We start from the raw sequence: 106395 nt of genomic DNA, 5'->3' as shown, positions 1-106395 counted from the left end.
TTATTAATAATCATTAGGGTCTTTTTTTAAAGATAAGAATTTATAAAATTAGCAGCTACCTTCACGCCGCACGTATCAAAGGAAAACCACCCTCCTTTCGAGTAGCACCTACACGCACTACGTAGGTGCTACTCGGGGCGCCGGAAGCTGACGCTGTATTTAACAAAAGACGGCTATGCCGTTTTTCTTAAAAGAAAAACTATAAAATGATCGTTTTTTTAGAGATTGTTGTTTTCGTTGAACAGAGAGGTTCGAATCTGCTCTAGGTGGCTGTTACGCCAGCAACGCTTGAGTCAGCAACTTTGGTTTATACTCGAATAAACATTTCGATATTATTAAAAGGAGATGTATGCATGAAACTTACTGTCATTGGTTTTTGGGGAGCTTATCCTGAAAAAAATGAAGCAACGAGTTGTTTTTTACTAGAAGAAGCAGGTAAGTCAATTCTGCTTGATTGCGGAAGTGGCGCCGTTGCGCAACTCCAAAACTATCTGGACTTACATACACTGGATGCGGTCATTCTTAGTCATTATCATCATGATCACGTCGCAGATTTAGGTGTGCTCACTTACAGCCGCGTTGTTGACATAAACTTGAATAAAACAGAGAAACCACTGAAAATCTATGCTCATAAAGAAGATTTAACAGGCTTCGAAAAATTAGGGAAACCTCCATTCACAGAGGTAACCAGTTATCAACTTGATAGTATAGTAAAATTCGGTCCGTTCACCATTACGTTTCAAAAAACAGATCATCCAGCCCCTTGCTATGCGATGAGAATTGAAAGTTCAGAAACAAATCATACTATTGTTTATACAGCAGACACTACTTTTCAAGAATCATTGATACCCTTTGCAAGAAATGCTTCCTTGCTCATTGCTGAAACAAGTTTTTATGCAGACCAATCCGCTGAAAAGTTCGGGCATATGAACAGCAGAGAAGTAGCAATGCTTGCGAAGGAAAGTGAAACCAAAGAGGTCGTCCTCTCTCATCTTCCTCACTTCGGAGATCATCAGCAGTTAGTTAATGAAGTCGCGAAAACTTATAGTGGTGAGATTTCATTAGCGGAAACCGGAAAGACATGGCTTTTGTAGATGAACTCAAACTTTCCTAAAGTATATAGGAATGTTTTTTTGCGTTTTATGGCCCACTTTTATCCAGATTTACCCATTAAGATGTTTATAAAATGCTTATCTAAGAGAAAATAAGACAAGGGAAGAAAGATTAATACGTGTAAAGGTTGGATGATATGAAAACACATAGTGTAAACTCAACAATGAATACTACCGATGCAAACACTACAACTTATTCAACTAGAAACTTATGGGCAGGCATTTTGTTTGGACTTGGATTAATAGCTTTTTTTGATGAAGTAGTTTTTCATCAATTACTTCATTGGCACCATTTCTATGATAGATCTACTTCGGAGATTGGATTAGTGTCAGATGGATTGTTTCATGCGTTTAGTTGGTTTGCAACGATTGCGTCTTTGTTTATTTTTGCTGATCTCAGAAGAAGAAATGCTATGCGCCTCAAGAGGTGGTGGGGTGGTGTTTTATTCGGGGCTGGCTTATTTCAATTGTATGACGGTATAGTCCAACATAAACTGATGCAAATCCATCAGATTCGATATAATGTTCCTCTGTTTCCTTACGATGTTACCTGGAATATTACTGCTTTCATAATGATTGTAATCGGGTTAATTTTAATTTATAAAACGCAAACGATCAAGACTACGCGGGGAGAAGTTACATAATGGTCAATAATCACCTTCATTATAGAGAGTGGACTGCTTTTCAACCCGTTATAGTAATAGGATATCTACTTATTATTAGTATATATATTTTTGCCGCTGTGAAATCTAACCAACGACTTAGACAATGGCCGTTACATCGCTCAGTCTTTTGGATTTTAGGAGTTAGTTGTGTATTTTTCGTTGTTGGACCATTGGCTCCCCGTGCTCATATAGATTTCACATTACACATGATTGGTCATTTGCTTTTGGGAATGTTGGCACCTCTATTTATTGTCCTGTCGGCACCTATGACATTACTACTTCGAACATTATCTGTTCAAAAAGCTAGGTTTCTGTCAAAATTGCTACAGACAAGGCTATCCCGGTTTTTAGTTGACCCTGCTGTATCGGCACTTCTCAATTTTGGTGGGCTTTGGATTCTTTACACTACGAGTTTGTACTTAGCAATGCAACAAAACATGTTGATACATGTCGTCATCCATTTCCATGTGTTTGTGGCTGGTTTTCTGTTTACGACTTCCATGATCTCTATTGATTCATTCGTATATAAGACAAGTTTTTTATATCGAGCCATTGTCTTAGTGATTGCTCTTGGCAGTCACAGTATATTGTCTAAATATATTTATGCCTATCCATTAACTGGAGTATCGGTCTACGAGTCTGAAATTGGAGGAAAGCTTATGTTTTACGGAGGAGATGTTGTTGATATAATTCTGATCTACCTGTTTTGTCTGCAATGGTATAATGCTACATCACCTAAATTACCAATTGCCTCTGTTAACAAAGTGGTTACTGAATACTAATATTGCTAGTCTACATGTGTTTAATTGAAATGGATTTTATATATACAGTTTGACTTATATAAGTATTTTATTATACAATGATAAAGAAGGGGGAGGGTATGCATGGTGACGTCTACCAAACAAACCTCAAGAGAAGTTGTTGAATGCCTTAAGGTAATTAGTGATCCGACGAGGTTATTAATAATGAAATTAGTTGAGCAAAAAGAATACTGTGTCTGTCAATTTGTTGATATGTTTGCAATCAGTCAACCAGCAATTAGTCAACACTTACGTAAACTCAAACAAGCGGGGCTTGTGAAAGAAGATCGACGGGGGCAGTGGCGGTATTATTCCATAGATGAATCATCGGTTCATTCACATCTTGTAAAAGGTATATTGAACCACATTGATAAGGAAGACGAACAGTTTAACTTATTGTTGTCAAAAGAAACGCCAGTTAATTGTAAATAATAATTTATCGTATCGTAAGCTATTGTTAGCACTTATACTTAATAAAGAGGAGACATTTTGCATGACTAAGAAATCAATTTATTTTTTATGTACAGGTAATTCATGCCGTAGTCAAATGGCAGAAGGATGGGCGAAACAGCATTTAGGCGAGGACTGGAATGTATACAGCGCTGGCATAGAGGCACATGGTCTGAATCCAAACGCAGTGAAAGCAATGAATGAAGTCAGTATTGATATTTCGAGCCAAACATCAGACATCATTGATTCAGAGCTTTTAAACAATGCAGATTTTGTTGTGACACTTTGTGGGGATGCAGCCGACAAATGTCCAATGACACCCCCTCACGTAAAACGTGCTCACTGGGGTTTTGATGATCCTGCAAAAGCAGAAGGATCGGATGAAGAAAAATGGGCATTTTTCCAACGCGTTCGTGATGAAATTGGCGTTAGAATTAAAACATATGCTGAAACAGGCGAATAACTACATCAATGGCCGGGAAATTCCTTTCACGGCTTTTTATCAAGTCTTTAAATAATTTCTTATGAAGGAGAGAGCTTGTGATGAAAAAAATAGAGATATATGATCCTGCAATGTGTTGTGATACCGGAGTTTGTGGTCCAACCGTAGATCCGGAATTAACTAAACTTGCGACGGCGATCTATTCCCTAAACAAAAAAGGCTATCCAGTCACACGTTATAATCTTGCTAATGATCCAGCAGCTTTTGCAGAAAATGAGGTAGTAAACGGTGTGCTTCACGATAAAGGACCAGATGCATTACCAATTGTTCTGGTGGATGGTGAAGTGTATAAAATAGGAGAATATCCTTCTAATGACGAGTTTTCGGTATGGTTTAACATAGACGAAAATGAGTTATCAATTAAAAAGCCTAAAGTTCGACTAGATATCAATGTGACAACGCAGGAGGGAAACTAATGTTTGAACCGTTTAAGCCATCCTTTCTTAGTGATACCCCTTTTTTATTTTTTACAGGAAAAGGAGGCGTCGGTAAAACGACAACAGCTTCAGCAACAGCAGTTGCGATGGCAGATGCTGGTAAAAAAGTTCTCATAGTCAGTACGGATCCAGCATCTAATTTGCAGGATGTGTTTGGTATGGATCTAACAAATGATCCTCAGCCTGTAAACGGTGTAGATCGTCTTTATGCTTGTAATCTTGATCCTGAGGAATCGGCTCGTCAATATCGGGATAATTTAGTCGGTCCATACCGAGGCAAATTGCCCGATGCCGTCGTCGATCAAATGGAAGAGCAGATGTCCGGTGCTTGTACGGTTGAAATCGCTGCTTTTGATGAATTTACAAACTTACTTGCGGATGGGAAAATGATGGAGCAGTTTGACCATATACTATTTGATACTGCACCGACAGGCCATACTTTACGTTTGCTCAAATTGCCAACGGCCTGGAGTGGTTTTCTGGAAGATTCCACTCATGGTGCTTCTTGTCTCGGTCCTCTCGCGGGGGTGGCTGAAAAGAAAGATCTATATGAAAAGACAGTTCGGGCACTCTCTAATCCCAAACAGACCACACTCATTCTTGTCACCCGACCTGACGTCACTTCTTTTCGGGAAGCGGAACGGACATCACGCGAACTTAGAGAGATTGGAATTGATAACCAGAAACTAATTCTGAATGGACACTATCAGGCAAAACTTCAAGGAGACAGTATTTCCGAAGCCTTTTCTCGAAAACATGAGCAAGCGATTGATACGATGTCGGTATACTTAAGTGGGATGAACATTTCTAGTATACCTTTCATGGCACAGTCGCTAACAGGTATTGAAAGCTTGAGAAGTCTTTTTCATGATCGTGAAAACGTAGATTCTGAAATAGAGAAAACGATTCTTCAGGAGCAGTCACTCGAGTCTGTGAAACAGTTGGTTGACGAATATTCCGAGAACGGCACACGGGTTGTCATGACAATGGGGAAGGGTGGAGTAGGTAAAACGACGCTAGCATCTTTGATTGCAGTTGGGTTAGTTGAAAAAGGGCATAAGGTTCATTTAACGACAACAGACCCGGCAGCCCATTTAACAGATCGTTTTAAAGGAACAGGGCCCGAGTTATTAACTGTTTCACGAATTGATCCTGTTCAGGAAGTAGAAGATTATAAAGCCGAAGTAATGAAGACTGCCGGAGAATTGGATGATGAAGCTAAGGCGTACTTAGAAGAAGATTTACGTTCTCCATGTACGGAAGAAATTGCTGTTTTCCGTGCCTTTGCTGATGTAGTAGCAGGAGCCGACAATGAGATTGTTGTTATTGATACAGCTCCAACAGGACATACTTTATTGTTGTTGGATGCCACACAGTCCTATCATAAGGAACTCGAACGATCAACAGGTGAAGTGCCGGAAAATGTAAAGAATTTACTTCCGCGACTTCGAAATGCAAAAGAAACAGATGTAGTACTCGTAACACTGCCAGAAGCAACACCCGTATTAGAAGCGTCTAGGCTGCAAGCAGATTTAAAGCGTGCAGATATTTATCCCAAAGCTTGGGTAATTAACCAAAGTCTTTATGGGACAGCTGTAACAGAACCGGTTTTAAAGGGAAAGGCAGAAGCAGAAAAAGTATGGATAAAAAAAGTTAGTGAAGAACTTTCCGTAAGAACCATTTTAATTCCTTGGCAAGAGGAAGATAGTATTGGTTATGAAAAAATGAAAGAATTAGTCACGAAGTAAACGTAGAGAGTTTTTTATGCGAAGATTCAAAACACCTGGAGAGCTTTTTTCTTCAGGTGTTTTTTTTAGAATTTAAATTGTATATTGATCGTTTAATCATAAAATTATAGAGGCTGGGTGAGAAAATAATAGATTTAAACAAGGTTTATATATAGAAATTTTAATTAATACATTAATGTAATTTCTTAAAAAAGTATATAAACAGAGAGTTTTCTGCAGATTTATGTGCAAATCGACAAGAAAATTTACAAATAATTCACAAATCATTTACATTACATTCATTCTACCTTAATATTCAACTATTATACTTCAATTGTGGCCAAGAGAGAGGCCCAAAACACATAGTTTTATAAATTCGAGGAGGAATGTAACAGTGAAAAGAGTTAAATTATCACTTATGCTAGCAGGACTTATCACATTCGCCGTAGCTTGTGGCGAGGAAGATGAGGCTTCTGGTACATCTAACAACGGAAATAATGCAAATAACGGAAATGAAACTACTGAAGAAACAAACGAAGAAACTTCTGAAGAAATCTCAGGAACTGTATCGGTTGATGGATCGGGAACTGTATATCCACTCATGGCTCGCTTAGCAGAAGAATATATGACAACAGAACAAGCAGGTGTCAGCGTTGAAGTAGGACGTGCAGGAACAAGTGCAGGAATGGAAAAATTCATTAATGGCGAAACGGATCTTTCTAACGCGTCTAGACCTGTTAAAGAAGAAGAGCTAGCTGGTTTAGAAGAAGCTGGAATTGAATCAAAAGAATTCAAGGTAGCTTTAGATGGATTAACGATTGTCATTCATCCAGATAATGATTGGGCAAATGAAATGACAGAAGAAGAAATTAAAGAAGTTTTCGTTACAGGAAACTTTAAAGATGACGATGTTGTTTTATGGTCTGATGTAAGACCGGAATGGCCAGAAGAAGAAATCAATTTTTACGGACCAAACGAAAATCACGGAACATATGAGTTCTTCGTAGATGAAATCATTGAAGAACAAGATTTAGTAGAAGGAATTAATCTTCAACAAGAATATTCTACGCTTGTAGAGCTAGTTTCTGAAGACGAAAATGCCATTGGATTCTTTGGTTTTGGTTACTATACAAATAATGATGACAAACTAGGAGCCGTTCATGTGGACTTCGGAGACGGACCAGTTGAACCTACTCTTGAAACTATTGGAGAAGAAAGTGCATATGCACCATTTACTCGTCCTGTATTTACGAACTTAAGTGTGAATGCTGCACAAGAAAAACCAGAAGTAAAAGACTTTATTAAATATGTATTAACTGCTGCAGATGATTTCTCTGGTGAAACAGGATTTGCTCCACTTCCAGAAGAAGAGCTTAATAGTTATTTAGAAGAAGTCGAAGCTATCGAATAATAGAGATTCATTGTTTAACGAAGGTGAGGAGAATTCCATTTTTCTCACCTTCCTTAAAAGTGTTTATAGAATGGCTGGAAGGGGTCAAGTTCAGATGTCAGAGAGATTAAATGTAAAAGAAGCTATTGAAGCTAAAAGAAAAAATAATAAATCTGTTTTTGTTGAAAAAATGGTTCCCGTAATCTTATTCTTGGCTGCCTTTATTTCGATTATTACCACGATTGGAATCGTTGGCACATTAACTTATGAAACGATTCTGTTTTTTAGGGAAGTTTCCTTTACCGAATTTTTTACCACTACGGATTTGAGTCCTTTGAACCCTACTGACCCTAAATTCAGTATTTTACCATTGTTAATGGGTACCGTGATGTCTTCGTTAATTGCTATGTTCGTTGCAATTCCGATTGGGCTTACAACTGCCGTTTACTTAAGTGAATATGCAAGCAGTAATTCTAGAAAAGTCTTAAAACCAATGATTGAAGTTTTAGCAGGAATACCAACAATTGTTTATGGATTTTTTGCATTTACTTTTGTTACTCCGGTTCTACAAGAGGTTATTCCTATTTTGGATAGAACGAATGTGCTTAGCCCTGGAATTGTCATGGGTATCATGATTATTCCAATGGTAGCTTCTCTATCAGAAGATGCAATGAACTCTGTGCCTAATTCGATGAGAGAAGGTGCATTGGCTTTAGGTGCAACTCCTTTGGAAGTGGCATTTCGTGTTGTTATCCCTGCTGCAATTTCAGGAATTATCGCTTCCTTTGTTTTAGGAATATCCCGTGCGATTGGGGAAACGATGATTGTTACTATTGCAAGTGGTAGTACAAAGAATTTTACATTTGATGTTACACAGTCGATGCAGACAATGACGGCCTATATTGTGGAAGTAACAAGTGGTGATGCTGGTGCTGGAACTACGGCTTACTTTAGTTTATATGCTGTTGGTATGACATTATTTGTATTTACGTTATTGATGAACATGTTTGCTACCTATTTGACTCGTAGGTTTAGGGAGGTATATTAATTATGGAATACATTGATCGTGGACATGTGCGAAAAAAGATGCAGACGCGTTTACTATTAAATAAAGTATTTAAATATTTATTCTTAGCTGCAACACTTTTTGGTTTAGTTTTTCTAGCAATATTAATAACAAGAGTATTTATTGATAGTATTGGTTGGCTTGATGTTAGTTTCTTGACGAACAGATTGTCCTTCAATCCGGAAATAGCAGGCATAAAGGGAGCAGCAGCTGGTACATTATGGCTTATGCTGATTGTCGGACCAGTAACGATGACACTCGGTGTGGGGACAGCAATTTATTTAGAAGAGTATGCTAAAAAGGGTCGACTTCATTCATTCATACAAACGAATATTTCAAATTTAGCGGGTGTCCCTTCCATCGTTTTTGGATTACTAGGTTTAACTGTATTTGTCAGAGTATTAGGTTTCGGTTCCAGTATTATAGCTGGTGGATTAACGATGTCATTACTAGTACTCCCAATTGTAGTGGTGGCAACTCAAGAGGCAATACGCTCAGTGCCCGGATTTTTAAGAGAAGCTTCCTATGGTATGGGAGCCACAAAGTGGCAGACTATAAAAAAAGTTGTGTTACCCGCTGCTATACCAGGTATTTTAACGGGGATGATACTGGCACTGTCAAGAGCAATTGGAGAAACAGCTCCATTAGTTGCACTAGGGATTCCAGCATTAATTATCCCAGTACCTGATAGTATTTTTGATAATTTTACAGCATTACCTATGCAAGTTTACTATTGGACAATAGATTCTGTCCTAACGGAAGAATATTTAAATTTAGCTGCAGCAACGATTGTTGTTTTACTGGCAGTATTATTTTTAATGAATTCGGTTGCTATTATTATCCGAAATAAATTTCAAAAAAGATATTAATATAGGAGGCGAACATTATGTCATCATTAACTTCTTTCGATCAAGAAGAAAACAAAGAAAAAAATGAAAATGAAAGTTCAACGATTACAAAGGAAAGACAAAAGGCTCCTGTCTTTCAAACTAAAGCATTAAATCTTTGGTATGGTCAAACACATGCCTTGAAAGATATTAATCTACCGATCCTGGAAAATGAAGTGACTGCGATTATCGGACCATCAGGTTGTGGGAAATCTACCTATATTAAAACGCTGAATAGAATGGTGGAAATGGTGGAAAGTGTTAAAATATCTGGTGAAATTTTATACAGAGATAAAAATATATTTGATAAAAACTACCATGTGGAAGAACTTCGTACCCGCGTTGGAATGGTATTTCAAAAACCAAATCCATTTCCGAAAACAATATTTGAAAATGTTGCATACGGTCCAAAGGTTCACGGTATTCGAGATAAAAAACTCTTGAAACAAATTGTTGAAAAAAGTTTGAAAGGTGCAGCTATATGGGAGGAAGTAAAAGATAGGTTACATGAAAATGCTTACGGCCTTTCCGGCGGGCAACAGCAACGCTTATGTATTGCTCGTTGTCTGGCAATTGAACCAGATGTGATTTTAATGGATGAACCCACCTCAGCATTAGATCCTAAGTCAACATTAAAAGTAGAAGAGTTAGTACAGGAATTAAAAAAGAATTACTCTATCGTTATAGTTACTCATAACATGCAGCAAGCAGCAAGAATTTCGGATAAAACGGCATTTTTCTTGAATGGTGAAGTAGTAGAAAATGATAAGACAGATTTCATTTTTTCAACCCCTAAAGATAATCGTACGGAGGACTATATTTCTGGTCGCTTCGGATAGGAGAGATGATATGACAGTTAGAGAGAACTTTAATTTAGAAATGATAGAGTTAAAAGAGGAAATTAAGCTATTGGGTTCGTTGGTAGAAAAAGCTTTCTTAGAAACAATGGATGCTTTTCATAACAAGGATCACGCTAAGTTTGAGCAAATTATAGAAAATGATAAATATATTAATGCAATTGAATTAGATATCAATGAAAAAGCAACACTATTAATTGCTAAGCAACAGCCAGTTGCCAGTGATCTAAGAAAAATTATTGTTGCTTTGAAAGTATCAAGTGATTTAGAGAGAATGGGTGATTTAGCAGTTGATATGGCAAAAGCTGCTGAAAGAATGCATGGTTCTGAGAAGTTTGATGAATATGAAATCTCCCTACTAGAAATGGCTAACAAAGCACGGGACATGATGAAAAAAGTTTTGTTAGCATATAAAGAAAGCAGAGTAATGGATGCGCAGCATGTTGCTTCTATGGATGATGTTGTAGATGCTGCTTATGGAGAGTTTATAAGAAAAATCATTCATGTGACCATCACAGATAAAAGCGACATTGAAAATATCACTCAGATGACATTTATCGCAAGGTATATTGAACGTATCGCTGATTATTGTACCAATATATCTGAATGGATCATTTATGAAGTAAACGGACAAAGATTTGATTTAAATTAACGATTGAATACGAAGCCAGGAAGGTAGCTGATTTCATGAATGAATCTAATAGAAATCAATCTGTCTTAGTTGTTGACCATCATTTAAGTACTCGTTTGAAGATTGAGGATGTATTTAGGTCCAATGGGTTTAAAACATGGGGCTCAAGTTCAGGGGAAGATGCTTTAAAAAAAGCATTAACACTTTCTCCAAGTACGATTGTCATAGAATTGAGCCTTCCCGATATGGGAGGTCTCGATTTATGCAGAGAGATGCGGCAAATCCATAATAATTGGACGCCGATTATCTTTATTTCGGAAAACACAGACGAAATTGATACCGTATTAGGTTTGGAATTGGGCGCCGATGATCATATGACTAAGCCTCTGCGTATGAAAGAATTAGTTGCCAGGGTGAAATCTATTCATCGCAGGGGATTTTTATGTTGTAATACGCCTAACTCGATGAAAGAAAAAAAAGATTTACTTCAAATAGACACGTTTATAACAAACGGCTATTTAGCTATTGATCCTTCTCAATTCATGGTTTATAGATCGGGAGAGGCACTTGAATTTACTAGAAAAGAGTTTGAATTAATTTATTATTTATTAAAGAACAAAGGAAAAGCTTTTTCACGACACCATTTACTCGGCATGTTATCCACAGATAGCTCACAAACTGATGAACGTATTATTGACGTGTTTATTAGTCGAATCCGCCAGAAGATCGAACCATATTACCGAAACCCCACTTATATCAAAACCATAAGAAATGTTGGCTACATGATGAAGCCTATTTCTGTTGCAGCAGATTATCAACCTCTGAAAGGGGGTGATGATGACAGAAGTTTAGTAAATAATTACATAAATATTAGAGAGTGATGTTTCTTTTTTTCCCCTTAATCGTTTATACTATTCAATTGTATAGGTCGGATAAAGGGGGCAATCGCATTGGAACATTATCAGGTGTTTTTACATTCCCATTCGTTATTTTGGTTCATTAGTATCGTACTTTTTATATTAACGGTCATTCTTTTATTTTTTGGGAAGTTTAGTATGGCTAAAGTAATCCAAATGATACTACGTGTACTCTATATTCTCGTCTTAACGACTGGAGTATTCTTAATTATAATGAATATTTGGTGGGGATCGATATTAAAAGGACTTTTGTCTTTTTGGTTGATTTATGTCATGGAATTGATTTCGAACCGTATGGCAAAAAAACAATTAACATCAAAGAAAAAAGTATTTTTTTGGCTCCAATTTTTCATAGCGATTACTGTTGTGTTGTATATTGGTTTTAACATCAGCTGATTGTGTAAAGTTTTAGTTCACGTTTTAAGTTTTCTTTCCCATTTCTGTTATTGTTCTGGCGTTAAATTGCTTTATTATGCTTTTAAACTCTAAACTGTCAGGACCGTTTAATTAGAAAATTCCTTAATAAAAGTTTATAAAGTGGGGTTTTATAAGAGATAGGTGTCAGATGTCTTATAGCGTAGTTGGGAAGATGTCGGTATGATTTTAATTGTCGTAGTTGTATTTGTAAGTCCTATTGATTTAATCAGCGGTAAAATTCGTAAAAGGCTAGTGTAATGAATTCGACAGAATATGTGAAAGATAAACGAAATAAGCAGTAGAAAGATGAGGCTCCGACAATGTATGGGTCCTCATCTCTATTTTTTTACATAGAAGGGACACAAGTAATGAACAGACAAGAAATTTATCGTTATACAAAGGAATGGGTATATGAGGCAGGTGTTATTTTAAGGGAATCAGTCACGATGGATCTAGAAGTGGAATACAAGACATCAGCAGCTGACCTTGTTACTGAGAAAGATAAAGAGATTGAAATGTTTTTTGTTAAGAAGATTAATGCAACATTTCCGAACCATTATATTTTAGGGGAAGAAGGTACTGCTTCTGATCAGAAAGATTATAATCCGCAACATGAAGTTGTCTGGTTAGTGGATCCGATTGATGGAACAACAAACTTCGTCCATCAAAAACGAAATTTCTGTATTTCTGTCGGTATTTATGACAATGGTAAGCCAGTTGTGGGCGTTATTTATGATCCGATATCAGATGAGATGTTTCATGCCCTTGCTGGTGAAGGAGTTTATTTAAACGATCAGCGGATGAAACTACCTTCTAAGGTAACAACTTATGAGCAAGCATTGATCAGTATGAATCATTTATGGTTAGCACCGAATGATTTTCTTTATGAGCAGCCTATCCAACAGATGGCAACGGATATTCGGGGATTTCGTTGTATCGGTTCAGCCGCATTAGAGCTTGCTTATGTATCAGTAGGTCGATTAGATGGGGCTATTTTTGCAGGTCTAGGATCGTGGGATTTTGGAGCAGGATATATACTACTTCAAGAACAAGGTTTGAGTGTAACAACATTAGCTGGTGATGGAATTGATTTTTTTAAGCCCTCTTCTTTACTAACTGCATCTAAAGAATTACACCAGGTGGTTCAATCAAATTATATTCGGTTAAAATGAAAATAAATACGTAATAGAGTTAAGCGTAACATTATCTGATAAGAAAGGATTGAAGTGAAGTGGAGAAATTGTACATATTTGATTTAGATGGAACACTCTACGAAGGTACCGACCATTTTGATTACTATGCAGAACGTTTAGCTACGAGTGTAGCAGAAGAGAAAAGGCTTGAATATTGGAACGACTATAAAAAAATGAAAAATGGCAATCATACTGTACAAATTGGTAAAGGATATGATGTCGCCAATGATGCAGCTTTAACAATTGATCCTATGACATTAGAAGTGGTAGATTCCCACGATTGGGATGGGAATAAATTACCTGCTATTATTTCATTATATAAAAACAAGGAGGTTCAATTTGATTTCGAAAAAATTATTGCGATTGGCGATGGATGGTGGCTTCCTTTTGTTTGCGCGAAACATTATCGTGTAAAGTATTGCTATCCTCATTATTTAGAGACAAAGGATTACATGAGTAGTGAAAAGTTTAATTTAGACAAGATTTCTGGTCTTAAAGAAGGACTATTAAAATTAAAACAGAAAAATAAAGTTGTTTTAATAACGAACAGTGATAAAGATGATGTAGAAAGACTCATGGAAAACTTAGATTTAACAAATATTTTCGATGAGATTATAAGCTCTGCAAAAAAACCGAGTCTTACTTCCGAGCACTTCAAAAAACTACAGCTTAACAATAAGATTTCTTATAAAAATATGATATCGATCGGTGATAATTTTATGAATGAAATAGCGCCAGCTTTGTTATTAGGCATAAAAGCAGTATATATTGCAGAACATAAAGCCCCTATTACACACAGGGACTTAACTCACATACATAAAATAGGTCCATGGATTAAGCAACTTACTTGATTTTTAATTATATTTTCACTTTTCTGAAAAAATATAGTGAAATATTACCATTTTTTTGATAATATGATTATATTAATAGTATTGAATGGTTATTCATTCATAGAGGAGTGGATTATAAGGATGAATTCGAAAATAGAAATTCTTCAGAAAAGAAATGTATTAATGATGAAATTGCTATGGTTTGCTTACATACTGGGTTTAGTGAGTAACTTCATAGCTGGAGTTCCCGTAAATGGGGTTATTACTTACGGAATAGTAGGTCTCGCTGCTGTTAGTATTATTACTGTTTTAACACTCAAAGGAATCGGTATTGCCTATATTCAATATGTGATGGTTGTTAATTTTTCCGTATTAATCTATTTTATGGTTTCGACTTCTCCCAAGCTATCAAATTACATGATGATTTATGTCGCGATTGCTTTTATCACATTGTTTCATAACAGTAGATCTATTGCACTATCAGCCTTATTAGGCCTAGGGTTATCCAACTACTTTTTTATTAGGTTTCAAGAAGAGATGTTTTACGGAGCAGGGTTTGATATATTAATATCCTTGAACGTGATGTTTGTTATTATTACTTCAGCACTTATTGCCCAAGCAAAAATTGGTGAAAATATGCAATCGGAAATGAACGAAAATTTCAAGGTAACAATGGAAGCTAAGGAAAAGTCAGATAGATTGTTACTAGAGGTAGAAAAATCGATAAGTGTCATTACTTCCTTTAGTTCCCACCTCAAAGAGAATATATCCTCTGCGGAAAGAATTGCTTCTGAAATAACTGGTTCTTATGGTGAGATGGCTCAAGGGGTCGAAGCATCGGCCGCAAGTGCCTCTCAAATACAGTTGGTGATAGGTAAAACTACGAAAGATATGCGTGAGATTGCAACTAATTTTTCAAGTATGAATCAACGGTCGCAGGCTACTTCTGACGCAACGTTAGAAGGAAATAAACGTGTAGAAGAGCTGACAGTACAAATGAACAAAATGAGTGAATTGATGAGTATTCAAAACGAAGTTGTAGCAAAATTATTTTCGGAGAGTAAAGAAATATCAACTATTTTAACTGCAATAACAGATATATCTGAACAAACTAATCTTTTAGCATTAAATGCTTCTATTGAGGCTGCAAGAGCAGGTGAACATGGAAAAGGTTTTGCAGTTGTGGCAGATGAAGTTAGAAAACTAGCCGAAAATTCTCAAGAGTCTACGATGCAAATAAAAAATATATTACAGGAAATACACAGCAAGATTGAGCTGGTAAAACAAAAAGGAGAATTAAACAACCAATCAATTGAGAAAAGTCTCCTTGTGACTGAGGCAACAAAAGGACAGTTTTCACAAATCGAAAAGCATGCAAATGACTCCTTGGCTCAGTCCTTACAAGTAAACAAACAAATGGAAGGAATGAATCTTTCAACCGAAAAAATACTCGTCGAAATTCATGAAGTAACAACCCACACAGCCGAGTCAAGTGCAACTGTAGAGGAAATGCTTGCTTCGATGGAGGAACAAAATGACAGAATTCAATCTATTGTTAGCAGCTTTAGTGAATTGGAATCGTTAACGTTGAGTTTAACTAAATTGACGCAACAGGCCTAGTTTTAATCAGGTGTTTCTCTTAAACAGCTAGGACACACCTCTTCCAATTATTCTAGGTTTAATGCTTTTATAATTGGTTCGAACGAGTATCCTAAGGCCTCTGCTACAGCTGCGTAAGTTACATAACCATTGGCGGTGTTAATTCCTTTAGCTAGCGCAGGATTGTATTTAATAGCTTCTCTTAATCCTCTATTAGCGATTTGTAGTGCGTATGGGACAGTTACATTGGTTAATCCAATTGTCGATGTTCTGGGAACTGCTCCTGGCATATTAGCAACGGCATAATGGACTACGCCATGCTTTGTGTATGTGGGATTGTCGTGTGTAGTAGTTTGGTTAACTGTTTCAATAATTCCGCCTTGATCAATAGCAACGTCAATGACTACAGAACCATTCTTCATACTTTTAATCATATTCTCAGTAACAAGTTTTGGGGCTTTTGCTCCAGGTATAAGCACAGCACCAATAACTAAATCAGAGTCCTTCACGGCTTGAGCGATGTTTAATGGATTGCTCATTATTGTATTAATTTCTAATCCAAAAATATCATCTAATTGTCGTAATCGTTCTGGATTTAGGTCGATAATCGTAACTTCTGCACCAAGTCCAATCGCAATTTTTGCTGCATTTGTACCAACTACGCCACCGCCAATGATTGTTACTTTGCCTCTTTTTACACCAGGAATACCTGAGAGTAAGATTCCACTTCCACCGTTCGGCCTTTCTAAAAACTGTGCACCTATTTGAGAAGCCATTCTGCCAGCCACTTCACTCATTGGAGTGAGAAGTGGGAGTGTTCTATTTATCTCAACTGTTTCATATGCTACTGAGGTAACTTTCTTATCTAGAAGAGCCTTACAAAGCGAAGGTACTGCAGCTAAATGTAAATACGTAAATAAGATGAGTCCTTCCTTAAAATATTTATATTCAGATTCCAATGGCTCTTTTACTTTCATGATCATTTCAGCACGTTGCCAAACGTTAAATGCTTCACCGATAATGTCTGCCCCACTATTTACATAATCATCATCATTAAAGCCACTCTCCGTGCCAGCTTCTGATTGTAAAAGAACTTTATGACCAGCTTGTGTTAATGTAAGTACACCTGCAGGGGTTAATGCTACGCGATTTTCATTATTTTTTATTTCTCGAGGTATCCCGATTATCATAGTTTTTCCTTCCTTTATTCGTAGAATAAATTATTAGCATTAAAAATCTAAGCTTGATTTAAACAGCTCTAAAACATTTTTAAGGACAAAGCTACTATATTTATAAGCTTTGTCCTTTAAGACATTTCTATTCATTCACTACGTCATGGGGAAAGGCGGGTTCGATTTCTTCTTTAAAAAATTTTTTAGTTTGATTATTGGAGATCAAACCTAAATATTCAGATTTCCTCACTTCATAATAAATCACATATCGGCCACTTTGGAATCTTACATGTAATTGTTTGTTAGTGTCGTCATATCCAATAGAGTTAAAATAATCATCCTTCAATTCTGTAACTTCCATAATATCCCCTTTCTATAAAAACGTATTGTAAGTATGATACCCAGACAGAATGAATCCCAAACGATACTATCCAAATAACTTGATATTTAGTAAGGTTAAAACTCGAGATTCACATCGTTGCAATAAAAATATATTATCTAATCTTTAAAATCACTTGTATGCATGGGATAATAGTCATAAAATGAATGGAGATAACAACTAGGTACAATCTATCATATGGGTCCTATTTTATGAATTATTAAACATATAAAACAGCATAAAAAAGGGGGGGAATATGGATAAATACTTAAACAACATTCAAAAAAACTTGTTAAGTAACAATGCAAAAGACGATATTACCTCCAGCCTGCATGATATTTGGAAAAATTGCAGTCATGAAGAGAATGATGATAATGATTATTCGTATTTATTACCAGTTGTTCAAGTATTAAAGCAGGCTTTAGAAGAGATCTCGTACGTGGTGGTTACGGATCAGCAAGGAAAAGTATCATACGCAAGTAAACAATATCTATCTACGTTTTATGATTTTAACGAAAAAATTCTGAACCTGGATTATTTAGAGATTATCCGTTCATTCGCGGAAGAAGAATACATAGAGGATTTATCTGATGCTATGGATCGACAAATAATTTTAAAAGTAAAAGGAGAGAGGGCAAGAAAAAATGATTATCCTATCACATTAGAAACATCTGTATTTCCTGTAATTCATCCGAATAAGGGAGTTATCGCATGTCTCATTCTACATCAGGACGTGACACCGCTAGCTGAAGCGGAAGAGACTATTAAGGAACTTGTGTCAATGGATGTTCTAACGGGACTTAAAACTCGTAAACAGTTTGAGAACGATTTGAAAAAAACGGTCTTAGATGCTGCAAAACCGCTATTTAAAGTTGGAGTTTTATTTGTCGATTTAGATAGGTTTAAATATTACAATGACACGTTGGGACACTTTACAGGAGATATGCTCATTAAGGAGATTGCACGGCACATGAAAATGTTCGAGGACGTTCAACAGCAGGTTTATCGATATGGAGGCGACGAGTTTGCCATTATAGTTGATAACTTCAACAAGGATAGTGTTCTGGAGCAACTCTCTGAAAAACTATTAAAGTTATTTGAGTTACCTTTCATTGTTCAAGGAAGTGAACTTTTTATTACTGCAAGTATTGGTTTTTCTATTTTTCCAGAGACAGGGAAAACTGTAGATGATCTCGTTCAGCAAGCAGAGATGGCCATGCATGTTGCAAAAGAGAGAGGGAAAGATGACTACCAAAAATATTTACCAACCTTGAGGACAAAACGTGATGAAAAGCTGAGTATTGAAAAGCGTCTAAGAGTAGCAATTGCCCAAAAGTCGTTTCAGGTGTATTATCAACCCCAAATTGACCTGAGAAAGAAAAGAGTAGTTGGGCTGGAAGCTCTACTTCGTTGGACGGACAAAAAACTTGGTGTTGTGTCTCCCAGTGTTTTCATTCCTATTTCTGAAGAATCAGGTCTAATTTCTTCAATTGGAGATTGGGTTTTAGCAGAAGCGTGTTTACAAGCAAAAAAATGGTCTGAAGAAGGGTTCACAATGAGAATGGGAATTAATATATCTCCGATTCAATTTCAACGCCCCGACTTCGTGAGCAAGGTTAAATCGATTCTAAGAGATACTGGCTTAAACCCACAATTGTTGGATTTGGAAATAACAGAAAACGTTTTGCTCTACAATAGAGAAGAGTGTGCAAAAACTCTAACAAGGCTAAAGGAGTTAGGTATTCAAATATCGATTGACGATTTCGGTACAGGATACAGCTCTTTAAGCTATTTAAGACAGTTCCCAATAGACACATTGAAGATTGATAAATCATTTATATTGGAAGTATTAGATAATTCTAATGATCAAGCGATTGTCACATCGATTATACAATTGGCCCATAATATGAATATGAGGGTAATTGCAGAAGGTGTGGAATCAACAGAAATGTTTCCTTTTTTGAATGACCGGGAATGCGATGAAATGCAAGGATTTTTGTATAGCAAACCGTTGCCCGCCAATGAGGTTACGAAATTTGTAGCTAAAACGGAGCCCAAATTTGTTTTTTAAGAGTGAAAAAGCATAAGTTGACTAATCCCGCAGGAGGGGCACCATGGCTTTTTCAAGTTAAACTTATAAAAGTATCAATAATAGTAAAAAGGATGAAAAACTCTTAAGAGAACTTTTCATCCTTTTTACTATCTACCTGGAGAAGTTATATTGTATAATGCCAAGAGAATAATAATAAGAATTTTCCTTGTGTCGATAGACATAATTAATAATTACCTGTATCTTGAATAAGGAAAGCAAGAAAGCGAGGGATGTTGATTGAAAAAAAATGCAGAAAAAATTGAATTAATTATGATGAGTGCCTGGGGATTTGCATTGATAGCTGTATTGGGATCACTTTACTTTTCAGAGATCAGAAATTATGTACCTTGTGAATTGTGCTGGATTCAACGCATTTTTATGTATCCATTAGCGATTACTTTAGCAATAGCTACAGTGAAAAAGGATTCTAAACAGGCATTCTATACACTTCCTTTAAGTGTTATAGGAACAGCCTTTTCCTTATATCATTACTTGATCCAAAAAGTTCCCTTATTTGCGGAATCCGGAGAAGCCTGTGGGGTTATACCTTGTAATTATCAGTATATTAATTATTTTGGCTTTATCACGATTCCATTCTTAGCGTTTATCGCATTTTTCTCCATATCTATTCTTATGATATGGGTCATTAAATTAGCAAAGGAGTAAATGACATGAAAAAAATTATTATTTTTGGTGGCATCATTATCGTCTTATTTGCAGCCATTGCATTCTTAACTTCTTATCAAAGCCAACAGCAGTCTGAGGGTAATCCATTTGGGAAGGACCGACTTCATTCTGAGACAATTGATCAGCTTGATGATCCAGTGTATCAAAATATAATTTTACCTGAAGAATTAGACGAGAAATTAGAGGCAGGTGAAACAGCTACTATTTACTTTTATAGTGGTCAATGTGAATATTGTGTTGAAGCATCACCAATTGTAGTACCGAAAGCAGAAGAACTAGGTGTTAATTTAGAGCTATATAACATTTTAGAATTCGAACAAGGCTGGGGAGATTATGGAATAGAAAGTACTCCAAGTATTGTTCATTATGAAAACGGTGAAGAAAAAGGGCGAATTGTAGGACTTCATGATGAGGAAACTTATGAACAGTTCTTTCAGCAAGTGGTTCAAGCTGAAGAATAGTTATAGGATATAGATTTATTAATTTAACACGAATAGTCGTTGAAGTATTGGCAATAATAACAGGAGAAAGAAAGGACTGTCTCCAATGGAAAAACTTATTAAGTGGATAGGACTGGGAATATTTATCGGATGGAGTTTAGCAATTTTAGTGAATTACTCCATTTACATGCATGCTACATCCCAACTAACACTTGTACACCCTATGGTCGACGGCATCTTATTTATGGCGTTAATGTTCGGTATATACGTGTTTATTTGGAGAAGTGTCCGAAAGAAGGTATCTATTGCTAGTTTCCAATTAGGCGCTTTTGGAGCGGTAGCATTGGTCTTAGCAGTGATTTTCGCGATTTAGCAGGAGTATGAAAGATGTGTTTAAAAATCTGTAAAGATTTTAACACATCTTTTTTGTTTCTTTTTAGAGATTCTTAGTGTGAAAATTCATGAATAAATGAAGACAAAGGAGACCATTCATGAGAATAATTAATTTTTCAATTAAGCGGCCGGTGTTTACGTTAGTCACGATGACTTTATTTTTACTATTGGGTGCAATCTCGTTAATTAACATCCCATTAAAACTAATCCCGGATATTGATCCTCCGATAGCTGCCGTAGTAACCAGCTATGATGAAGCTGGACCAAAGGAAGTAGTAGATAATATTTCTCGTCCAATGGAAGAAAGTTTATCGACATTGCCCGGACTTAATTCTATTAGTTCCATTTCAAGGGAAGGCTCATCAATGACGATTTTGGAATTTTCTTGGGCGACGTCAATCGACGATATTGAGAATGACATTATTACTTGTATGAACCAAGCTCCATTACCCTCGGGTGCCGGAAATCCTCAATTTTTGAAATTTGATCCATCACAGCTCCCTATTATTCAGCTTTCCATATCAGCGATGAGTGATAATGTTAATTTAGATGCATTAACCCAGGACCTTGAATCTGAATTATTAAAAATAGATGGTCTTGCCTCTGTCGATTTACAAGGTGTCTCCACCGAAGAAATACAAGTAGAGTTAGACCAACCATCCTTAGAAGAATTCGGACTAGAGCAAGATGATGTGGTTCAGTCTTTACAAACACATAATGTGACTGCACCCGGGGGCACTGTTAGAAATGAAGATTCCGTTATTTCTACACGTGTATTATTTCAAATGCACAATGTGGAAGACATAGAGTCCGTTGTTTTGACTGTAGATACTGAAACAGGCGATGATGTTACCGTAAATGATGTTGCAGATGTAGGAATTACGTCTAATGAACCGGATACGATCACACAAACAAATCAAGCCACAGCCATACTCATGAGTATACAACAGCAATCAGATGCAAATACAGCACAAGTCTCAAGTGATGTTAGTGAAAGATTAGAAGAGCTACTGGCAGAGAGCGATTACAAAGATTTAGAAACAGCAGTACTCTTCGATCAAGGAGATTATATCGAACAAGCTATTTCTAGTGTATCGATGGCTTTAATAGCAGGTGGATTGATAGCTATGGCGGTGTTATTTGTTTTTTTACGAAGTATAACAACGCCCTTAATTATTGGAATTGCCATCCCGTTTTCCGTCATAGTGACATTTGTTTTGCTTTATTTTACTAGCTTTTCCCTTAACATCATGACTCTTGGCGGTTTAGCGCTTGGTATTGGAATGTTAGTAGATAATTCTATTGTGGTCATAGAAAATATATATCGTCATTTATCGATGAAAAAGGAACCTAAAAAAGCTGCATTAGATGGGGCTAGTGAAGTGGCAACAGCGATCATAGCATCAACATTTACGACAATTTCTGTTTTTCTGCCTGTGGTGTTTATAACTGGAATCGTCGGAAATCTATTTAGAGAATTTGCTCTAACTGTGTCATTCAGTCTTTTAGCTTCATTACTTGTAGCTTTAACAGTGGTTCCAATGATAGCCAGCAGAGTTTTAAAAGCACCTGAGAAAGACTTGGAAAAGAAGAGGCAACAATCAAAATTTATTAAAACTTTTGATAAATCTACTCGTTGGTCATTAAAAAATCGTACTGTCATACTCGTCATTACCTTAATCCTTCTTATTGGTGGTGGATTTGGAGTAATTTCAGTAGGAACTGCATTTTTGCCGGCTACTGATGAAGGCTTCTTCCAAATTGATGTAGAAATGAAGCCTGGCACTCCTAGAGAAGATACATTTGAAGCGATTGAAGAAATCGAAGTGGTGCTGGAAAATGAAACAGAAATCGATCATTATACTTCTGTAACTGGTGCCAGCGGAAATGGCATGATGATGGGTGAAGGGAATTCAAACGAAGCGATGGTTTATGTCACAATGGCTCCTATCGATCAACGAACCGTTTCTACGATGGACTTTTCTGATTCCATTCGAAGAGATTTAGAGCAAGCAGTCCCAAATGGAGAAATCTCAGTACAAATGGATGCTTCATTTGGAAATAGTCCAAACACTTTCACTTTTAATTTAAGGGATTCCAATCCTAATCGACTAGAAGAAGCAGCTGCAGAAGTGCAAGCAGAATTTGAAGATATGAGTGAACTTACAGAGGTTACAAACGACTTAAATGAAACGATTGAAGAACTGCAAATAACCGTAAATGAAGAAGCGGCTAGAGAGGAAGGGTTTGTCCCTGCCCAAATAGCAAGTATCGTAAATAACCAAATGACTGGAGTTACAGCTACGCAAATTGTTACAGCCGAAGATGAGATTTATGAAGTACACGTTCATTTTGCACAAGAATATACAGAAGATGTAGAAGCGATAGAGAATCTGCTGCTTAGAAATCGAGAACGAGATTACATACGGCTAGATGATATTTCAACTATCGAAATAGGTGTAGGGCCAGAAACCATTCATCGAGTTGATCTGGAAAATGCGGTTCAATTTACTTTGCAGTATGGATCAGAAAATAATTTAGGTGAGATTCGTACACTTGTAGAGGAAACTTTTGAGGACCTTTCGATTCCTGATGAAACAACGGTATCCTATACAGGAGATACAGAATTATTAGATGATGCCATATCAGATCTAACATTAGCACTAATCTTGGCAGTAGTATTTGTTTATCTCGTGTTAGCAGCTCAATTCGAGTCATTAAAATACCCGTTCGTAATCATGTTCACGGTACCTTTAATTGTTATTGGAGTTGCAATTGGACTTACAGTAACTGAAACACCAGTTAGTGTGATGGCTTTTATTGGTCTAATCGTACTAGTAGGAATCGTCGTAAACAATGCGATTGTACTGGTGGATTATATAAATCAGAGAAAAGCATCTGGAATGAAGAGTTATGAAGCGATCGTAGACGGTGTAAAAGACCGTGCAAGGCCAATCCTAATGACAGCGACTACTACGATACTAGGTTTAGTACCATTAGCAATTGGATTAGGGGAAGGTACGGAGCTTCAACAGCCACTAGCAATAACCGTTATTAGTGGTTTAATTAGTGCTACATTCCTGACATTAATTTTAATTCCAGTCATTTACAGTTTTTTTGATAAAGATACTAGAAATTTAAATCGTAAGTATATGATGCCGAATGGACAACTAATTCCGGCTTACCTGATCGAGAATAATTATACGAAAGAGGAAGGGGAATCGAGAACCCATTATCTTATTGATGAACATGGAAATAAAGGGATAGCTTCTCAGGAAGAGAATTTTTCTGACTTTTATAAGGAAACAGATGATAGGCGAGTAAGTGAGTCTACCCTAGAAACAGATAAGTTATTAGATGAAGCTGAACTAAAAACTGTAAATAACTCATTCTATGAAGGTAACGAGCAGTCAGTAAAATTTCGCTCTAGGAAAGAGAAACACCATACTTCTGAAATGTCTCGAGAAGATTTGCTGGATATGTTGGAGGATATTATAGCAAGAAATCCTAAAAAGAAACATGATAATGAATAAGAGCAGGATTAAAAATTGAGGGGCCTTCTGGGCTCTTTTTTTATAGATATTTGAAAATCTTAGTTTTTAAAGGATTTTGTTGACTTTTGAATAGCGAGAGGGTCAACTTTTTGCGTGTGCTTTACACTTTCTACGAGTATTTTAAAAGACACAATGTATCCGAGAACATTTTTTACGTTAGTTAGTACAAGAAATATTTTTTTATTGCTGAGACTTAGGTCAGTGGTCCAAACATAATAGATCCGTATTAATAAACTAATAAGAAAAGATTTGGAGGTGAGTTTATGACTTACGGAAATCACTATTATGACATATGCTGCAGATACAAAGGGAAAAATGTTCGAATAGTTGATTTAAAAGGTCTGGAGCATCATGGAAAGATTGTTGATGTAGATAGTAAATATGTTTATTTGGAGAAAGAGGTAAGAAGTTATTCTGGTTTTGGCTACGGCTACGGTGGATATTATCCTGGATATGGATATCCCGGATATACTCCTTACCCGTATAGACCAGTAGTACCAATAGCACTAGCGGCAATTGGTGGATTGGCATTAGGTGCAGCATTTTTTTGGTAACAATGAAAGGGAAAACCTTGCGATGTTGACCAACTTCATGTCGAATGGAGTTGGTTTTTTGGTTACTTTAATCTTTTCATGTTAGGTCAATAAATGATAAAATATAGAAGTTATAAATCATTTCTTTTCATGAGTATGAAATTCTGTATAATAGAGTAATAATAGGTTTGGATAAAAAAGGGGAATGAATATGAAATACTTGAAGATTCCGCTCTTATTAATCGGTGTATTGTTTTTTGCAGCCTGTTCTGAAAATGAGGAACCTGAGGATCTACCAGTGAATGAAGAAGCTGTAAATGATTTAGATACATTAATTGCTACCAATGAACAGTTAGTAGGCCAACTTGAAAAAGAGCTAAAAGAGAGAGAGCAACTTCAAGAAAGGGTTCAAGAACTAGAAGATGAAAATGTGTCACTAAAAGATGATGTTCTTACGTATAAACAACTAACGATTGAACTAGAAGAAAATTATGAGAAGGAACGTGTTTTAAGAAGGCAGCTTGATGAAAAATCCCGTGAGTTTTTTCAATTCATGCATGAAAGAAACCATTCAGAGTTAGAGAACATGGTAGCGGATAACATTACTGTAAACTCGGAATCAGAGACGCTAGAGTTACTAGAGGATAACTCTATTTCCCAAACGTTTCATTACCTATCTTTAGAACCTGTCATTTATATACGCCAACGAACGTTTTCTTATAATGATGATCAGAGTGAATTTACTACAGAGTATGAATTCTATACGGAATCAGAAGAGAGCTTTCAATTTGATGGGGGAATAGAGATTATTTTTAAGGAAGCAGAAGAATGGAAAGTTTCTTCTATTCGATATGTTCAATAGAATAAAATAATGAAAGGGAGATAGAAATGGGAAGTACTCATGTCTTCACGAAAAAAGAAGAAATCGCAAATGCTATTACACACGGTATAGGTGTGTTAGTCAGCATTGCTGCACTAGTTCTTCTTATTGTGTTTGCCAGCTTATATGGAACCACAGCACATCTGGTAAGCTTTACAATTTATGGTGTGACGTTAGTATTAATGTTTACATGTTCCACTCTATTACATAGTTTTCCAAATGGGAAGGTAAAGAATGTTTTTGAAGTTTTAGATCATTCTGCTATCTATTTGTTTATTGCAGGAACATATACACCTCTTATGGTTATAGTTGTGGACGGTACGATTGGTTGGGTTTTACTCTCTATTGTCTGGGCTTTAGCAATTAGTGGAATAATCTTTAAAGCATTTTTTGTCAAAAGATTTATTTTCTTGTCGACGTTACTATATATTTCAATGGGTTGGATGGTTGCATTTGTTCTGAATCCTATTGCTTCGAAAGTGGAAACGACGGGATTAGTTTTATTAATAATTGGCGGGGTTTTATATACCGTTGGAACAGTTTTTTACGTGTGGCGAACCTTTCATTATCATCATGCAGTGTGGCATCTCTTTGTCCTTGCTGCAAGTGTTGTGCACTTTCTAACAATACTAATGTATGTTCTACCATTACGTTAATAAATACAATTTAATTTTAAAGAAAAAAGACTACCTCATTTTTTAAGGTAGCCTTTTTATTGTTTACTAATCGTACTTTAGAAATGTAACATCATAAGCGTGAGCAGATTCGAAATCTTTCTGAGATAACCCGCCTTCGTCAATTGTGCTTAATTTGATTGTTACATTTTTGTGGTCAATAATTAAGTACGGATGATGCTGTCGGTCTTCTGCTAAGTTTGCGAGTTCATTTACAAACTGTATCGCTTTAGGAAATGTACTTAAGGTAAAATGTTTTTTTATCCATTTGTCCCCTTCTAACTCCCATCCCTTTGAATCTTCAAGGTTGGCTTGGATATCTTCACTAGATAAAATCATGGATAGATCTCCTCCCGTTCGAATGAATTTTCAAAATATACCATGTTCGTATCATATCAAATATAAAATTCAAATTAAAGATCATGAGGAAACTTGTATATATGAGGAATGTAGTTTCATTACTAGTTAAATTAATGAATGGGTTATTTTAACAAAAAGGTAAGTACTAATAATACATATGATAAAATTAAAATAATACTAATAGTTTAATAACCATTATTTTCGTGCGAATGTCGTTCTTATGATACAAAAATAATTAATTTTTTTGATTCAAAGGACCTATCTATGTTTCAAACTAAGCGGATAGGGTATTTTTAAACTATTATGATGAAAGAAGGTGTATTAATGGAAGGGTGTCAATTTGTCAGGTGAAAATGCCTTTATCGGATGAAGGCATGATAAAAATAGTTTTTTTAGGAGATGTTAGTCTTACTGAGATTATAAATAAATCCGAAAGTATTGGATTTGAACTATTACATGTTGATCAAAGTTTACATTTTACATATGCTTCTTGGGAACAGTTACAACAGTTTATTGAAATGATAGAGTTGGAATTTTCGAAATTACAGTTAAATGAAACTCATGGATATTTTATTGAAGAGGGATATGAGGCAATTAGTTTGAAGACAAAGATCCCTTTTACTCAACTAGCACTTAGAATTAAAAATCCTACTTACGTGAAAGTTATACAAGAACAACTATTCTACTCGTTTATGCAACCAATCCTAGCGTGTTATGCAGAAGAGGTATACGGCTATGAATTTCTTTTGAGACCTAGCAGCCGATTATATCCATTCTCTCCAGCGGATCTTTTTAATTTTTCCCAAGATTCCGGTCTTCTGTTGGATAGTCAATCAAGGATTAATGCTATTCGCACTGGTGCTCAAATGTTAAGCAAAGGAACGAAGCATTTTATTAACTTTTTACCATCATCTATTTACGATCCCACCCATTGTTTAAAAAGTACTTTTCAAGCAGTGAAAGAGTATAACGTTGATCCGGAAGACCTTGTCTTTGAGGTGGTCGAAACGGAACGAATAGAAGATATGAAACATCTGAAGAGTATCTTTACTCAATATCAGAATGCTGGAGTAAAAGTAGCATTAGATGATATAGGTTCAGGCTTCGCAACAATAGACGTTTTACAAGATCTAGCACCTGATTACGCTAAAATTGATCGAGAGCTTATCAGAAACTGTTATGAGGACCCTAATAAGATGTCCCTCATTGCAAAATTACGAGAAGTTACAAAAGAAATGGGAACAATTCTACTTGCAGAAGGGATTGAAACCGAAGAAGAATATATTGCAATTAAACCATATGTGGACCTAGTTCAAGGTTATTGCTTTGGGAAACCTCTAAAAACACCAGCAGTTTTGAGTTAAAGTGATAGAAAACATGGATTTTAAAGGCTAACAATTCTGTGAAAGGGGGAAATGATGAACTACTTAGTAGTTTTCATGCATCCATCAAAAGATAGCTTTAATGGCTCCATTTTAGAAAATGTAGTCGCTACTATAAAAGATAAAAAAGCTGAAGTGAGAGTTAGAAATTTAGCAGAACAGTCATTTCACCCCCATTTATCCAGGGAAGAATATAAAGAAAGTTATCAAAGGTATTATAAGACTGATGTTGTGAAGGAACAGAATTTCATAAAATGGGCAGATCATATAATCTTTATTTTCCCTGTTTGGTGGGGAGGATTTCCTGCTATAGGTAAAGGTTTTATTGATCGTGTTTTTTCTTTTGGATTTGCTTATGAATTAGAAGGAGAGAACCCTATTCCTAAACTGGTAGGTAAAAAAGCATCTCTTCTATATACTACCGGTGCACCAAAGGAGGAGTTTGAAAACTCTGGAATGAACGAGGCGATGCTCCGTTTAATCGATCAAAGTATTTTACAATTTTGCGGGCTGTCTTTAGACGGAAGTCTTCATTTTGGAAATGTTATTCAAGGCACGGATCTGGAAAGAAAGAATATGCTAATAGATACAATTGACTTTATAAATACTATTTGAATAGGGATCATGTCTCTAAATAAACGGCGGTGATGCCGTTTATTGCTCTTTTTTACGAAGGGAAACCTATCTCCTTTCGAGCAGCACCTACACGCACTTCGTAGGTGCTGCTTTGGGTTGACGAGACCTCACTGAATATAACAAAAGACGGATATGCCGTTTTTTGTTATATTCAAAACTAGGGAGATGTCACGTTTTAAGTGCAAAGACATAGGATGAACTGAACCGCTTCAAATATGAGTATTTTAAAAATAAGGGGTTCCTATAAAGGAAAAGAAAGGGGTTTTTATATGAGTTGTAATTGTCAAAAACCAAAGCAACAAGGAATGCAGCACCCGATGAACAACCAGCCGATGGTTCAAGGGATGCAGCACCCGATGAATAACCAGCCAATGGTTCAAGGAATGCAGCACCCGATGAATAACCAGCCAATGGTTCAAGGAATGCAGCACCCGATGAACAACCAGCCAATGGTTCAAGGAATGCAGCACCCGATGAACAACCAGCCAATGGTTCAAGGAATGCAGCACCCGATGAATAACCAGTCGATGGTTCAAGGAATGCAGCACCCGATGAACAACCAGCCAATGGTTCAAGGGATGCAGCACCCGATGAATAATCAGCCAATGGAAGAACATCACCCAGAATTAGGTCATGTTGAAGGTCATGGCTACACACCAATGCCTAACTCGATGCATCAGTCCTATGGACAGCAAGGACAATTCCAAACACCGTTAGATAATCATCATATGCCAATGCAGAATGAAGGTGTGTATTCACAATATTCTCAACCTGGAATGCACGAGCAAGCCCAGTATCCTGGGATGATGCAACCACAACCATCCTATAATCAGGAAATGCCAGCAAATAATAATTACATGATGAATGGTCATGGACCTTCAGCACCACAAATGGGTTATATTCCAGAAGAACATGACGATGATTTTGATTGAATAATGAAAAACGACGATTCTTTTAAGAGTCGTCGTTTTTAGTTATTGGTACAGCAAAGGACAAGCGCCATTTCGGAAGAGCGAGAGTGGATCTTTTTATTAAAAATTTTGCAGGATAATCGATTGATTGTGCAAATTTCAATTCGACGTTTAAGGCTTCGCCGTTTTGGTCAAAGTTTGAGAATAAAGGATAAGTTAATTGATTGTCCAAAACATATGAAAATATATGAACCTCACCAGGATTACCATGTCTTTTTTGATTGTCATTGATTGTGAATGAGACAGTTTGACCGTCAATTTTAATATTATCAATAACGGTATCAGCAACTTTAGTCCGTGTTGTGTCTTTATTGGTAACTTGAAAAGGATAGCCTTTTTCAAAAAGACTAGGGATCACATAGAATGGAATATGCAGAGATGCAGATTCTTTGGTGAGTGTCTGGGCCAAGAGAATTGATATGCCAAACTTGTGTATACCTAACTCCTTTTTATGGTGCTTAGAGTTTTTGCTAATATCCACCTTTTCAATCTCATACATGATCCCCTCATTATCCGAAACATATTTGGGCCATTGAAATTGATAGTCATCTATAAATATTTCTGATCCATCGATATGTTCGGCGATAAATTCAATCGATGATTTGCCGTCAGGATATGTAATGGAATCAAAAGTTATATGAAGCGGTGCTTCTGTCACTTCCGGAACGATTGGGACAGCATCATTGTTAGAAGTTGACTGAGATGGAAAGATGGCTTCATTACTGCATGAAGAAATCATACCTATAGATAAAACTAAGATTAAAAAAGAATATAATCTCATATAATCCCCCCTTCCAATGAATCCAATAGTCTCAATTAATATTGTACTAGAAATTACTCGATAAAAGGGGGATAGTAAAGAATACTAAAAAAATACCTTCTCTCAATTCATCAAAAAGGGCACAGAAAAAGTAAAAATTGACTTTTCTGTGCCCTTACAAATTATTTAGTTAATGCTTGTTCTTTGTTAGCAATTTTTTCATTTGCGGATTGGAAGCCCTCAAACTTTTTGCTAGGTTTGACCCAGTGTTCTTCGTTTCCTGGGAGGTCATCAAACCAAGAAGCATTTTCAGGACAATCTAAAATCATAAACTTACCGTAATTTCCATCTCTGGATTGATGATACTTTAAATAAGCTTTTCCATTGTCTATAGCAAGAATCTCAATTTTGCCCGATGTGTGACTCATAGAAAGGCGAACTCTTTTTCCTAATCCAGATGTTTTCGCTTTCGCTTCTTCGACAATATCATACGCTTCTCTTAATGATAGGACGAAATCGTTATTCCCTGCAACAGGTCGGTTTATAAAGAAGTAGTATGGTGTAACTCCAGCCCAGGATAATTTATCCAGTAACTCGGCAAGTACATCAGGATCGTCGTTGATACCTCTTAACACAGGAGTCTGATTAACAACAATAGCCCCCGCATCATGCAATGCCTCGAAACCTCTCTTAGCTTCAGCAGTAATCTCAACTGGATGGTTAATATGTGCCATGACATAAATACGCTGCTCAGGAGTGGAATATTCGCGAATTAACTCTAGAAGAGCTTCATCCTCATATATTCTCATTGGATTAAAAACAGGCATTTTAGAGCCGAGACGGATAATCTTTACATGAGGAATCTCACGTAATTGCTCGATGATAATCCGTAGTTTTTTCGTTGCAAGTATAAGAGAATCACCACCGGTTAACAACACATTTGTGATCTCAGGGTGTTCTTTTATATAATCAATCCCGGGTTGCACATCTGACATCGCCTCTTTAATATCATTTCGGAATAAACGCTTTCTAAAGCAATATCTGCAATAAGCCCCGCAAACTTCTGAAACGATTAATAGCGCTGTTTGATCATATTTATGCTGACATCCTGGCACAACATAGTTCGTATCTTCGTCAGAAGAATCCCAGCGCCCATATTCTTCAAGTTCACCTTCATTAGGAATAACCAATTTTCGAATAGGATCATTTGGATCTGCCCAGTCGATTAAACCTAAATAATATTCATTCACACGAAAAACGAATTTTTCAGTAATTTTCTTTAGTTTTTGCTTTTCTTCATCGGATAGGTGAGGGACCTTTTCAATATTCATAATGTACTTCGGTTGAGCCATAAAATCATCCTCCTATGGATATGTCTGTATATTCATTTAAACACAAGTATTAAAATCGGTCAAAAACGGAGGAAATCATTACTCACATTCGATTAATGAAATAAATGCTTCATTTCTCTCGCTATATATCGCTATATTTCTTGTTTTTGAAAGAGCATTTAAAAACCTGAAAATTGGTCTTCAACTTAGAAGCAAGGATGACATAAAATGAAATAAATGATTCACGGCAGTGAATGAGTGAAAGGTGGCATCCATTTTCTTATGGCGATTGATAAAGTAGGGCACAATGCTTTAAATTATCAGAGCAAAACAATTATTTCGAAAAGACAGATGAAAGATGCTGAAAACTATCTTCCGGGAGGAGTAACTGCAAATATTAAATATTTTTCTCCTTATCCTATTGTTATGAAGAAAGGAAAAGGTGCCTGGTTAACGGATGTTGACGGAAACTCATACGTTGATTACTTAATGGGCTATGGGTCATTAGCATTAGGACACGGACATTCTCGAATGAATGATGCTATTACCGAACAATTGAACCAGGACGGGACGCATCTCTTTGGAACACCTCACCTTAAAGAAGTTGAGTTCGCTAAAAAAATTCGGCAGTACTATCCTTCTATTAAAAAACTAAGATATACGAACTCTGGAACAGAAGCAACCCAATTGGCAATTAGACTAGCGAAAGTATTTACAAAAAAGAAAAAAATAGCGAAATTTGAAGGTCATTACCATGGGGGATTTAAAGAAGTTCTTTATAGCATTAATCCTCCTCTTACGGAAGCTGGAGCAATAGATAGGCCAATCGCAGTTCCAGAATCGGCTGGAGTAGAAGTGGATGGCTTAGAGCCTTTTATCCTCCCTTTTAATGATATCGAAGGGGTAGAAAAGATAATTAGTCAGAGTCATCAGGAAATTGCAGCAGTTTTAATTGAACCTGTTCAAGCAGGGTTTATTTTAGCGGAACAAGCGTTTATGGATAAATTAAGAGAACTAACCTTGAAGTATGGTATCATTCTCATTTTTGATGAAATTAAAACTGGATTTCGAATTGCACTTGGAGGTGCCCAGGAGCTATACCGTATCGATCCTGATATAACGACCCTAGGTAAAATAATTGGTGGAGGTTTCCCTATAGGGTTAGTGGGGGGCAGGGAAGATATCATGGAAGTAAGTTCTCCAAAACGAGGATTCGATGTATTTGAGGCAGGAGTAGACGGAAAGGAGAGTGCAAAAGATGTGCTATTTCACAGTGGTACGTATAATGGACATCCAACCATTTTGGCTGCTGGATTAGCAACAATTCAAGAACTAGAAGTTTCTTTTCCGCAAATAGTAAATTATACAATGGAGTTAAGAAAGCGGATTGAGGAAGTCGGCTTAAAGTCTGGCATTCCGTTACGAACATATGGTGCTGGTACCGTATTTAATGTAGTATGGAATGAGGAAAAGAAATTGCGGCACTACCGAGACCTTCTTCAGTCAAATACCCTGAGGAGAAAGGAACTAGATTTCGAGTTATTACAACTAGGAGTTTATACAAAGCCGTTAAACCGCTATAGCATCTCTGTCGCGCATGGCGATAAAGAATTAGATCACACGATTAGTGCCTATGAAAATGTTTGTTACAGTTTCAAAGAAGGTTCATGAGTGATTTAAAGGGGGGAGTTCTTTGCTGGAAAGTGATGTTTATCTGAGGATGATCCAAAATAGGGAAAAAATGAGTAAATCTCATAAAAAAATTGCCAACTATTTAATCGAAAATCATGAAACAGCTTCTTTTCTGACCGCATCTAAATTAGCTAAAAATGTTAAAGTCGGAGAAGCAACAGTTATTCGTTTCGCCTTTTTTCTTAATTATAAGGGATATCCGGACCTGCAAAGACATTTACAAGAAGCACTTCAACGACGAATGACTTCTGCTGAGGTTCTTGCCAGAACAACAGATGCCAATGATACAACTGAAAATGTGGTAACCGAAGTTTTGTCGGATGACATTCAAAATTTGAAAGTAACGTTAAACCAAATTGATCCACATGTATTTGAGCAAGTTGTCCATGAAATGATTGCAGCAAAACGTATATATATTATAGCCTATCGCAGCGCAACCAGCATTGGCGGATTTTTAGAGTTTTATCTTGATTTAGTTCTTCAAAACACCGAATTGATCCATCAAGCGGATGGTGTCTCTGAGCACTTACTGGATATCTCAAAAGATGACTTAGTAATAGGATTAGGTTTTTCCAGATACACGAAGCGAACAGTGGAAGTATTAAAATACGTAAAACAAAGAGATGCAAAAATAGTGGTGATCACCGATCATTTACTAAGTCCTCTTGTACCTTATGCAGACTACAAAATTGTTGCAGCAACAGAAATAAATTCATTTATTGATTCCTTTTCGGCTCCAATGAGTATTGCTAGTGCGCTTATCACGGCTTTAACAAGATCAGAACATAAAAAAGTAGAGAAACGGTTAAAAGAGTTAGAGGGTCTATGGGAGACATTTGATGTGTTTTATGATTAGAAAAAGAATAAGAAAAACGCGTAGCGTCTTTTATTAAATACAGCGTGATCTTTTTAGCCACCCCCGAGTAGCAACCTACGTAGTGCGTGTAGGTGCTACTCGAAAGGAGGTGGGTTTCCCTTGATAAGTGTGGCGTAAAGATAGCTGTCATTTTATACTCCCTCTGTTAAAAAAAGGAGGTGTCTATTTGCAGACACCTCCTTTTTTACATTTTCATTAAGCAGTAATTGCTTCTTGCTGATTATTATCCCTTTTCTTACGACGATGTTGTAAGGTTCCAATTAAGAAAAATAATACTAAACCTGATAATTCAATTGGCAGATTCTCTGGATATATAAGCATTATCCCAGAAATTAATAGTAGTATGCGTTCGTACCATTTAAACCGATACACAAAGTAATTCATCATTGTTGCACTTACAGCTGCCATCCCAAGAAGGGCAGTAGCAACTAATGTAATTACTTGTAATACTTCCGCGTCCTGTAGCAATAGAGCTGGGCTATATACAAAAACATATGGAATAATAAACCCAGCAATTGCTAACTTGAAGGCGGCGACACCTGCTTTCATCGGATTAGCTTTTGCTATCCCTGCGCCAGCATATGCTGCTAAACACACAGGAGGTGTTATATCGGCTACAATTCCAAAGTAAAAAACAAAGAAGTGAGCAGAAATATCCGGTACTCCATAAGCCATTAATGCTGGTGCGGCCATTGATGCAGTAACAACATAGTTAGCTGTGGTTGGTAAGCCCATTCCAAGTAAAATAGAAGCAATCATTGTAAAAAACAAAAGTAAAAATAAATTATCACCAGCAAGGCTTAAAAGTCCACCAGCTATTTTCCCACCTAGACCAGTGAATACAACAATACCTACAATGATACCAGCGGATGCACAAGCCGCAATAACCGGCAAGGCAATACGAGCACCTTGTTCAAAAGCGTCTACAATATCTTTAAAGCCCATTCGAGTGTCCTTACGGAAGAAGCTTACAAGATACGCAGTACCAATACCAGTTAGTGCCGCATAAGTAGGTGTAAAACCATTTACAAGCATTGTTATTATGGTTACTAACGGTAATAACAGGTAAGCCCGTTTGGCAAGTCCATTAAAGGAAGGTAATTCACTCTTCGGTTGGCCAGTAATACCGTAACGTTTTGCTTCAAAATGTGTTCCCATGAAAACTCCGGCAAAATAAAGCGCGGCGGGAATAATACCAATAATAATGATGTCGCTGTAAGAAACGCTAGATACATATTCCGCCATAATAAATGCTGCAGCTCCCATGATTGGTGGCATAATTTGTCCACCGGTAGAAGCTGCTGCTTCTGCTGCGGCTGCAAATTCTGGTCGGAATTTAGCTCTTTTCATCATAGGTATGGTGAAGGAACCAGACGCTACTGTATTGGCGACAGAACTACCTGTGACTGTACCTTGCAGGGCAGATGCTGCTACTGCCGCTTTGGCAGTACCGCCTGTATAACGTCCAGTTGCACCAAACGCAAGATCATTAAAGTATTGACCTACACCTGTTTTGGTCAACATAACGCCAAAAAATAAAAATAAGTAAATATAGGTGGAAGATATTTGAATAGGTGTTCCAAAAATAGCGTCAGAAGAAAAGAATAATCTCCTTGAGAGTCCAGACCAATCAAAACCACCGTGTCCGAAATACGGAATATTCGTTCCGTACATTCCATAAACAATAGCTAAACCGGCAATGACTACGATTGGCACACCAACAGCACGTCTTGTAGCTTCTAATAATAGAAAAATACCTATCGTTGCTACGAGTATATCAAGAGGAGTAAATCCCATAATTCTTGCTGCACCGGTAATCCAATCATATCTAAATAAAATATAATAAACAGATCCCATAGATAAAAAGGCAAAAATAACATCGTACCAAGGTACTCCGATTTTTTTAGCACCATTTCTGTGCGCGGGATAAAGTAAGAAGATAAGTCCTAGTGCAGTACCTAAATGCACAGATCCTTGCATTAGATAAACTAATGGTCCTCCAGTTTGTGGAAAGGCTCTCCATAAATGGAAAAGTGTGAGGGAAATGGCGATAAAAGAGACAACCCACGCCCATTTTCCCAGATTTTGACGAAACGATGATTCTTTATCATATTTTGCAAGTAATTCTTGTTGTTCTTTTTCTGACAACGTTTCATTCTCGGCCATAGTTTCACCTCTTCTCGTATACTCTACATTATAATAACGCTTGAAATAATTCTTATCCACGAAAACGTAGGAGAGATGTATCCTGCTCTTTCGTCGATGTTCTGCAAATAATGGAGCGAAAGCAGAGATAAGTTACTGAAAATGTTGCAATATTGAACATGGAACCCAAATTTTTTTTTAGAAAAGGCCGGACACTTAGATAAGAGATCCGGCCTCAATTTAATTCTTCTTCTTACTCAATTCCTTCTTCATCAAAATAACGTTGTGCACCTGGATGAATAGGAAGATCGTTTGACCCAAGAAGGATGTTTTCTTTTGTTGTGTGATCTCCTTGAGGATGAGTGATATCGTCACTGTTCTCATAAAGAGCTTTAGTGATTGCATAACCAAGGTCCTCATTAATTAGATCTGTCGAACCTACAAGAACTGCATAAGCTGTAATAGCAGTCACGTCTTCTTCTAGGAAGTCATACGTGTCAGCGGGAATTTCAAAAGATCCGTAACCACTGTTTTCTTCTATATAAGCTAAACCGTCTTCAGTTAATGAAATAAAGTTAACATCACGAGAAATAGCTAACTCTTCAATACTTGATGCCGGAAGTCCAAGGAGTCCAAAAGAAGCATCTAAGTTGCCGTCTTGAATACGTCCTGCTGCATCACCAAAATCTTCTTCATAAGCATTATAATCGCCCTCTTCAAGACCATGAGCCTCTAAAATGAGTCTGGCAGCTGATTGTGTACCGCTTCCAGGGGGTCCGATTGCAATATCCGCCCCTTCTAAGTCCTCAATTGTTTCAATCCCAGAATCAGCAGGTGTAACAATTTGCATAACTTCAGGATAAATGTGACCCATAAATCCGAAGTTTTCCACAGCAACACCTTCAAAATCACCAGCACCTGTAAGTGCATCTACTGCAGGAAGGTGAACAGTCATACCTAATGCTATTTCACCTTGTAAAATATTAGAAAGATTATCTACGGAAGCACCGGAAGATACTGCACTTAAATCGAAATCTTCGTAGCCCTCGATATTAGCACTTATAACAGTTGCCATTTCCTGACCTAGTGGATAATACGTCCCACCAGTGCCACCAGTACCGATCTGAAGATTTCCTACATTGACATCACTCGCCACTTCGTCATTGGCAGCTTCGTTGTTCTGTGCGCCATCATTTTCATTGGCCACATTTTCCTCTGCGGTGTTGTTTGCACTGTCAGTACCACCATTGTCTGTGGAATTGTCGTTTTCGCCCCCACAAGCAGATAGTACGATACTACCTGTTAAGAGTAACGAAAACATGGAACCAAATTTCTTCTTCAAAATCCATACCCCCTTATTTTTTTAGAGTTGAAAAAATACCAACACTTGTAATAAATGTTGATAGTCTCTTACATTTAATCAAAATTATGAAAGATTGTCAAAATAATTATATCCAAAAATATGTAATTATAGACTAACTGTTTCAGAGAATGTTAGAAATAATTGAATAGTAATAATTTCTATTTCATCATTGAGACAGTCTTATTTAACCTCACGTTTGGTGTCTATTTTAAATTCCTCTATTTCCTGTTCATCTACAAATGACATTCGTTCCCATTTACGGGTTTTCCATCGGTGGAGCATTAGTAATCCTCTAAGCCATTCGTCCATAATCAATGCTATCCAGATACCAATTAGTCCTAGACCTAACCAAATACCAGCCGCATAGGAAATGGTTACTGAGACTCCCCACATTGATAATATGCCAATATAGACAGGGAATTTTACATCTCCAGCTGCTCGAAGGCAATTGATGACTATTAGATTGAATGCTCTTCCTGGTTCAAGGATTACGGTTAATAATAATAGTAAGCTTCCTAATTGAATGATTTCCTGATTACTAGTAAAGATAGATAATAATTCCTCAGAAAACAAAGCGAACATGAGAGCTGCAAAAGTAGATACACTCATACCGATCCAAAGACTTTTTAAACACCTTTGATAAGCTTCTTCATTTTTTTTCTCTCCAATTAAATACCCTACAATAATTTGAGTACCTTGACCAATTGCTATGGCAAATAAGAAGGCAATCATCATAATGTTTAATGTATATACTCGAGTTGTTAAGGCTGTTGTTCCCATGGAAGCAATAAAATAAGTTATTACCATTTGTGATGAGTTGTATGACAGCTGCTCGCCTGCAGAAGGAATACCTATGCGAAGAAGATCTTTGAGCTCTTTTTTTGGGAACTTTTTCACGAGAAAACTCCATGGTAAATCACCATTTACTCGTTTGTATAACAAAACAAATAAAATTATAGTTCCTATTGTTCTACTCACAGCAGTACTAAGTGCAACGCCAGTTACGCCTAATACGGGAGCTCCAAACGCTCCAAATATAAAAATATAATTACCAAAGACATTTAAAACATTCATCCCTAACGTGACATACATGGCATCTTTTGTAAAACCATGACTTTTGACAATGGCAGATAGAGTCATAATTAATGCTTGTACGAAAGATACGCCGCCAACTATTTTAATATATATAACAGCAGTTCCTAATAATTCATCGGGTAGATTCATCGCTGTCAGGATTTGTTCACCAAAGAAGAACAAGATAATACTTAGCAGGAAGCCAAATAAAATATTTGCTATTATTGACACTACTGCAATTTGTCCAGCACGTGATTCTTTCTTAGCGCCAATATTCTGAGCAATAAGAATGGTTGTTCCAGTCGCAACAAAACCAAACATAACAATGATTACACTCATAATTTGATTGGACACACCAACGGCTGCCACAGCATCATCGCTAAATTGGCTTAGCATTAGCGTATCTGCGTTTCCCATTAGCATATGAAGAAGAATTTCAATAAAAATTGGCCAAGTTAAAGCAAATAAAGTCATTTTGGCTGCTTTATTTGTGTTTTTTTTATCGCTCATTTGAATACCTACCTTTATAGAAAGTTGCAATTCCTTTAACATCATACTTGAATTTATAGTAATATAGTAGATAATAAATCGATCAGTATTGGACAAAAACGACTTAGAGGTGATATGAAATGATGATGATTAAAACAGTGATTCCTCCACTACCTATTTTTATAAATGGCGGAAGAGCTATTTTTAGAAAAGGAGAAGCTCATTTCAAAAGAAGGTTTCACATTTTTAACTTGATATTGTTACAAAAGGAACTTTATATATGAAAGAAGAAGAAAATACCTATAGCGTTACTGAAGGAGAATATATTGTATTGGCTCCACATTTGGAACACGTAGGGAATAAAAAATGTACGGAAGAAACCGAATATAGCTGGATTCACTTTACTCTCTCATCTAACTATAAATTAGTAGAAGAAACAGAAGTAGATTGGTCGAATATCATTAAGCGGGAAAATACATTTATACATTCTGATTTATATGAACTATTTATTCCAAGAAACGGTGATTTCCAGAAGGTTGAGCATGCTAAAGACCTGTTTAACAATCTTCTTCAATTAAATGACTCAAATGATCCAGCAGAAAGAATGAAACAGCAAACCTATTTTTTTGAAATAATTGTTCAGTTACAAAAAGAAGCGTTAGAAGGTTTTAATCAGATGTAAATATTACATATTACAGAAGTAGTACATTCAGTTACTAAATTAGTAGGTGGTGCAAACGTATTGCACAGTATTACCAAGCAAGTAGATAAAATAGTAAAAGAACAGACTTTACGTCGGGAAGAGCTAGCGAATGAAACAGATTCCCTTAAAGAATCTGCAGGAAGATTAAAGAATGATAGTAATGAAATCCATATAAAATATGGGGTTTAGATAAATTAATTAAAAATAAGAAAAAAAAGGTTGTAATATTATTAGAGGCAATAGTATAATAAACTCATAAGTTAGTGCAAGCGATTTCACGATACGAGTCGTGAAATTGTTTTTACTAGTTTTGTGCAAACGTTTGTCTAAGAGTAATCTAGTATTGCAAGGATAGGATCTAGTTTAAAAGTATGAATTACTAGAGGAGACTGGATGCATATCCTGTCTTAGCATAGCTAGTGGAATCACTCGGGTAAACTAACGCATAAAGCAGTACTTAATTTAACTGAGGGGGAAATGAAATGTTTAAAGGAAAGTCGTTTTTACTAACCTTAATTTTACTATTATTATCTGTCGTTTTAGTCGCTTGTGGAGGAAATGAGAATGCGGAAACAAACAACGAAGGTAATACTCCTGTTGAAGAAACTAATGAAGCAAATGAAAGTGATGAATCCGCAAATGATGGACAAGTTCCTGAAAAACCTGAAGAGCTAACTATGTGGGTTAATGACGAGGAATCTCAAATTGCAGCTTATGAAACTATTGCTGATAAATTCACTGAAGAATACGGTATTGAAGTTACGATGACTCCTTACGATATGTTAGATCAAACAGAAGGGATGTCTTTGGATGGTCCTTCAGGACAAGGACCGGACATTTTTTTCCAACCGCATGACCGAATGGGGGACATTCACCTACAAGGTTTAGCTGCAGAATTGGAATTGACAGAGGACCAACTAGATCGCCTCTCTGAATATAATGAGGAAGCAGTCACTTCATTTAGTTATGAAGGTATTCAATATGGTATCCCTGCAGTTGTGGAGACCTATGCACTATTTCGTAACACAGAATTAGTTCCGGATGCGCCAGAAACTATGGATGATTTGATGGGCGTTGCTCGTGATTTAACGGATGGAGATACTTATGGATTCTTGATGGAAGCTAATAATTTTTACTTCTCTTATCCGTTTTTAACTGGACCAGGTGGTTATGTATTTGCACAGGGTGAAGATGGCGTTTATGATCCAGAAGATATTGGATTAAACAGTGCAGGAGCTGTTGAAGGTGCTGAACTTATTGGCTCTTGGTTCGAAGAAGAACTTATGCCTACTGGTATTGATATGGACGTAATGAATGGACTATTTATGGATGGTAAAGCAGGTATGGTAGTTACTGGGCCGTGGGCTATTCCTGACTATCAAGAGGCACTCGGTGACAACTTAGAAATATCTGTGCTCCCTGAGTGGGATGGAGAAGTTTTGAGCTCTTTTTCTGGAAATAAAGGATGGTTAGTAAACTATTACACAGAGAGTGAGTATTGGGCAACTGAACTTGCGCTGTACTTAACAAACGCTGAGAGTTCTCAAACATATTTTGAGACAGCAGGAGAGCTTCCGGCTCACACTGCAGTTGAAATAAACGATGAGTTTATGTCACCTATTTTTGAGCAAACTCAACATGCTGAACCGATGCCGAATATTCCTGAAATGTCTCAAGTGTGGGATCCTATAGCTGATGCATTTGAATTCATTTCTCAGGGAGAGGATCCACAGGAAGTTCTTGACGAAGCGGTACAAGTAATAAGAGATCAAATTGCAATAATGAATTAAAAGTTGTTGAGGAGGGGTTGGGTGAAATATTACCCGATCCCGAATCTTTTAATCAGGAGGAAGTTATCATGGCTAAAGAAAAGAGTAAAGACATAGAAAATCCAATCGTCAATCCTAAGCATAATGCAACGTTAGCTACGCTACTTTCAATAATTCCTGGACTTGGCCAAGCTTATAATAAACGATTTATAAAAGCTTCCGCCTTATTCATTCTCTTTGCTGCTTTTGTGATTGCGATGATGGATTTCGTTAGCACAGGTCTCCAGGGATTGGTGTCGTTAGGGAATGTTCCAAGAGAAGATGACTCACGAATCTTTTTAAGTAACGGAATTCTTTCATTAATCTTCGCGACGTTCTTTTTAACTTTTTATTTGCTTAACTTACAAGATGCTTATAAAGACGCAAAGAGAATACAATTAGGTTGGAAAGTACCCAATATGCGTGATGGATTTAGGAACGCGTGGGATACTGGCTTTCCGTACTTTTTAATAGGACCAGGATTATTATTACTCATTTTTGTTGTAGTATTTCCACTTCTATTCATGGTATTTCTGGCATTTACAAATTACGATTTGTACAATGCTCCACCAAGAAACTTATTGGAATGGGTCGGATTTGAAAATTTCACGAATTTATTTATGATAAGTGAGTGGAGAACTACATTTGTAAGTGTTCTATCTTGGACACTAATATGGACGTTTGTAGCAACGACGCTGCAAATTGGTTTAGCGATGTTCCTTGCAATTATAGTAAATGATCCGCGTGTGAAGTTTAAAAAACTAATCCGAACAGTTTTTATTTTACCTTGGGCTGTACCTGCCTTTGTAACCATTATTATCTTTTCTGCAATTTTCAATGATAATTTTGGTGCAATCAATTTGCAGATCATTGAACCATTATTTAATACGAGTATTCCCTGGTTACAAGATCCGCTTTGGACAAGAATAGCATTAATTGTCATTCAAGTCTGGCTAGGCTTCCCGTTTGTGTATGCTTTGTTTACAGGAGTTTTACAGGGGGTTTCAAAGGACTGGTATGAAGCTGCTGATATAGATGGAGCTAGTCGATTGCAGAAGTTCCGAGGTATTACGTTCCCTCATTTAATGTTTGCAACGGGACCTCTTTTAATCATGCAATACTCTTTCAACTTTAATAACTTTAACATCATTTATCTCTTTAACCAGGGTGGACCAGCTGTTCGTGGACAAACTGCTGGTGGATCAGATATTTTAATTTCGTGGATTTATGGATTAACTTTTGAAAATCAGCAGTTTAACATGGCTGCAGCTATTTCAATTATTTTAGGGTTACTTGTAGCGACTTTTGCCTTTTTACAATTTCGTCGTTCACGTTCCTTTAAAGAGGAGGGGACTTTTTAAATGAGTACAACTACACGAAAAACAATGAGTAAGAAAAATCGAAATATATTAGAAATGTTAGGGATTTATTCCGTTATTGGTGTAATGTTTGTGATTATCCTTTATCCACTTCTGTGGGCTTTAGGTTTGTCACTGAACCCAGGACAAGGATTGTTTGGTGCCCAAATGATCCCCGAAAATTGGTCACTTGCTCACTATGAGTGGTTATTCTTTGATCCGCGCAGCAACTATTTAACTTGGTACAAAAACACGTTAATAGTCGCAGTCTCCGTTTCGGTGATAGGCACATTTATTGTTGGTTTGACTGCCTATGCTTTTTCAAGATATAGATTCAAGGGACGTAAAAATGGACTATATGCATTTTTATTATTGCAAATGTTTCCCGTTTTAATGGCAATGGTTGCTTTGTATATTCTCTTAAATACAATTGGTCTACTTGACAGTCTTCTCGGATTAATTATTATTTACGTTGGAGCATCAATACCAATGAATGCATTTCTAGTGAAAGGATATTTTGATACACTTCCGCGAGAACTTGATGAATCAGCAAAAATCGATGGAGCAGGTCACTTTAGAATATTTTTTCAAATTCTACTTCCACTAGCTAAACCAATATTGGCCGTTGTTGCTTTGTTTAACTTTATGAATCCTTTTATGGATTTCATTTTGCCAAGGATTGTTTTGAGAAGCCCTGAAAATTATACATTGGCATTAGGGCTGTTCAATTTTGTGAATGATGAATTCGCTAATAACTTTACACGTTTTGCTGCAGGAGCAATACTTATCGCTGTGCCAATTGCCTTAGTCTATTTGTTTCTACAGAGATATCTTATTTCTGGCTTAGCTTCAGGTGCAACAAAGGGGTAGTGAGCAATTTAGGTTAGAAGCTACCACAGCATGAATAAAGTGTAGTAATGACTTCATTCACAGCTGCCCGCTATGAGACTACACTCATAGCGGGTTTATAAATTATTAACGTTTTTTTAGGTTGCGTGAAAAGGTTTCATAAATATTGTCTCTAGCAATCGGCTATAAAACCAAACCCGGAAGAAGTATGAATAATTTGCAGTATGAAAAATCATATCCAGTGTTTATAGAAGACATTCTATCAAATATGTAGTTCCTCTAATATATGGTAAACTACTATAAAAGAAGGTTTGTCTAGTTTATTTTAAATATATTCAGCAAACATCGATTATGACTGAAAACTACGGAAGGAGGCCAGATAGATGACAATAACAATAAAAGATGTAGCTAAGGTTGCAAATGTCGCCCCTTCAACTGTTTCCCGTGTAATAGCAAACAGTCCTAGAATAAGTGAGAGAACTAAAGAAAGGGTGCGTGAAGCTATGAAGGAGCTTGATTATCATCCTAACTTTAATGCTCGCAGTCTGGCGAATAAGAATACAAAAACAATAGGTCTTGTGATGCCTAATTCTGCAAATAAGACTTTCCAAAATCCGTTTTTCCCTGAAGTTATCAGGGGAATTAGTTCGAAAGCACACCAACTAGATTACGGATTATATTTGTCTACCGGTCAAACGGAAGAAGAAATATATGAAGAAGTACAAGACATGGTTCAAGGAAGACGAGTGGACGGAATAATACTGTTGTATTCGAAGATGAACGATAAGGTCATGAATTATTTGTACAAAGAAAAATTTCCTTTTAGTGTTATAGGCAGACCCTATGATCCAAACATGAAAGATGTTACTTATGTAAATAATGATAATTTCAAAGCTGCAAAAAATGTAACGGAATATCTTTTATTATTGGGTCACAGACAAATAGCATTTGTAGGTGGAAACTTAGATACAGTAGTTACTATCGACCATATGGAAGGATATAATCAAGCTTTATTAAACGCTGATATCTCACCTAGAAGTGATTATGTTGTCTTTCACGAGGAGCTGCAAGAAGGTGGTCAAGAAGCAGTGATTGATTTAATGAGCTTGTCCGAACGACCAACAGCTTTGATCGTAGCTGATGACATTATGACTTTTGGTGTGATGAGGATGTTAAATGAAATGGAAGTAAAGGTACCGGATGATATTTCTATTATTAGTTTTAATAATGTCATGATATCAGAGTTGTCTTCACCACCTATGACGACGGTTGATATTAATATTTTCAGTTTAGGTTTTGAGGCAGCTAATTGTTTGATTGATAGGATTATTCATCCCCTAACAGATGCAAAAAAAGTGATTATCCCCCATAAAATGATTAAAAGACAGACTTGCAAGCGGTTCTCACCTAAAGTAACAACGTAGATTTTTTGCGAAATAATCTATAAAAGCACCTACACGTACTACGTAGGTGCTACTCGCGTTGCACGCTGTATTTAACAAAAGGCGCTACGGTTTTGTTATTAATTGATATTTGAAGCTGTTCTTAATGTTCTTATGATATAATATATGCAATTATTGGAAAGAAAAGAAGGTGTAAATTTGTTTCAATCTAAACTTATTAAAGTACTCGTTATTATTTTGTTAATGTTGTTAATCATTCTTGTAGGTACCCGAGTTACATTTTTGTTTACTCCTTTAGTTGTCTTTTTTCAGACACTCTTTATTCCGTTTATCATTGCAGGAGTATTATTTTACTTATTAAGACCCGTAGTAAACTTTTTACATAGCAAAAAGATGCCAACACCATTGGCTATCTTACTAATTTATTTGGTCTTGATTGGAGTAGGTATTTTGTTGGTTACTTCGATCGGTCCGGTTCTTCAGCGTCAAGTTATGAATTTAGTCGATAATGCTCCAATTTTATTTCAAGAACTGCAAAGATTAATCATCCAATACGAAGACCATGAAATCATTGCACGCTTTCAAGAGACAGAAAATTTTTCTATCGAAGAGACCACCAACAACCTAACTGCGTATTTAACTGAGGCTTTTGACTTTTTAGCTTCAAATATTCTTAGTTTCCTTGGTGTCCTTACAAGCTTTCTCTTGATATTGATTATCGTACCTTTTATGTTATTTTATTTACTGAAGGATGGTAACAAAGCTCCTCATCAAGTATTACGTTTCTTCCCAAAAAAACAACAAGCAGATGGATATCGTATTTTACATGATATGGATGAGAAATTAAGTTCTTACATTCAGGGTCAAATCATCGTCAGTTTTTGTGTGGGCGTTTTAATGTATATTGCGCTAGTCATTATAGGTGTGGAGTACTCGTTAATCTTGGCATTAATTGCAATGCTTACCAATGTAGTTCCGTTTATTGGTCCTTGGATTGGAGCAGTTCCGGCAGCAATTGTTGCTATTATTGACTCACCAATTACATTTTTATGGGTAGCCTTAGCAATCGTTGTCATCCAGCAAATAGAGAGTAATTTTATCTCACCACAAATTATGGGGAAAAAGTTAGCAGTACACCCATTAACGATTATTATTTTAATTTTGGTGGCTGGTAAATTTGCAGGACTTCTTGGTTTAATCTTAGCTGTACCATTTTATGCAGTGACTAAAGTAATTGTTTCACACACGTATAGGTTATGGCAGCTTCGTAGAAAGGCTAATGCAGAAGACTCTCTGTGAGCAATCAGGATGAATGTCTGTTTATTTATTGATACAATAGGAATTAAAGATCCATGTTGGGAAAGAAAAACAAAGGAGTGAAATGGTATGAGTAGTGAGAATAAAGGAGTTACACAAATTGATAAAGATGAACTGAAAAACATTCTTTCAGCTTCGGATTCTAATAAAATAGTGGTTGATGTACGAGAACCTGAGGAATATAATGACGGTCATATTCCTGGAGTCCCTCTTGTACCAATGCAAACTATTCCTGATTTGTTAGAAGGATTTGATAAAGAGAAAGAATATGTTTTTGTATGCAGAAGCGGAAACCGTTCCCAAAATGTTTCATTGTTCATGAAACAACAAGGGTATGAAAAGGTTGAAAATTATGATGGTGGCATGCTTGTTTGGGACGGAGAAACAAAGCAGGGTATGGAGAAACACATTGAAAATGCTGGTGATTTAAAGACGTTTAAAAAATAGCTAAACAAAATTAAAACCTTCTGTTTCAAAACAGAAGGTTTTAATTTTGTTTATAAAGGTAATACATAAAACTAAGAGTGATAAGCACAAAAAAAATGTTATATTTAGGAGGCTAATTTATGCTATGGACAATTATTGGTATTATAATACTTATGTGGATTTTAGGTTTTAGTTTTGACGTTGGTGGTGGATTAATCCACTTACTATTAGTTATTGCGTTAGTGGTAGTAATTATAAACTTAATCAGTGGACGTCGGGCTTGACCATATGAAGAGTAAAAAGTCATCCATTTCATTAACGACGTATTTTTGATAAATAGTTACACAATAAGGGAGTGACCAATCATTATGGCAAAAAAGTGGTTTACATCCACGATGCTCGCAACTGCGGTAGCAGCAGGTACTTATTATTTAGGAAAAGAAGAAAACAGAGAAAAGCTTCAGCATAATTATAATCGAATGAAAGCCAAATTTAAAAATGAGACAAAAGAAGATCATGAACCTTATTTAGAAGAAAAAGTGGGTCATTCGGATCCTAACGATGAAGATGATAATTCAATGGTCGGTGAAGGTGCTGTCTACTCTGTTAATTACTACAATAAGACGCACAAAAATGATTAATATTAGTAAAGGAAGCCTCTATTCACAATGTGAATGGGGCTTCTTTTTTGTGGGAAACTACTTTTAGAATAGTGGGAAGTGGAAACAATATACTAAGTTAGGGAGGAAGTTTTATGACCAAAAACTTAGATATACTTGAAGAGGCCAAGAAAATAGTTGTAGCAATTATCACTGCCTTTTTCATGGCTATTAGTCTGAATTACTTTTTAATCCCTGCGAATGTATTTGCAAGTGGTTTTACAGGGATGGCTCAAATATTGTCAGAATTAGTGCCACTTTCACCAGGGATATTATTATTATTATTAAACATACCTGTAGCTGTTATAGGGTGGCTAAAGGTGGGGAAGAGCTTTACATTTTACAGTTTTTTAAATGTAGCTTTCACAACATTTTTCTTAGAAGCTATACCTGTTAGAGTTTTTTCAGAGGATATCATTTTAAATGCTGTTTTTGGTGGAGTTTTTGCAGGATTGGGTGCAGGGGTAATTCTCAAGTGGGGAGGATCGACTGGAGGAGTCGATATTCTTGCTTTATTAGCTGCGAAAAAAAATGATCGACCAATAGGCGTTTATTTTTTAATAATGAATGCAATTATTGTGGTAACTTCTGGGATGATGTTTGGGATGGAGAAAGCTTTATATACACTATTGAATTTATATGTTGCATCTCGTATTATTGATACAATACATACTCGTCACGTTAAATTAACAGCCATGGTGGTAACGAATAAAGCGGATGAATTGCAAGAGGCTTTTTATAAGAAAGTAATGCGGGGGGTCACACGAATCCCAGCCAAAGGAGGATATTCGAAAGAGGATAAAGAAGTATTATTAATTGTTATTACAAGGTATGAACTTTATTTTTTACAGCAGGTTATCGATGAGGTCGATCCAAAGGCTTTCACAAATATCATTCAAACAACGGGAATTCACGGCATGTTTCGAAAAAATGACTAGTTTTTTAAGAAAAACGGCATAGCCGTCTTTTCTTAAATCCAGCGTCAGCTTCCGTCGCCCCCCCCCGAGTAGCACCTACGAATGCATGTAGGTGCTACTCGAAAGGAGGTGGGTTTCCCTTGATACGTGCGGCGTGAAGGTAGCTGCTAATTTTATAAATTCTTGTAAGAAAAGACGCTACGCGTTTTTTTAAATTAAAGAAGAAATGATTGTAACATCTCTTAATGAAATGACGTCATTATATGTACCAGATAAAGAGAGGTGTAAAATATGAAGATACAGCGTTTATTATGGCTAATTTCACTTTTTACTTTCTTAGTCCTGGCAGGTTGTGGACAAGGGAGTAATAATGTATATGAAGAAAATATAAATGGATCGTCTGAAGGGGAGATGGTGGAGATAGATGGATTAAAGTACACGATGGCAGTGGAGAAGGAAAACGACGTAATTGAAGTTACATTGTCATTGAAAAACACATTAGAGAAAGATGCTATTACCGTAGATTTTTCCTCAGGACACCAGTTTGATATCTTCATTCATGATGAAGATGATAATCTTCTTTATGATTATGCAGATGGAATGATGTTCACGCAAGCTTTTATTACAGAAACAATTAATGCTGGTGAGGAACTTACTTTTACGGATTCATGGAATTCAAATAACACTACGGATGCTGCCCCACTGAAGATTTCTTCTCAATTAAACATTTATCAAGTAGATGGGACTAATTTAGAGGGTACCCCATTTAAGTTGGAAAAGACGTGGACTAAATAAATGAGGACGCGTTCTCATTTGAAGGGCACAGAAAAAGTAAAAATAACTTTTTCTGTGCCCTTTTGACAAAAATGTATAATATTATCGGTTTTTTAAAGATTGTTGTATCCGCCTGAAGCGATTCGAGTACTTCCCTTCAAATCAACCATTTACTAAAGTGAGAACAAAGTCCGAAGTTCTTCTCTGGAAAGCTCCCAGAGGGGGAATGACTTACCATGGACGAGTGCTTTTTGGAGTTTTTCTTTTTCTTTAATAAGTTGTCCAATTCTTTCTTCAATTGTTCCTTGGTTTGTAATTGTATGAACCGTTACAGGTTTTGACTGACCAATTCGATGCACTCTATCCGTCGCTTGTGCTTCTACAGCAGGATTCCACCATCTGTCATAATGTAATACCTCTGCAGCCTCTGTTAAGTTCATACCAAAGCCACCAGCCCTCAAAGAAATAACCATAAAAGGAATAGTGCTATCTGTTTGAAACTGAGCAATCATTTTTTGCCTTGCTTTTGACGACAGCCCCCCATGGAAAAAAGGTATTTCCATTTGATGCTGAAACTTTCCCAACCGTTGAAACATTTTACCGACAAAGCGATATTGTGTGAATATTAGACCTCTCTTTTTTTCATGTATCCATCTATCAACCATTTCTGAAGCAAGGTCCCATTTTTCAGATCGTCCTTCTTCAAAAATAAAATGGTTCTCTTCCTGAAATAACTGATCAGGGTGATTACAGATTTGTTTTAGTTTGGTCATGGTTTTAAATAAAAGTGCTCGTTGCACTTGTATCGATTGGTTATCATAGGCAGTCATCAGTTCTTCAACCGTTGCCTCGTATAGAATAACTTGTTCATCTGTTAAGGAGACAGAATGATCGATCATTGTTTTTTCAGGAATGGCAAGTTCATGAAATTGTGATTCTTTTGATCGTCTCAACAGGAATGGTTGGATGACATCGCGAAGCTTGGTAATGTTTTCCGCTCTTTTTTGCTCATTTTTTTCTTGAAGGAAAGTTTCGAAAAACCACGTTTCATCTTTTAATAAACCAGGAATTAATAAATCCATGAGACTCCATACTTCCATAGGATGGTTCTCAACAGGAGTCCCAGTGAGCGCGATAGAATGTAAAGCATCAAACTCTTTTATCGCTTGTCGTAGCTTTGTGCGACTATTTTTAAGCATTTGCGCCTCATCAAAAATACATCCGGTCCAGCGTAGATCCCGTAAGTATAGGTGATCCTGCTTTGCAATTGGATAGGAACAAATGATGACTTGGGTTGTCTTCATATTTTGCAGGAATGACTCTTTACGGGAAGAGGGAGAACCCTCATGATGATATACCTTCAATTGAGGAGCGAAGCGACGTAGTTCATGTTTCCAATTATGTACCAGACTAGAAGGACATAGAATTAAAAAAGGTGTCTCACTTTTTTCATTACGCAATACCTCATCGATATAAGTAATTGTTTGGACAGTTTTTCCTAACCCCATATCATCTGCTAAACAACAGCCAAGTTGAAGCTTCCGCATGTGTAATAACCACTGAACCCCTTTTTTTTGATAACTTTTCAAAATAGGCTCCCATTTATGTCTTAAAGGGTAAGGAACGACATTTTTATGAAGTAACATGTCTGCTGTCTTCTTATCGAAGCTCCATTCGATGGAATCCTTGGATGATCTGATTTGTTCATCTTTGCTATTTGAGTGGTCAGGTATTGAAAAGGATTGAGCGTGATTTTTGAGCGCTTCAAAAATAGGTATATGTTTGTTATCGGAAGAATCCATCATTTGATGTAATAATTCATTGGCTGTCTCTAGATCCCACATTACCCATTCATCGTGAAGACGGATCATCTGTTGTTTCTGTTCGACAAGATCAATAAACGTTTGTTGATTCATGATATCTCCATTTAACTGCAGTTGCCAGTTAACTGTTGTACGTATCCAAGGAGTGGTTGAGAAATTCTCTTCCTCCATATGAGGGACAGATACTGTTGCAGTAAGATTCGGTGTAATCTTTTGTCTGAATTTTTCAGGGACTAGCATAGCAACACCTAGAGATTCCAGTTCTTTAACATCGTTCAATAAAAATGAAGAAATTGTCTCGTTCGATAGAAAAAAAGAGGTCGCTCCTTGTTTAGGTAATAGCCATTCATATGTTTTGAAATGAGATATCTCTTCTTCAAGCCAAGCCAGTGGATTTTTTCTAAAAGGATGCTGGCCTCTCATTACATTTGTTACGGAAATAGTTTTCCCAGTCGTCCATTCTTTCATAAACCACTCGAACTCCCAGTCTGTTAAGAGAGATTCGGGTTCGTACATGACTATCTGAAGCTGAAACTCAATTGGATTTTCGCCTTGCCAATGGTTAATACATAAAGGATAAAGGTGTCTCGATAATTTCAAGGTTTTCCAGGGTTTTTCAAGCGCATTCATCCACTCCTTTACTTGGCTTTCAGATGTTTTAGCTGCCAATATAGAAAAATAGGGTTTGATTTCAGTTTGATATGTTTCTGAAATGAATACATAATGCTGTAAGTATAGAAAAAGAAAAGAGTCAATTAGCTTTGGTTCCAATATTGAATAAGTACTTTTCTCAGCCATCATATCCGCAGAAATTTTTGGTGTCGTGACCACAGTCATTTCTATAAAAGTTGGTGTTTCCCATTGCCCATAAATACTAGGATAAAGTTGTCTCTTGTCAACTTGATTTAACAGTTGATTTGTTTCATTAAGTAAAAAGTGGAAAGACTCATCGAATAAGAACAAGGATGATTCTGACAAATCTTTAAGCAGGTGAAGGGATGTCAAAGGCACGATAATCCCTTCTACACGGGTTACATTGTTATTAGATTGCATTTCGAAGGTCGCAGTATCGAACATCACTCCATAGAAAGAAGAACGGTGGTCGGAAAATAATAGTTGTTTGATCGTTAGTATATCTTTTTCCCATCGAATCGCATCCTCTGTTATAAAGGTTGGTTTCTTTGAAGTACATGAAAGCATAATACCTTTGTCCATATGAGAGGGATCAATTGCTGCAACAATATGCCATTGATTATCTAGACCGGCTATCAAATTGTTTCAACTCCTTTTGTAACGCTGCAAAACCCTTGTACCGTTTTTGTAACACAAATAAAAATAATTGAAATTGCTCGGGACAATCAAGATCTCCCAGTATAGCTTGAAGGTCTTTTAACAATACAACAGATGATTCATAATGTTTCTTCGTTTTTTTTTCTATTAATCTCTCAATCCAATGCATATACAAAGGGATTGCTAAATGGGAATTGTTCTTCCTTATAAGCTTGAAAAACTGTTGTTCTTCCATCGAAAGCATCGAGGGGTCACATGGGGATAGGCTCCATAACTCGATTCCTTGTTCATATCGATGGTGATAAGATAATAATTGGAATAATGTTCTTCTAACTGGACGATGAGCAATTTGTTTCTGAAGTTCTTCAATGACGCGATCCACTAAAAAGAATTTAGCTTCCTTATATTCAATATGTTCATAATAGTCTTTATACATAGCAAAATGAGGACGAATCATCCAGTTGCTTAACCATACTTCTATATCGTTTTTAATATCAAAAGTAAAACTTGGTATCTGTTTCGAAACTTTCAATGATTCCACTTGTGGAAACTCAGCATTTGCTTTCTGGAGAAAAATAAAATCTTCTTGTGTGGTGAAATGGAAAGGTATTTTACAAAGATATCCTTCTAATAATTTTTCAATTTCTTTTTTCTGTATCGAAAAGGAGCCGCGTATTTTCAATTCTTTTTTTATTTCCATAAAAAAGGAGAGAATAAGATAGGTTTTTTCATTCGGACTGATTGTGTCGTTGTAATGGGACAAAGCTACTTCGATTATATTCCTTAATGAAGAAATAAAAGAAGGATGGTAGTTCCATTCTTCACATAGCGTCTTGACAGCTTGCCTATATTTATTGATCACATCAACTGATAAAGAATCGCTTTTTACATGCTTTTTCATGGAAGAACAGCCTCCTTTTAATTATTCACCTCTTTATTTTACAGATACTTGATAATAAGCACAAATGCTCTCAATTAGCTTAAGTTCAAGAAAAAAAGCGTCTTTTTTTCAAGGGATTACATAAGATGGTTCATAAGCAAACAAATCGATAACAAGGATTAATCATTCGAAAATAAGGAAGAAGTGGAGGTGAGTTAAATCATGGATCCATATCATAAAGTTAGACCGAAACAGTCACGGTCAATTGCCATTGAGCCTTCCATCAAATTATTTGTTATTTCTGCTGAAATAGACTATTATCTTATGAATTTAAAAGAAGCTCTCGATACTGATAATACGAACGATATTCGTTTGTTCAAAAGAAGATTATCATCTTTAGTCAAGAAAAGAGAGAATCTTTTGATATATATAAATGAAACATCCGGCTAGCTGATATTCCAGCTAGCTTTTTTTCCGAAAAGTATAAGAAGACAGCTATCTTTCGCCGCGCGTATCAAGGGAAACCCACCTCCTTTCGAGTAGCACCTACACGTACTTCGTAGGTGCTACTCGGGGCGGCTGAAGCGGAAGCTGACGCTGTATTTAATAAAAGACGGCTATGCCGTTTTTCTTACTACATTAACATTCCAGATAAAACGTGTTAAACTAAGAACACTTACATATAAGGAGGTTTTATGAATGGCAATTGAAGTTAGAGGCGAACCAACACCTAACCCGAATGCAATGAAATTCACAGCTAATAAAGTAATATTTGAAGGATCAGGAAGTGCATCTTTTAAAAAGAATGACGAAACAGATCATCCGTTAGCAAAAGAATTATTAGCTTTAGAAGGTGTGGATAATCTTTTTGGTTATCAGGATTTTATCACAGTTAATAAAGAAGCAGGAGCAGACTGGGATTCTTTACTTCCGGATATCCAAGCTGCATTTGAGAAAGTTTACGAATAATATCTATAGAAAAGCTAACTTGGTTTTAACACCAAGCTAGCTTTTTTTATTGCTCTAATAACCGTTTTTTTTAATACCGCGGAAAGCAACCATTTTAAAAGAATAAAATTTATGAAAGAGATCTTCCGTATCTTTTAGAAATAATATCGTAGAAGCCTAAAGAATTGTAAAGCTTCTTCGTGGCTGCATTACTGATTCCTGTTTCTAACTCAATGCCTTTATAGCCCTCTTGCTCGGCCCATTGCAATACCTTTAAAAGTAGTTTCTTAGCAATACCTTGTTGTCGATACTCCTTCATTACATATAAATCATTTAGCCAAATATACGGTCCACCTTTGCCCAGAGATATGCCGCTGTTTAAAAAAGCACAGCCAACAAAGATATCATTTAGCTCTACAACAAAGAATTCAGCATTTGAATTTTTCTCTAATGCAAGTGAGATCGTTTGAGTTAAAGGTGCGCTATGGTCGTTATCACTAAGGCTGTTCATTTGTTCTTCCATTACAGAAGTAATATTTTGAATCGTGATGTCATCAGCAGGCTTATCAACTTTAAATATTTTCAAGTCCTACACGTCCCTTCCGTTTTTCAATGAGAAATAATCCTCTAAATAAACAGCAATCCCGTCTTTTTCATTTGTATCCGTTGTTTCATTGGCTACATTTTTAAGTTCATCGATTGCATTTCCCATTGCTATACCATGCCCTGCGTACTCTAGCATTTCTAGATCATTATCTTCATCTCCAAAAGCGATAACTCGTTCTTGAGGGATATTGTAATACTTAACAATTTCTTTTAATCCGACAGCTTTATGTAAACCAGCTTTAATAATTTCAATGACATGCCAAGGTGCTCCCCAAGATCTTTGCTCAATAACTTCTGCATGAGCATCTTTTAGAAGTTGTTTAATGCTTTGATGCTGGTGATCTTCTGGTTGTATTAAAATAGAAGTGGGATCCCGTTTTATAAGCTGATGAAGGTTTCCGCTATCGGAGGGAGCTTGATTTACCGTGAAAGCTTCAGCAAAACCTCTGTTCAGGTGACGCAAATAATAGTCATCCATTACTTCCACCATCATATTTTTTACCTGAAGAGCTTCACATGTTTCTATAATCGTTTTAGCCGTTTCTTTATCCAACGGAGAATGTATCGTTGGAAAAAGAGCAGGAGCGACAGGATGATGGATAAATGCTCCGTTAAAGTTAACCATAGGTGAATCTAAAAAAAGTTCCTGATAGTATTGACTGCTGGCTCTGTAGGGTCTTCCAGTCGCAATCACTATCTTGTGCCCTAACTCTTTCAATTGGGTTAAAGCAGAGTGATTTCTTTTAGAGATTACTTTATCATCTGTTAATAATGTACCATCTAAATCTACTGCGATTAAATAAGGTTTCATTAAATTTCCTCCTGTCAGGACTGTTCTTGTGTCCTAGATCTTCCAAGAATAAAAAATAGGATTTTAAGCAAAATCATGATATAAATATACTATATCATGGCTATTCCATGTTAAAATACCTTTGTGAAGAAAATAATAAACAAACATTATCCCTAAGGATAGGAGATAGAATGATGGAACAATTTTTCTCGACATTTACTGCAAGAACGATATGGACACCCGAATTAATCCTTGTCCTAGCTCTCGTAAGTATCATATATTTTTTAATAATTAATCGATTTAGGCATTTATTTGCTGATTCAAAGCCAGTATCACTAAGAAGACAGGTTTATTTTCATCTTGGTTTATTAGCTGTATACATAGGATTTGGAGGCCCACTCTATGTATTAGGTCATATTATGTTAAGTATGCATATGCTATCTATGGCGATTGTCTATCTGATTGCCCCACCTTTACTGTTATTGGGCATTCCTTCTTGGTTTTTCAAATCGATTGCCCAGCTAAACATAGCTCGCAGCATTTTTAAAGTAATCGGGTTTCCTTTATTTGGCTTGCTTTTATTCAATGCCATTTTTTCATTTTATCATATACCCTTTACTTTTGATTTCTTAATGACAAGTGAAGTTTGGCATAATGTTTATCAACTGGCAATGCTATTAGCAGCGATGCTAATGTGGTGGCACATTATCCCGCGACTCAGAACGAAATATGAGTTATCGGAGCTAAAAAGAATCGGATACATGTTTATGAGTGGTGTTTTATTCACGCCTGCTTGTGCATTGATTATTTTTGCCAATGGTCCTTTATATGCTACTTATACAGATCCCTCAACATGGGCCGTTGCGATGAGTTATTGTCTTCCACCTGGTACTGACATGCCATTTGAAATTTTTTCCGGCGAGCAGGCTTTGTCTGTACTAAGCCCTCTACATGATCAGCAATTTGGAGGGGCAATGATGAAAGTAATTCAAGAACTAGCTTACGCTGTAGCAATTGGTGCTACATTTAAACTATGGATGAAAAGAGATAAAGAAGAAACACCAAAACTTAAAATAAAAGAATATGATATGTATCAAACCGAGGGATAGAGAAAGAGGGGTTTTATGAAGAAGTTTTTGATTTTGGGGAGTACTGCAGTTTGTCTATTCATTTTATCAGGATGCAGCTTTTTGTATCAAGATGCATCGGAATCATCGCAGTCGGATGCAGTTATTGATGTTTCACAAACGGAGGAACCATGGCAAACTGCTGAATTTGAAGCAGTAAATCAATATGGTGACACTGTTTCTATTGAGTCACTTGAAGGAGAATGGTGGATCAGTAAGACAATTTTTACGAGATGCCCTACAGTATGTATGACAATGACTCCTAATATGGTCGAGTTACAGAGCGCTTTGGAGGAGAAAGGCGTCGATATAAGAATTGTATCGTTTACCGTTGATCCTGATTTTGATACACCTGAAAGATTAGAAGAATATGGAGAGTCTTATGGAGCTGATTTCAACAATTGGGACTTTTTAACAGGTTACGAATTTGAAGATATTCAACAATTTGCTCTAGAGTCTTTTAAATCGCAAATTCAACAAGTCCCAGAGGAAAGTGACATCATGCATCCTACACGGTTTTTCTTAGTCAATCCTGATGGTATCGTTCATCGAATGTATAGTGGCGAGAAGAGTTTTGATCTTAAAGCTACCGTTGAGGATATTACCGAAATTACAGGATCATAAGCGCCACTTGCTGCCAATTACTCATTGGTAGCTTTTTTTATAATATTCTGCCAAGATTATAGGTAGATGAAGCGATAACCGTCGTTGGAGATATGTGTTATAAAAATTCTCTCTTTTAGAAAAAAAGGATGTGTAATTACGAATGATAGAAAAAAGAGATCCAATACAAGTAAAAGAAGCAGTATCTAGAGTGATGAAATACAGCAAAACAGGGGAATTAGAACATGTTTCTCTTGAGAACGCTGAAGGAAGATATTTAGCGGAAGATATTATAGCTGATCACCCTGTCCCGCCATTTGATAGATCGCCATTAGATGGTTTTGCTGTACAAAGTAAAGATACCAAAGGAGCAAGCTCAAGCAATCCTGTTCGACTAGAGGTTGTTGAAACGGTGGGGGCAGGACATGTTTCTACCAGTATTCTTAAACCTGGGCAAGCTGTGAGAGTCATGACAGGTACAATTATGCCAGAAGCATGCGATTCGATAATCATGTTTGAACTTGCTAAAGAAGTGAATAAAAATAACCAAACATATATTGAGATAACTCGTTCGTTTGAAAAAAATGATTTTGTAGCGAAAGAGGGGGAAGAAACTAAAAAGGGCGAAGTCATTGTTAATGCCGGGAAAAAGATCACTGCTGGAGTGATTGCAGTTCTCGCTACGTTTGGATATGCGAAGGTTCCGGTAGCGAAAAAACCTGTTATAGGTATTTATGCGACAGGGACAGAATTATTAGATGTAGATCAGGATCTTGAGCCGGGAAAAATAAGAAACAGCAATGCTTATATGATCATTTCTCAAGTAAAACAGGCTGGTGGAGAGCCTTTATACTTTGGTAAATTAGAAGACAACTTTGAACTGTGTTTTAAAGCAGTACAAGAAGCACTAAAAGAAGTAGATGTTTTAATTACGACTGGGGGCGTCTCCGTTGGTGATTTCGATTTTCTGCCGGCAATCTACAAAAAGCTTGGTGCCAACCTTTTGTTTAACAAAATAGCAATGAGGCCTGGAAGTGTAACTTCAGTTGCGGAGAAAGACGGGCAATTACTATTTGGCCTTTCTGGTAATCCTTCTGCCTGTTATGTGGGGTTTGAACTATTTACTAGACCTTGGATCCAAACTTATTTATTTTCAACCAAACCGTATCTAGAGTCTGTCAAAGGAACGCTGAAAGCAAACTTTCCCAAAGCAAATCCTTTTACACGATTTATTCGGAGTAAAATCGCCTTTGAGCATGGGAAAGTAGTTGCTCAACCAATAGGGATGGATAAATCCCAAGTAGTAACCTCCTTAGCTTATTCAGATGTATTTGTTGCATTACCTGGCGGAACTAGAGGCTATAAATCAGGCGATGAAGTAGATATTATTTTGTTGAATTCTGAAGGGGATAGTGCTCCTTTTCAAGACCCGGTTAAATCAAGAAAAACTGACCAATGATTAACTCACATAGCAAAAAGCATCAAATTGTAGGATTTTCAAATTCAGGGAAAACAACGATAGCGAAAGCCCTTATTGAAGCAATTTCCAGGCGTGGTTTATCAGTAGGAGCGGTGAAACATCATGGGCATGGAGGTATCCCTTTAAAGCAAGAGTCCTTTGATACAGATTCGGCTAAGCATCGAGATGCAGGAGCTTCTGGGTCACTTGTTATCAGTGAGACTGAATGTAGCATGATCCTTTCAGATACAAGTCATCTGAATTTAGAGGATTTAGTCAGGATCTATGAATGTCTATCTTTTGATATGATTATTATTGAGGGATTTAAGCAAGAAAAATATCCTAAAACGGTTATCATAAGATCTTCAGCGGATGAACATTTATTAAAAAGTTGTGTGGTCATTGAAGCAACGATATTCTGGGAGGAAGAGTTAGCGTTAAAGTGGGAGAGTAAAGGATTATTTCCTGTTTTTTTAATGAATGATCTAGAAAGTTATATACGTTGGTTTCTTCAAGCATATTGTAGAAGCGAGGGATAATAATGACAGTTAAAAATTTTGAGATAATTGAAAAACCAATTGAGGTTGATCACATAATAAGAAAAGTTGAAGACAGAAATGCCGGAGCAATCAATACTTTTATAGGAACAGTTAGAGAGATGACAAAAGGAAAAAAGACATTATATTTAAAATACGATGCTTATATTCCGATGGCGGAAAAAAAACTTGCCCAAATAGGAAAAGAGATTAACGATCGATACGCAGATGCAAAGGTAGCCATCACTCATCGCATTGGTGCATTGGAAATTTCCGACATTGCGGTAGTCATTGCTGTTTCAACTCCACATAGAGCAGATTCTTTTGATGCTAGCAGGTATGCGATTGAGCGAATTAAAGAAATAGTACCGATATGGAAAAAGGAGCATTGGGAAGATGGAGAGGAATGGATAGGAGATCAATTAGAAAATAATGCTTATCCTTTAGGTGTACCGAAGGAGGGGGACGTAATAGATGATTAAAATTTTGTTGTTTGCAGAATTAGAAGAGAAAACAGGTAAAAGAGAATTAAGTGTCTCAATGGACATGACTGTAGAGGAAATCAGAAAGAAGTTACTGAAAGATTATCCTCATGTAACGGGGTTAGCTTCTGCTATGGTTGCCGTTAACGAGGAATTTGCTGATGAATCTGTGAAGGTTAGGCAAGGGGATTTTATTGCGTTTATTCCTCCGGTTAGTGGAGGTTAATAACCCTTTATTTAAAAAGGTTTTAGGTGCTGTCTTTTGAAACCGGTCAAGTTCCAGAAACAAGGCTGCATAAGATACGTTAAGTTTTTATTATGATTAAAAAGGGAAACCTATACTTATGAGCATAAATTTGGAGGGGTATATAATGAATATGACAATTACAGATAAAGCATTCACCTGGTTTAAGGATGAACTAAATTTAGAAAAAGGCGATAATGTTCAATTTTTCGTACGATACGGTGGATTTGGTCAGTTTCAATCTGGTTTTTCATTAGGTATTGCCGAAAAGTCTCCTGATGAACCTGCTGTTTCTACTGACAAAGAAGGTGTGACCTTTTATGTGGAGAAAAAAGATGAATGGTATTTCGATGGGAAAAGTTTTCAAGTGAACTACAGCGACGATAAAGGTGAAATAACATATGACCATGAAGATAGTAAGGAGAATAATCAATAAATAAGTGTTCGATATAATAAGATCGGGAGGTGACTTAATACTTAGTCATCTCTCATTTTTTAACAGGATCAAACTTTTACCATCTTAATGCTGGATTTACTATGATCCACCTTGATCCTTCATTTTTTCCAAGCATAATCTTTGATTTTTAGTACAATCTAAGAATACTGCTATTAAAATCGAGGTGAAGCAAGGATGGGGCAACAAAAACGTTTTAAGCATGGAGAGAAGGCTCCGAATAACGGCGTCTATATCGAAATTGGTGAGACGGGAAGTATGGTTCAAAAACCAAAACAAGTCCATTTAGAGGCAGGAGATAAGTTTCCAGAAAGTTCAAATCACAATCGTGTTTGGTCCCATAAAGTAAAGCCTGATAAATCGTGGGATTAACCACGATTTTTCTTTTTGCATATTAACCTGAATTCAATAACAAGAATGTGATAAGCCGTTTATTCTTTATGACAACAAATATAATATTGTATGGGGATGTTCAAAAAGGTAGTTTTTTTACATTTTTGAATGTCCTCTGTATATGTTTTTCTACCATTCAGTAGTAAATTAACACGTCCACTAAAGAATGAATGTGATTTTTTTATTGTAATTTAGTCATTATTTTGCGAACCTTATAGAGAGAGTAGGTGTGTCATCTTGAAATTATTAATAGGGGTTATTATTTTTTCGATCGTAGCATTATCAGTATATGGATTATTGTTCAGATTTACTACTGACTGGCCAGTAGAAGTAATGGTAATTTGTTCTTTACTTTTGGGCGGCGCAGCAGAATGGCTGTTTTTTAAAATGAATAGAGAGAGTTAGCAATATATTTTGTCATAGTAATGTAATAAACGGAACTAGAGGAGATTTTGAATCTGTGTCGAATTAATTTTATAAAAGATAATAAATCACGGTATGCTTGTGACTAATGAAATGCATAGGTTAAGTCTGGATGTAAATAACACTAGGAACGAAACCATTACTTTTAGAAGTATTAAAACTTATAACCTAGTAATAAACTGTGTGACAGGGAGTGCGTGAATGAATAAGGGAAAAAGGATTATTATCCTATTTGTTATACCGCTAGTTCTTTTTTTATCCGGGTGTCAGCAAGCCCAAGGCAAACCTTTCGAAAAAGTGGGTCTATTACTCTCGCATCCAATCGATGATCAAGGTTGGAATATGAAAGGATACCAAGGAATATTAAAGGTCCAATCAGAGTTTGACGTAGAAGTCTTGATGAAAGAAGGGGTTCGATCAGAAGGAGCCGTTAGAAAATCGTTGGAAGAATTTGAAGAAGAAGACGTTTCATTAGTTATAGGCCATAGTCAATTATATGCGGATTTATTTATGAAGCTTAAAGGAGATTTTCCAAGCATTCATTTCGTAAGTTTCAATGGTGATGTTGAAGGTGAAAGTATTACTAGTATTCATTTTAATGGTTACGCTATGGGGTATTTTGCCGGTATGCTTGCAGGAGAAATGACAAAGACAAACACAGTTGGAGTGATTGCAGCTTTTCCATTTCAACCTGAAGTAGAAGGCTTTGAAGATGGCGTAAATTATCAGGCCCCTGAGGTCGATGTAAAAGTTGACTTCGTAGAAAGCTGGGTGGAAGAGGAGGCAGCTCTCGAAATATTTGAAGGGATGAAAAATGAGGGTGCAGATATTTATTATCCAGCAGGAGATGGTTTTCACACAGCTATCATTGAAGAAGTTAAAAAAGAAGGGCTCTACGCGATAGGCTATGTCGGAGACCAGTTGGATCTCGGAGCATATACGGTCTTAACTAGTACCGTGCAGGAAGTTGAAAAAATGTATGAATATGTTGCTGAAAAGTTCAGTAAAGGAGAACTCGAAACAGGGAATAAGTACTTTGGTTTCTCTGATGGTGTAATTAGTATGGGGGAATATGGGAAAGAAGTTCCTTCAGAAACAATATCGTGGTTAAATGAACATGTGGACACATATATTAAAACAGGCCATTTACCGCATGAATTAGATGAATCGAATGGAGGAGGATCTCAATGAAAGTTCATACATTAGCTCCAGTTTCTTCCCGCGACTCCACACATTTACTAGGAGGCCTTATTCTTACTAGAGAACGCCTTCTCGCTCTTTTGGATGATATAGATGAATACGATCTGCATCATCATGTACATGATTTCCCCAGTGTTGGAGCATATATATTACATCTGGCTCAAATTGAGTGGTGGTGGAATAAAATGGTCTTGCGTCCTGATGGAATTACCGACTTGGATCGTGAACGCTTTTATTTTCAGGAAAAACAAGTTATCATTGCTCCTGAGGGGATGGAGAAAAGCTGGGTATTAGCCAGACTCGGTGAAGCTAGAATGCTAACGAGAGAATACTTCATGGAAATTTCAGATGTCGAATTTAAGAAGTCGAATTTGATTGAAAAAGATCAAGGTATGGGAGAATCTTATTCCCCTGAATGGGTCCTATACCATTTGAATTACCATGAGAGTTACCATTTAGGTCAAATTAATATGCTACTGAAGTGGATTGATGGTCAAAGATAAGATCATTCAATCATCTATTTATACAAGTTTAAGGAGTATGATGTATGTCAGAAGAACAATCAAAAGCAATTAAAAAATTAGCAGATCGAATCGTAAAAGGGTATGATATGATTCACCAGAAGAATTACCAAGAAGCAAAAGAACTATTAGAACCTTTAGTTCCTTTATTTCATCAAGAAGATAAACCAAATGTAACTCTTTTGTGCTATGTCTCGATTGCGCAAATTGGAACGAAAGACATCGATGCTTTTTTAACAACATATGAAGAATTGAAAGAGCAGACACCTAAGACAAAGAAAGAAGAAGCACTTATCAATCGTGTGGATGAAATGTTCCATGAACTTATGGAAACTATAAAAATTTCGCAAGATGATCAAGATATTTAAGAAGACCAAAGCCAAATGGGTAGTTATCGAAACCAAGCTCCTTTGCTTGGTTTTTGTTCTGTTCACAGCTAGGAATACTTGGACCATGCTTTCTTAGAGATTGTTGTTTCGTCGAACAGAGAGTCTCGAATCTTGCAGGGTCTAGAAAGCAATTTAAATAAAAGACGCTGCGCTTTTCTTATTTAAATTCATATACGATATAAAACACTGTCTGAATACATTTAAGGGGTCATAGAGGATGACATTAAGTGGATAAACAATGACTCTTGCACTTTTCTTAGTACTAGGTCATAATCATAAGTATAAAAGATGTTTTGTTGAGGAGGAAACGAGATGCGAGCAGGTATATGGGGAATGGGGAAATACGTCCCGGAGCATGTCGTAACAAATAAAGATTTAGAAAAAATAGTGGATACTAATGATGAGTGGATTCGAACACGGACTGGTATTGAAGAAAGAAGGATTGCGGCTGACGATGTAGATACATCGCATATGAGCTATGAAGCTGCAAAAGAAGCAATTGAAAATGCTGATATAAATCCGGAAGAAATAGATATGATTTTGGTTGCAACTGTTACTCCAGATCAAAGTTTTCCATCTGTATCATCTATGTTGCAAAAACAGCTGGGTGCTAGTAAAGCAGCAGCTATGGATGTTAGTGCGGCCTGTGCAGGATTTATATATGGGCTTGTTACTGCTAAACAATTTATTGAAACAGGAACATACAAGCATGTCTTGGTTGTAGGTACTGAAAAACTATCTAAAATTACAGATTGGGATGATCGTAACACTGCAGTATTATTTGGTGATGGATCAGGAGCGGCTTTATTAGGACCTGTTGCTGATGATAAAGGTATACTTTCTTTTGAACTCGGTTCAGACGGCAGCGGTGGAGACCATATTCGTATGGAAAATCACCTTTTGATGAATGGTCGGGAGGTATTCAAATTTGCAGTTCGACAGATGGGAGAATCTTCTCTGAATGTGGTTCATAAAGCTGGACTCACAAAAGAAGATGTTGATTTTCTAATTCCTCACCAGGCTAATATAAGAATAATGGAAGCTGCAAGACAAAGATTAGACCTTCCAATCGAAAAAATGTCAAAGACTGTCGATCGTTATGGAAATACTTCTTCAGCATCAATACCGTTATCACTTTGTTATGAACTTGAAAATAATAAGATTAAAGATGGCGATGTTGTTGTATTGGTAGGTTTTGGTGCAGGACTCGTATGGGGTGCTGTTGCATTAAAGTGGGGCAGATAAAGCATTAATGTTGAAAGGGGTTTTTTTATGAATAAACAAAGAGTCGTCATTACAGGCATGGGAGCTGTTACCCCGCTTGGGAATGATGTTAAAAGTACGTGGGAGAAAATAGTTAATGGAGAATCAGGTATCAAAGTTACTTCTAAATTTGAAAAAGGAATGTTTCCTGCCAGTGTTGCTGCGGAAGCATTAGAGTTTGATCCACTTAACTTCATGGAAGGAAAAAATGCCCGAAAAATGGATCGATTTACTCAATTTGCTGTGGCAAGTGCAATCATGGCTGTTAAAGATGCGGACTTAACAATTGATGATTCTAATTCCGATCGCGTTGGAGTCTGGATTGGTTCTGGGATAGGTGGTATGGACACATACGAAAAGCAATTCCGTAATTATGAGAAAAAAGGACATCGAAGAGTTTCACCTTTCTTTGTTCCTATGCTCATTCCTGATATGGCTTCAGGTCAAGTATCTATCACATTAGGAGCAAAAGGAATTAATTCCTGTTCCGTAACAGCCTGTGCATCCGGAGCTAATTCAATTGGTGACGCATTTAAAGTGATCCAGCGTGGCGATGCTGATGTCATGATCACAGGGGGAGCAGAGGCCCCAATCACAGAAATGTCATTTGCAGGCTTCTCTTCCGCAAAAGCTTTATCAACAAATCCGGATCCTAAAACAGCAAGTCGCCCTTTTGATAAAAATCGGGATGGCTTTGTCATGGGAGAAGGCGCAGGTATGCTCATCTTAGAATCATTAGAATCAGCCCAAAAAAGAGGGGCAACCATCTATGCAGAAATAGTAGGTTATGGTTCTAAAGGCGATGCTTATCATGTTACGGCTCCTGCTCCAGGTGGAGAGGGTGCCGCACGTGCAATGAATCAAGCTCTTGCAGATGCCGAAGTAGATCCTTCTGAGATAACTTATTTAAATGCACACGGGACAAGTACAGGACTAAACGATAAGTTTGAGACAATGGCTGCCAAGACTGTATTTGGAGAGCATGCAAAAAAACTTGCAATTAGTTCAACGAAGTCAATGACGGGACACTTACTTGGGGCAGCTGGAGGAGTAGAAGCAATTTTCTCTATAAAAGCAATTCAAGATGGGATTATTCCTGCGACTACAAACTATGAGACACCAGATGAAGAATGTGATCTCGACTATGTTCCAAATGAAGCCAGAAAGCAAGACGTTTCCATGGTTATGAGTAATTCACTAGGATTTGGTGGACATAATGTAGCATTAGTATTCAAACGATTTGAGCAATAGTAATTTAATATAATATAACCTGTCCTAAGTGGACAGGTTTTTTTGTGCAAAATAATATACAAGTATTCAAAGAAAATTTGTTTTGTAAAGGTACTATCGTAATAAAGACACTTTTTTCTAGGATACATAGTATGTAAGCAGGTATTCAGTTTACATTTAACTAGTTAGAGAAAAGGAAGGTTGAAAAGATGATTAAACTAATTGATTCGTCGATAAGTGGAATGAAATACTATATAGAGAACATTCCATTTAAAGAAGCTTTTGCAAAAATCATTCCCTATAATCCCAATTTAAGTACAGAAGAATGGTTTAATTTTCTCTTGGATCAAGGGATGAATCCGTTAACGGAAGATACAAAACTCGAATGGCTCCAATGGCGAAGGAAATTAAATAATCCTCAAATAAAAAATATCCTTGAAGATCTTCAAAAAGATTTTTCAGGACCAAATGTGGATATTATTCTATTCCCGTTAAATAAAGAACATTCGACAATGAATGACTTAGGTGGTAAAAATGGGTGCTCTTTCCCAAAATTTATTTTACTATTTTGGCATGAATCTGTGACTAACAATCAACTACATTCCTTGTTAATTCATGAATATCATCACGTAGCAAGAATATTTCATCAAAGTCAAGATGAACAAAAAATCACTTTAATTGAGTCAATGATTATGGAGGGATTGGCAGAATGGGAAGTTCATTCCCGCTTAGGGGAGAATTATCAGGCCCCGTGGACGAAGCTTTATGCTGATCATGTTTTAGAGAAATGGTGGTATGACGTTTATCTTGAACATCTCTCTATACGGGGTCGTATTCATCACCAATTATTGTTATTTGGAGGGCGTGACGGGATCCCTCGCTGGTTAGGATATCAGTTAGGTTACTACATTGTTAATAAATATTTTAAGCATAATCAACATGGAAGTGCTTATTCTAGATTATTAATTTCTCCAAGTGAGTTTTTAACTGTTATGAGCGAGTCTGGTAAAGCTAGTAAAAAGAAATAATACGAAAAAGCAAGTCTTATTACTGTTCGGCGAATCATAGTATAGACTATCGTAATGACTGACCGTATGAAAAAAGGTGGGAGGGATGTACATTGCGTATCTTTTTCCTTTTTTTTGGATTTGTACTAGCTTTGACAGGTGGTATCACTCTTGTTGCTTATTTAAATTTGTTAACGGTAGGATACAGTGTAATAGAATATTTATTATTTGTAGCTAAAAGAGTAGAAACATACCTTTTTATTATTGGGATCTTAATGATTTGGTTGAGTGGTATATTAATTAAAAGACGTAAAAAAAAGAATCAATTTACGAAGAAATAATAAAGTGTGGAATATAATGGATGATTTCTGCGAATACTGTTTGCAAGGAAATAGTTAGGAGGAACGTCCATGATCCATATGAGAGATGTTTGGGTAAATTGGTTTGAAGGGGAAGAGAATAGTTATAATGTTAGTGAATTTTTTGAATGGAAAAAGCATGATCGGATCGAGCTTATAGACCAAATCGTAGTTGTAAAGGTACATTCAAATCTAATAGAGTATATCGAAAATACGTTACAGGAGCTCCCAGAGGGGTTGTTATCTGATGTGTATAAACAAAGTTACCTTCGCCAGAAAAGTGAACGTAAACCTACGGAGTATTGTTTCATTGCAACAGATGGATCAAGAGCAATTATTGTAGATACGATAGGCTATCACACACCAATTAGAAAAAGCAGAATGGTTCCAAGACAAGAAGAGCAATTAAGATTGCTTGTTGAAGACTTACCTTTTCAAGACTATTATATGGATTATCTAGACTGTGAAAAAGAATATCATTTGCTATCGCCAGAACCTCAGCTTATGAACGGATTAGTAAGACGAGAAAAACAATTAAAGCAATTATTATTCATGGCGTTAGATCAGCTTTATGAAGAGGCTGAACTTGCTGAATTAAGATATTGGTACACGGAGTGGATCCCCGCAAAATATGCTGATATACAGCTTATGGGTTTTGACGATGTGTGGACATCCCTATTCAATGATGTAAAAAGTGGTTGGTCGCCTCGGCACGAAGAATTTTGTCACGCTCTTATAAAAGGACAACCTTTCTTTGAGAAGCTATGGGCACTTCAGAATGAAGAAGAAACAACCAAAAAAATGAAAAACAAAAGTATATAAGCAAAACGGAATGTAGCACCTATGTGGAGGCACTTATGAATTTGAATAAGTGCCTCTGCTAATGGTGCTTTTTTAAAACAATTAGCTTGGTCTTTTAAAGATAGTTGTTTTACTTCTAAACAGACGAATCCGCTCAACGCAGACAACGTTACCGTTATTCTGTAAGACGTTTTTATTACTACCGGTTTCTTCCTAGTCCCATTGCTTTTTCAGCTTTTTTAAGCATTTTAAATGCAGATTTATTTGCTCTTTCTGCTCCGCGATCCAAGTGGTCATCTAGTTCTGTGGAGTTCAACAACTCTTCATATTTTGTTTGGATCGGTTTTAGAACAGAAACAACTGACTCTGCAACTGCTTCTTTAAATGGGCCGTATCCATTGTTTTTGTGTTCTTCTTCAATTTCCTTTATCGTTTTGCCGGAACATATAGAATAGATTGTTAACAAATTTGAGACACCTGGCTTTTTTTCTTGATCGTATTTAACTTCCTTATCGGAGTCTGTGACAGCACTTTTAATTTTCTTAGTTATTTGCTTCTCATCATCCAACATAGAAATATAACTTTTAGGATTTGGATTTGATTTACTCATTTTTTTCGTCGGATCCGTAAGTGACATAATACGAGCGCCAACTTTAGCGATTTTCACTTCAGGGATTGTAAAAATGTTGTTAAATTTATTATTAAACCTTTCTGCTAAGTTTCGTGTCAGCTCTAAATGTTGTTTTTGGTCTTCTCCAACTGGTACGACATCGGTGTTATAGAGAAGAATATCTGCAGCCATTAATGGTGGATAAGTGAGAAGAGCTGAGGATACAGCTTCTTTACCATCTGATTTATCCTTGAATTGCGTCATTCTTTCTAACTCCCCAATGTAACTTACACATTGCATCATCCAACCCAATTGCGCGTGTGCTGGAACCTCTGATTGAATAAAGAGGGTTGATTTCTCAGGATTTATTCCCACTGCTAAATAAAGGGCCGACAGACTTCGAATATTTTTTCGCAGTTCCAATCGATCTTGAGGCACTGTTATCGCATGTTGATCAACGATACAAAAAAAACAGTTATAATCCTCTTGTAATTCCACGAAATTTTTCATAGCTCCTAGATAATTTCCTAGCGTTAATGTCCCACTTGGTTGAATCCCTGAAAAAATTGTTTTCATCTTTTATCATCCCTTCATGTCTTTTCAAAATTGAATTGTGTCTCATAGAGAACAAAAAAGCCCATTCATCCCTGTGAATAGGGACGAATGGACCGTGGTACCACCCTGTTTATTTCCTTCATATTTCCTGGAAATCTCTCGTTACCCTCGCATCATAAATAAATGTAAGGGGTCTCTAAATAACGTTAGAGGGACCGGACAAACCTACTGAATGTTCAGCTTGTCAGCTCAAAAGGCCATTCCTTTTCACCACATGTTCTGCTCGCACCAACCGCAGACTCTCTGATCATGCTTCAGGAAAAGTACTCTTCTTTATCATAGCTTTTCTTTTTGAATTAACGTTATTATAATCTCTCTTGTTGGAAAAAGCAAACTGTATAGAAGTTTTACTATTTTGTCTATTTAAAATTCAGTTGATTAATTCTTTAAAACAGTGCAGTATTTAATTATCAAAAAACAGATGTCCTCATAGAGAGGACACTCCACTGGAGGAAGGGAACTTTATGAAGTTAATTATAAAATTGGTTGTAGGTATTGTTGTTGGAATTATTATAGGGCTTATAGGAATAGAATGGCTTTCACGTCTGGCAATTACATTTAAGGAAGTTTTTGGAGAATTTATAGGTTTTATGATTCCATTTATTATCTTATTTTTTATAGCCTCCGGCGTATCTAAATTAGGAAATGAGTCTGGTAAGTTAGTTGGATTAACGGTTGGTGTAGCTTACGCTTCTACAGTATTAGCTGGAATAATAGCATTTTTTATATCGATATCAGTCATGCCGTATATTTCGTCTGAGCAAGTAATACCTAACGAAGGAAATGGACTTATCGGGTTCATATCTTTTGAGATTGAGCCATTAATGGGAGTAATGACAGCATTAATTTTTGCCTTTGTATTTGGTATTGGGATGGCAAAACTAAATAGTGAGATACTCATAAAAGCATTCGATGAAGGAAAGTCAATAGTGGAGTTTATCATTGTCAAAGTCATCATTCCATTACTTCCTTTTTACATTGCGGGTATTTTCACAGAACTTGCTTCGGAAGGGACTGTGTTTAGTACGTTGCAAGTATTCGGGATCGTACTGATTGTAGCCATCGTCACTCATTGGATTTGGTTAACTGTGCAATATGTCGTTGCTGGTATTTATAATGGAAAAAACCCTCTATATTTAGTGAAAACGATGTTGCCTGCGTATTTTACTGCACTTGGTACGATGAGTAGCGCAGCCACGATTCCAGTAACTTTGAAACAAGCTAAAGAAAATAAAGTGAGTGAAAATATTGCTGATTTTACTATCCCATTAAGTGCGACGATACATCTTTCAGGAAGTGTTATCACCATTGTAAGTTGTTCCGTTGCAGTAATGTCTGTATTGGATGGGTACAGTATTCCTAGTTTTCTTGAGATGTTGCCTGTTATAGCAATGCTGGGGGTCACGATGATCGCGGCTCCAGGTGTACCAGGTGGTGCAATCATGACTGCCAGTGGAATTCTCATATCAATGCTAGGTTTCAGTGAGGCGGCTATTGGATTGATGATTGCTCTTTATATGGCCCAAGATAGTTTTGGTACAGCTGCGAACGTTACAGGCGATGGTGCAATAGCTTTAATTATTGATAAATTTATGTCAACGCTAAAAAAGTAACAATGAATTAAGATTGCGAGACAGAATAAAAAATAGTTTAATTATACAACTATTGATGAACCGTAAACTTTAAGAAGCTAATGAAAGTTGAAATTTAACCTTTTCATTAGCTTTGCTTGTACTTTGTCCCTTTTTTCTTTCATACATATAGGAGAAAGGAGGGATTTCTCATGTTTCGTCAACGAATTCAATGGTTGGCTTTATGTCTAATGCTGTTTATAGGAGGAGCATTTTATCTTCAATCATCCAACGATTATATACTTGTGGAGAAAGCAATGTCTTCAAAAGAATCTGAGAAGATGCAAGCCGAAAATATGCTGTCTGGGTTTCAACTGCCGACATTGGAGGGTAGCACACTGGAATTTGAGGAGTTATTAGGTGAAAAAACGTTTATATTTTTCTTTGCTTCTTGGTGTCACGTATGTGCAGGACAATGGGAGGAAGTTTTAAAGGTGGAACAGCAAGTTGAAAATGTTAATATTATTGCGATTAATTTAACACAAGAGGAACAAAATACAGAGCAGGTAAAACAATACTTGAATTATAAAGATATAGGAGATGTTCAAGTAGCCTTGGATGAAAAGGGAGAAGCTAGACAAAGATTCGGGGTAATTGGTATTCCAACTAGTTTCCTAATTAATAAAGATGGAGAAATAGAAACGAGATCAGATGGATTTATGTCATCTGAACAATTATTGACTAGAATAAAAACATCTGACAGGTAGACCCTGTCAGATGTTTTTGTTCTGAAGTTTAACTGAGTGTAAAAATGATATAACTTGAAATAAGATATGCGACAACTAATGCAGAGGAAGGGAGATAATAGTTTTTTAATGATACAGCTTTTGATCTAGCGAAAAGCATACCACCGATAATGATAATGTTTAGTCCTAGTAACGCGATAACTGTGAACGTGGTGACAGGATGAACCATTGTAAGAATGGGTTCCTGTCTGTAAAGTATATCTGCGAACACTAATATCATAATATTAAATAAATTGCTACCTAATATATTTCCAACAGCTAGATTATAGTTTGCTAGTTGAATCGCAACAAGAACTGTAACCACTTCAGGGAGAGACGTCGCCCCTGCAATGAGGAAGGTTCCTACAAAGCTTGAACTAATTCCAGTTGATACCGCAATTGCATCTCCGGCAATTGTCAACAAAGAACCGGAAATAAAAATAACGGCAGCTGCAATTACAAAACCAACTTTTGCTTTTTTTAAAGAGATGGCTCCTGTATGATATGCCTCCGTTTCCTCTGACGATGCTGCAGTCTCAGGTACGGCAGAATTTGTATTCGATTTGCCGATAATTTTTAGACCTACAATATAAAAGATAACCATGAGGTACATTTCAATTCCAATGTTCATAAAATGATAGCCAGAGGGAAGCATAACTGAAATAAATATAATTGCGGAGAGACCGAAGCTCATATACGCAGTGGTAATGTTACCTCGATCCACATAGGTTAAGACTTGTTTTTTTCGGTAGTAAAGATCTAAAATTGCGAGAATGAATAAGTTAAATAAGTTACTTCCTAACACATTACTGACGGCAATATCAGGATTATCAACGGCTATAGCGGTAATGCTTGTCGTTAATTCCGGTAATGAAGTAGCGCCTGCTAACAACAGTGTACCTACCATCATACCGCCAAGTGAGGTCCTTTCACCTATAATATCTGCATAAGTGGATAATTTAACAGCGGATAAAACAGTTGCAACAGCTGCAACAATAAATATTATGTACATCATGATAATCGGCTCCTTTTTTTTCATAAAAATAGACCTTTTTATGAAAAGCCCTCTAGAGAAAAGAGATTTTTTCATAAAAAGGTCTTGCGTACTTTGGACATCCAAAGCTTCATGAACCGAGTACATATTGTACCGTAATGACGACTCATGAACCATTATAAATAGTGGTCGCTACTCCCCTTCTTATAAACGGAAGGTTGTGAAGTTATGCTAAAAATGTATCATACCTCCGCAAATGATGCAATATTTTCAGTGAGACTATTTTATAAGATTGGATGTGTATCATTTTTTGATATTTGCATATACTTTACGATTTTATCGTCTAGTTTTTCAAGCATTTTTTTTGCTTTATCTTCGGAGATCTCTCGATAGTGATGGGTACCACCAGGTTCCTCATCTTGTTCATCGGCAATCGCAACAACTTCCTGTAATGGTTTACGTGCTATGTCACGTTGAGGCAGGTAGGAATCAGTGTGAAGTAAGATAGCTAAAGCAATTTCTTTAGCAGCCACAGGATTTTCTCCGAGACGAATCAGAAGCTTATGTGCTCTTTCTGCACCCTTAATGGCATGAATATCATTTTCCTTATATAAATCATAATCCCATTGGCCATTTTTATACCAAGTATAATGACCGATGTCATGCAGAAAAGCAGCTTTTACAGCTAAATCTGGATTAACCCCTCGTTCTGTTGCAAAGCGAAAAGCATGATAGGCGGTTGATATAGCATGTGCTAAACCAGCTCGCTTGACATATTTTTGTGCAATATGATGGTTATATATATTCATTAGGGATACTCGACTCATGTAACATCTCCTCCTTTAAGATTTTCTAGCTTGCCCCTCGACCTATAAAAAAGTATATTGTTATATACTATACGTAAATCACCTTTAATTGTCAAAGGATTCAGCATACTGTTTTGATGAAAAATATAACAATTTGATGGTCGGAATTTATTATAATTATTACTTGCTTAATTCATTTCTTAAGCATTTTTTAGGTGTTATTTATCTTGAATTAAACTAAGGTGAGTTTAAAGTCTTTCTCTTTTATTTAAAGTTTATTAAAAACGTTACTTCTATTTCTAAATAATAATTCTAAAGCCTTCTAAAGTCTTATTTATTTATTTAAATAATACTCTAAATTATCCATTGGTAAATGGTGAATTAACATGTATACTTTATTAAGGGAATCATTTATTTATATGTCATTTACAATCGAATCAAGTCTAGTTTTATATTAAACTAGTCGGGAACGAGGTTAAATGAGATTAGAAATACATATTAGAAAAGGTAGGTTAGGCATTATGGGTAAGAGACATTTAAGTTTTATCACGGCATGCAGCATTGCCACGCTGTTATGGACAAGTCCTTCTCCTGTATTCGGCGCAGGTGAAGAAGAAAACGTACGAGTGGCAAGTTATCATAAGGAGAAACTAACTTTACTCGCGGAAAGAGAATGGCCCGAAAGAATCGCCCGTTACAGATTTGACTCTGGATATACGTTTGAATATCCCGATGCAGTTAGAGGTGTTTTTGTAACTGGTCATTCTGCAGGAGGATCCCGTTTTAATGAACTGCTGGAGCTCCTGGATAAGACTGCTTTAAATGCTATGGTTATTGATATTAAGGACGATAATGGAAATTTAACATATAAACCTGAAGAAGATTCACCTTTCTATGACATTTCTCAAAATATGATTAAAGATACAGAAGAGATGATGAGTACATTAGAGGAAAATGAAGTGTATCCAATTGCACGAATCGTTGTATTCAAAGATACGTTACTTGCTGAATCCCAACCAGAACTTTCTTTCCTTCAGAATGGGGAAGTTTGGAAGAATGGACGAGGCGAAGCATTTGTTAACCCGTTTTTGGAAGAGGTTTGGGAATATAATGTTGACATAGCTATCAAAGCTGCGGAAATGGGCTTTCAAGAAATCCAGTTTGATTATGTGAGATTCCCTGAAGGATTTGAAAAAAGGGATCAAGAGTTGGAATATGGTCGTGGTGATTACACTGACGAAAATTCAGTCAGTAATCGAGTGGATGCTGTTACGGATTTTGTAGCGTATGCAAAAGAAAAACTTGAACCTTATGATGTTGATGTTTCGGTTGATATATTCGGCTATTCAGCAACGATTACTGAAGCACCGGGAATTGGCCAGAACTTTTCGAGAATTTCTGAAAACGTTGATGTTATTTCATCGATGATTTATCCGAGTCACTGGACACCTTATTTCGGTATAGATAAGCCGGATTTACACCCTTATGATTTGGTGGATGAGTACTCTCAAGTAGAAAATGAAGTGCTAGAAGCATTAGATAATCCACCTGTATCAAGACCGTGGTTACAAGATTTCACTGCTTCTTACCTAGGATCCGGAAATTACTTGGAATATGGAAAGCAAGAAGTAGAAGATCAAATTCAAGCACTATATGATAATGGTATTCATGAGTTTTTACTTTGGAATGCTGGCAACCGTTATTCTGAAAATGTTGATTATATGCTCGATCTTGATTTAAGTGACATACAAGAAAACGTAGAAACAACCGAAGAAAGTGAAGAAGTCGAAAGCAACGAAAATAGCAGCAGTGACGCTGAAAATGAAAACTAAAAAATAAAGTGGAAAAGTTCGCTTACTGAGATTACTTTATAAAAGGAAATCGGGGCGAATTTTTTCTTTTTACTATCCTTTTTAACCTTTGTTGATTTAAATGGAAATACTCGAGAAACGAAAAGAGGAAAATCTAGCGGAAAATCAATAGCTACTTCTATAATTTAATTAAAACAACAATTTTTAAGAGATCAGTTTTTTAAAAATATAAATCCTTTATATAGGACAATTAAAGAGCTTTCTTGGTGTTAGAGGCAGAAAGACTACCCTTTTTCATGCATAAGTTGTTACATCAGATGCAGAGAAGCCACAAGTACTCTTATCGTTCTTAAAGCCGGTTTCAATATTAGGTAAAACATATTATAATTAAAATAAGCAAAGAATTTAATTTATCTGGGTTAAATAAAGATTAATGGATACCCTAAACGGTGAGTACCATGAAACATTATGGAGGTAAAGTTAATGAATTGGTATGAGAAACTTAATCAATATTTTCCTATTGAGGAAATGAAATCACAAGATCATATGGAATTATTATTGAAAGAGAAAAAAGAAATATACAAAAAAGATGAAGGTCCAATGCATGTATTAATGTACGTTGATGCAGATGACTTTATCTTCGTTGATTATTTGTTTGTTTCTAAAGATGCACGTGGCCAAGGACTTGGTAAAAAGTTATTAAATAAACTAAAATCGTATGATAAACCGGTTATCCTTGAGGTAGAACCAGTAGATTATGAGGATACGGATACGGAAAAAAGACAACGGTTTTACAGAAGAGAAGGATTTAAACATGCTAAGTCCATAGGTTATACTAGACGGTCTCTTGCTACTGGAAAAGTAAACGAATTGGAAATTCTTTTTTGGTCACCTTCAAATGAGTCTGAGGAGAGTATCTACGACAAAATGTGTCATACGTATGAAACTATTCATACCTATAAACATGAACAACTCTATGGTGAATCAAATGATCATATTGAGAAAGTTCTTTCTTATGAAGAAAAGTCAAACAAAGAACCAACTTCTTAGATTTAGCTTTTGTATTTAAGTAAGCATCATTAAGTCCTGAAGTCGTCTTAGTACACTAGGGAAGGAGAGTTTTACATGGGTAGTAAAGCTAAAAGAAAAGGAAAAAAGAAGTTATTATGGAAAGACCTGTTAAAGCGGAAGTGGGAAGAAGTAAATTCTCCTAAAAAGGGTCCAGTTTCACATTTTAAATGGATCGCATAGTAAAAATTGGGAAAGCCAGCTCGTCTTCAATTATGTGAGCTGGCTTTCCACTGTAGAATATTTATATTCTAATTGATAATATTTATTTTTAATTGAAAATGTGATATACTTAACGTAGAGTTGAATTAAATATTCTTAGTTTTGTTTAGCTAATGTATTATTAACAAAAACTCAGTTAGTTTATTTGCTCAGCAGGTGTATAATCCTTTTAAATGTACACAAAGATAAAAAGTTTAATGATTATCTAAAAAAAGGTTTAAATTAAAATTCGAACGGGAAAACAGAAAACATGTAATTAATTAATCGTATGTTTGCTTTTTCATATCTAGTTTTAACAATAATATATCCAATTAACACTAGTTTTAGTATTATCATTATTTTAATTAAACTATTGCTAGAGAAAATAATAATATATACAATTTGCTCAATTTTGAAAGGAGTGTTTGCTTTATGGTTACATTGTTTACATCTCCAAGTTGCACGTCTTGTCGTAAAGCTAAGTCTTGGTTAGAGGAACATGATATTGCTTTTGTGGAACGGAATTTATTTTCTGATCCATTGTCTGTAGAAGAAGTAAAGCAAGTTATACGTATGACGGAAGACGGTACTGACGAAATTATTTCTACCCGTTCTAAGGTTTTTCAAGAGCTTGATGTGGAATTGGATTCTATGCCGCTTCAAGAGCTCTTTCAATTAATAAGCGATCATCCAGGGTTGTTGAGAAGACCTATTATTCTGGATGAAAAACGTATCCAAGTTGGATACAATGAAGCGGAAATCAGACGTTTCTTACCAAGAAAGGTTCGTACATTCCAACTTCAAGAAGCAACTAGGCAGCTTGTTAACGAGTAATATTAAACCTTCCGTTTAAATACGGAAGGTTTCTTTAATTATTGTCCTTATAGAAGCGAAGCATTCTTTGGCATCTAAGGGAATACAACTTTCCGATTAGGTTTATACTTAATTGGCAATGTTATTTATGTGAAGTGCACTAAAACTCAGAGACAAAACAATAAATGTTCTTATATCTTTGTTTTATTTCTTGAAAAAAATAATGCAATTCCTTGAATTTTGTTGTTTAACGCTGCTATGATTAAACAACTAACTATTAGTGAAGGTACAAACCAAGCTATAGGGAACGATATGGATGATAAAAATGAAATAACGAGGTCTTCATGCAAAAGCATTTTTCCAGCAGTAAAAACTAATACTGCAGCACCTAGGTAAATAACGATTGGGAATTTCGTCATGATGAATAAAATAATTTTACTTCCCCATATAATTATCGGAATGGAAATCATTAGACCTAAAAATACGAGCATTGTGTTTCCTCCTGCGGCACCGGCAACAGCAAGTACGTTATCGAAGCCCATTACGATATCTGCAATGACAATTGTTTTAATGGCATCTCTAAGTTTTGTATGTGAAGGTAGGTCTAATGGATCTTCTTCAATATGGATTAGCCTTAGTGCTATCCAGAGGAGAAATAATCCACCTATTCCCATAAGAAACGGAACTGTGAGAAGATGGACGGCTATAATGGTAAGGCTTCCTCGTGCTACAACTGCTAGGAGAATGCCTGAAATAATTGCCTTATTTCTCAAATGGACTGGAAGGTTTCGACAAGCTAGGGCAACCACGATAGCATTATCGCCACCTAGTACAATGTCAATCCCTATAATAGTTAATAAAGATATCATAAATTCTGAGTCCAAAACTTTAAACCCCCTTGCGTTTCCATGAATTGAAAAATAATTTTACTGGTAATTGAACGAAGAGTCTTTTACAATATATACAAGCCCTTATAGATTAAGAACAGTTTAGGGAGAATACTTTAATTATAAATTTTGAGAAATTCGAGCATATTTATTTCAATTTTGAATTATTTGCTCTAGAATAAGAATAAGTTCATTTGATTCATTTTTATTTATTAAGGGAATAAGTATGATAAGAGACAATGTGATGTATAATTATGATAATTAAGTAAATGTAAGATATAATCTCTCGAAAGGGTGAGAGCACATGGAAATTGAAAGAATTAATGAAACTACAATTAAGTTTTACATTACCTATATTGACATTGAAAGACGAGGATTTGAAAAAGAGGAAATTTGGTACAATCGTGAACGTGGTGAAGAACTCTTTTTTGAGATGATGAATGAAGTAAATGATGAAGATAGCTTTGAATTGAATGGTCCTTTATGGGTTCAAGTACATGCTCTTGAAAAAGGACTTGAGGTAATTGTAACTAGAGGACAAGTAAACGATGGGAACGTCAGACTAGATATACCTGTCGGAGACGATAAGGGGGATGCATCTGTGGATAATAATATCGTTGACATGTTAGATCAACAATTTACTTCTGAAAAAGTGAACAATTTAAACAAAGATCAATCTCTAAGTGTTGTTATTGGTTTCCGCGAATTTGAGGATGTGATTTCTCTTAGTCATCGATTTACGGAACATATTGAAACTAGTTTATATCACTTCGAAAATTCGTACTTTGTCTTTGTAACTTTAGACGAGACTTACTCGGATGAAGCTCAGGATAATATGCTCAGCCGGATGTTGGAATATGGTTATGAATCAGACGTATCTATTCACCGAATTCAGGAATATGGTAAGTCAATTATTAAGATAGAGGCGTTGGATGTATTAAGAGAACAATTTAGTTTGTAATATTAACCAATTATTTTTAAGAGCACTGAAAAGTCACTTTATACTTATCAGTGCTCTTTTTGTTTGGATTTTTTAAGATTGTTAGATGCTTCGGTACAGAGGGCTCTAGGCGCTTCTTTCCGCAGGCAACGACTCTTTAGCACGCCCCTCGGGAAAAGAATGTGTCTCTTCCTCTCTTAGCAGTTCTCTGAAGCAGCATTCGCCGATACAACTCGAACACTACTCCCGGATTATCCACGGAAAGCGAGCGGTAATTCTTCCAAACAACCTTCGATGATAACAAGAGAAGTTTTATGTAATTTAGTTAGAAAGTATTTAGTAGGAAAGATATATACATATACTTGAACATATGTTCTGTTTCTTATATAATCTTAAAAAAGGAGTGATAAAATAACTTGTATACAGCCGACCGAGATGATGGTCAAACAATTTATTTACATGCTAAGAGCTGGAGAAAGAAAGAACTATGTATAATGAAAGAAAAGCATGATTTTTCGTGTCCATCTTGTTTAGAGAAGGTTGTTTTAAAACTAGGAGATCGTCAGGCGTGGCATTTTGCACATTCACCTACCTCTATATGTAACTTTCATCGAACAAATGAATCTTTGGAGCATTTAAATACCAAAAAAGCAATTTTCAGATGGTTGGAGGACCATCAATATAAGCCAAAAGAGGAAATGTATCTGCCGGAATTAAGAAGAAAACCTGATTTATGTGTTGAAATTAATGATCATTTTGTTGTGATAGAGATCCAAAGATCAATGTTGGACATTCAAGTCTTTTTAGATAGGCATTATCAATATATAGATGCCGGATATTATCCAATTTGGATTGGCGTCCAATCAAAACCCGTAACAAATTTATATTCAATACAACCGATGAAACAACTTCAGACACTCCTCATTCGTTTCTCACGTATTCCCCACATTATGTACTATAACCTTTCAGAACAAAAGTTTATCTCTTTAAGCCATTTCATCTATCTGCAACCTAGGAAAACTTTTACCGTTACACGTATCTTCCATGAATTTAGTAAACCTTTTGAAACCTTAATAAACTCTGATAGTGAATTAACACTTACTAACAAACAATTACGATCATATGCCACGATTTTTTACAGAGAGTGGTCAAAGCAAACGAATAAAAATAGATCAAAAATATTTCTGTCAATGACTCCGATTGAAAAAAAGCTTATTCCTTATTTTCAAAAACACCACTTAAACCTTAATTATTTTCCCTCTGTTTGTAACATTCCATTAAAAACTCAATTTTTACTTGAGACACCACCGCATCTATGGCAGACATGGATAGTTTTAAAGTGGATAAATACGACTCCTTTAAATACTAAGGTTTCCTTATCTGAAATCTGCCGTGATTTTTATCAAGAAAAAGCCTCCCTACTTTTTTATTTCCGGCCCACTGTTGAAAATTCTAAAAATTATACTCGAATACTCATTGACGAATATTTTCAATTTTTATGTTTTATTGGAGTATTGACGAAGATTTATCCAGGAATCTATAATGTTAATCACCATGTATCTATTCAAAAAACGATGGACACGCTGATAAACGACGACCGTTATATATTAGAAAAGTTAAAAAATTTTTTCCGATGTGATAAAATTTTTATGCATTGATAGGATATTCCATTCTTTTCAAGAATAGGTATGTATGTTAAGAATAGCGTAAGTACCTGGATCACTGACATTATCATCTTATATGTTAAACTAAGGAAAAGTGTAAAATACTCGTAACAAAGTGAAATTATGGCTGTTTTCATATAAATATCAGCCCAAATTATATTAATATATGGAGGTATGTTGAAAAACATGACAAAAACGACAGGTTTACCTAAGAGAGAAGAGGTTTTAAAGGAAAACACGTGGGATTTAGAGGATATCTTTGCCACGGATGCGGAGTGGGAAAATCAATTTCAAGAGATAAAGGCAATGTTGCCGGAAGTAAGTTCCTATAAGGGAACTCTTGGCGATTCAGGGATGCAATTATTCCATGCGTTGAAGTATCAGGATAAAGTTTCCGAAAAACTTGGTAAGTTATATAGCTATGCTCATATGCGGTATGACCAGGATACAAGAAACTCTTTTTATCAAGGACTTAATGACAGAGCCAGCCAATTGCTCTCTCAAGTAAGTCAAGCTGCTTCCTTTTTAACACCTGAACTTTTATCCATTCCACAAGAAACATTAGATAAGTTCTTAAAAGAGACTCCGGAGCTTGAATTGTATGAGCATTTTTTAGAACGATTAAATCATAAGCGTCCACATGTTTTAACAGAGAAAGAAGAATCATTGTTAGCTCAAGTTGGAGAAGTAACGGATGCACCTTCTACAACTTTTGGGATGCTAAATAATGCAGACATGAAATTTCCAACGATTAAAGATGAAGACGGAAATGATGCAGAAATAACGCATGGCAGGCTTCTCAATTTTCTTCAAAGTGATAACAGACAAGTACGAGAAGATGCTTTTAAAGCAGTCTATGCAACATACGATAATTATAAGAATACGTTTGCAAGTACTCTTAGTGGAAACGTTAAAAAGAATATATTCAACGCGAACATTAGAAAATACGCTTCAGCAAGACAAGCGGCACTTAGTGAAAATCATATCCCAGAAATAGTCTATGATCAATTAGTTTCTACAGTAAATAATAACCTTCATCTTTTACACAGATATGTGGACATCCGTAAAAAGGCTTTAGGAGTGGAGGAACTCCATATGTATGATTTATACACACCTATTGTGAAAGATGTGAAGATGGACGTTTCTTATAAAGAAGCGAAAGAGCTAATGGTAAAAGGTTTAGAAGGACTTGGAGCAGAATATAATTCGATCGTTAAAGAGGGTCTTGAAAACCGTTGGGTAGATGTAGAAGAAAACCTTGGAAAAAGAAGTGGTGCCTATTCTTCGGGTACATTTGGAACAAAGCCGTATGTGTTAATGAATTGGCAGGATAATGTCAATAATCTTTTTACGTTGGCACATGAGTTCGGGCACTCTGTTCACAGTTATTATACAAGAAAACATCAACCATTACCCTACGCTGACTATTCTATTTTTGTTGCTGAAGTAGCTTCAACTACAAATGAAGCATTACTGAATAACTATCTACTTAACAAAGAAGAAGATAAGCAACGTCGACTATACTTACTGAATAATTTCCTGGAAGGGTTCAGGGGAACGGTTTTTAGACAAACAATGTTTGCAGAGTTCGAACAAATTATTCATGAAAAAGCGCAGAATGGTGAGCCATTAACTCCAGATACGTTGAGCGAAGCTTACTATCAGTTAAATAAAAAATACTTTGGTGAAAATATTGTCATTGATGAGCAAATTGGATTAGAATGGGCGAGAATTCCTCACTTTTATATGAACTTTTATGTTTATCAATATGCCACAGGCTATAGCGCTGCTACAGCACTGGCAAACCAAATACTAGAAGAAGGAGAGCCAGCAGTTGAAAGGTTTACGGACTTTTTGAAGGCAGGCAACTCCGACTATCCGATTGAAGTTCTTAAGAGGGCTGGTGTAGATATGACGTCAGCAGAGCCAATTCAACAAGCGTTAAATGTATTCGAAAAAACATTGGATGAATTGGAGTCATTGCTGTTCGAAAAATAATATTTTAGATCTGTTGAGGTAGTAATGTTACTATCTCAACAGTTTTTAATATTGTTCTTTATCTTCACCTTCATTATAGCAATAACTTTACTTATTAGTAGATGGACTCCTTTAAAACCCACGGAATCTATGTCGATTAGTGAATTGATGAATAGTAAATAGAATAGATATAAATAAACAAGGAGCAGAAATCCAAATAGGGAATAATTGTAGTAACCCAATGAATGTAAAATAGAAACTAACTAAAATAAATGCAATTCCTGCCCAAGTCAATTTCATTTGAAAACCTCCCTTGAAAAACTGCAGTAAAGTTTAAACTCTTAATAAAATACATATGCAAGTTTAGGACAAGAATTAACCTAATAATGGATACGAAACATAAAAAAGCCCGAGAGTTTCCTCGCGGGCAAGTATTCATCTATATGTTAGCCGATAAATTTCCATAATGAGCCGTGCTTTGTTTGAATTTCTTCGACTTGTTGTTGTAGTTGCAGTTTTTTCATTTCTTTATGAACTATTTCCATCGACATATCGAAAACAACTGATATTTCTTTTGACGCAACGAGAGAATAAAATGAAATAAATTGCTTTAAGGATAAGGGAGGGCATTTTTCCGGTTTTTTGCCGATCATATCTGCAATAATATCCACATAGATCTGATAATTATATAACCCTTGCACCTTTAATCCTGGTTCATCTATATCATCATTAAAGAACACCATTGTGGGTAAGGTTTCTACGTCCATTTCTTTGGTAGTCCTTACGTCAGAATTTAATGCTTTTTTAGCTGCTTCAGAATGAAGGTCATTGGCAAATTCATTAACATCTAGTCCTTTTACATTCTTAGCACAGGATATAAGCACTTCTTCTTCGGCAATATTCTGTTTGTGTAAAAATAAAGCCTCTCTGACGCGTCTCAAGAATTTAGAGCCAATGGCTATTCCCTGTAATTCAGCTGCTTTAATTGCAAGAATTGCTGAATAAGGAGTAGTCAGACGATTTTCATACCACACATCCCCATCACATGGCATTCCCGTGCGACAGGCGGTTTCGTGATAGGATTTTGCCATTTCTTGAACGCGGGCATTGTATTTAGAACCAACTGGAGTGTTGAAAGATCGCATTTCATTACCCAGTAGAGTTTTAATCGTGAAGTAGTTAGAGTATTCCATCTGAAGTTTCTTAATCACAGGCTCTAACGACCAGCATTCTGGGCATAAAGGATCGATAAACACGTATATTTCCACAGGTTTTTTTTTATTATTAGTGGTGTAAAAGGATTCTGGGTCGGTAGGACAACAAATACCCAAATCATCATAACAATAAAATGTCCCTTGGTCTGAAGTCATGTTTTATTCCTCCTTTGAGCGGTATCTGTGGTGTGATTGTCAGGATTTTCGCTATTAATCATATGTTTTGCTGTGTAGGATAGCCTCTCAAACATAGCGTTTCGCAAAGGTTCCTCGATATTTGTATCAACTAGTGCCTGAGCCATACATGAGAGCCATGAATCTGCTCTGGCAGGTGTGATTTCAAATGGCATATGTCTTGCACGCAGCATTGGATGACCATGTTCCTCAGTATACAAAGATGGACCTCCAAAAAACTGGGTTAAAAATTGCTTTTGTTTACGTGCAGTTTCGGTAAAGTCATCAGGAAATATAGGGGTTAAATCAGGATGTTCTGATACTAACTTATAAAACCTGTCTACTAAAGAAATTAATCGATCTTCTCCTAATAATTCGTAAGGAGTTGTTTTATTATATCCAGTCATGTTGTTCCCCTTTTATTTCAGATACTATAATTATTGTAGCAAGGCATCTATACTGTGGCAACAAATATGAACTATAACATGAAAATATGGTAATTTATTGCTTTATTAATGGAAGAGCAGTGTACATAACAATTTATTTGATATATAAATATTATGTGTACAAAAAAAAGTTCAATCCATAAGGATCGAACTTTTACACTTAAACATAGGATTTATTTGTTAATTGTTCATAGCTCCCCATAACCCTGGGAACATAAGCTTGGGTCTCTTTAAAAGGAGGAATTCCTCCGTGCTTGTCCACATTTCCAGGACCAGCATTATAGGCGGCTAATGCAAGAGATACATTACCGTTATATTTATCTAACATCGCTTTAATATATCGTGTGCCTCCGTCAATATTTTGCTCTGGATCATAGCTGTTTTTGACACCTAATCCTTTGGCAGTTTGAGGCATAAGCTGCATAAGTCCCTGAGCACCGGCATGACTAGTTGCTTGGGGTTTAAAACCAGATTCGTGCTTGATAATTGAATAGATGAGTTGCTCATCAACACCATGTTTATCAGCGGCCTTTTTTATTAAAGGGAGGATCTCTTTATCTTGGGAAGATTGGCTAACCATATCGGATGCAGCAATTCCCATAGATGATATTGGCTTATGCTGCAGGAGTTCATTTTGTATATGATTACTTTCCTTCATTTCGAAAGTAGAAAGTTGTTGCTGTAAAATTTGATTGAATACTCCTTCAGTAGAAGAACTGGAAGAACCAGTATTATTTAGTTTATCTAATTGAGTTTTGCCCCAGGATTGAAAGACTTGCCATTGATAATAATTATTCATGAAGTTTGTATCCATGTTTTGCTCCTCTGGTTAGTTTCTTTTTAATTTTTCTTTATAAAAACGTTCGATTTTATTTGGAGGTTCTGTCCAAGTCAAACTCCAAGATTTCAATAGATCTTCGAAAGCTTTACGACCTGCGGTTTCTTCTGTGCACTCAAATTCCATTTCAAAATCTGTGCAATTGAAATAAAAACTTTTATCTAAGACTAATAAGCCTTCAGGAAGGTTGCATTCTGTTCTTTCTGTGGTAAGTTTTCCTAAGTATTGAAGGTTAAGTTTAACAAAAGGAAGTTCTAATAAAGACTCAAGTTGATGAGAAACTTCACCACTAGGAATTGTCCCTTTTTGTTTAAGTATTTTAAATTCGTCTTCATTTAATAATTGGTGTGTTTCAAGTAAACCAATTTTATGTGGCTGTTTAAGTGTTAGGATAAACTTCTTTCCCTTATATCGGACTCTAAGTGCAGATTGTTTAGCTTGTAAGCCCATATTTTTAGTGTCAAAATAGTGGTTGACTTGTTCAAAAATAGGGGAACTATTAGGTGAATAGTATCTAAGTAACTTTGAATAAGTAAGTTCTGAAATAAGGTTTTTAAATTCGATTTCAATTTCTTGGCTCAAATTAACTCACCTTCATATTAAGAATTTATAGATCCTTATTATTATTCCATACCTCCATTGAATTAACAATCACCATTTCAACATGGTAGAGGTATATTGGTAAAGGACAAGAGACTGCTTTTTGACATATTGCAAACTAATAAAAGTAGTAGGATTGTATACATGTACTAAAGCGGTTATGCTTTCCTTATGATACCATATTTAATATGATAAAATGAGAACTAGAAAGATGCAAACAGTATAAATTTACATAAATGAAATATTGGTGGTGACTTACTATGATGGATTGGGATGTCATGCTCACTCCTTATAAACAAGCAGTAGAGGAACTTAAAATTAAACTTAAAGGAATACGTGACGAATATCAATTATCTACAAAGCATACACCAATTGAATTTGTCACTGGAAGAGTAAAACCGATTTCAAGTATTTTAGAAAAAGCAAAACGTAAACATATTTCTTTGAATGAATTGGAAGAAGAGATGCAAGATTTGGCTGGGGTTCGAATTATGTGTCAGTTTGTTGGTGACATTGATACTGTCGTTAAACTGATCACATCACGGACAGATTTTGAAATTGAAGAAGAAAGAGACTACATTAAACACGAGAAACGTAGTGGCTATCGTTCTTTTCATATGATTCTTCGCTACCCTGTTCAGACAATTGAAGGGGAGAAAAGAATCTTAGTCGAACTACAAATCCGGACGTTAGCAATGAATTTTTGGGCGACAATTGAACATTCATTACAATATAAATATTCCGGGAAAATTCCACAGGAAATAGAAGATCGACTTCAAAGGGCTGCTGAGGCTGCCTTCCAATTGGATGAGGAGATGTCCAAAATTCGGGGTGAGGTGCAAGAAGCGGAACAAATTATGTCAAAGCAAAGAGATTCACTTAGAAAAAGACCATAATTTTTGAAGGGAGATCATAATATGAAGTTTAATGTTCGTTCCAGAGGAGATAATAATTCCAATATTCTTACACAAAAAATTAAAAATTACCTTCAGGAATTTGAATTAGAAATGGATAAATCTGAGCCAGATATTGTTATCTCTGTTGGTGGAGATGGCACGCTTCTAGAAGCATTTCATGAATACAATAACAGACTTTCGGAAACTGCCTTTGTCGGTGTTCATACGGGCCATTTAGGTTTTTATGCAGACTGGAAACCAGAGGAGGTCGAAAAATTAGTCATTCATATAGCGAAGACTCCCTATAAGATCGTTGAATATCCTATTTTAGAAGTGATTGTGCGACATCACGGTGATCAAGAGCCTGAACGGTTTATGGCTTTAAATGAGTGTACTGTTAAAAGTATGGTCGGTTCACTGGTCATGGATATTGAGATTAAAGGGGACTTATTTGAAACATTCCGTGGGGACGGACTTTGTATATCTACTCCTTCTGGGAGTACTGCCTACAATAAAGCGTTGGGAGGTGCGATTTTGCATCCATCGCTATCATGTCTTCAATTAGCTGAAATGGCTTCTATTAACAATCGTGTCTACAGAACAGTAGGTTCTCCACTTGTTCTGCCGCAGCACCATACGTGCATATTAAAGCCAAAAAGTGATGTTGACTTTCAAGTAACCATCGATCATCGCACACTTGTTCAAAAAAAGGTGAAGTCTATCCAGTGCCGTGTCGCGGAAGAAACAGTTCGTTTTGCGAGGTTTCGTCCTTTTCCTTTCTGGAAACGAGTGAAAGAATCATTTATAGCAGAATGAAAAGTTGCTTAAAATGAAACTATCATGGAAGATTGCTGAGGAATTAGAAGGTATGACACTGAAAGAATTTCTTCGGAATAGTCAAGGGATTTCGAGAAAAATGCTCGCTGATGTTAAATTTAGTGGTGGACAAATAGTAGTAAATAATAAAATCGAAACGGTACGGTATGTGTTAAAAGCAGAGGATAATGTTCTCATCATTCTTCCCGCTGAACAAGTGAGTAAGAACATAGTACCTGTGAAGATCCCTTTGTCGATTATTTTTGAAGACGACCACATTATGATTGTTGATAAACCAGCCTCACTCGTTACAATTCCTACTAGGGATAATACGGAGCCTTCACTTGCTGGTGCTGTGCTTCATTATTATCAAGAAATTGGCTGGAAATCTACCTTTCATCCTCTAAACAGGCTGGATCGTGATACATCTGGATTATTACTCATAGCAAAACATCGGTTGGCACAAGGGTTATTTCGTAAACAAAAAGAAACACCTGTCAGCCGAACTTATTTAGCTATCGTTAATAAATCCATGCGATGGCGTTTCGGTACAATTATTGCGCCTATTGCAAGGAAAGAATCAAGTATTATTGAACGAGAAGTTAATGAGAAAGGAAAATATGCGCGGACTCACTATGAATGCTTAGCAACTGACAAAGACTCGACACTTGTGAAAGTTAAATTGGATACGGGCAGGACTCACCAAATTCGGGTACATATGGCTTGGCTTGGTCATCCACTTGAAGGGGATACATTATATGGAGGGACAAAAGAAAAAATGTCCCGACACGCACTACATTCCTCTGAACTATCATTTAAGCACCCGGTCACTCAGGAAAAGATGATTTTTAAAGCTAAACTTCCTTTAGACTTTCCTATATTTTGAATGTGAAAGGTTTCATTTAATTATATAAATGAAACCTTTCACTTGCGTATGGTTGATGAGAATCAACGGAAACGATCGTTAATTCGGGCCATCGAAAGGCTGTTAGCGACCCTCCAAATACACACCCTGTATCAATATTAAAAGTTTTACCGACTTTTCTAGCAGTTTTAACGGGAGTGTGGCCATAAATAATATGTGAATTGCTCGGATAGTTTGATGCCCAGTCTCTTCGAACGGGTCTCCCATCAGGAAGCGTCTCTCCTGTTATATCACCATATAATACAAATGTTTTTACGCGTTTATTCTTTTCGCCGATCATATCAGGGCGAATACCAGCATGGGCTACAACTAAGCTGCCTTGATCAAGAACTAAATATAAAGGCGACTGTTCATATACTTTTTTAAATTGATTGGAAATAGCTTTTCTGTTTTTTAATGGTAACTGCTCTAGTTCAGTAACGGTTGTTTCTAAACCATTTTTAAGTTGAACATTTCTGCCTTGGAAATACCGATACAATTTGTCACAATGGTTTCCAGGGCAATATAAAGCGTGGCCAGCTAAAATCCAGTTACACACTTGAGTTAAAACTTTAACGGAAGCAGGACCTCGGTCAGTTAAATCACCTAAAAACACAGGAATTCTAGAATCCGGGTGAGCGATGGATTTTTCTGAAACAGAATAACCAAGCTCTTGAAGAAGCTCTTCCATTTCTTTGAAACACCCGTGTATGTCACCAATTACATCATATTTTTCCATTAGTACCTCCCAGCAGACTTTTATAGATCTATAATCTCAAATTATTAGTTGAAAAACAAATTTCAACGGATCTGTAAACTGCTCGAGGAGCCTCGCGGATCATCCACGGAAAGCGAGCGGCCATTCTTCTAAACAGCCTTTCGTGATAATAAAGTTACAAATTAATCTTAAAAGACTTAGGTTTTTCAAAGACTGCAATGCAGTTTTTCTTACAGGTTATTGATTATTAACCTAATGTGACATTGACTAGGACAGGGATTGCGAGTAAAATTATGACCAAGTACTAATAACTAGTATATGCCCTGAGGAGGAAAAAGAATGAAAATTGATTTAAGTCAACGAACCTATATAGTTATGGGAGTAGCCAATAAAAGAAGTATTGCATGGGGGATTGCCCAATCTTTAGCAAAAGCAGGAGCAAAACTGGTGTTTACATACGCAGGTGAACGACTTGAGAAAAATGTTCGCGATTTGGCTAATACAATAGATAACGGACATGATCATCTCGTATTACCTTGTGATATTACAAGTGATGAAGAGATTGAAAAGACATTTACTGATATTAAAGGTAAGATTGGTACGATTCATGGTATCGCTCACTGTATAGCCTTTGCGAATAAAGAGGAACTTGATGGAGAATATTTAAATACGACAAGAGAAGGATTTTTGTTGTCCCAAAACATAAGTGCCTATTCTTTGACAGCCGTAACGAAAGCAGCTCGACCGTTAATGGTTGAAGGCGGAAGTATTGTTACCCTCACTTATTTAGGTGGAGAACGTGTCGTGAAGAACTACAATGTAATGGGTGTTGCAAAGGCAAGCCTCGATGCAAGTGTAAAATATTTAGCAAATGATCTCGGAAAGGAAAATATTAGAGTGAATTCTATTTCAGCAGGACCTATTCGTACACTGTCAGCAAAAGGTATTGGCGGATTTAATGAAGTATTAAAAGAAATAGAAGCGAAGTCCCCTCTAAAACGGACGGTGACGACAGAAGAAGTCGGTGATACTGCGTTATTCTTAATGAGCGACTTGTCTAAAGGAATAACAGGAGAGATGCTGCATGTAGATAGCGGCTATCATGTAACAGGTCTTATGTAAGAATGTTAGTAAATTCTGAAGTACAGAAAGTCCCCACGAATTGTTTTTACAATTCGTGGGGACTTTTTTTGAGCCCATAATTTATAAAATGTTAAGTTTAGAGATTGCTGTATCCTTTCGGACAGAGTGGGGGGATCCGCCCTAGTTTATCCAAAGTGAGATGGAGAGATCATTTTGAATGGATTCAGTTGACGGAAGCTGATACTGTTCATAACCATTTCATCTATTTCTTTCAATGTAGGTATTTTATGAAATCCTTTCTCAGTCTGAACATATTGTAAAGAGTAAGAGAAAGGAGTAATAAATCATGGAGATATCTTGGCTTCATTTAGTTTTATTAGGGTTAGCGGTTTTCCGGATAACTCATTTAGTTATTTATGACAAAATCACAGAAAGGTTTCGTGGGAAATTTCTTGAAGAAAAAGAAGTAGTAAATGAAGAAAGTGGCGAATTGGAATGGCTTATCTTAGCAAAAGGGAGAGGAGTTCAAAAATTTCTTGGTCAGTTATTTATATGCCATTGGTGTTTATCCATATGGGTCTCTTTTGTTTTCACTGGGATGTATTGGATCTTTCCGGAGATAACGATTATTTTAGCATTTACCTTGTCTATAGCTGCTATTGCAGCAGTGATAGATGAAATTTATGTTACTTATTTTTAATTTATTTTTATAAATTAGAAAAATGCAACGTGAATTTTCGCCATTCCGAGTAGCACCTTTGAAATACGTGTAGGTGTACTCGGGAAAAAAGGGGAGGACCCTTGATATGTGTGGCGTAAGGAGAGCTATCAACTTACCTCTTAAAAGAGGACCTTTTCATGAAACATTAACAAGAGGTGCTTTTAGGTTATTTGTAATAGAATGAGATGGATGTGTCGGATTTGATTCCATGAGGTATTTGAACTGCATAGAAAAATGCGTCAACGACGTAACGGGAATGATCTTCTTGTGGAGAGAAAGTAAAGTCAAATTGTTGAAAGCTTGCAGTCTCCCCAGGTTCAATTTTCTTTACGTGCATCGGTTTGAGCCAATGTTCGCCTTTATCTGCTACAACATCCTTCCAATTTTCTTGAATATACTGCCACTTTTCAAGAGGCGCAAGCATATTTGAAAAACTAGTATCATCTTTTTTATAATCTATTTTCCCTCCTAATTGTACGTTAGTGGAGGGAGAGACCTTAAAACAAATAAATGGATCTACTAGAGTCACCGTACCAGTGTTTTTAAAGTGATAATGCCCAATGGCGTGAATAGTAGGATCGCTTTCTTTTGCGTCCTTGGGAAGAAAAAGCGTATAGGATAAAAAGGCATGGGCACTTATCTCAGATCCTTGTGGTTTCTTTGCCTGTTCCTCTTCTATTTTTAAATCTTCTTCTAACTTTTCTTTGTCCAGACGCCGTTCTAGCTTTTTTATACGACTTTTATACTTTTGCATTTCAGAACGGTAATAGAGAAGATGCTGTTTTAACTGAATGGATGTAAACCTAGTATTATTTATAGTGAAAAGAGGATCTTCTTCCATGATATAAACTTCCCTCCTAGTTTTAATAATTAATGATACGTATGCAACTAGATTGGAAAGAAGAAGTAAAAAAGAGGATGTTTCATAAGGTTATGGAAGACCTTATGAAACATCCTTGGATAAAAGACGGCTATGCCGTTTTTCTTATTTAGACTCTGCTGGGAATATTTGAGGACATTGCTTTGGAAATGGAATTTCATCACATACGTGATCAACCGGTAAAACAATATCATTTCTAGGTCGGCATATTTTTCCTTCAACTTCCATGATGACATCTGCTGATACTTGAACGGATTGACAAATCAAAAGAGAGAGAGATAATTCAAAGTCACCATTATCATTATCTACACATAGTAATGCGCCGCTTCCTCCGGCATCATATACTTCACAAGAGATTTCCGTCGATTCAGGAGCGCATAAAATAAAGCGTTCGAAGAAGCAGACGTTCACAGGACTAGAAGTAAGAGTTCGTTCTTTCCCTTTGTGTTCTCCTGCAAGGACTACTTGAAATGTTCCTTGCTTCTTAATGCGTACTTCTTGAAGTTCCAATTCTAATTCGGGAAGATATACATCTTGTCTAGAACCTACTTGATCACACTCAATATCAACATTCTTAATATCTACCTCCACATCATCGGGATCATCAAAGAACTCGCACGGATTAATTTCTGATTTTCTGCCATCGAAAAAGTTAATATCATCTTGATCAAAGTCAAAAGTCTTTTCGATTCTACGCGTAACCCAGTCAAACAATTTATCTGCTCTAATACATAGAGGCGCAAATTTTTCCATATGGAGAAACATCCTTTCTTTCTTAGTATTTATTCAAGTGACTACTTCAGTTTATGAATTAGGCGTAAATTTGTGCAGGAATAGGGCGCAATCTTCTTATAGGAAAGTTATGAGACAAATGAACATATACATATGAACGAGAATAGGATCAATACCTAGGAGGGATTTATATGGATAAAAGTAATGCCGGTCAATCAGATAAAGTTCAACTGCAGCAACAAATAATATATTTCAAGTCGGAGCTAGTAAAGTATATGAAGAAAGTCGAGAAACTCGAAAACAATTACCAAGTGAATATGATGAAAGCGTTAGAGGAGAAATACGATAATGCCCTGGCAAAGAATGAGACGTTAGAAAAAAGCAATCGTGCTTTGTTTCAAGAGAAGCAAACGTGCAGAAAACAATTAACTGAAAAAGATAAACTTTTAGAAAAAATGAAAGAACACCTGCATAGCACTCAATCGGAATTAAATCGATTGAAAGAAGAAATGAATAGCTCAGAGAAAAGAGATCCTAAAGGTGACGAAGAAGAAAATCAAGTTGCAAAAACAGAAATAGCTACAGAAGATAACGAAGAATCTGAGGTCGTTCCTTTGGCAAAAAAGTACGATCAATTTTTTCAATCCTATCAAGCATCTTTTCGAGAAGAAGAAAGCAAAAATTCAGCAAAGAAGAAGAACTAAAACCGAGTACTTCACTCATTATCTCGTTCCATCATAACTTAGAGATAAAGGAGTGAGTGAAGGAAATGGTTAGAACAATAATTAGCAGAACGAAAACAACATCAAGTAAGAAGAAAGATAACGGGAAGCTTAGAACGCGGCCTTTAAAGGTAAAGAAAAAAAAGCCATCTTGTGGCTGTGGAAAGAAATTAAAAAGAGATTAATAAATAGGATTATAAATAAGGATGAGGGGTATAGGTTAATATAGAAAGAGGTGATCTCAATGGGTTATATTCCTCCATTAAGAGATGAACAGACAATGATTTACGGCAGTCGGCAGTCTTACCCCTCACCTTTAATAAAGGGACCAGACCCTGCGGAGCGGGTGGAATTTTTTGAAGCCCTGAAGCAACACTCGAAGCAAGGGAAATATTTTGAACGAAATGAATCTAAAGAGAGATTACTTATGATTGCCAAACAGCATGAAAATAAGTTTGTTGGTAAAGGTGAAATGTTTGATCAGTCGATATAACTAAAGACTATTTTTAGCAAGGGCATGGAAAAAGTTGAGTTTCACTTTTTCCATGCCCTTTTGACATCACGCTATCGTTTCATATCAATCATAAAGCGGTAACGATCAGCTCGATAGACGGATTTAACAAATTCTAGTGGTGTACCGTCATCTAAATAAGTTGTTCGTTGAATGAGGAGAACGGGATCTCCGGTTTTCATATGCAATAACTTTTTTTCCTCGGAGTTTATAATGGAAGACTCAATTAATTGTGTTGCATGATCAATGTTTAGGTTCAGCGTTGATTCAAAGTATTCATACAGTGATGTGTGTGCGATCTCTTCAGTTATTCCTTCAATTCTGTGTTTCGAGACAAATGTTGTTTCAAGTGCAATTGGGAAGTTATCCGCTAATCGAATGCGCTCAATTTTATACACGGATTCACTGTTTTTAATATCTAAAGCATGTGCGACCTCTTCTGATGCAGGAAGTATAGAGAATTCGACGAGCTCATTACTTGGTACCATTCCTCTTCGTTTCATATCTTCTGTAAAACTCGTTAAACCGGGAAGAATCTGTTCGAATTTTTTCTGGGATACGAATGTTCCGGTACCTTTTTTACGATATACATATCCATTGCTAACCAGGTTTGAAATAGCCTGTCGGACCGTCATTCTGCTTATTTTAAAAGTTTCTGCATATTCACGTTCTGATGGAAGGAGATCACCTGATTTAAGGGATCCTTCCTCTATTTCTGTTTTTATTCTTTCTTCCAGTTGATGATAAATTGGTATGGGGGAGCTTTTATTTATCATGGTAAACACTCCTGACATGTATTGTAATATAGACCACTATTCCAGCATGAGTGTATCATAAATTGCTTTTGAAAAACTAGATAACGCCTCTATATAGATGATTACTGGTGCTGGTTGCCTCCATGTTTATTTAAAATTACTATCGAAACAAACAGCAAATGATTGTAGGATTTTAGGAAGACGTTATAATAGGTAGTAATGACAATAAAAACATATGGAGGATATGAAACCAATGGATAAAATGGATAAAAAGGAAATAGAAGACCAAATTATACAAAACTATCGGAAAGAAGAACAAATGATGATACTTGTGTTTGCTCAGTGGTGCGTAAACCATGATCTGGAGCCGATGGATTTATATACAAAAGCTTATCCTGAACAAGTAAACAATCCGTCTCTTCAGCAAGGTATTGATTTAACTGTCTCGAAGGAGGAGGCTGGGGAAATACACGACGATACGTTATTAGGAGTTCTTGAAATGTTTGGTAATGACGATTTAGCATTTGTGGTTACCGAAGAGATTGAAAAAAGAAAGAAAATATAAGGTAGCAAAAAAATATCAGTTTTAAAACCGGTACTAATTTGTTCATTCTCGCATTCATAAAATTTTAGGTCGTTTAACGTTGGAGGATATCCGTTGAGAGAATTCCAGAATTTCCAGAAAAAATTGTTTTTTAATTATATAATTGGATCTATCATAGCAGTGTTCGGTGTAGGAAGTGTTTTTATATTCCATACCTTGGATTTATCATCTCTCGAGATTAGATATTTACTTTTTATAATGGCAGTTTCGGGAATTATTATGATTGTTGGGGAGTTTGCCCTTTATCGAAAGCATATTAAGCCATTAAGGGAATTTTTCAAATTAGAAAACCCTCAAAAGAAAGATTTTGATCATGCATACGTTACGACACATCGGTTTCCAATGCTAACTGTGAAAAGAATTTTAGGGCCGCATTTGTTAGGTCTATCCATTCCGGCTTCAGTGATGACCTATTTATTCATATATACTGATCTGATTAATTTAGATTATTATTATATAGGTTTAGCTTGGGCTGGAGCTATTCTTATTGCAGTTATGCACGCTCTCATTGAGTTTTTCCTTACATATAATATGTGTCAGAAGATGGCTCAAAAGATTGAAGGTTTGGCAAGACGTACAATTGGAGAATCGCTGACAATTGAAGGGAAGTACTTCTTAAGTATTCGCAGAAAACTTTTGGTTAGTACGTTATTTACAGCAACTTTTCCCGTTTCTTTATTTATTTTAGCTTCACAAATCAGAGCAGTAGAAAATTATTCCGCACAAAGCGAAAATTATTGGAGTTGGGCGTCTTTAATCGTAGTCATCATTTTGGGGGTGTCTATATGTGGGGCTGTCTTACTTTATTCAAGCATCCAAGAGCCAATTCAGTCACTGCGAAGTAGTTTTGATTTAGCAAGAGATGGACATTTCGAGGAAATGGAGAACTCATACTCCGATGAATTCGCCAGTCTTATTACAGGATATAATCATATGATTCGAGGTATACAGGAAAGAGATGATCGAAATGATCAGTTATTATCGAGTTTCTTTTCAGTGATAGCGGCTACTCTGGATGCCAGGGATCCTTATACTGCAGGTCACTCTACGAGGGTAGCTGACTATGCTGTTAAAATTGCTGAAAAGGCAAGATTCACGTCTAAGCAAACAGACTTATTAAAAAAATCGGCTTTACTTCATGACATTGGAAAAATTGGAATTCGTGACAAAATATTGTTAAAAGAAAGTAGATTGACAGATGCGGAGTTTACCGTGATTAAACAGCATCCTATCATAGGAGCTAATATACTGGAGCAGGTTTTGCTTCCGGAAGAATTAAAACCGATATTACCAGGCGTTAAATATCATCATGAAAGGATGGATGGACTTGGTTATCCGGAAGGTCTTACGGGAGATGAAATACCTCTGTTTGGACGCGTGCTTGCAGTAGCGGATGCCTTTGATGCTATGACATCAGACCGTCCTTATGTGAAAGGAATGCCTTTCTCAAAAGCGCTGGATATCATTGAGTCTGGAAAAGGAACACAATGGGATCCTTATTTTGCTAGTTTATTTCTAGAGATAATGGGGAAAGATAACTAGTAAAGAGCCTTAAAATACACTGTTTAAAACAATATGTATTAAAAGGTTTCTTTTTCTTGGTAGCTATGCTACACTAAGATTAACTTATTGACGTTCGGATATGACTGAAAGAGAAAAGCTTTAAAAAGTGATTTTCCTCTGGAACGAATAAATGAAGAGCTCAAATAGTAATAAAACGTGGGCAACACCCACACAGGAGGAATTTCCATGACAGAAGGAACAGTAAAATGGTTTAACGCAGAAAAAGGTTTCGGTTTTATCGAAGTTGAAGGACAAGACGACGTATTTGTTCACTTTTCCGCTATTCAAGGTGAAGGTTTCAAATCACTTGAAGAAGGTCAAGCAGTAACTTTCGATATCGAAGAAGGACAACGTGGCCCACAAGCTGCTAACGTTCAGAAGTAATAAACTTAATAGATCCCTTTAGGGGTCTATTAAATTCAAAATATAGCACAGTACTCAAAGAAAATTTCTTACAGAAATCTTTCTTTGAGTAAATGATTACTACGGAAATCTTTAATAATTCACTCCAATATATGGAGATTTATATTTGATTTCTTATAACATTATGCTATACTATAATTAGCTAGTTATTGTTCGGTAGTATGACTGTAAGAAGAAATGGCTTTTTATAAAGTGATTTTTCTCTTGAGTGTATATGAGGAACAAAAATAGTAATACAAATTGTGGGAAAACCCCACGCAGGAGGATTTATTCATGGCACAAGGAACAGTTAAATGGTTTAATGCAGAAAAAGGTTTTGGTTTTATCGAAGTTGAAGGACAAGACGACGTTTTTGTTCACTTCTCCGCTATTCAAGGTGAAGGTTTCAAATCACTTGAAGAAGGACAAGCAGTAACTTTCGATATCGAAGAAGGACAACGTGGCCCACAAGCTGCTAACGTTCAAAAGTAATAGCAATGAAAAAACTCCACAATTGTGGAGTTTTTTTATATTATTTTAATCTAGATGAAATTACATATTAAACTGCAATGAATATTTGTTATTTATTTTTGCATGATTAAAGGAGTTATAACAGGGAAACAAATTAAATGATTACGGGGTGGCCTAATTGATCATAGTAGAAAATAGAAAGTTTGCAAATATTTCCTCATTACATATAGTGAAACAGAAAAATATCGATGTGCAGCAACCTTTACTTATTTTTTGGCATGGTTTTACAAGTATGAAAGAAGATAATTTGCAATATGCTTATTTATTAGCCGAAGAAGGATTCCGAGTAATTCTGCCTGATGCAGTTCATCATGGTGAAAGACAAAATGGATTATCCAATAATCAAAGAGAGTTATCTTTTTGGGAGATTGTAATTCAGAGCATTTATGAGTCCGAAAAAATTAAAGTAGATCTTAATAACTACTTTCCATTTGAGAAAAACGATGTTTCAATGGCTGGCATATCCATGGGAGCAATTATAACTCTAGGTGCTTTGACTCAATACGACTGGATTAAGAGAGCGGGTTCATTGATGGGAACCCCGGCATATACTGATTTTGCATTAATGCAAATACAGCATATAAAACAGGCCTCTATGTCTTTACCTATTTCTGAAGAGGAGTTGACAGGAAGGGTAAAACAGTTAAAAGACTTTGACTTATCACTGAAACCTGATCTTATAAAAGATAAGGAACTATTTTTCTGGCATGGTGAAAAGGATAGTGTAGTTCCAATACAAGGAGTTAAATTATTTTTAGAAGAATTTAGTGACTTAAGTCATATTCAAGTTGAAATTGATGCTGATGCCGGTCATAACGTATCTAGAGAAGGAATTTCATCCTTCATTACCTGGATGAAAGGGCAAAAAACACCAGTAAATGAAATGAGTTCATAATTAGCATAGTGGATATAAAAAAGAGCGAAGGCATTTTTTAAATGGCTTCGCTCTTTTTGTTTCGATTCTAAAAAACAGTTTGAAAAAATCGAAGAAACGAAGGCGGTGCCCCCCCAAGACGGGAAAAGCTGCTCAAGTGCCCGCATGTACGAGTTTTACTTAACAAGTGAGGCGCTCTCTCGGTTGTCCCTGCGGATGTCGCTTAAGAGGAAGAGATTCAGTCATTTCGTGTGGAGACTGAATCTTTGCTCGCGGCAAGCTTACGCCAAGATCGAATTCGATATCCAGTAAAACAAAAATCCAGTAGTAGTATATCTCTTTAAAAACAACGTTCAAAAGAATTTATAAAAAAACTGTTGACGTTAATTCTTTAACTGTTATATAATACAATTAATTAATAAATAACTGTATTAAAACAGAAACGGAGATGATGATATGCAAAGGCAAGAACGAGAAAACATGATAAAATTTCTTTCAAGTGTAAGGGTTATTTCCATGGAAAAGCTAATGGTTTTGACGGATGAGGATGTAGAACATCTATATTCTAGGGCCTATAGCACTCACGAAGCATATGAAGAAATTATTTAGTTTACGATCAAAAAAATGCCCACTTAGGGTGTTTTTTTGTTTTAATAGTAAAAAACACAAATAACAGCTTTGTTATGAACTCAGTATAAAAAGACATAAAAAAGTTAAAAATATTAGAAGGGCAAGGAATTTCTCAGTTTGTATCATAGTTTGGAAAGTAAATTTTTGTTTATGTAAGGTGTTATCTTAAGGTAGCTTTGCATGTTGTAGGAGTTGTTTGATATAACCACACCACGAATTATCTATGAAGCGTATTGGTTACGTACATTTGCATGTACCGCAGTGGTTTTAACACATACAGTTAATGCTACTTTGGATCATTACAGTGCATCAATTCTGCAATGGGAAGAGTATGCTCTGATTTTTATTAGGTTTGTCATGTTTTTCGGAACACCTACCTTTGTTTTTCTATCTGAGTTGTTGTTGGCACACGCCTATCCAAATGGAGTTCCAAAAGGTTTTTTTATGAAAAGAATTAACTTTTTACTTTTACCGTTTACGTTTATGGCATTTGTATATGCAGTGATCATTGGTGATACAGTTCTAGAATCATTACTATTATTTTCAAAAAATTTAGCAGGCGGTTATACAGGGTATTTTGTATTAGTGATCCTACAATTTTATGTCTTACATGTCTTGTTACATCGTTTTTTAAGTCGCTGGTCTCCTAAAATCATTCTTCCAGTTGCCTTAATCATAAGCATGATATATTTAGCATTCTTTAATTTCTCTGATGCACCTTCTACTTCATTAGGAGAATACTTTTGGCTAAGAGGATATTGGCTTCCTTTTGTTGGATGGTTATTTTATTTTGCTTTAGGATATTATTGTGGTAAAAATTTCAACAAAGTGAAAAATAAGATACAACAATACCGATTATTAGTTCTCTCGTGTACATTTATTATGCTAGTCATCATAATGGTATCAGTCAGGATGGATTTTTTGGATGTTGTGTCTTCTAAAAGAGTAGATTATCTCTTGTTTACAACCGGTGTTATCTTTACGATAATTATGTTTACCTCTAAAATAAAAAAAACACCCAGAATTATTCTTTTCATTAGCAAATACTCTTTTACAATTTACTTAACTCATAAAGTTTACTTGATTTATTTGCCTGAAATCCCAAATTTACATCCATTTTTGTATTTTATATTTTCAACCGTGGTTGCTTTTGTAGTATCTATCATGGTGGCAAGTATTTTATATAAATATAAATATACGAAGTATTTAATAGGAAAACCGTTGCCTGTTCCTGAAAAAAGTAATTACACATGAAAGGTTGTGTCGGAAGGTCTGTAGAGGCTTCAGACAGAGCCTTTTAAGTAGTTGTTTGAACAAAATCAGAGAAAGAAAGCGGTAATTCTTACAAACAAGTTTTCATAATAATAAGGCATCAAAATATAAAATAATCCTCCTTTGAATTGCTTATTAGTTTAGACATTCAACATAAGTGGAAGAAGAAAACTAATATCATCACATTTATTAGGAGGTATACAATGAATGTTCATCCACTCTATATAAATGGAGAATATACGAAATCATCAACAAATGAAGTCATTGATATAATAAATCCATCGACGGAGGAAGTAATCTCTCGCATTTATGATGGAACGGTAGAAGACGTAGACCAGGCGGTTATGGCAGCTGATCGAGCTCAAAAAAGCTGGGGATTAACCCCGTCCATTGAAAGAGGCAAAATTGTTAGGCTATTGGGAGAGAAATTAGCCAAAAAAAAAGATTTGTTTGTCAATTTATTAATCGAAGAGCAAGGGAAAAGCTTTCAAGATGCAAACGGAGAATTAGATTTAGCAATAGATTATTTTCAATATATGTCCGAATGGGCTCGACGGATTGAAGGCGAGATCTTACCAAGTGACAGAAGCAATGAGAACCTGTTTATTTTCAAGAAACCGATAGGAGTAGTAGGGGGAATTATTCCTTGGAACTTCCCGGTCTTTATACTAGCTAGAAAAGTAGCTACTGCACTTATTGCTGGCTGTACGATTGTCATTAAACCTAGTCAGCAAACACCAAATACGGCTGCAGAATTCACTAAACTTATTGATGAAACGGATTTGCCAAAAGGTGTTTACAACTTTATCACCGGGAAAGGATCGACACTTGGGAATGCATTGGCTTCTCATAAGAAGGTAAGTATGATCACGATGACTGGAAGTGTCCCAGCTGGTGTTAAGGTAATGGAGGCAGCGGCTCAGAATATTACAAAAGTTAATTTAGAATTAGGTGGTAAGGCTCCAGCGATCGTTTCGAAATATGCAAACCTGGATGTGGCTGTTGAAAGTATAAAACAATCAAGACTAACGAATTCTGGCCAGGCTTGTACAAATGCGGAGCGAGTTTATGTTCATGAGGATGTCGCAGAGGAATTTACTAAAAAAATGGTATCAGCTTTGAAAAAGGCAACCTATGGTAATCCTCAGGAAAATAAGAAAGCAGATATAGGACCGCTCATTAGCAAAGAACATATGGAATCGGTTTATCAGATGGTTCTTCGCGCAAAAGAAGATGGTGGTAATATCGAAGTTGGAGGTAAGCCTGCGAATGTTGAAAAAGGCTTTTTCTTTGAACCGACTGTCATAACGAATGTAAATCAAGAGATGGAAATTATTCAAGAGGAAATATTTGGCCCTGTTTTACCAATAATGACTTATAAAGAGTTTGATGATGCAATTGATATGGCAAATGACTCTGATTATGGACTATCCTCATCCATTTATACTGACAATATTCATGAAGCTATGAGAGCTGCGAATGAGTTATCATTCGATGAGACTTTTGTAAACCGGGAAAACTTTGAAGCTGTGCAAGGGTATCATGCTGGTGTTCGTCAATCAGGACTTGGAGGCGCGGATGGAAAACATGGTTTACATGATTTCCTTGTGACTCATACAGTGTACATGGAGTATAACTCGAATAAATAATTGTTAGAAACTATGGCAAAAGATTAGTTATATCTTTTGCCATAGTTTTTATTCAAGAACTATAATAATAACTTAATTCTAATACCCCTTTTTAAAATCGACTAAATTGATAGAAGGTTTACTACTGTTAACATAATCTCGAAGGTTAGGAATAAAAATTTCTTCTATAAGTCGTTGATCGTATACGTTTGTTGAACCTGATGTATGTGGAGTCACAATGACGTTTTCCATTTCCCATAAAGGATTATCGGAGGGAAGAGGTTCGAACTCAAAAACATCTAATCCGGCTCCGGAAATATGTTTTTCTTTTAATGCTAGAATTAAATCCTTCTCAACTATAATATTTCCCCGTCCTATATTAATAATAAATGATGTAGATTTCATCATATCAAATTCCTTTTCACCGATTAATCCGGCGGTAGAATCCGTGAGGGGGAGTGTAATAACTACATAGTCACAGCGAGGAAGAACTTCATGTAAGTCTTTTAAAGTAAACATTTCATCAACGTATTCATGATCTTTCATTGAATTTCTAACTCCTAGTACATGCATACCAAATGCTTTTGAAATCTTTGCGGTTTCGCCACCAATTGCCCCAACACCTAGAATACCAATTGTTTTTCCGTGTAACTCCAGTCCCATATTTTCATGATGCCACTTTTTTGATTGCTGATTTCTAACATAAGTATGTATTTTTCTAGTTAGAGAAAGCAATAAGCCGAAGATTGTTTCTGAAATAGGAAAAGAGTGAACACCATTTGCACTTGTTACTGTGATTCCTTTATCTTTTAAGCTGTCTAACGGTAGGCTGTTCACACCGGCACTCCACGTTTGCAACCACTTTAAGTTTGTATTGCCTTCTAATGTTTCTTGCATGTCCTTTTTCCAACCTGCAATAATTTCTGCATTTTCGAGATCAGGCTTCCAAATCGATGATTTTTTGCCGATAACCAATGTCCAATCTGGTACGACTTCTTGTACTTTTTGAACTAAGTTTTCATTTAAATTTTGAGTAATTACTAACTTTTTCCTAGCCATATCATTAGCCTCCTATTAAAAGGTGTCTCTTTATTTTAGCAGACTTTATAAATCTTGAATCATTTCACTTGAAATATTTTGGATATACGTTATAATTCAGTAAATAAGTAATTACTTAATTAATTAAGTAGAGGTGAGGATTTGGTTAGTAATAATCTCTATAAAGCATTATCAGACGAAAACAGAAGAAAAATGCTGGACATTTTATTAGATGGGGATAAAACAGTTGGAGAAATAGCTGCATATTTTGAGATGAGCAAACCAGGAATATCTCAACATCTCGCTGTACTGAAAAATGCTGATTTGGTATATTCCCAAAAAAAGGGGCAATATGTTTATTATTCATTAAATACGACTGTATTTCAGGAAATGATGAAATGGATCATGCGTTTTCAAATAAAGGAGCGTAAAACATGAGAATTTTTTTAATATGGTTTTTAACGATCATCTCATTTGGCACAGGGGCATATGTTTTTTTTAACGGAGGCAACGGAATGAGTTTTGGATTATTGTGGGTGATTGCTTTTATTCATCCTTTAACGATGCTCCTATTAAATATTCAACTACACGTAATGCCTAAAATGAGGAAAATAAAAGTATACTATTTACGATATAAAAAAGGGTTTGAGAATATTTTTTTAGCTCTAACGTTCGTTCTGTTAATTATTCATATTAATGTCATTTTAAAAGTATTTGGGTATGATATAAACTTACTCCAACTTGTACCCATTTGTGTAGGATTGGTGTTGATTACAACCGCTAACACACTTCCTCGGTTTGTCGTTGAAAAAGGCGATAAGCAGAAGATTTCAGTGTTGTGGTCGAACTACTGGAATTCGGTTATTCGACCAATTTCTGTTCTTTTATTTATTGGTGGGATTGCGATATTTTTGACTGTGTTTTTACCTGATGCAAATATGATATTTGGTTTTTTTGTCGTGTTAAGTGTAGTGATAGCTTGTATGATTTATCAATCATCAAAAATCATCCAGCGCGTAATTAACGGCAACGAAGGATAATACTTTAGCGTTGATTTCTACTCCTGACAGCAATGATACCTCCAAATGCAATAAAGAGAAACGGGATCAATCCAAATGGTCCAATGAATACAGGGATAGCAATTCCGGAAATGATCATAATCCAGCCACCCAGTTTTGGTTTTTGCCTTACTAGAACAGAAGCAACGATGGCGATGGTACTAAATGACATGGCCGCCATGGCCATTCCTGTAGCAAAGGGTTCACCGTAAGCAGCTTCATCTGCCGTGCCGCTAAAAAGTGCATATGAAATGTAGATAAACCCAAGACTACCACCAATGATTCCTAAATATAATGACGTTTTACTGTTCATCTTATCGACTCCTTTACACCGAGTCTTGTTAGTTTTTTCAAGAATCAATATTAATATTCTTTCTGATACTATATAATGTATTTTTTGATTTAATGTCGTATGCGGTGAAAACATGAAGAAGCGAATGGAGCTTGGCCTTTAAACTATATACATTAATATTTACTCGACTTAGCAAATTTATATCATTGATGATAAGATTGTATCCAGACGTTTAATCATTAATTAGGGTAGAATTTAGGAGGAACTGATATGAATAAAAATAATCAAGTTCGTTTTGGTGTAATTGGTACAAACTGGATCACGGAAGCCTTTATTCGTGCTGCGAGTGAGATACCAGAATTTAAACTAACAGCAGTATACTCTCGTACAAAAAAGAAAGGCAAAGAGTTTGCAGAAAAATACAATCAAGTCCAAGTTTTTACAGAAGTGAGCGAAATGGCAAAAAGTTCGGACGTTGATGCTGTGTATATTGCGAGTCCTAATTCTTTTCACTCTGACCAAGGATGTCTTGTGATGGAACAGAGTAAACACGTAATTTGCGAGAAACCTATGGCGTCTAATGTTCATGAGATGAAGAAATTAATCGAGAGCGCCCAGAAGAATAACGTTGTTTTGATGGAAGGCATTAAGTCAACTCACCAGCCAAATTTTCAAATAATTATTGATCATTTACATAAAGTTGGAACCGTTAGACGTTATTTCTCAAGCTATTGTCAGTATTCGTCACGTTATGATGCATACAAAGAGGGCGTTATTCTAAATGCCTTTGACCCTGCATTCTCAAATGGTTCATTAATGGATATTGGGATATATGGCATCTACCCAGCTATCGTTTTGTTTGGAGAACCTAATCAGGTATCTGCAACGGGAGTGATGTTAACTTCCGGGGTAGATGGTCAAGGAAGTCTTCTCTTAAAATACAATGAGTTAGAATGTGTCATTATGCATTCAAAAATTGCAAACTCTTTTATTCCATCTGAGATTCAAGGGGAAAAAGGAAGTATGATTATCAACAATATTCATGACCCAAAAAATATTTTAATTCGATTTAACGACGGTACAGAGGAACAAATTCAAGTACCTCAGGAACAGCTTGCAATGTACTATGAGGCAGCAGAATTTATCCGTTTAATAAAAACTGGAGAATCTGAGTCATCTATTAACTCACATAAGAGTTCTTTAATTACGGCAAAGGTAATGGAAGAAGCAAGAAAGCAAGTGGGGGTGCGATTCCCTGCAGACCATCAGTCGTAAAAAAAGGTTGTGGCATAAGGTCAACCTTGACCTTATGCCACAACCTTTACTTTAAAAGTCTATTTCGCTC

General features: G+C 36.1%; 115 protein-coding genes and 1 other annotated feature. Of the genes, 88 read left to right on the top strand and 27 right to left on the bottom strand.

Annotated elements, in window-relative coordinates; translation table 11 throughout:
* The first annotated feature begins 353 nt into the window (after positions 1-353).
* From ACHABW_RS06720 to ACHABW_RS06640, 17 genes are all read left to right on the top strand, one after another.
* The gene (locus tag ACHABW_RS06720) at positions 354-1094 is read left to right on the top strand and encodes an MBL fold metallo-hydrolase (RefSeq protein WP_435754610.1); all 741 of its coding nucleotides are present in this window, start codon (positions 354-356) and stop codon (positions 1092-1094) included.
* A gap of 155 nt (positions 1095-1249) precedes the next feature.
* Positions 1250-1756 carry a DUF2243 domain-containing protein gene (locus ACHABW_RS06715; RefSeq protein ID WP_435754609.1) on the top strand — a complete coding sequence of 169 codons (507 nt, stop codon included), beginning with the start codon at positions 1250-1252 and terminating at the stop codon, positions 1754-1756.
* A complete protein-coding gene (locus ACHABW_RS06710) occupies positions 1756-2559 on the top strand; it encodes a cytochrome c oxidase assembly protein (protein ID WP_435754608.1) in 804 nt (267 codons plus the stop codon). The genes ACHABW_RS06715 and ACHABW_RS06710 overlap by 1 nt, the downstream gene beginning before the upstream one ends.
* A 102-nt stretch (positions 2560-2661) precedes the next feature.
* On the top strand, positions 2662-3009 hold the full coding sequence (locus ACHABW_RS06705) for an ArsR/SmtB family transcription factor (RefSeq protein ID WP_110935033.1): 348 nt from the start codon (positions 2662-2664) through the stop codon (positions 3007-3009).
* A gap of 61 nt (positions 3010-3070) precedes the next feature.
* Positions 3071-3490, top strand: a complete 420-nt coding sequence (gene arsC / locus ACHABW_RS06700; RefSeq protein ID WP_435754607.1) for an arsenate reductase (thioredoxin) — start codon at positions 3071-3073, stop codon at positions 3488-3490.
* Between the two features lie 80 nt (positions 3491-3570).
* Positions 3571-3945 (top strand): arsenite efflux transporter metallochaperone ArsD, encoded by a 375-nt coding sequence (gene arsD, locus ACHABW_RS06695; RefSeq protein ID WP_435754606.1) that lies wholly within the window; start codon positions 3571-3573, stop codon positions 3943-3945.
* Entirely contained in the window at positions 3945-5714 is a 1770-nt protein-coding gene (gene arsA, locus ACHABW_RS06690) for an arsenical pump-driving ATPase (RefSeq protein ID WP_435754605.1), read from the top strand. Before arsD ends, arsA begins: the two co-directional genes overlap by 1 nt.
* A 373-nt stretch (positions 5715-6087) precedes the next feature.
* Positions 6088-7104 carry a PstS family phosphate ABC transporter substrate-binding protein gene (locus ACHABW_RS06685; RefSeq protein ID WP_435754604.1) on the top strand — a complete coding sequence of 339 codons (1017 nt, stop codon included), beginning with the start codon at positions 6088-6090 and terminating at the stop codon, positions 7102-7104.
* 94 nt (positions 7105-7198) lie between these two features.
* Positions 7199-8131 carry a phosphate ABC transporter permease subunit PstC gene (gene pstC, locus ACHABW_RS06680; protein ID WP_435754603.1) on the top strand — a complete coding sequence of 311 codons (933 nt, stop codon included), beginning with the start codon at positions 7199-7201 and terminating at the stop codon, positions 8129-8131.
* A gap of 2 nt (positions 8132-8133) precedes the next feature.
* The gene (pstA, locus tag ACHABW_RS06675; RefSeq protein WP_435754602.1) at positions 8134-9018 is read left to right on the top strand and encodes a phosphate ABC transporter permease PstA; all 885 of its coding nucleotides are present in this window, start codon (positions 8134-8136) and stop codon (positions 9016-9018) included.
* Positions 9019-9035: 17 nt separating this feature from the next.
* On the top strand, positions 9036-9875 hold the full coding sequence (pstB, locus tag ACHABW_RS06670) for a phosphate ABC transporter ATP-binding protein PstB (RefSeq protein ID WP_435754601.1): 840 nt from the start codon (positions 9036-9038) through the stop codon (positions 9873-9875).
* Between the two features lie 10 nt (positions 9876-9885).
* Positions 9886-10545, top strand: coding sequence for a phosphate signaling complex protein PhoU (gene phoU / locus ACHABW_RS06665; RefSeq protein ID WP_435754600.1), 660 nt, complete (start codon positions 9886-9888; stop codon positions 10543-10545).
* A gap of 35 nt (positions 10546-10580) precedes the next feature.
* Positions 10581-11405, top strand: a complete 825-nt coding sequence (locus ACHABW_RS06660; protein ID WP_435754599.1) for a response regulator transcription factor — start codon at positions 10581-10583, stop codon at positions 11403-11405.
* A gap of 69 nt (positions 11406-11474) precedes the next feature.
* The gene (locus ACHABW_RS06655) at positions 11475-11837 is read left to right on the top strand and encodes a DUF1516 family protein (protein ID WP_435754598.1); all 363 of its coding nucleotides are present in this window, start codon (positions 11475-11477) and stop codon (positions 11835-11837) included.
* Positions 11838-12226: 389 nt separating this feature from the next.
* Positions 12227-13030 (top strand): inositol monophosphatase family protein, encoded by an 804-nt coding sequence (locus ACHABW_RS06650; protein WP_435754597.1) that lies wholly within the window; start codon positions 12227-12229, stop codon positions 13028-13030.
* A 59-nt stretch (positions 13031-13089) separates the two neighbouring features.
* Entirely contained in the window at positions 13090-13902 is an 813-nt protein-coding gene (locus ACHABW_RS06645; protein ID WP_435754596.1) for an HAD family hydrolase, read from the top strand.
* Between the two features lie 120 nt (positions 13903-14022).
* Positions 14023-15501, top strand: coding sequence for a methyl-accepting chemotaxis protein (locus ACHABW_RS06640; RefSeq protein WP_435754595.1), 1479 nt, complete (start codon positions 14023-14025; stop codon positions 15499-15501).
* A gap of 47 nt (positions 15502-15548) precedes the next feature.
* Here ACHABW_RS06640 and ald read toward each other — a convergent pair whose 3' ends face one another.
* Positions 15549-16670, bottom strand: a complete 1122-nt coding sequence (ald, locus tag ACHABW_RS06635) for an alanine dehydrogenase (RefSeq protein WP_435754594.1) — start codon at positions 16668-16670, stop codon at positions 15549-15551.
* 127 nt (positions 16671-16797) lie between these two features.
* On the bottom strand, positions 16798-17013 hold the full coding sequence (locus tag ACHABW_RS06630) for a KTSC domain-containing protein (protein ID WP_435754593.1): 216 nt from the start codon (positions 17011-17013) through the stop codon (positions 16798-16800).
* Between the two features lie 274 nt (positions 17014-17287).
* Between ACHABW_RS06630 and ACHABW_RS06625 the strand changes: the two genes are divergently transcribed.
* From ACHABW_RS06625 to trhA, 8 genes are all read left to right on the top strand, one after another.
* A complete protein-coding gene (locus tag ACHABW_RS06625) occupies positions 17288-19102 on the top strand; it encodes an EAL domain-containing protein (RefSeq protein ID WP_435754592.1) in 1815 nt (604 codons plus the stop codon).
* 258 nt (positions 19103-19360) lie between these two features.
* On the top strand, positions 19361-19789 hold the full coding sequence (locus ACHABW_RS06620; RefSeq protein WP_435754591.1) for a disulfide oxidoreductase: 429 nt from the start codon (positions 19361-19363) through the stop codon (positions 19787-19789).
* 5 nt (positions 19790-19794) lie between these two features.
* The gene (locus tag ACHABW_RS06615; protein ID WP_110935052.1) at positions 19795-20271 is read left to right on the top strand and encodes a thioredoxin family protein; all 477 of its coding nucleotides are present in this window, start codon (positions 19795-19797) and stop codon (positions 20269-20271) included.
* A gap of 85 nt (positions 20272-20356) precedes the next feature.
* Entirely contained in the window at positions 20357-20623 is a 267-nt protein-coding gene (locus tag ACHABW_RS06610; RefSeq protein ID WP_110935053.1) for a hypothetical protein, read from the top strand.
* Positions 20624-20741: 118 nt separating this feature from the next.
* Positions 20742-24176, top strand: a complete 3435-nt coding sequence (locus ACHABW_RS06605; protein ID WP_435754590.1) for an efflux RND transporter permease subunit — start codon at positions 20742-20744, stop codon at positions 24174-24176.
* Positions 24177-24460: 284 nt separating this feature from the next.
* A complete protein-coding gene (locus ACHABW_RS06600) occupies positions 24461-24751 on the top strand; it encodes a hypothetical protein (protein ID WP_435754589.1) in 291 nt (96 codons plus the stop codon).
* Positions 24752-24941: 190 nt separating this feature from the next.
* Positions 24942-25592 (top strand): hypothetical protein, encoded by a 651-nt coding sequence (locus tag ACHABW_RS06595; RefSeq protein WP_435754588.1) that lies wholly within the window; start codon positions 24942-24944, stop codon positions 25590-25592.
* 26 nt (positions 25593-25618) lie between these two features.
* Positions 25619-26266 carry a PAQR family membrane homeostasis protein TrhA gene (gene trhA / locus ACHABW_RS06590; protein ID WP_435754587.1) on the top strand — a complete coding sequence of 216 codons (648 nt, stop codon included), beginning with the start codon at positions 25619-25621 and terminating at the stop codon, positions 26264-26266.
* 66 nt (positions 26267-26332) lie between these two features.
* On the opposite strand, the gene ACHABW_RS06585 is transcribed toward trhA, so the two are convergent.
* On the bottom strand, positions 26333-26623 hold the full coding sequence (locus ACHABW_RS06585; RefSeq protein ID WP_110935058.1) for a 4a-hydroxytetrahydrobiopterin dehydratase: 291 nt from the start codon (positions 26621-26623) through the stop codon (positions 26333-26335).
* Between the two features lie 395 nt (positions 26624-27018).
* Between ACHABW_RS06585 and ACHABW_RS06580 the strand changes: the two genes are divergently transcribed.
* The 3 genes from ACHABW_RS06580 (at position 27019) to ACHABW_RS06570 (ending at position 29594) form a co-directional block, all read left to right on the top strand.
* The gene (locus tag ACHABW_RS06580; RefSeq protein ID WP_435754586.1) at positions 27019-28008 is read left to right on the top strand and encodes an EAL domain-containing protein; all 990 of its coding nucleotides are present in this window, start codon (positions 27019-27021) and stop codon (positions 28006-28008) included.
* A 51-nt stretch (positions 28009-28059) separates the two neighbouring features.
* Entirely contained in the window at positions 28060-28641 is a 582-nt protein-coding gene (locus ACHABW_RS06575; protein WP_435754585.1) for an NAD(P)H-dependent oxidoreductase, read from the top strand.
* Between the two features lie 290 nt (positions 28642-28931).
* Positions 28932-29594, top strand: coding sequence for a hypothetical protein (locus tag ACHABW_RS06570; protein WP_435754584.1), 663 nt, complete (start codon positions 28932-28934; stop codon positions 29592-29594).
* Positions 29595-29616: 22 nt separating this feature from the next.
* Here the strand turns inward: ACHABW_RS06570 and ACHABW_RS06565 are convergent, their stop codons facing one another.
* On the bottom strand, positions 29617-30414 hold the full coding sequence (locus ACHABW_RS06565; RefSeq protein WP_435754583.1) for a hypothetical protein: 798 nt from the start codon (positions 30412-30414) through the stop codon (positions 29617-29619).
* A 161-nt stretch (positions 30415-30575) separates the two neighbouring features.
* Positions 30576-31745, bottom strand: a complete 1170-nt coding sequence (locus ACHABW_RS06560) for a KamA family radical SAM protein (RefSeq protein WP_435754582.1) — start codon at positions 31743-31745, stop codon at positions 30576-30578.
* Between the two features lie 261 nt (positions 31746-32006).
* Between ACHABW_RS06560 and ACHABW_RS06555 the strand changes: the two genes are divergently transcribed.
* Entirely contained in the window at positions 32007-33395 is a 1389-nt protein-coding gene (locus tag ACHABW_RS06555; RefSeq protein ID WP_435754581.1) for an aspartate aminotransferase family protein, read from the top strand.
* Between the two features lie 22 nt (positions 33396-33417).
* A complete protein-coding gene (locus ACHABW_RS06550; protein WP_435754580.1) occupies positions 33418-34272 on the top strand; it encodes a MurR/RpiR family transcriptional regulator in 855 nt (284 codons plus the stop codon).
* 216 nt (positions 34273-34488) lie between these two features.
* Here the strand turns inward: ACHABW_RS06550 and ACHABW_RS06545 are convergent, their stop codons facing one another.
* From ACHABW_RS06545 to ACHABW_RS06535, 3 genes are all read right to left on the bottom strand, one after another.
* The gene (locus ACHABW_RS06545) at positions 34489-36459 is read right to left on the bottom strand and encodes a TRAP transporter permease (RefSeq protein ID WP_435754579.1); all 1971 of its coding nucleotides are present in this window, start codon (positions 36457-36459) and stop codon (positions 34489-34491) included.
* Positions 36460-36691: 232 nt separating this feature from the next.
* Positions 36692-37780: a TAXI family TRAP transporter solute-binding subunit gene (locus ACHABW_RS06540; RefSeq protein ID WP_435754578.1), complete on the bottom strand. Its 1089-nt coding sequence runs from the start codon at positions 37778-37780 to the stop codon at positions 36692-36694.
* Positions 37781-37981: 201 nt separating this feature from the next.
* Positions 37982-39385 carry an MATE family efflux transporter gene (locus ACHABW_RS06535; protein WP_435754577.1) on the bottom strand — a complete coding sequence of 468 codons (1404 nt, stop codon included), beginning with the start codon at positions 39383-39385 and terminating at the stop codon, positions 37982-37984.
* A gap of 235 nt (positions 39386-39620) precedes the next feature.
* Between ACHABW_RS06535 and ACHABW_RS06530 the strand changes: the two genes are divergently transcribed.
* From ACHABW_RS06530 to ACHABW_RS06475, 12 genes are all read left to right on the top strand, one after another.
* The gene (locus ACHABW_RS06530; RefSeq protein ID WP_435754612.1) at positions 39621-40046 is read left to right on the top strand and encodes an AraC family ligand binding domain-containing protein; all 426 of its coding nucleotides are present in this window, start codon (positions 39621-39623) and stop codon (positions 40044-40046) included.
* Positions 40047-40106: 60 nt separating this feature from the next.
* Positions 40107-40256, top strand: a complete 150-nt coding sequence (locus tag ACHABW_RS06525) for a hypothetical protein (RefSeq protein ID WP_435754576.1) — start codon at positions 40107-40109, stop codon at positions 40254-40256.
* 293 nt (positions 40257-40549) lie between these two features.
* Positions 40550-41857 carry an extracellular solute-binding protein gene (locus ACHABW_RS06520; protein WP_435754575.1) on the top strand — a complete coding sequence of 436 codons (1308 nt, stop codon included), beginning with the start codon at positions 40550-40552 and terminating at the stop codon, positions 41855-41857.
* Positions 41858-41925: 68 nt separating this feature from the next.
* On the top strand, positions 41926-43236 hold the full coding sequence (locus tag ACHABW_RS06515; protein WP_435754574.1) for an ABC transporter permease subunit: 1311 nt from the start codon (positions 41926-41928) through the stop codon (positions 43234-43236).
* Positions 43237-43260: 24 nt separating this feature from the next.
* Positions 43261-44103, top strand: coding sequence for a sugar ABC transporter permease (locus tag ACHABW_RS06510; protein ID WP_435754611.1), 843 nt, complete (start codon positions 43261-43263; stop codon positions 44101-44103).
* A gap of 362 nt (positions 44104-44465) precedes the next feature.
* Complete coding sequence (locus ACHABW_RS06505; protein ID WP_110935072.1) at positions 44466-45506, top strand: LacI family DNA-binding transcriptional regulator; 1041 nt, start codon at positions 44466-44468, stop codon at positions 45504-45506.
* Positions 45507-45683: 177 nt separating this feature from the next.
* Positions 45684-46784, top strand: a complete 1101-nt coding sequence (locus tag ACHABW_RS06500; protein WP_435754573.1) for an AI-2E family transporter — start codon at positions 45684-45686, stop codon at positions 46782-46784.
* Positions 46785-46871: 87 nt separating this feature from the next.
* Positions 46872-47249, top strand: a complete 378-nt coding sequence (locus tag ACHABW_RS06495; RefSeq protein ID WP_435754572.1) for a rhodanese-like domain-containing protein — start codon at positions 46872-46874, stop codon at positions 47247-47249.
* Positions 47250-47368: 119 nt separating this feature from the next.
* Positions 47369-47512, top strand: coding sequence for a lmo0937 family membrane protein (locus ACHABW_RS06490; protein WP_435754571.1), 144 nt, complete (start codon positions 47369-47371; stop codon positions 47510-47512).
* An 84-nt stretch (positions 47513-47596) separates the two neighbouring features.
* The gene (locus tag ACHABW_RS06485) at positions 47597-47869 is read left to right on the top strand and encodes a hypothetical protein (RefSeq protein WP_110935075.1); all 273 of its coding nucleotides are present in this window, start codon (positions 47597-47599) and stop codon (positions 47867-47869) included.
* A 113-nt stretch (positions 47870-47982) separates the two neighbouring features.
* A complete protein-coding gene (locus tag ACHABW_RS06480; RefSeq protein ID WP_435754570.1) occupies positions 47983-48825 on the top strand; it encodes a YitT family protein in 843 nt (280 codons plus the stop codon).
* A gap of 270 nt (positions 48826-49095) precedes the next feature.
* Complete coding sequence (locus tag ACHABW_RS06475; RefSeq protein ID WP_435754569.1) at positions 49096-49599, top strand: BsuPI-related putative proteinase inhibitor; 504 nt, start codon at positions 49096-49098, stop codon at positions 49597-49599.
* 152 nt (positions 49600-49751) lie between these two features.
* Here the strand turns inward: ACHABW_RS06475 and ACHABW_RS06470 are convergent, their stop codons facing one another.
* Positions 49752-52673, bottom strand: coding sequence for an SNF2-related protein (locus ACHABW_RS06470; RefSeq protein WP_435754568.1), 2922 nt, complete (start codon positions 52671-52673; stop codon positions 49752-49754).
* Positions 52654-53592, bottom strand: a complete 939-nt coding sequence (locus tag ACHABW_RS06465) for a hypothetical protein (RefSeq protein WP_435754567.1) — start codon at positions 53590-53592, stop codon at positions 52654-52656. The genes ACHABW_RS06470 and ACHABW_RS06465 overlap by 20 nt, the downstream gene beginning before the upstream one ends.
* 201 nt (positions 53593-53793) lie before the next feature.
* Here ACHABW_RS06465 and ACHABW_RS06460 point away from each other — a divergent pair, with 201 nt between their 5' ends.
* Complete coding sequence (locus tag ACHABW_RS06460; protein WP_435754566.1) at positions 53794-54021, top strand: hypothetical protein; 228 nt, start codon at positions 53794-53796, stop codon at positions 54019-54021.
* Positions 54022-54270: 249 nt separating this feature from the next.
* Positions 54271-54540 carry a NifU N-terminal domain-containing protein gene (locus tag ACHABW_RS06455; protein WP_435754565.1) on the top strand — a complete coding sequence of 90 codons (270 nt, stop codon included), beginning with the start codon at positions 54271-54273 and terminating at the stop codon, positions 54538-54540.
* A gap of 109 nt (positions 54541-54649) precedes the next feature.
* On the opposite strand, the gene ACHABW_RS06450 is transcribed toward ACHABW_RS06455, so the two are convergent.
* A complete protein-coding gene (locus ACHABW_RS06450; protein ID WP_223292215.1) occupies positions 54650-55105 on the bottom strand; it encodes a GNAT family N-acetyltransferase in 456 nt (151 codons plus the stop codon).
* A 3-nt stretch (positions 55106-55108) separates the two neighbouring features.
* Positions 55109-55936: a Cof-type HAD-IIB family hydrolase gene (locus ACHABW_RS06445; protein ID WP_435754564.1), complete on the bottom strand. Its 828-nt coding sequence runs from the start codon at positions 55934-55936 to the stop codon at positions 55109-55111.
* A 170-nt stretch (positions 55937-56106) separates the two neighbouring features.
* Between ACHABW_RS06445 and ctaG the strand changes: the two genes are divergently transcribed.
* From ctaG to ACHABW_RS06360, 17 genes are all read left to right on the top strand, one after another.
* Complete coding sequence (gene ctaG / locus ACHABW_RS06440; protein WP_435754563.1) at positions 56107-57024, top strand: cytochrome c oxidase assembly factor CtaG; 918 nt, start codon at positions 56107-56109, stop codon at positions 57022-57024.
* Positions 57025-57039: 15 nt separating this feature from the next.
* Positions 57040-57666, top strand: a complete 627-nt coding sequence (locus tag ACHABW_RS06435) for an SCO family protein (RefSeq protein WP_435754562.1) — start codon at positions 57040-57042, stop codon at positions 57664-57666.
* Between the two features lie 142 nt (positions 57667-57808).
* On the top strand, positions 57809-59104 hold the full coding sequence (locus tag ACHABW_RS06430) for a molybdopterin molybdotransferase MoeA (RefSeq protein ID WP_435754561.1): 1296 nt from the start codon (positions 57809-57811) through the stop codon (positions 59102-59104).
* A complete protein-coding gene (gene mobB / locus ACHABW_RS06425) occupies positions 59101-59643 on the top strand; it encodes a molybdopterin-guanine dinucleotide biosynthesis protein B (RefSeq protein ID WP_435754560.1) in 543 nt (180 codons plus the stop codon). Before ACHABW_RS06430 ends, mobB begins: the two co-directional genes overlap by 4 nt.
* Before the next feature lie 2 nt (positions 59644-59645).
* On the top strand, positions 59646-60122 hold the full coding sequence (locus ACHABW_RS06420) for a molybdenum cofactor biosynthesis protein MoaE (protein WP_435754559.1): 477 nt from the start codon (positions 59646-59648) through the stop codon (positions 60120-60122).
* A complete protein-coding gene (moaD, locus tag ACHABW_RS06415; protein WP_435754558.1) occupies positions 60115-60348 on the top strand; it encodes a molybdopterin converting factor subunit 1 in 234 nt (77 codons plus the stop codon). The genes ACHABW_RS06420 and moaD overlap by 8 nt, the downstream gene beginning before the upstream one ends.
* Before the next feature lie 145 nt (positions 60349-60493).
* Positions 60494-60802: a HesB/YadR/YfhF family protein gene (locus ACHABW_RS06410; protein WP_110935089.1), complete on the top strand. Its 309-nt coding sequence runs from the start codon at positions 60494-60496 to the stop codon at positions 60800-60802.
* Between the two features lie 195 nt (positions 60803-60997).
* A complete protein-coding gene (locus ACHABW_RS06405; protein WP_435754557.1) occupies positions 60998-61192 on the top strand; it encodes a YjzC family protein in 195 nt (64 codons plus the stop codon).
* 258 nt (positions 61193-61450) lie between these two features.
* Positions 61451-61618 carry a hypothetical protein gene (locus ACHABW_RS06400; RefSeq protein WP_183041044.1) on the top strand — a complete coding sequence of 56 codons (168 nt, stop codon included), beginning with the start codon at positions 61451-61453 and terminating at the stop codon, positions 61616-61618.
* A 219-nt stretch (positions 61619-61837) separates the two neighbouring features.
* Complete coding sequence (locus tag ACHABW_RS06395; RefSeq protein ID WP_435754556.1) at positions 61838-62827, top strand: BMP family ABC transporter substrate-binding protein; 990 nt, start codon at positions 61838-61840, stop codon at positions 62825-62827.
* Positions 62824-63339, top strand: coding sequence for a DinB family protein (locus tag ACHABW_RS06390; protein WP_110935092.1), 516 nt, complete (start codon positions 62824-62826; stop codon positions 63337-63339). The genes ACHABW_RS06395 and ACHABW_RS06390 overlap by 4 nt, the downstream gene beginning before the upstream one ends.
* Positions 63340-63383: 44 nt before the next feature.
* Positions 63384-63725: a hypothetical protein gene (locus ACHABW_RS06385; protein WP_110935093.1), complete on the top strand. Its 342-nt coding sequence runs from the start codon at positions 63384-63386 to the stop codon at positions 63723-63725.
* Between the two features lie 333 nt (positions 63726-64058).
* A complete protein-coding gene (locus ACHABW_RS06380) occupies positions 64059-64991 on the top strand; it encodes a beta-ketoacyl-ACP synthase III (RefSeq protein ID WP_435754555.1) in 933 nt (310 codons plus the stop codon).
* Between the two features lie 27 nt (positions 64992-65018).
* Positions 65019-66260, top strand: a complete 1242-nt coding sequence (gene fabF, locus ACHABW_RS06375; RefSeq protein WP_110935095.1) for a beta-ketoacyl-ACP synthase II — start codon at positions 65019-65021, stop codon at positions 66258-66260.
* Positions 66261-66448: 188 nt separating this feature from the next.
* Positions 66449-67267: a DUF2268 domain-containing putative Zn-dependent protease gene (locus tag ACHABW_RS06370; RefSeq protein WP_435754554.1), complete on the top strand. Its 819-nt coding sequence runs from the start codon at positions 66449-66451 to the stop codon at positions 67265-67267.
* Positions 67268-67359: 92 nt separating this feature from the next.
* The gene (locus tag ACHABW_RS06365; RefSeq protein ID WP_435754553.1) at positions 67360-67587 is read left to right on the top strand and encodes a hypothetical protein; all 228 of its coding nucleotides are present in this window, start codon (positions 67360-67362) and stop codon (positions 67585-67587) included.
* Positions 67588-67656: 69 nt separating this feature from the next.
* Entirely contained in the window at positions 67657-68427 is a 771-nt protein-coding gene (locus ACHABW_RS06360) for a DUF3603 family protein (RefSeq protein ID WP_435754552.1), read from the top strand.
* A 178-nt stretch (positions 68428-68605) separates the two neighbouring features.
* Here the strand turns inward: ACHABW_RS06360 and trpS are convergent, their stop codons facing one another.
* Positions 68606-69592, bottom strand: a complete 987-nt coding sequence (trpS, locus tag ACHABW_RS06355) for a tryptophan--tRNA ligase (RefSeq protein ID WP_435754551.1) — start codon at positions 69590-69592, stop codon at positions 68606-68608.
* Between the two features lie 76 nt (positions 69593-69668).
* Positions 69669-69920 (bottom strand) — a binding site (T-box leader).
* Positions 69921-70095: 175 nt separating this feature from the next.
* On the opposite strand from trpS, the gene ACHABW_RS06350 reads away from it, so the two are divergent.
* Both ACHABW_RS06350 and ACHABW_RS06345 read left to right on the top strand, forming a co-directional pair.
* Positions 70096-71244, top strand: coding sequence for a dicarboxylate/amino acid:cation symporter (locus tag ACHABW_RS06350; RefSeq protein ID WP_435754550.1), 1149 nt, complete (start codon positions 70096-70098; stop codon positions 71242-71244).
* Between the two features lie 170 nt (positions 71245-71414).
* Entirely contained in the window at positions 71415-71969 is a 555-nt protein-coding gene (locus ACHABW_RS06345; RefSeq protein WP_435754549.1) for a TlpA family protein disulfide reductase, read from the top strand.
* Positions 71970-71997: 28 nt separating this feature from the next.
* Here the strand turns inward: ACHABW_RS06345 and ACHABW_RS06340 are convergent, their stop codons facing one another.
* Both ACHABW_RS06340 and ACHABW_RS06335 read right to left on the bottom strand, forming a co-directional pair.
* Complete coding sequence (locus ACHABW_RS06340; RefSeq protein WP_435754548.1) at positions 71998-73002, bottom strand: sodium:calcium antiporter; 1005 nt, start codon at positions 73000-73002, stop codon at positions 71998-72000.
* A gap of 263 nt (positions 73003-73265) precedes the next feature.
* Positions 73266-73808 (bottom strand): HD domain-containing protein, encoded by a 543-nt coding sequence (locus tag ACHABW_RS06335; RefSeq protein WP_435754547.1) that lies wholly within the window; start codon positions 73806-73808, stop codon positions 73266-73268.
* A 458-nt stretch (positions 73809-74266) separates the two neighbouring features.
* Between ACHABW_RS06335 and ACHABW_RS06330 the strand changes: the two genes are divergently transcribed.
* The 4 genes from ACHABW_RS06330 to spxA all read left to right on the top strand — a co-directional run bounded on the left by ACHABW_RS06330 (position 74267) and on the right by spxA (position 77701).
* Positions 74267-75619 carry a putative glycoside hydrolase gene (locus tag ACHABW_RS06330; RefSeq protein ID WP_435754546.1) on the top strand — a complete coding sequence of 451 codons (1353 nt, stop codon included), beginning with the start codon at positions 74267-74269 and terminating at the stop codon, positions 75617-75619.
* A gap of 462 nt (positions 75620-76081) precedes the next feature.
* Complete coding sequence (locus ACHABW_RS06325; protein ID WP_110935105.1) at positions 76082-76648, top strand: GNAT family N-acetyltransferase; 567 nt, start codon at positions 76082-76084, stop codon at positions 76646-76648.
* Between the two features lie 75 nt (positions 76649-76723).
* Positions 76724-76849, top strand: coding sequence for a hypothetical protein (locus tag ACHABW_RS06320; protein ID WP_259457911.1), 126 nt, complete (start codon positions 76724-76726; stop codon positions 76847-76849).
* A 450-nt stretch (positions 76850-77299) separates the two neighbouring features.
* Positions 77300-77701 carry a transcriptional regulator SpxA gene (spxA, locus tag ACHABW_RS06315; protein WP_110935106.1) on the top strand — a complete coding sequence of 134 codons (402 nt, stop codon included), beginning with the start codon at positions 77300-77302 and terminating at the stop codon, positions 77699-77701.
* A 170-nt stretch (positions 77702-77871) separates the two neighbouring features.
* Here spxA and ACHABW_RS06310 read toward each other — a convergent pair whose 3' ends face one another.
* Positions 77872-78564 carry a TerC family protein gene (locus ACHABW_RS06310; RefSeq protein WP_435754545.1) on the bottom strand — a complete coding sequence of 231 codons (693 nt, stop codon included), beginning with the start codon at positions 78562-78564 and terminating at the stop codon, positions 77872-77874.
* Positions 78565-78871: 307 nt separating this feature from the next.
* Here ACHABW_RS06310 and mecA point away from each other — a divergent pair, with 307 nt between their 5' ends.
* The 3 genes from mecA to pepF all read left to right on the top strand — a co-directional run bounded on the left by mecA (position 78872) and on the right by pepF (position 83169).
* Positions 78872-79528 (top strand): adaptor protein MecA, encoded by a 657-nt coding sequence (mecA, locus tag ACHABW_RS06305; RefSeq protein ID WP_435754544.1) that lies wholly within the window; start codon positions 78872-78874, stop codon positions 79526-79528.
* Between the two features lie 395 nt (positions 79529-79923).
* On the top strand, positions 79924-81165 hold the full coding sequence (locus tag ACHABW_RS06300; protein ID WP_435754543.1) for a competence protein CoiA: 1242 nt from the start codon (positions 79924-79926) through the stop codon (positions 81163-81165).
* Positions 81166-81345: 180 nt separating this feature from the next.
* The gene (pepF, locus tag ACHABW_RS06295) at positions 81346-83169 is read left to right on the top strand and encodes an oligoendopeptidase F (protein ID WP_435754541.1); all 1824 of its coding nucleotides are present in this window, start codon (positions 81346-81348) and stop codon (positions 83167-83169) included.
* A 111-nt stretch (positions 83170-83280) separates the two neighbouring features.
* On the opposite strand, the gene ACHABW_RS06290 is transcribed toward pepF, so the two are convergent.
* The 5 genes from ACHABW_RS06290 to ACHABW_RS06270 form a co-directional block, all read right to left on the bottom strand.
* Positions 83281-83448, bottom strand: a complete 168-nt coding sequence (locus ACHABW_RS06290) for a hypothetical protein (protein WP_183041043.1) — start codon at positions 83446-83448, stop codon at positions 83281-83283.
* Between the two features lie 146 nt (positions 83449-83594).
* Positions 83595-84518: a ClpXP adapter SpxH family protein gene (locus tag ACHABW_RS06285; RefSeq protein WP_435754540.1), complete on the bottom strand. Its 924-nt coding sequence runs from the start codon at positions 84516-84518 to the stop codon at positions 83595-83597.
* Complete coding sequence (locus tag ACHABW_RS06280) at positions 84515-84943, bottom strand: globin (RefSeq protein WP_110935112.1); 429 nt, start codon at positions 84941-84943, stop codon at positions 84515-84517. The genes ACHABW_RS06285 and ACHABW_RS06280 overlap by 4 nt, the downstream gene beginning before the upstream one ends.
* Before the next feature lie 199 nt (positions 84944-85142).
* The gene (locus ACHABW_RS06275; RefSeq protein ID WP_435754539.1) at positions 85143-85796 is read right to left on the bottom strand and encodes a lytic transglycosylase domain-containing protein; all 654 of its coding nucleotides are present in this window, start codon (positions 85794-85796) and stop codon (positions 85143-85145) included.
* A 15-nt stretch (positions 85797-85811) separates the two neighbouring features.
* Positions 85812-86402, bottom strand: a complete 591-nt coding sequence (locus tag ACHABW_RS06270) for a CYTH domain-containing protein (RefSeq protein ID WP_435754538.1) — start codon at positions 86400-86402, stop codon at positions 85812-85814.
* Positions 86403-86680: 278 nt separating this feature from the next.
* Between ACHABW_RS06270 and ACHABW_RS06265 the strand changes: the two genes are divergently transcribed.
* From ACHABW_RS06265 to ACHABW_RS06255, 3 genes are read left to right on the top strand one after another with little or no spacing between them, the layout of a single operon-like run.
* Positions 86681-87316: a GTP pyrophosphokinase gene (locus ACHABW_RS06265; protein WP_110935115.1), complete on the top strand. Its 636-nt coding sequence runs from the start codon at positions 86681-86683 to the stop codon at positions 87314-87316.
* A gap of 21 nt (positions 87317-87337) precedes the next feature.
* Complete coding sequence (locus ACHABW_RS06260) at positions 87338-88132, top strand: NAD kinase (RefSeq protein WP_110935116.1); 795 nt, start codon at positions 87338-87340, stop codon at positions 88130-88132.
* Positions 88133-88145: 13 nt separating this feature from the next.
* The gene (locus ACHABW_RS06255; protein ID WP_435754537.1) at positions 88146-89018 is read left to right on the top strand and encodes an RluA family pseudouridine synthase; all 873 of its coding nucleotides are present in this window, start codon (positions 88146-88148) and stop codon (positions 89016-89018) included.
* A gap of 16 nt (positions 89019-89034) precedes the next feature.
* Here ACHABW_RS06255 and prpE read toward each other — a convergent pair whose 3' ends face one another.
* On the bottom strand, positions 89035-89775 hold the full coding sequence (gene prpE / locus ACHABW_RS06250; RefSeq protein WP_435754536.1) for a bis(5'-nucleosyl)-tetraphosphatase PrpE: 741 nt from the start codon (positions 89773-89775) through the stop codon (positions 89035-89037).
* A 318-nt stretch (positions 89776-90093) separates the two neighbouring features.
* On the opposite strand from prpE, the gene fabI reads away from it, so the two are divergent.
* A complete protein-coding gene (gene fabI / locus ACHABW_RS06245; RefSeq protein WP_435754535.1) occupies positions 90094-90876 on the top strand; it encodes an enoyl-ACP reductase FabI in 783 nt (260 codons plus the stop codon).
* A gap of 307 nt (positions 90877-91183) precedes the next feature.
* Positions 91184-91537: a DUF1360 domain-containing protein gene (locus ACHABW_RS06240; protein WP_435754534.1), complete on the top strand. Its 354-nt coding sequence runs from the start codon at positions 91184-91186 to the stop codon at positions 91535-91537.
* A gap of 187 nt (positions 91538-91724) precedes the next feature.
* On the opposite strand, the gene ACHABW_RS06235 is transcribed toward ACHABW_RS06240, so the two are convergent.
* Positions 91725-92399: a hypothetical protein gene (locus tag ACHABW_RS06235; RefSeq protein WP_435754533.1), complete on the bottom strand. Its 675-nt coding sequence runs from the start codon at positions 92397-92399 to the stop codon at positions 91725-91727.
* Between the two features lie 144 nt (positions 92400-92543).
* Complete coding sequence (locus ACHABW_RS06230) at positions 92544-93191, bottom strand: hypothetical protein (protein ID WP_435754532.1); 648 nt, start codon at positions 93189-93191, stop codon at positions 92544-92546.
* A gap of 170 nt (positions 93192-93361) precedes the next feature.
* On the opposite strand from ACHABW_RS06230, the gene ACHABW_RS06225 reads away from it, so the two are divergent.
* Both ACHABW_RS06225 and ACHABW_RS06220 read left to right on the top strand, forming a co-directional pair.
* A complete protein-coding gene (locus ACHABW_RS06225) occupies positions 93362-93874 on the top strand; it encodes a hypothetical protein (protein ID WP_435754531.1) in 513 nt (170 codons plus the stop codon).
* A gap of 262 nt (positions 93875-94136) precedes the next feature.
* Positions 94137-94385, top strand: coding sequence for a hypothetical protein (locus tag ACHABW_RS06220; RefSeq protein ID WP_435754530.1), 249 nt, complete (start codon positions 94137-94139; stop codon positions 94383-94385).
* 71 nt (positions 94386-94456) lie between these two features.
* Here ACHABW_RS06220 and ACHABW_RS06215 read toward each other — a convergent pair whose 3' ends face one another.
* Positions 94457-95179: a GntR family transcriptional regulator gene (locus ACHABW_RS06215; protein WP_435754529.1), complete on the bottom strand. Its 723-nt coding sequence runs from the start codon at positions 95177-95179 to the stop codon at positions 94457-94459.
* Positions 95180-95420: 241 nt separating this feature from the next.
* Between ACHABW_RS06215 and ACHABW_RS06210 the strand changes: the two genes are divergently transcribed.
* The 8 genes from ACHABW_RS06210 to aldA all read left to right on the top strand — a co-directional run bounded on the left by ACHABW_RS06210 (position 95421) and on the right by aldA (position 102683).
* Positions 95421-95723 carry a hypothetical protein gene (locus tag ACHABW_RS06210; RefSeq protein WP_110937567.1) on the top strand — a complete coding sequence of 101 codons (303 nt, stop codon included), beginning with the start codon at positions 95421-95423 and terminating at the stop codon, positions 95721-95723.
* A 93-nt stretch (positions 95724-95816) separates the two neighbouring features.
* Positions 95817-97304: an HD-GYP domain-containing protein gene (locus tag ACHABW_RS06205; protein ID WP_435754528.1), complete on the top strand. Its 1488-nt coding sequence runs from the start codon at positions 95817-95819 to the stop codon at positions 97302-97304.
* A 207-nt stretch (positions 97305-97511) separates the two neighbouring features.
* Positions 97512-97709: a cold-shock protein gene (locus tag ACHABW_RS06200; RefSeq protein WP_110935127.1), complete on the top strand. Its 198-nt coding sequence runs from the start codon at positions 97512-97514 to the stop codon at positions 97707-97709.
* Between the two features lie 312 nt (positions 97710-98021).
* Entirely contained in the window at positions 98022-98219 is a 198-nt protein-coding gene (locus ACHABW_RS06195) for a cold-shock protein (RefSeq protein WP_110935128.1), read from the top strand.
* Positions 98220-98376: 157 nt separating this feature from the next.
* Positions 98377-99153 (top strand): esterase, encoded by a 777-nt coding sequence (locus ACHABW_RS06190; protein WP_435754527.1) that lies wholly within the window; start codon positions 98377-98379, stop codon positions 99151-99153.
* A gap of 435 nt (positions 99154-99588) precedes the next feature.
* On the top strand, positions 99589-99741 hold the full coding sequence (locus ACHABW_RS06185) for a BH0509 family protein (RefSeq protein ID WP_435754526.1): 153 nt from the start codon (positions 99589-99591) through the stop codon (positions 99739-99741).
* 213 nt (positions 99742-99954) lie between these two features.
* A complete protein-coding gene (locus ACHABW_RS06180) occupies positions 99955-101016 on the top strand; it encodes an acyltransferase family protein (RefSeq protein WP_435754525.1) in 1062 nt (353 codons plus the stop codon).
* A gap of 221 nt (positions 101017-101237) precedes the next feature.
* A complete protein-coding gene (gene aldA / locus ACHABW_RS06175; RefSeq protein WP_435754524.1) occupies positions 101238-102683 on the top strand; it encodes an aldehyde dehydrogenase in 1446 nt (481 codons plus the stop codon).
* 78 nt (positions 102684-102761) lie between these two features.
* On the opposite strand, the gene ACHABW_RS06170 is transcribed toward aldA, so the two are convergent.
* The gene (locus ACHABW_RS06170; protein ID WP_435754523.1) at positions 102762-103721 is read right to left on the bottom strand and encodes a D-2-hydroxyacid dehydrogenase; all 960 of its coding nucleotides are present in this window, start codon (positions 103719-103721) and stop codon (positions 102762-102764) included.
* Between the two features lie 141 nt (positions 103722-103862).
* On the opposite strand from ACHABW_RS06170, the gene ACHABW_RS06165 reads away from it, so the two are divergent.
* A complete protein-coding gene (locus tag ACHABW_RS06165; RefSeq protein ID WP_435754522.1) occupies positions 103863-104138 on the top strand; it encodes an autorepressor SdpR family transcription factor in 276 nt (91 codons plus the stop codon).
* Positions 104135-104740, top strand: a complete 606-nt coding sequence (locus ACHABW_RS06160; protein WP_110935134.1) for a hypothetical protein — start codon at positions 104135-104137, stop codon at positions 104738-104740. The genes ACHABW_RS06165 and ACHABW_RS06160 overlap by 4 nt, the downstream gene beginning before the upstream one ends.
* Before the next feature lie 4 nt (positions 104741-104744).
* Here the strand turns inward: ACHABW_RS06160 and ACHABW_RS06155 are convergent, their stop codons facing one another.
* Positions 104745-105071, bottom strand: coding sequence for a hypothetical protein (locus ACHABW_RS06155; protein WP_435754521.1), 327 nt, complete (start codon positions 105069-105071; stop codon positions 104745-104747).
* 249 nt (positions 105072-105320) lie between these two features.
* Between ACHABW_RS06155 and ACHABW_RS06150 the strand changes: the two genes are divergently transcribed.
* On the top strand, positions 105321-106325 hold the full coding sequence (locus ACHABW_RS06150; RefSeq protein WP_435754520.1) for a Gfo/Idh/MocA family protein: 1005 nt from the start codon (positions 105321-105323) through the stop codon (positions 106323-106325).
* Positions 106326-106395: the final 70 nt, after the last annotated feature.

Origin of the sequence: Salipaludibacillus sp. CF4.18 (genome assembly GCF_051262595.1) — a bacterium.
Classification (GTDB): domain Bacteria; phylum Bacillota; class Bacilli; order Bacillales; family Salisediminibacteriaceae; genus Salipaludibacillus; species Salipaludibacillus neizhouensis.
The sequence above is the reverse complement of the archived record's forward strand: the minus strand, read 5'-3'. Positions and strand labels throughout refer to the sequence as shown.

Bases quoted from the DNA above. Each gene is read 5' to 3' on its own strand.
- ACHABW_RS06380 (WP_435754555.1), top strand. From the start codon at position 64,059: ATGCGAGCAGGTATATGGGGAATGGGGAAATACGTCCCGGAGCATGTC.
- ACHABW_RS06350 (WP_435754550.1), top strand. From the start codon at position 70,096: ATGAAGTTAATTATAAAATTGGTTGTAGGTATTGTTGTTGGAATTATT.
- ctaG (WP_435754563.1), top strand. From the start codon at position 56,107: ATGATGGAACAATTTTTCTCGACATTTACTGCAAGAACGATATGGACA.
- ACHABW_RS06230 (WP_435754532.1), bottom strand. From the start codon at position 93,191: ATGGAAAAATTTGCGCCTCTATGTATTAGAGCAGATAAATTGTTTGAC.
- ACHABW_RS06275 (WP_435754539.1), bottom strand. From the start codon at position 85,796: ATGGATACAAACTTCATGAATAATTATTATCAATGGCAAGTCTTTCAA.
- ACHABW_RS06430 (WP_435754561.1), top strand. From the start codon at position 57,809: ATGATAGAAAAAAGAGATCCAATACAAGTAAAAGAAGCAGTATCTAGA.
- ACHABW_RS06630 (WP_435754593.1), bottom strand. From the start codon at position 17,013: ATGGAAGTTACAGAATTGAAGGATGATTATTTTAACTCTATTGGATAT.
- ACHABW_RS06395 (WP_435754556.1), top strand. From the start codon at position 61,838: ATGAATAAGGGAAAAAGGATTATTATCCTATTTGTTATACCGCTAGTT.
- arsC (WP_435754607.1), top strand. From the start codon at position 3,071: ATGACTAAGAAATCAATTTATTTTTTATGTACAGGTAATTCATGCCGT.
- ACHABW_RS06335 (WP_435754547.1), bottom strand. From the start codon at position 73,808: ATGAGTCGAGTATCCCTAATGAATATATATAACCATCATATTGCACAA.
- ACHABW_RS06555 (WP_435754581.1), top strand. From the start codon at position 32,007: ATGGCGATTGATAAAGTAGGGCACAATGCTTTAAATTATCAGAGCAAA.
- ACHABW_RS06370 (WP_435754554.1), top strand. From the start codon at position 66,449: ATGATTAAACTAATTGATTCGTCGATAAGTGGAATGAAATACTATATA.
- pstB (WP_435754601.1), top strand. From the start codon at position 9,036: ATGTCATCATTAACTTCTTTCGATCAAGAAGAAAACAAAGAAAAAAAT.
- ACHABW_RS06240 (WP_435754534.1), top strand. From the start codon at position 91,184: ATGGAGATATCTTGGCTTCATTTAGTTTTATTAGGGTTAGCGGTTTTC.
- ACHABW_RS06720 (WP_435754610.1), top strand. From the start codon at position 354: ATGAAACTTACTGTCATTGGTTTTTGGGGAGCTTATCCTGAAAAAAAT.
- ACHABW_RS06475 (WP_435754569.1), top strand. From the start codon at position 49,096: ATGAAGATACAGCGTTTATTATGGCTAATTTCACTTTTTACTTTCTTA.
- ACHABW_RS06560 (WP_435754582.1), bottom strand. From the start codon at position 31,745: ATGGCTCAACCGAAGTACATTATGAATATTGAAAAGGTCCCTCACCTA.
- ACHABW_RS06480 (WP_435754570.1), top strand. From the start codon at position 47,983: ATGACCAAAAACTTAGATATACTTGAAGAGGCCAAGAAAATAGTTGTA.
- ACHABW_RS06260 (WP_110935116.1), top strand. From the start codon at position 87,338: ATGAAGTTTAATGTTCGTTCCAGAGGAGATAATAATTCCAATATTCTT.
- ACHABW_RS06195 (WP_110935128.1), top strand. From the start codon at position 98,022: ATGGCACAAGGAACAGTTAAATGGTTTAATGCAGAAAAAGGTTTTGGT.
- ACHABW_RS06235 (WP_435754533.1), bottom strand. From the start codon at position 92,399: ATGGAAGAAGATCCTCTTTTCACTATAAATAATACTAGGTTTACATCC.
- trhA (WP_435754587.1), top strand. From the start codon at position 25,619: ATGGGAAGTACTCATGTCTTCACGAAAAAAGAAGAAATCGCAAATGCT.
- ACHABW_RS06485 (WP_110935075.1), top strand. From the start codon at position 47,597: ATGGCAAAAAAGTGGTTTACATCCACGATGCTCGCAACTGCGGTAGCA.
- phoU (WP_435754600.1), top strand. From the start codon at position 9,886: ATGACAGTTAGAGAGAACTTTAATTTAGAAATGATAGAGTTAAAAGAG.
- ACHABW_RS06210 (WP_110937567.1), top strand. From the start codon at position 95,421: ATGGATAAAAAGGAAATAGAAGACCAAATTATACAAAACTATCGGAAA.
- mecA (WP_435754544.1), top strand. From the start codon at position 78,872: ATGGAAATTGAAAGAATTAATGAAACTACAATTAAGTTTTACATTACC.
- ald (WP_435754594.1), bottom strand. From the start codon at position 16,670: ATGATAATCGGGATACCTCGAGAAATAAAAAATAATGAAAATCGCGTA.
- ACHABW_RS06435 (WP_435754562.1), top strand. From the start codon at position 57,040: ATGAAGAAGTTTTTGATTTTGGGGAGTACTGCAGTTTGTCTATTCATT.
- ACHABW_RS06215 (WP_435754529.1), bottom strand. From the start codon at position 95,179: ATGATAAATAAAAGCTCCCCCATACCAATTTATCATCAACTGGAAGAA.
- ACHABW_RS06660 (WP_435754599.1), top strand. From the start codon at position 10,581: ATGAATGAATCTAATAGAAATCAATCTGTCTTAGTTGTTGACCATCAT.
- ACHABW_RS06605 (WP_435754590.1), top strand. From the start codon at position 20,742: ATGAGAATAATTAATTTTTCAATTAAGCGGCCGGTGTTTACGTTAGTC.
- ACHABW_RS06545 (WP_435754579.1), bottom strand. From the start codon at position 36,459: ATGGCCGAGAATGAAACGTTGTCAGAAAAAGAACAACAAGAATTACTT.
- ACHABW_RS06455 (WP_435754565.1), top strand. From the start codon at position 54,271: ATGGCAATTGAAGTTAGAGGCGAACCAACACCTAACCCGAATGCAATG.
- fabF (WP_110935095.1), top strand. From the start codon at position 65,019: ATGAATAAACAAAGAGTCGTCATTACAGGCATGGGAGCTGTTACCCCG.
- ACHABW_RS06575 (WP_435754585.1), top strand. From the start codon at position 28,060: ATGATGAACTACTTAGTAGTTTTCATGCATCCATCAAAAGATAGCTTT.
- ACHABW_RS06460 (WP_435754566.1), top strand. From the start codon at position 53,794: ATGGATCCATATCATAAAGTTAGACCGAAACAGTCACGGTCAATTGCC.
- pstC (WP_435754603.1), top strand. From the start codon at position 7,199: ATGTCAGAGAGATTAAATGTAAAAGAAGCTATTGAAGCTAAAAGAAAA.
- ACHABW_RS06570 (WP_435754584.1), top strand. From the start codon at position 28,932: ATGAGTTGTAATTGTCAAAAACCAAAGCAACAAGGAATGCAGCACCCG.
- moaD (WP_435754558.1), top strand. From the start codon at position 60,115: ATGATTAAAATTTTGTTGTTTGCAGAATTAGAAGAGAAAACAGGTAAA.
- ACHABW_RS06610 (WP_110935053.1), top strand. From the start codon at position 20,357: ATGGAAAAACTTATTAAGTGGATAGGACTGGGAATATTTATCGGATGG.
- ACHABW_RS06515 (WP_435754574.1), top strand. From the start codon at position 41,926: ATGGCTAAAGAAAAGAGTAAAGACATAGAAAATCCAATCGTCAATCCT.
- ACHABW_RS06650 (WP_435754597.1), top strand. From the start codon at position 12,227: ATGAACAGACAAGAAATTTATCGTTATACAAAGGAATGGGTATATGAG.
- ACHABW_RS06600 (WP_435754589.1), top strand. From the start codon at position 24,461: ATGACTTACGGAAATCACTATTATGACATATGCTGCAGATACAAAGGG.
- ACHABW_RS06330 (WP_435754546.1), top strand. From the start codon at position 74,267: ATGAGATTAGAAATACATATTAGAAAAGGTAGGTTAGGCATTATGGGT.
- ACHABW_RS06265 (WP_110935115.1), top strand. From the start codon at position 86,681: ATGATGGATTGGGATGTCATGCTCACTCCTTATAAACAAGCAGTAGAG.
- ACHABW_RS06445 (WP_435754564.1), bottom strand. From the start codon at position 55,936: ATGAAACCTTATTTAATCGCAGTAGATTTAGATGGTACATTATTAACA.
- prpE (WP_435754536.1), bottom strand. From the start codon at position 89,775: ATGGAAAAATATGATGTAATTGGTGACATACACGGGTGTTTCAAAGAA.
- ACHABW_RS06490 (WP_435754571.1), top strand. From the start codon at position 47,369: ATGCTATGGACAATTATTGGTATTATAATACTTATGTGGATTTTAGGT.
- ACHABW_RS06535 (WP_435754577.1), bottom strand. From the start codon at position 39,385: ATGAGCGATAAAAAAAACACAAATAAAGCAGCCAAAATGACTTTATTT.
- ACHABW_RS06345 (WP_435754549.1), top strand. From the start codon at position 71,415: ATGTTTCGTCAACGAATTCAATGGTTGGCTTTATGTCTAATGCTGTTT.
- pepF (WP_435754541.1), top strand. From the start codon at position 81,346: ATGTTGAAAAACATGACAAAAACGACAGGTTTACCTAAGAGAGAAGAG.
- ACHABW_RS06360 (WP_435754552.1), top strand. From the start codon at position 67,657: ATGATCCATATGAGAGATGTTTGGGTAAATTGGTTTGAAGGGGAAGAG.
- ACHABW_RS06585 (WP_110935058.1), bottom strand. From the start codon at position 26,623: ATGATTTTATCTAGTGAAGATATCCAAGCCAACCTTGAAGATTCAAAG.
- ACHABW_RS06640 (WP_435754595.1), top strand. From the start codon at position 14,023: ATGAATTCGAAAATAGAAATTCTTCAGAAAAGAAATGTATTAATGATG.
- ACHABW_RS06160 (WP_110935134.1), top strand. From the start codon at position 104,135: ATGAGAATTTTTTTAATATGGTTTTTAACGATCATCTCATTTGGCACA.
- ACHABW_RS06185 (WP_435754526.1), top strand. From the start codon at position 99,589: ATGCAAAGGCAAGAACGAGAAAACATGATAAAATTTCTTTCAAGTGTA.
- mobB (WP_435754560.1), top strand. From the start codon at position 59,101: ATGATTAACTCACATAGCAAAAAGCATCAAATTGTAGGATTTTCAAAT.
- ACHABW_RS06615 (WP_110935052.1), top strand. From the start codon at position 19,795: ATGAAAAAAATTATTATTTTTGGTGGCATCATTATCGTCTTATTTGCA.
- pstA (WP_435754602.1), top strand. From the start codon at position 8,134: ATGGAATACATTGATCGTGGACATGTGCGAAAAAAGATGCAGACGCGT.
- arsD (WP_435754606.1), top strand. From the start codon at position 3,571: ATGAAAAAAATAGAGATATATGATCCTGCAATGTGTTGTGATACCGGA.
- ACHABW_RS06705 (WP_110935033.1), top strand. From the start codon at position 2,662: ATGGTGACGTCTACCAAACAAACCTCAAGAGAAGTTGTTGAATGCCTT.
- ACHABW_RS06420 (WP_435754559.1), top strand. From the start codon at position 59,646: ATGACAGTTAAAAATTTTGAGATAATTGAAAAACCAATTGAGGTTGAT.
- ACHABW_RS06495 (WP_435754572.1), top strand. From the start codon at position 46,872: ATGAGTAGTGAGAATAAAGGAGTTACACAAATTGATAAAGATGAACTG.
- ACHABW_RS06715 (WP_435754609.1), top strand. From the start codon at position 1,250: ATGAAAACACATAGTGTAAACTCAACAATGAATACTACCGATGCAAAC.
- ACHABW_RS06150 (WP_435754520.1), top strand. From the start codon at position 105,321: ATGAATAAAAATAATCAAGTTCGTTTTGGTGTAATTGGTACAAACTGG.
- ACHABW_RS06580 (WP_435754586.1), top strand. From the start codon at position 27,019: ATGATAAAAATAGTTTTTTTAGGAGATGTTAGTCTTACTGAGATTATA.
- arsA (WP_435754605.1), top strand. From the start codon at position 3,945: ATGTTTGAACCGTTTAAGCCATCCTTTCTTAGTGATACCCCTTTTTTA.
- ACHABW_RS06595 (WP_435754588.1), top strand. From the start codon at position 24,942: ATGAAATACTTGAAGATTCCGCTCTTATTAATCGGTGTATTGTTTTTT.
- ACHABW_RS06710 (WP_435754608.1), top strand. From the start codon at position 1,756: ATGGTCAATAATCACCTTCATTATAGAGAGTGGACTGCTTTTCAACCC.
- ACHABW_RS06385 (WP_110935093.1), top strand. From the start codon at position 63,384: ATGTCAGAAGAACAATCAAAAGCAATTAAAAAATTAGCAGATCGAATC.
- ACHABW_RS06520 (WP_435754575.1), top strand. From the start codon at position 40,550: ATGTTTAAAGGAAAGTCGTTTTTACTAACCTTAATTTTACTATTATTA.
- ACHABW_RS06390 (WP_110935092.1), top strand. From the start codon at position 62,824: ATGAAAGTTCATACATTAGCTCCAGTTTCTTCCCGCGACTCCACACAT.
- aldA (WP_435754524.1), top strand. From the start codon at position 101,238: ATGAATGTTCATCCACTCTATATAAATGGAGAATATACGAAATCATCA.
- ACHABW_RS06170 (WP_435754523.1), bottom strand. From the start codon at position 103,721: ATGGCTAGGAAAAAGTTAGTAATTACTCAAAATTTAAATGAAAACTTA.
- fabI (WP_435754535.1), top strand. From the start codon at position 90,094: ATGAAAATTGATTTAAGTCAACGAACCTATATAGTTATGGGAGTAGCC.
- ACHABW_RS06340 (WP_435754548.1), bottom strand. From the start codon at position 73,002: ATGATGTACATAATATTTATTGTTGCAGCTGTTGCAACTGTTTTATCC.
- ACHABW_RS06505 (WP_110935072.1), top strand. From the start codon at position 44,466: ATGACAATAACAATAAAAGATGTAGCTAAGGTTGCAAATGTCGCCCCT.
- ACHABW_RS06565 (WP_435754583.1), bottom strand. From the start codon at position 30,414: ATGAGATTATATTCTTTTTTAATCTTAGTTTTATCTATAGGTATGATT.
- ACHABW_RS06510 (WP_435754611.1), top strand. From the start codon at position 43,261: ATGAGTAAGAAAAATCGAAATATATTAGAAATGTTAGGGATTTATTCC.
- ACHABW_RS06290 (WP_183041043.1), bottom strand. From the start codon at position 83,448: ATGAAATTGACTTGGGCAGGAATTGCATTTATTTTAGTTAGTTTCTAT.
- trpS (WP_435754551.1), bottom strand. From the start codon at position 69,592: ATGAAAACAATTTTTTCAGGGATTCAACCAAGTGGGACATTAACGCTA.
- ACHABW_RS06280 (WP_110935112.1), bottom strand. From the start codon at position 84,943: ATGACTGGATATAATAAAACAACTCCTTACGAATTATTAGGAGAAGAT.
- ACHABW_RS06465 (WP_435754567.1), bottom strand. From the start codon at position 53,592: ATGAAAAAGCATGTAAAAAGCGATTCTTTATCAGTTGATGTGATCAAT.
- ACHABW_RS06155 (WP_435754521.1), bottom strand. From the start codon at position 105,071: ATGAACAGTAAAACGTCATTATATTTAGGAATCATTGGTGGTAGTCTT.
- ACHABW_RS06200 (WP_110935127.1), top strand. From the start codon at position 97,512: ATGACAGAAGGAACAGTAAAATGGTTTAACGCAGAAAAAGGTTTCGGT.
- ACHABW_RS06285 (WP_435754540.1), bottom strand. From the start codon at position 84,518: ATGACTTCAGACCAAGGGACATTTTATTGTTATGATGATTTGGGTATT.
- ACHABW_RS06320 (WP_259457911.1), top strand. From the start codon at position 76,724: ATGGGTAGTAAAGCTAAAAGAAAAGGAAAAAAGAAGTTATTATGGAAA.
- ACHABW_RS06255 (WP_435754537.1), top strand. From the start codon at position 88,146: ATGAAACTATCATGGAAGATTGCTGAGGAATTAGAAGGTATGACACTG.
- ACHABW_RS06625 (WP_435754592.1), top strand. From the start codon at position 17,288: ATGGATAAATACTTAAACAACATTCAAAAAAACTTGTTAAGTAACAAT.
- ACHABW_RS06220 (WP_435754530.1), top strand. From the start codon at position 94,137: ATGGGTTATATTCCTCCATTAAGAGATGAACAGACAATGATTTACGGC.
- ACHABW_RS06405 (WP_435754557.1), top strand. From the start codon at position 60,998: ATGGGGCAACAAAAACGTTTTAAGCATGGAGAGAAGGCTCCGAATAAC.
- ACHABW_RS06410 (WP_110935089.1), top strand. From the start codon at position 60,494: ATGAATATGACAATTACAGATAAAGCATTCACCTGGTTTAAGGATGAA.
- spxA (WP_110935106.1), top strand. From the start codon at position 77,300: ATGGTTACATTGTTTACATCTCCAAGTTGCACGTCTTGTCGTAAAGCT.
- ACHABW_RS06225 (WP_435754531.1), top strand. From the start codon at position 93,362: ATGGATAAAAGTAATGCCGGTCAATCAGATAAAGTTCAACTGCAGCAA.
- ACHABW_RS06325 (WP_110935105.1), top strand. From the start codon at position 76,082: ATGAATTGGTATGAGAAACTTAATCAATATTTTCCTATTGAGGAAATG.